Source organism: Novosphingobium sp. BL-S-32 (assembly GCF_056857055.1).
Window position 1 is genome coordinate 57672 of the sequence record NZ_CM166476.1, and the last position, 110945, is coordinate 168616.

Annotated in this window: 112 protein-coding genes, 1 tRNA gene and 2 riboswitches (1 of these 115 only partly in view); of the genes, 52 read left to right on the forward strand and 61 right to left on the reverse strand. The window is 65.2% G+C overall.

Annotated features, from left to right (window positions below):
* The 3 genes in view from AC1VVK_RS00295 to AC1VVK_RS00305 are tightly spaced (at most 60 nt apart) and all read right to left on the reverse strand, a layout consistent with a single transcriptional unit that may run on beyond the window.
* Positions 1 to 1043, reverse strand: partial view of a class I adenylate-forming enzyme family protein gene (locus AC1VVK_RS00295; protein WP_482903929.1) — the 5' portion only. It extends 457 nt beyond the left edge of the window; 1043 of the gene's 1500 nt are visible here — the first part of the coding sequence; its start codon is at positions 1041 to 1043; its stop codon lies beyond the left edge, outside the window.
* Between the two features lie 4 nt (positions 1044 to 1047).
* Positions 1048 to 1338 (reverse strand): hypothetical protein, encoded by a 291-nt coding sequence (locus AC1VVK_RS00300; RefSeq protein WP_132385121.1) that lies wholly within the window; start codon positions 1336 to 1338, stop codon positions 1048 to 1050.
* Between the two features lie 60 nt (positions 1339 to 1398).
* Positions 1399 to 2628 (reverse strand): CaiB/BaiF CoA transferase family protein, encoded by a 1230-nt coding sequence (locus AC1VVK_RS00305; RefSeq protein ID WP_482903930.1) that lies wholly within the window; start codon positions 2626 to 2628, stop codon positions 1399 to 1401.
* 339 nt (positions 2629 to 2967) lie between these two features.
* Between AC1VVK_RS00305 and AC1VVK_RS00310 the strand changes: the two genes are divergently transcribed.
* The gene (locus AC1VVK_RS00310) at positions 2968 to 3279 is read left to right on the forward strand and encodes a hypothetical protein (RefSeq protein WP_132385123.1); all 312 of its coding nucleotides are present in this window, start codon (positions 2968 to 2970) and stop codon (positions 3277 to 3279) included.
* Positions 3280 to 3380: 101 nt separating this feature from the next.
* On the opposite strand, the gene AC1VVK_RS00315 is transcribed toward AC1VVK_RS00310, so the two are convergent.
* Both AC1VVK_RS00315 and AC1VVK_RS00320 read right to left on the reverse strand, forming a co-directional pair.
* Positions 3381 to 3869: a MarR family winged helix-turn-helix transcriptional regulator gene (locus tag AC1VVK_RS00315; protein ID WP_207904600.1), complete on the reverse strand. Its 489-nt coding sequence runs from the start codon at positions 3867 to 3869 to the stop codon at positions 3381 to 3383.
* 16 nt (positions 3870 to 3885) lie between these two features.
* A complete protein-coding gene (locus tag AC1VVK_RS00320; RefSeq protein ID WP_482903931.1) occupies positions 3886 to 5139 on the reverse strand; it encodes an acetyl-CoA C-acetyltransferase in 1254 nt (417 codons plus the stop codon).
* 271 nt (positions 5140 to 5410) lie between these two features.
* On the opposite strand from AC1VVK_RS00320, the gene AC1VVK_RS00325 reads away from it, so the two are divergent.
* Positions 5411 to 7096: an MFS transporter gene (locus AC1VVK_RS00325; protein WP_482903932.1), complete on the forward strand. Its 1686-nt coding sequence runs from the start codon at positions 5411 to 5413 to the stop codon at positions 7094 to 7096.
* A gap of 87 nt (positions 7097 to 7183) precedes the next feature.
* Positions 7184 to 8221, forward strand: coding sequence for an NAD(P)H-dependent amine dehydrogenase family protein (locus tag AC1VVK_RS00330; protein WP_482903933.1), 1038 nt, complete (start codon positions 7184 to 7186; stop codon positions 8219 to 8221).
* Between the two features lies 1 nt (position 8222).
* Here AC1VVK_RS00330 and AC1VVK_RS00335 read toward each other — a convergent pair whose 3' ends face one another.
* From AC1VVK_RS00335 to infA, 8 genes are all read right to left on the reverse strand, one after another.
* Positions 8223 to 9635, reverse strand: coding sequence for an efflux transporter outer membrane subunit (locus AC1VVK_RS00335; RefSeq protein ID WP_482903934.1), 1413 nt, complete (start codon positions 9633 to 9635; stop codon positions 8223 to 8225).
* Complete coding sequence (locus AC1VVK_RS00340; RefSeq protein ID WP_482903935.1) at positions 9632 to 12829, reverse strand: multidrug efflux RND transporter permease subunit; 3198 nt, start codon at positions 12827 to 12829, stop codon at positions 9632 to 9634. Before AC1VVK_RS00340 ends, AC1VVK_RS00335 begins: the two co-directional genes overlap by 4 nt.
* Positions 12830 to 12836: 7 nt before the next feature.
* On the reverse strand, positions 12837 to 14024 hold the full coding sequence (locus tag AC1VVK_RS00345; RefSeq protein ID WP_482905194.1) for an efflux RND transporter periplasmic adaptor subunit: 1188 nt from the start codon (positions 14022 to 14024) through the stop codon (positions 12837 to 12839).
* A 330-nt stretch (positions 14025 to 14354) separates the two neighbouring features.
* A tRNA-Phe gene (locus AC1VVK_RS00350) sits at positions 14355 to 14430 on the reverse strand.
* Between the two features lie 100 nt (positions 14431 to 14530).
* Positions 14531 to 14710 carry a DNA gyrase inhibitor YacG gene (locus AC1VVK_RS00355; RefSeq protein WP_132385129.1) on the reverse strand — a complete coding sequence of 60 codons (180 nt, stop codon included), beginning with the start codon at positions 14708 to 14710 and terminating at the stop codon, positions 14531 to 14533.
* Entirely contained in the window at positions 14707 to 15681 is a 975-nt protein-coding gene (locus tag AC1VVK_RS00360) for a ribonuclease (protein ID WP_482903936.1), read from the reverse strand. Before AC1VVK_RS00360 ends, AC1VVK_RS00355 begins: the two co-directional genes overlap by 4 nt.
* On the reverse strand, positions 15674 to 16315 hold the full coding sequence (locus AC1VVK_RS00365) for a Maf family protein (RefSeq protein WP_482903937.1): 642 nt from the start codon (positions 16313 to 16315) through the stop codon (positions 15674 to 15676). The genes AC1VVK_RS00360 and AC1VVK_RS00365 overlap by 8 nt, the downstream gene beginning before the upstream one ends.
* Positions 16296 to 16541, reverse strand: coding sequence for a translation initiation factor IF-1 (infA, locus tag AC1VVK_RS00370; RefSeq protein ID WP_007014967.1), 246 nt, complete (start codon positions 16539 to 16541; stop codon positions 16296 to 16298). The genes AC1VVK_RS00365 and infA overlap by 20 nt, the downstream gene beginning before the upstream one ends.
* Positions 16542 to 16766: 225 nt before the next feature.
* Here infA and AC1VVK_RS00375 point away from each other — a divergent pair, with 225 nt between their 5' ends.
* From AC1VVK_RS00375 to AC1VVK_RS00385, 3 genes are all read left to right on the forward strand, one after another.
* On the forward strand, positions 16767 to 19370 hold the full coding sequence (locus tag AC1VVK_RS00375; protein WP_482903938.1) for a TonB-dependent receptor: 2604 nt from the start codon (positions 16767 to 16769) through the stop codon (positions 19368 to 19370).
* Between the two features lie 102 nt (positions 19371 to 19472).
* The gene (gene uvrC / locus AC1VVK_RS00380; RefSeq protein WP_482903939.1) at positions 19473 to 21416 is read left to right on the forward strand and encodes an excinuclease ABC subunit UvrC; all 1944 of its coding nucleotides are present in this window, start codon (positions 19473 to 19475) and stop codon (positions 21414 to 21416) included.
* Positions 21417 to 21814: 398 nt separating this feature from the next.
* Positions 21815 to 24496 carry a M1 family metallopeptidase gene (locus tag AC1VVK_RS00385; protein ID WP_482903940.1) on the forward strand — a complete coding sequence of 894 codons (2682 nt, stop codon included), beginning with the start codon at positions 21815 to 21817 and terminating at the stop codon, positions 24494 to 24496.
* A 61-nt stretch (positions 24497 to 24557) separates the two neighbouring features.
* Here AC1VVK_RS00385 and AC1VVK_RS00390 read toward each other — a convergent pair whose 3' ends face one another.
* From AC1VVK_RS00390 to hisG, 7 genes are all read right to left on the reverse strand, one after another.
* Complete coding sequence (locus AC1VVK_RS00390; RefSeq protein ID WP_482903941.1) at positions 24558 to 25424, reverse strand: transcriptional regulator; 867 nt, start codon at positions 25422 to 25424, stop codon at positions 24558 to 24560.
* On the reverse strand, positions 25421 to 26587 hold the full coding sequence (locus AC1VVK_RS00395; RefSeq protein WP_482903942.1) for a GNAT family N-acetyltransferase: 1167 nt from the start codon (positions 26585 to 26587) through the stop codon (positions 25421 to 25423). The genes AC1VVK_RS00390 and AC1VVK_RS00395 overlap by 4 nt, the downstream gene beginning before the upstream one ends.
* Before the next feature lie 108 nt (positions 26588 to 26695).
* A complete protein-coding gene (locus AC1VVK_RS00400; RefSeq protein ID WP_132385136.1) occupies positions 26696 to 28789 on the reverse strand; it encodes a sodium-translocating pyrophosphatase in 2094 nt (697 codons plus the stop codon).
* Between the two features lie 636 nt (positions 28790 to 29425).
* On the reverse strand, positions 29426 to 30385 hold the full coding sequence (thiL, locus tag AC1VVK_RS00405) for a thiamine-phosphate kinase (RefSeq protein ID WP_482903943.1): 960 nt from the start codon (positions 30383 to 30385) through the stop codon (positions 29426 to 29428).
* A 69-nt stretch (positions 30386 to 30454) separates the two neighbouring features.
* Positions 30455 to 30910 carry a transcription antitermination factor NusB gene (gene nusB / locus AC1VVK_RS00410; protein WP_482903944.1) on the reverse strand — a complete coding sequence of 152 codons (456 nt, stop codon included), beginning with the start codon at positions 30908 to 30910 and terminating at the stop codon, positions 30455 to 30457.
* Positions 30907 to 32196 carry a histidinol dehydrogenase gene (hisD, locus tag AC1VVK_RS00415; RefSeq protein ID WP_482903945.1) on the reverse strand — a complete coding sequence of 430 codons (1290 nt, stop codon included), beginning with the start codon at positions 32194 to 32196 and terminating at the stop codon, positions 30907 to 30909. The genes nusB and hisD overlap by 4 nt, the downstream gene beginning before the upstream one ends.
* Positions 32196 to 32852: an ATP phosphoribosyltransferase gene (gene hisG / locus AC1VVK_RS00420; protein WP_132385140.1), complete on the reverse strand. Its 657-nt coding sequence runs from the start codon at positions 32850 to 32852 to the stop codon at positions 32196 to 32198. The genes hisD and hisG overlap by 1 nt, the downstream gene beginning before the upstream one ends.
* A gap of 38 nt (positions 32853 to 32890) precedes the next feature.
* Here hisG and AC1VVK_RS00425 point away from each other — a divergent pair, with 38 nt between their 5' ends.
* On the forward strand, positions 32891 to 33964 hold the full coding sequence (locus tag AC1VVK_RS00425; RefSeq protein ID WP_482903946.1) for a DUF2332 domain-containing protein: 1074 nt from the start codon (positions 32891 to 32893) through the stop codon (positions 33962 to 33964).
* 229 nt (positions 33965 to 34193) lie between these two features.
* On the opposite strand, the gene AC1VVK_RS00430 is transcribed toward AC1VVK_RS00425, so the two are convergent.
* Positions 34194 to 34466: a BolA family protein gene (locus AC1VVK_RS00430; RefSeq protein ID WP_207904602.1), complete on the reverse strand. Its 273-nt coding sequence runs from the start codon at positions 34464 to 34466 to the stop codon at positions 34194 to 34196.
* A gap of 39 nt (positions 34467 to 34505) precedes the next feature.
* On the opposite strand from AC1VVK_RS00430, the gene AC1VVK_RS00435 reads away from it, so the two are divergent.
* Positions 34506 to 35096, forward strand: coding sequence for a J domain-containing protein (locus AC1VVK_RS00435; RefSeq protein ID WP_132385143.1), 591 nt, complete (start codon positions 34506 to 34508; stop codon positions 35094 to 35096).
* Between the two features lie 3 nt (positions 35097 to 35099).
* Here AC1VVK_RS00435 and AC1VVK_RS00440 read toward each other — a convergent pair whose 3' ends face one another.
* The 8 genes from AC1VVK_RS00440 to AC1VVK_RS00475 form a co-directional block, all read right to left on the reverse strand.
* On the reverse strand, positions 35100 to 35585 hold the full coding sequence (locus tag AC1VVK_RS00440) for a GFA family protein (protein WP_482903947.1): 486 nt from the start codon (positions 35583 to 35585) through the stop codon (positions 35100 to 35102).
* Positions 35582 to 36052, reverse strand: coding sequence for an SRPBCC domain-containing protein (locus AC1VVK_RS00445; protein ID WP_482903948.1), 471 nt, complete (start codon positions 36050 to 36052; stop codon positions 35582 to 35584). Before AC1VVK_RS00445 ends, AC1VVK_RS00440 begins: the two co-directional genes overlap by 4 nt.
* 24 nt (positions 36053 to 36076) lie before the next feature.
* Complete coding sequence (locus AC1VVK_RS00450) at positions 36077 to 36742, reverse strand: glutathione S-transferase family protein (RefSeq protein WP_482903949.1); 666 nt, start codon at positions 36740 to 36742, stop codon at positions 36077 to 36079.
* Complete coding sequence (locus AC1VVK_RS00455; protein WP_482903950.1) at positions 36739 to 37233, reverse strand: VOC family protein; 495 nt, start codon at positions 37231 to 37233, stop codon at positions 36739 to 36741. The genes AC1VVK_RS00450 and AC1VVK_RS00455 overlap by 4 nt, the downstream gene beginning before the upstream one ends.
* Positions 37230 to 37856: a glutathione S-transferase family protein gene (locus AC1VVK_RS00460; RefSeq protein ID WP_482903951.1), complete on the reverse strand. Its 627-nt coding sequence runs from the start codon at positions 37854 to 37856 to the stop codon at positions 37230 to 37232. The genes AC1VVK_RS00455 and AC1VVK_RS00460 overlap by 4 nt, the downstream gene beginning before the upstream one ends.
* Before the next feature lie 99 nt (positions 37857 to 37955).
* A complete protein-coding gene (locus AC1VVK_RS00465) occupies positions 37956 to 38756 on the reverse strand; it encodes a VOC family protein (RefSeq protein WP_482903952.1) in 801 nt (266 codons plus the stop codon).
* 2 nt (positions 38757 to 38758) lie between these two features.
* Positions 38759 to 39130 (reverse strand): DUF1428 domain-containing protein, encoded by a 372-nt coding sequence (locus AC1VVK_RS00470; RefSeq protein ID WP_132385150.1) that lies wholly within the window; start codon positions 39128 to 39130, stop codon positions 38759 to 38761.
* A gap of 3 nt (positions 39131 to 39133) precedes the next feature.
* A complete protein-coding gene (locus tag AC1VVK_RS00475) occupies positions 39134 to 39802 on the reverse strand; it encodes a glutathione S-transferase family protein (RefSeq protein WP_482903953.1) in 669 nt (222 codons plus the stop codon).
* Positions 39803 to 39955: 153 nt separating this feature from the next.
* Between AC1VVK_RS00475 and AC1VVK_RS00480 the strand changes: the two genes are divergently transcribed.
* Together AC1VVK_RS00480 and cobS are read left to right on the forward strand one after the other, a co-directional pair.
* Positions 39956 to 40684 (forward strand): winged helix-turn-helix transcriptional regulator, encoded by a 729-nt coding sequence (locus AC1VVK_RS00480; protein ID WP_482903954.1) that lies wholly within the window; start codon positions 39956 to 39958, stop codon positions 40682 to 40684.
* Between the two features lie 83 nt (positions 40685 to 40767).
* A complete protein-coding gene (cobS, locus tag AC1VVK_RS00485; RefSeq protein WP_132385153.1) occupies positions 40768 to 41760 on the forward strand; it encodes a cobaltochelatase subunit CobS in 993 nt (330 codons plus the stop codon).
* Positions 41761 to 42213: 453 nt separating this feature from the next.
* Here cobS and truA read toward each other — a convergent pair whose 3' ends face one another.
* The gene (truA, locus tag AC1VVK_RS00490; RefSeq protein ID WP_482905195.1) at positions 42214 to 42960 is read right to left on the reverse strand and encodes a tRNA pseudouridine(38-40) synthase TruA; all 747 of its coding nucleotides are present in this window, start codon (positions 42958 to 42960) and stop codon (positions 42214 to 42216) included.
* A 98-nt stretch (positions 42961 to 43058) separates the two neighbouring features.
* On the opposite strand from truA, the gene AC1VVK_RS00495 reads away from it, so the two are divergent.
* Complete coding sequence (locus tag AC1VVK_RS00495; protein WP_482903955.1) at positions 43059 to 43580, forward strand: cupin domain-containing protein; 522 nt, start codon at positions 43059 to 43061, stop codon at positions 43578 to 43580.
* Between the two features lie 4 nt (positions 43581 to 43584).
* On the opposite strand, the gene fmt is transcribed toward AC1VVK_RS00495, so the two are convergent.
* Positions 43585 to 44493, reverse strand: a complete 909-nt coding sequence (gene fmt / locus AC1VVK_RS00500; protein ID WP_482903956.1) for a methionyl-tRNA formyltransferase — start codon at positions 44491 to 44493, stop codon at positions 43585 to 43587.
* A 60-nt stretch (positions 44494 to 44553) separates the two neighbouring features.
* On the opposite strand from fmt, the gene recR reads away from it, so the two are divergent.
* From recR to AC1VVK_RS00515, 3 genes are all read left to right on the forward strand, one after another.
* Positions 44554 to 45150 carry a recombination mediator RecR gene (recR, locus tag AC1VVK_RS00505; RefSeq protein ID WP_482903957.1) on the forward strand — a complete coding sequence of 199 codons (597 nt, stop codon included), beginning with the start codon at positions 44554 to 44556 and terminating at the stop codon, positions 45148 to 45150.
* 62 nt (positions 45151 to 45212) lie between these two features.
* Positions 45213 to 45782, forward strand: coding sequence for a peptide deformylase (gene def / locus AC1VVK_RS00510; RefSeq protein WP_132385157.1), 570 nt, complete (start codon positions 45213 to 45215; stop codon positions 45780 to 45782).
* Positions 45783 to 45850: 68 nt separating this feature from the next.
* The gene (locus AC1VVK_RS00515) at positions 45851 to 47446 is read left to right on the forward strand and encodes a DNA recombination protein RmuC (RefSeq protein WP_482903958.1); all 1596 of its coding nucleotides are present in this window, start codon (positions 45851 to 45853) and stop codon (positions 47444 to 47446) included.
* A 3-nt stretch (positions 47447 to 47449) separates the two neighbouring features.
* On the opposite strand, the gene AC1VVK_RS00520 is transcribed toward AC1VVK_RS00515, so the two are convergent.
* From AC1VVK_RS00520 to AC1VVK_RS00555, 8 genes are all read right to left on the reverse strand, one after another.
* The gene (locus AC1VVK_RS00520; protein WP_482903959.1) at positions 47450 to 47884 is read right to left on the reverse strand and encodes an META domain-containing protein; all 435 of its coding nucleotides are present in this window, start codon (positions 47882 to 47884) and stop codon (positions 47450 to 47452) included.
* A 158-nt stretch (positions 47885 to 48042) separates the two neighbouring features.
* Complete coding sequence (locus tag AC1VVK_RS00525; RefSeq protein ID WP_482903960.1) at positions 48043 to 48897, reverse strand: TrmH family RNA methyltransferase; 855 nt, start codon at positions 48895 to 48897, stop codon at positions 48043 to 48045.
* On the reverse strand, positions 48878 to 49156 hold the full coding sequence (locus AC1VVK_RS00530; protein WP_132385161.1) for an HPr family phosphocarrier protein: 279 nt from the start codon (positions 49154 to 49156) through the stop codon (positions 48878 to 48880). The genes AC1VVK_RS00525 and AC1VVK_RS00530 overlap by 20 nt, the downstream gene beginning before the upstream one ends.
* On the reverse strand, positions 49153 to 49560 hold the full coding sequence (locus tag AC1VVK_RS00535) for a PTS sugar transporter subunit IIA (protein ID WP_132385162.1): 408 nt from the start codon (positions 49558 to 49560) through the stop codon (positions 49153 to 49155). The genes AC1VVK_RS00530 and AC1VVK_RS00535 overlap by 4 nt, the downstream gene beginning before the upstream one ends.
* Positions 49561 to 49611: 51 nt before the next feature.
* Positions 49612 to 50574, reverse strand: coding sequence for an RNase adapter RapZ (gene rapZ / locus AC1VVK_RS00540; RefSeq protein WP_482903961.1), 963 nt, complete (start codon positions 50572 to 50574; stop codon positions 49612 to 49614).
* A gap of 53 nt (positions 50575 to 50627) precedes the next feature.
* Positions 50628 to 51065: an HPr kinase/phosphorylase gene (locus AC1VVK_RS00545; RefSeq protein WP_482903962.1), complete on the reverse strand. Its 438-nt coding sequence runs from the start codon at positions 51063 to 51065 to the stop codon at positions 50628 to 50630.
* Position 51066: 1 nt separating this feature from the next.
* Entirely contained in the window at positions 51067 to 52707 is a 1641-nt protein-coding gene (locus AC1VVK_RS00550) for a sensor histidine kinase (RefSeq protein ID WP_482903963.1), read from the reverse strand.
* The gene (locus AC1VVK_RS00555) at positions 52700 to 53497 is read right to left on the reverse strand and encodes a response regulator transcription factor (protein ID WP_482903964.1); all 798 of its coding nucleotides are present in this window, start codon (positions 53495 to 53497) and stop codon (positions 52700 to 52702) included. Before AC1VVK_RS00555 ends, AC1VVK_RS00550 begins: the two co-directional genes overlap by 8 nt.
* 236 nt (positions 53498 to 53733) lie before the next feature.
* Here AC1VVK_RS00555 and AC1VVK_RS00560 point away from each other — a divergent pair, with 236 nt between their 5' ends.
* Both AC1VVK_RS00560 and AC1VVK_RS00565 read left to right on the forward strand, forming a co-directional pair.
* Positions 53734 to 55335: a phosphoenolpyruvate carboxykinase gene (locus AC1VVK_RS00560; RefSeq protein ID WP_482903965.1), complete on the forward strand. Its 1602-nt coding sequence runs from the start codon at positions 53734 to 53736 to the stop codon at positions 55333 to 55335.
* A 139-nt stretch (positions 55336 to 55474) separates the two neighbouring features.
* Positions 55475 to 55828, forward strand: coding sequence for a hypothetical protein (locus tag AC1VVK_RS00565; protein WP_132385168.1), 354 nt, complete (start codon positions 55475 to 55477; stop codon positions 55826 to 55828).
* Between the two features lie 320 nt (positions 55829 to 56148).
* Here AC1VVK_RS00565 and AC1VVK_RS00570 read toward each other — a convergent pair whose 3' ends face one another.
* On the reverse strand, positions 56149 to 56541 hold the full coding sequence (locus AC1VVK_RS00570; protein ID WP_482903966.1) for a DUF3597 domain-containing protein: 393 nt from the start codon (positions 56539 to 56541) through the stop codon (positions 56149 to 56151).
* A gap of 169 nt (positions 56542 to 56710) precedes the next feature.
* On the reverse strand, positions 56711 to 58549 hold the full coding sequence (locus AC1VVK_RS00575) for a DUF885 domain-containing protein (RefSeq protein ID WP_482903967.1): 1839 nt from the start codon (positions 58547 to 58549) through the stop codon (positions 56711 to 56713).
* Between the two features lie 93 nt (positions 58550 to 58642).
* Between AC1VVK_RS00575 and AC1VVK_RS00580 the strand changes: the two genes are divergently transcribed.
* Positions 58643 to 58852, forward strand: coding sequence for a hypothetical protein (locus AC1VVK_RS00580; RefSeq protein ID WP_482903968.1), 210 nt, complete (start codon positions 58643 to 58645; stop codon positions 58850 to 58852).
* Positions 58853 to 59090: 238 nt separating this feature from the next.
* Here AC1VVK_RS00580 and AC1VVK_RS00585 read toward each other — a convergent pair whose 3' ends face one another.
* On the reverse strand, positions 59091 to 59747 hold the full coding sequence (locus tag AC1VVK_RS00585) for an alpha/beta hydrolase (protein WP_132385172.1): 657 nt from the start codon (positions 59745 to 59747) through the stop codon (positions 59091 to 59093).
* 133 nt (positions 59748 to 59880) lie between these two features.
* Between AC1VVK_RS00585 and AC1VVK_RS00590 the strand changes: the two genes are divergently transcribed.
* The 4 genes from AC1VVK_RS00590 (at position 59881) to parC (ending at position 64744) form a co-directional block, all read left to right on the forward strand.
* A complete protein-coding gene (locus AC1VVK_RS00590; protein WP_482903969.1) occupies positions 59881 to 60948 on the forward strand; it encodes a cysteine desulfurase family protein in 1068 nt (355 codons plus the stop codon).
* Positions 60945 to 62024 carry a cysteine desulfurase family protein gene (locus AC1VVK_RS00595; RefSeq protein ID WP_482903970.1) on the forward strand — a complete coding sequence of 360 codons (1080 nt, stop codon included), beginning with the start codon at positions 60945 to 60947 and terminating at the stop codon, positions 62022 to 62024. The genes AC1VVK_RS00590 and AC1VVK_RS00595 overlap by 4 nt, the downstream gene beginning before the upstream one ends.
* Before the next feature lies 1 nt (position 62025).
* Positions 62026 to 62358 carry a 2Fe-2S iron-sulfur cluster-binding protein gene (locus AC1VVK_RS00600; RefSeq protein WP_243652344.1) on the forward strand — a complete coding sequence of 111 codons (333 nt, stop codon included), beginning with the start codon at positions 62026 to 62028 and terminating at the stop codon, positions 62356 to 62358.
* A 91-nt stretch (positions 62359 to 62449) separates the two neighbouring features.
* Positions 62450 to 64744 (forward strand): DNA topoisomerase IV subunit A, encoded by a 2295-nt coding sequence (parC, locus tag AC1VVK_RS00605; RefSeq protein ID WP_482903971.1) that lies wholly within the window; start codon positions 62450 to 62452, stop codon positions 64742 to 64744.
* A 222-nt stretch (positions 64745 to 64966) separates the two neighbouring features.
* Here the strand turns inward: parC and AC1VVK_RS00610 are convergent, their stop codons facing one another.
* The 6 genes from AC1VVK_RS00610 to AC1VVK_RS00635 form a co-directional block, all read right to left on the reverse strand.
* Positions 64967 to 65614 carry a retropepsin-like aspartic protease family protein gene (locus AC1VVK_RS00610; RefSeq protein WP_243652345.1) on the reverse strand — a complete coding sequence of 216 codons (648 nt, stop codon included), beginning with the start codon at positions 65612 to 65614 and terminating at the stop codon, positions 64967 to 64969.
* Positions 65611 to 66795, reverse strand: coding sequence for a CCA tRNA nucleotidyltransferase (locus tag AC1VVK_RS00615; RefSeq protein WP_482903972.1), 1185 nt, complete (start codon positions 66793 to 66795; stop codon positions 65611 to 65613). Before AC1VVK_RS00615 ends, AC1VVK_RS00610 begins: the two co-directional genes overlap by 4 nt.
* On the reverse strand, positions 66788 to 67381 hold the full coding sequence (locus AC1VVK_RS00620) for a CoA pyrophosphatase (RefSeq protein WP_482903973.1): 594 nt from the start codon (positions 67379 to 67381) through the stop codon (positions 66788 to 66790). Before AC1VVK_RS00620 ends, AC1VVK_RS00615 begins: the two co-directional genes overlap by 8 nt.
* Entirely contained in the window at positions 67378 to 67923 is a 546-nt protein-coding gene (locus AC1VVK_RS00625) for a DUF1285 domain-containing protein (RefSeq protein ID WP_482903974.1), read from the reverse strand. The genes AC1VVK_RS00620 and AC1VVK_RS00625 overlap by 4 nt, the downstream gene beginning before the upstream one ends.
* A gap of 80 nt (positions 67924 to 68003) precedes the next feature.
* Positions 68004 to 68522, reverse strand: a complete 519-nt coding sequence (locus AC1VVK_RS00630; protein ID WP_482903975.1) for a GNAT family N-acetyltransferase — start codon at positions 68520 to 68522, stop codon at positions 68004 to 68006.
* Positions 68523 to 68580: 58 nt separating this feature from the next.
* A complete protein-coding gene (locus AC1VVK_RS00635) occupies positions 68581 to 69777 on the reverse strand; it encodes a PQQ-dependent sugar dehydrogenase (protein WP_482903976.1) in 1197 nt (398 codons plus the stop codon).
* On the opposite strand from AC1VVK_RS00635, the gene AC1VVK_RS00640 reads away from it, so the two are divergent.
* The 5 genes from AC1VVK_RS00640 to AC1VVK_RS00660 all read left to right on the forward strand — a co-directional run bounded on the left by AC1VVK_RS00640 (position 69770) and on the right by AC1VVK_RS00660 (position 74625).
* Positions 69770 to 70399, forward strand: coding sequence for a ribonuclease HII (locus AC1VVK_RS00640; RefSeq protein WP_243652347.1), 630 nt, complete (start codon positions 69770 to 69772; stop codon positions 70397 to 70399). The two genes, AC1VVK_RS00635 and AC1VVK_RS00640, sit on opposite strands and share 8 nt — an antisense overlap.
* On the forward strand, positions 70396 to 71307 hold the full coding sequence (locus tag AC1VVK_RS00645) for an oxidoreductase (RefSeq protein WP_482903977.1): 912 nt from the start codon (positions 70396 to 70398) through the stop codon (positions 71305 to 71307). Before AC1VVK_RS00640 ends, AC1VVK_RS00645 begins: the two co-directional genes overlap by 4 nt.
* Before the next feature lie 223 nt (positions 71308 to 71530).
* Positions 71531 to 72667 (forward strand): DNA methyltransferase, encoded by a 1137-nt coding sequence (locus AC1VVK_RS00650; protein ID WP_482903978.1) that lies wholly within the window; start codon positions 71531 to 71533, stop codon positions 72665 to 72667.
* A 272-nt stretch (positions 72668 to 72939) separates the two neighbouring features.
* Positions 72940 to 74052 carry a dihydropteroate synthase gene (gene folP / locus AC1VVK_RS00655; RefSeq protein WP_482903979.1) on the forward strand — a complete coding sequence of 371 codons (1113 nt, stop codon included), beginning with the start codon at positions 72940 to 72942 and terminating at the stop codon, positions 74050 to 74052.
* A 216-nt stretch (positions 74053 to 74268) separates the two neighbouring features.
* Positions 74269 to 74625 (forward strand): hypothetical protein, encoded by a 357-nt coding sequence (locus AC1VVK_RS00660; protein ID WP_482903980.1) that lies wholly within the window; start codon positions 74269 to 74271, stop codon positions 74623 to 74625.
* An 81-nt stretch (positions 74626 to 74706) separates the two neighbouring features.
* Here the strand turns inward: AC1VVK_RS00660 and AC1VVK_RS00665 are convergent, their stop codons facing one another.
* Positions 74707 to 76131, reverse strand: coding sequence for a sigma-54-dependent transcriptional regulator (locus AC1VVK_RS00665; RefSeq protein ID WP_132385752.1), 1425 nt, complete (start codon positions 76129 to 76131; stop codon positions 74707 to 74709).
* 262 nt (positions 76132 to 76393) lie between these two features.
* Between AC1VVK_RS00665 and AC1VVK_RS00670 the strand changes: the two genes are divergently transcribed.
* The 13 genes from AC1VVK_RS00670 to AC1VVK_RS00730 all read left to right on the forward strand — a co-directional run bounded on the left by AC1VVK_RS00670 (position 76394) and on the right by AC1VVK_RS00730 (position 87981).
* Positions 76394 to 76519, forward strand: a complete 126-nt coding sequence (locus AC1VVK_RS00670) for an aa3-type cytochrome c oxidase subunit IV (protein WP_132385185.1) — start codon at positions 76394 to 76396, stop codon at positions 76517 to 76519.
* A gap of 6 nt (positions 76520 to 76525) precedes the next feature.
* Entirely contained in the window at positions 76526 to 77674 is a 1149-nt protein-coding gene (locus AC1VVK_RS00675) for an NAD(P) transhydrogenase subunit alpha (RefSeq protein WP_482903981.1), read from the forward strand.
* A gap of 159 nt (positions 77675 to 77833) precedes the next feature.
* A complete protein-coding gene (locus AC1VVK_RS00680; RefSeq protein ID WP_482903982.1) occupies positions 77834 to 78214 on the forward strand; it encodes an endonuclease domain-containing protein in 381 nt (126 codons plus the stop codon).
* A 4-nt stretch (positions 78215 to 78218) separates the two neighbouring features.
* Complete coding sequence (locus tag AC1VVK_RS00685; protein ID WP_132385188.1) at positions 78219 to 78527, forward strand: NAD(P) transhydrogenase subunit alpha part 2; 309 nt, start codon at positions 78219 to 78221, stop codon at positions 78525 to 78527.
* Positions 78527 to 79954, forward strand: coding sequence for an NAD(P)(+) transhydrogenase (Re/Si-specific) subunit beta (locus tag AC1VVK_RS00690; protein ID WP_482903983.1), 1428 nt, complete (start codon positions 78527 to 78529; stop codon positions 79952 to 79954). The genes AC1VVK_RS00685 and AC1VVK_RS00690 overlap by 1 nt, the downstream gene beginning before the upstream one ends.
* 23 nt (positions 79955 to 79977) lie before the next feature.
* On the forward strand, positions 79978 to 80295 hold the full coding sequence (locus AC1VVK_RS00695) for a hypothetical protein (protein WP_482903984.1): 318 nt from the start codon (positions 79978 to 79980) through the stop codon (positions 80293 to 80295).
* An 85-nt stretch (positions 80296 to 80380) separates the two neighbouring features.
* The gene (locus AC1VVK_RS00700; RefSeq protein ID WP_132385191.1) at positions 80381 to 81541 is read left to right on the forward strand and encodes a deoxyguanosinetriphosphate triphosphohydrolase; all 1161 of its coding nucleotides are present in this window, start codon (positions 80381 to 80383) and stop codon (positions 81539 to 81541) included.
* The gene (locus AC1VVK_RS00705) at positions 81534 to 82235 is read left to right on the forward strand and encodes an NAD(P)H-binding protein (protein WP_482903985.1); all 702 of its coding nucleotides are present in this window, start codon (positions 81534 to 81536) and stop codon (positions 82233 to 82235) included. Before AC1VVK_RS00700 ends, AC1VVK_RS00705 begins: the two co-directional genes overlap by 8 nt.
* A gap of 258 nt (positions 82236 to 82493) precedes the next feature.
* Positions 82494 to 82598, forward strand: a riboswitch (glycine riboswitch).
* Between the two features lies 1 nt (position 82599).
* Positions 82600 to 82721, forward strand: a riboswitch (glycine riboswitch).
* Positions 82722 to 82809: 88 nt separating this feature from the next.
* Complete coding sequence (gene gcvT / locus AC1VVK_RS00710; protein WP_482905088.1) at positions 82810 to 83913, forward strand: glycine cleavage system aminomethyltransferase GcvT; 1104 nt, start codon at positions 82810 to 82812, stop codon at positions 83911 to 83913.
* A gap of 29 nt (positions 83914 to 83942) precedes the next feature.
* Positions 83943 to 84314, forward strand: coding sequence for a glycine cleavage system protein GcvH (gene gcvH, locus AC1VVK_RS00715; RefSeq protein ID WP_482903986.1), 372 nt, complete (start codon positions 83943 to 83945; stop codon positions 84312 to 84314).
* A gap of 180 nt (positions 84315 to 84494) precedes the next feature.
* Positions 84495 to 85853: an aminomethyl-transferring glycine dehydrogenase subunit GcvPA gene (gene gcvPA, locus AC1VVK_RS00720; protein ID WP_482903987.1), complete on the forward strand. Its 1359-nt coding sequence runs from the start codon at positions 84495 to 84497 to the stop codon at positions 85851 to 85853.
* A complete protein-coding gene (gcvPB, locus tag AC1VVK_RS00725) occupies positions 85850 to 87454 on the forward strand; it encodes an aminomethyl-transferring glycine dehydrogenase subunit GcvPB (protein ID WP_482903988.1) in 1605 nt (534 codons plus the stop codon). Before gcvPA ends, gcvPB begins: the two co-directional genes overlap by 4 nt.
* 26 nt (positions 87455 to 87480) lie before the next feature.
* Positions 87481 to 87981, forward strand: coding sequence for a CcdC protein domain-containing protein (locus tag AC1VVK_RS00730; protein WP_482903989.1), 501 nt, complete (start codon positions 87481 to 87483; stop codon positions 87979 to 87981).
* 57 nt (positions 87982 to 88038) lie between these two features.
* On the opposite strand, the gene AC1VVK_RS00735 is transcribed toward AC1VVK_RS00730, so the two are convergent.
* The 3 genes from AC1VVK_RS00735 to AC1VVK_RS00745 all read right to left on the reverse strand — a co-directional run bounded on the left by AC1VVK_RS00735 (position 88039) and on the right by AC1VVK_RS00745 (position 89553).
* A complete protein-coding gene (locus tag AC1VVK_RS00735; RefSeq protein ID WP_132385198.1) occupies positions 88039 to 88167 on the reverse strand; it encodes an entericidin A/B family lipoprotein in 129 nt (42 codons plus the stop codon).
* A gap of 155 nt (positions 88168 to 88322) precedes the next feature.
* The gene (locus AC1VVK_RS00740) at positions 88323 to 88457 is read right to left on the reverse strand and encodes an entericidin A/B family lipoprotein (protein WP_132385199.1); all 135 of its coding nucleotides are present in this window, start codon (positions 88455 to 88457) and stop codon (positions 88323 to 88325) included.
* A 79-nt stretch (positions 88458 to 88536) separates the two neighbouring features.
* Positions 88537 to 89553 (reverse strand): DMT family transporter, encoded by a 1017-nt coding sequence (locus AC1VVK_RS00745; RefSeq protein WP_482903990.1) that lies wholly within the window; start codon positions 89551 to 89553, stop codon positions 88537 to 88539.
* Positions 89554 to 89597: 44 nt separating this feature from the next.
* Between AC1VVK_RS00745 and AC1VVK_RS00750 the strand changes: the two genes are divergently transcribed.
* The 3 genes from AC1VVK_RS00750 to AC1VVK_RS00760 are packed head-to-tail and all read left to right on the forward strand — an operon-like array spanning position 89598 to position 90977.
* A complete protein-coding gene (locus AC1VVK_RS00750; protein WP_482903991.1) occupies positions 89598 to 89804 on the forward strand; it encodes a hypothetical protein in 207 nt (68 codons plus the stop codon).
* Positions 89805 to 89853: 49 nt separating this feature from the next.
* Entirely contained in the window at positions 89854 to 90408 is a 555-nt protein-coding gene (locus tag AC1VVK_RS00755) for a sugar O-acetyltransferase (protein ID WP_482903992.1), read from the forward strand.
* A 50-nt stretch (positions 90409 to 90458) separates the two neighbouring features.
* The gene (locus AC1VVK_RS00760; RefSeq protein ID WP_482903993.1) at positions 90459 to 90977 is read left to right on the forward strand and encodes a hypothetical protein; all 519 of its coding nucleotides are present in this window, start codon (positions 90459 to 90461) and stop codon (positions 90975 to 90977) included.
* Positions 90978 to 90988: 11 nt separating this feature from the next.
* Here AC1VVK_RS00760 and AC1VVK_RS00765 read toward each other — a convergent pair whose 3' ends face one another.
* The 6 genes from AC1VVK_RS00765 to AC1VVK_RS00790 all read right to left on the reverse strand — a co-directional run bounded on the left by AC1VVK_RS00765 (position 90989) and on the right by AC1VVK_RS00790 (position 97518).
* Positions 90989 to 92473, reverse strand: a complete 1485-nt coding sequence (locus tag AC1VVK_RS00765; protein WP_482903994.1) for a TadA family conjugal transfer-associated ATPase — start codon at positions 92471 to 92473, stop codon at positions 90989 to 90991.
* Positions 92474 to 92736: 263 nt separating this feature from the next.
* Positions 92737 to 92994: an ATP synthase F1 subunit epsilon gene (locus AC1VVK_RS00770; protein WP_132385205.1), complete on the reverse strand. Its 258-nt coding sequence runs from the start codon at positions 92992 to 92994 to the stop codon at positions 92737 to 92739.
* 6 nt (positions 92995 to 93000) lie between these two features.
* Positions 93001 to 94458 (reverse strand): F0F1 ATP synthase subunit beta, encoded by a 1458-nt coding sequence (gene atpD / locus AC1VVK_RS00775; protein ID WP_132385206.1) that lies wholly within the window; start codon positions 94456 to 94458, stop codon positions 93001 to 93003.
* A gap of 24 nt (positions 94459 to 94482) precedes the next feature.
* Positions 94483 to 95355, reverse strand: coding sequence for a F0F1 ATP synthase subunit gamma (locus AC1VVK_RS00780; protein WP_132385207.1), 873 nt, complete (start codon positions 95353 to 95355; stop codon positions 94483 to 94485).
* Positions 95356 to 95420: 65 nt separating this feature from the next.
* Positions 95421 to 96950 carry a F0F1 ATP synthase subunit alpha gene (atpA, locus tag AC1VVK_RS00785; protein WP_132385208.1) on the reverse strand — a complete coding sequence of 510 codons (1530 nt, stop codon included), beginning with the start codon at positions 96948 to 96950 and terminating at the stop codon, positions 95421 to 95423.
* Between the two features lie 13 nt (positions 96951 to 96963).
* Entirely contained in the window at positions 96964 to 97518 is a 555-nt protein-coding gene (locus AC1VVK_RS00790; RefSeq protein ID WP_132385209.1) for a F0F1 ATP synthase subunit delta, read from the reverse strand.
* A 226-nt stretch (positions 97519 to 97744) separates the two neighbouring features.
* On the opposite strand from AC1VVK_RS00790, the gene AC1VVK_RS00795 reads away from it, so the two are divergent.
* Both AC1VVK_RS00795 and ada read left to right on the forward strand, forming a co-directional pair.
* Positions 97745 to 98224, forward strand: coding sequence for a DUF1203 domain-containing protein (locus AC1VVK_RS00795; protein WP_482903995.1), 480 nt, complete (start codon positions 97745 to 97747; stop codon positions 98222 to 98224).
* Positions 98221 to 99273: a bifunctional DNA-binding transcriptional regulator/O6-methylguanine-DNA methyltransferase Ada gene (gene ada / locus AC1VVK_RS00800; protein ID WP_482903996.1), complete on the forward strand. Its 1053-nt coding sequence runs from the start codon at positions 98221 to 98223 to the stop codon at positions 99271 to 99273. Before AC1VVK_RS00795 ends, ada begins: the two co-directional genes overlap by 4 nt.
* On the opposite strand, the gene AC1VVK_RS00805 is transcribed toward ada, so the two are convergent.
* Positions 99258 to 101423 (reverse strand): primosomal protein N', encoded by a 2166-nt coding sequence (locus AC1VVK_RS00805; protein WP_482903997.1) that lies wholly within the window; start codon positions 101421 to 101423, stop codon positions 99258 to 99260. The genes ada and AC1VVK_RS00805 overlap by 16 nt on opposite strands.
* 42 nt (positions 101424 to 101465) lie before the next feature.
* On the opposite strand from AC1VVK_RS00805, the gene AC1VVK_RS00810 reads away from it, so the two are divergent.
* The 6 genes from AC1VVK_RS00810 (at position 101466) to AC1VVK_RS00835 (ending at position 108677) form a co-directional block, all read left to right on the forward strand.
* Positions 101466 to 102206 (forward strand): DUF4197 family protein, encoded by a 741-nt coding sequence (locus AC1VVK_RS00810; protein WP_482905089.1) that lies wholly within the window; start codon positions 101466 to 101468, stop codon positions 102204 to 102206.
* 498 nt (positions 102207 to 102704) lie between these two features.
* On the forward strand, positions 102705 to 103355 hold the full coding sequence (gene fsa / locus AC1VVK_RS00815) for a fructose-6-phosphate aldolase (protein ID WP_132385213.1): 651 nt from the start codon (positions 102705 to 102707) through the stop codon (positions 103353 to 103355).
* 140 nt (positions 103356 to 103495) lie between these two features.
* Positions 103496 to 105310: a cobaltochelatase subunit CobT gene (gene cobT / locus AC1VVK_RS00820; RefSeq protein ID WP_482903998.1), complete on the forward strand. Its 1815-nt coding sequence runs from the start codon at positions 103496 to 103498 to the stop codon at positions 105308 to 105310.
* A gap of 86 nt (positions 105311 to 105396) precedes the next feature.
* Positions 105397 to 106059: a nitroreductase gene (locus AC1VVK_RS00825; RefSeq protein ID WP_482903999.1), complete on the forward strand. Its 663-nt coding sequence runs from the start codon at positions 105397 to 105399 to the stop codon at positions 106057 to 106059.
* 56 nt (positions 106060 to 106115) lie between these two features.
* Complete coding sequence (cysS, locus tag AC1VVK_RS00830; protein WP_482904000.1) at positions 106116 to 107567, forward strand: cysteine--tRNA ligase; 1452 nt, start codon at positions 106116 to 106118, stop codon at positions 107565 to 107567.
* A 171-nt stretch (positions 107568 to 107738) separates the two neighbouring features.
* Positions 107739 to 108677, forward strand: a complete 939-nt coding sequence (locus AC1VVK_RS00835) for a D-2-hydroxyacid dehydrogenase (RefSeq protein ID WP_482904001.1) — start codon at positions 107739 to 107741, stop codon at positions 108675 to 108677.
* 209 nt (positions 108678 to 108886) lie between these two features.
* On the opposite strand, the gene AC1VVK_RS00840 is transcribed toward AC1VVK_RS00835, so the two are convergent.
* Entirely contained in the window at positions 108887 to 109273 is a 387-nt protein-coding gene (locus tag AC1VVK_RS00840) for a hypothetical protein (protein WP_482904002.1), read from the reverse strand.
* Entirely contained in the window at positions 109263 to 109451 is a 189-nt protein-coding gene (locus AC1VVK_RS00845; RefSeq protein ID WP_482904003.1) for a hypothetical protein, read from the reverse strand. The genes AC1VVK_RS00840 and AC1VVK_RS00845 overlap by 11 nt, the downstream gene beginning before the upstream one ends.
* A gap of 99 nt (positions 109452 to 109550) precedes the next feature.
* Here AC1VVK_RS00845 and AC1VVK_RS00850 point away from each other — a divergent pair, with 99 nt between their 5' ends.
* Together AC1VVK_RS00850 and AC1VVK_RS00855 are read left to right on the forward strand one after the other, a co-directional pair.
* Positions 109551 to 110183 carry a S24 family peptidase gene (locus AC1VVK_RS00850; protein WP_482904004.1) on the forward strand — a complete coding sequence of 211 codons (633 nt, stop codon included), beginning with the start codon at positions 109551 to 109553 and terminating at the stop codon, positions 110181 to 110183.
* Between the two features lie 41 nt (positions 110184 to 110224).
* Entirely contained in the window at positions 110225 to 110908 is a 684-nt protein-coding gene (locus AC1VVK_RS00855) for an MBL fold metallo-hydrolase (protein ID WP_482904005.1), read from the forward strand.
* The last annotated feature ends 37 nt before the right edge of the window (positions 110909 to 110945 follow it).

Sequence of the window (110945 nt, forward strand, 5' to 3'; positions counted from 1 at the left end):
CCGGCAGGCAGAGCCTCGCCGTTTTCGCCGCGAATCTCGATCTCGACGGTCGGGATCGGTTTGCCCAGCGAGGTCAGGCGCGCGCGGACTTTGGGATCATCGGACGCCAGGGCGTCGCGGTGTTCGTCCGGGCCGAGCAGGGCGATTGTCGAGCTGGTTTCGGTGAGGCCATAGGCATTGGTGAAGCCGGCCTCGGGGAAGCGTTCCAGCGCCTTCTGGATCACTTCCAGCGGCATCTTGCCGCCGCCATAGGCGATCGCGCGGAGCGAGGAGACCTCGCCGCTGGCGCCCTTTTCCATGGCGTCGATGATACGTGCTAGCATAGTCGGCACGACGAAGGCGTTCGTGACGGCCTCGCCGCCGACCAGCGCCAGCCAGCCTTCGGGCGAGAAGCTGGGTAGCATCACGATCTTGCGCAGCGAGTAGATCGACGAGAGCAGGGCCGAAATGCCCGCGATATGATAGGGCGGCACGACCACCAGCGCGGCGTCGGCTTCATCGGCCGAGCCGAATTCGACCGTGCCGAAAATGTAGCCGAGCAAGTTGGAGTGGCGCAGGATCGCCGCCTTCGGCGCAGCGGTGGTGCCGCTGGTGAAGAGCTGGATGGCGATCCCTTCGCCCGGATCATACTCGCGCGCATCGTCGTCGGGCACGGTTTCCTGTGCCTTGAGGACGAATTCCTCGCGCGAGAACACGGTGTGGTCGTGTTCGCCCGCCAGGCGCTGGATACGCTCCTCATCACCGATAACCAGTGCCGGCGTGATGCGGCCGAGCAGGGCGGCGAGATCAGCGTCCGGCAGGCGGTAGTTGAGCGGGCAATAGGGCACGCCGGCCAGCGCCGCGCCGAACACCGCAATCACCGCGGCCTCGCTGCTCTCGTCGAGCAGCGCGACATATTCCACCTGGCTCTGGCGGATCAGCTCGAAAGCGCCGCGTGCGGCATCGAGCAGATCGCCATAAGTCCAGCGCCGACCGTCGCAGACGAGTGCGACACGGTCGGGCGCGGCCTCGGCCGCCATTTCGAGAAGAAGCGCGATGTTCATCGGGTCAGTCCGAGGCGGGCAGCGGTTTGGCGTCCTTGGTGACAAGCGCGACGCCATCGACCGAGAGCGAACCCTTGCCGGGCTTCACGCAAAGCAGTTCGTACTTGCCGTCCGCATCGACGTAGCGCTTGCCCATCAGCGTGCCGGCCGAGAAATCGGCGGCGAGGGGAGCAGGCTCGGCGGGTTTGGCTTCGCCCATCGGCGCGCCGCCGCATTCGATCGTGCCGTCGGCGCAGCGGATCACCATAACTTCGGTGTCGCAGGTGGCGCTCTTGAGACGGGTTCCAGGCTTCATTTTCCCAATTCCTCGTAATCTGTTTTAGCGTGACCGGCAGGGTGCCTCAGGCACTCTATCTCAGGCGATGGCGCCCTTGGTCTTGAGTTCTTCGATCTTGTCCCATTCGACGCCGAATTCCATGAGAACCATCTCGGTATGTTCGGACGCCTGCGGCGAACGGGTGGTTTCCAGTGCTTCGCGATTGAACTGCACCGGGCTGCGCACCAGCTTCAGCGGTGCACCGCCGTCTGCCGCCTCAACCTCGATCAGCATGTCGTTGGCGATCGCCTGTTCGTCACCTGCCAGTTCCAGCAGGTTGAGGATCGGCGCCCACTGACCCTTCAGCGTCTTGAGGTGCTCACGCCAGTAGGCGAAGGGCTTTTCGGCAAAGGCTTCGACAAGGATGTCGCTGGCGGCCTTCGCATTTTCGATCAGGCTCAGCACGTCCTTGAAACGCGGATCGTTCGCCGCTTCGGGGCGGCCGATGTGTTCGAAGGTGTCCTGGATCAGGCCGGTGGGGCTGACCATGCACAAGTTGATGGTGCGGCCGTCAGAGGTCCAGAAGTTGCCCATGAAGGGGTTCTTCGCGCCGCCGCCGGAGCTGGGCATCGAGTTCTTGGTGATCACGCCGGTCTCAACGGCCTGCGCGATGTTCGCGCCCGACGCCCAGGCAGCCGTGCTCATCAGCGAGACGTCGAGTTCGGCGGTTTCGCCAGTCTTTTCGCGGTGGAAGAGGGCCGCCGAAATGCCGCCGGCGATGAACATGCCGCCGATCGAATCGCCGAATGCGGGCATGCCCTGAGAGAGCGGGCCGGGCAGTTCGGGCGGAGTCATGCAGTCCGCGATGCCGCTGCGCGACCAGAACGCGGTGCCGTCGAAACCGCCCTTTTCGCGTTCGGGGCCCTTGTCACCCCAGGCGCTGCCACGGGCATAGATGATGTTCGGGTTCGCGGCGCGGATGTGCTCGATATCGAAGCGGTTCTTCTGGCGGACCTGCGGCAGGTAATTCGTGAGGAACACGTCGCACTGCTTGGCCAGTTCATAGAGCAGTTCCTGCCCTTCCGCGGTCGACAGGTCGATGCCGACGCTGCGCTTGCCGCGGTTGGGATGTTCGAACAGGGTGTGGCGCAGCGGATCGAGCTGCACGCCGCCCATGTTGAGGAATCCGCGCTGGGTATCGCCGCGCACGGGGTGTTCGATCTTGATGACGTCCGCACCCCAGTCGGCCAGAATTGCACCGGCTGCGGGCGTGAACGTGAACTGTGCCACTTCAAGGACGCGCACGCCCTGCATGACCTTTGTCGGCATCTGACAGTCCCCAGTTTTATCTTGCGTTTTATCGTATCGGTCAGGGTGCGAAAGGCGGGTTTTCGCCGGTCGCACCGGTTGGTTTCGATTTGCGCGCAAAGGTGGCCCGGAGCAACACCGCAGCCCATCGTGGCGACGATCAAGCCCCGGATTCGCTGGTGCGATCATTGCATGCTGCGCTGCGGCAACGCCGCTACCCCCGAGAAACTGCGCGGGAGCGATGGTTGCGAAAATAGTTTGTGCGGTTGCGGCAATCGCAATTGACACCTAGGTACGGAATTACTAACCTAGGTGAGTAAATCGCGGGGACCGACCCGCTTCAGATTTGGAGAGTTCCTCATGAAGAAGTTCGTTGCCCTTGCCGCCGTCGCCTCGATCGCCGCTTTCGCTGTCCCGGCTGTCGCTGAAACCACCCAGTCGGTTCGCGCCGTGACCGAAGAAGCTGCTGCTCCGGTCGACCTGAGCGCCGGCAAGATGCTCTATGCCGCCAACGGCACCCGCATTGCCCCGATCTACCGCGTTGCTGCCGATGGTAACCCGCAGGTTATCCTCAACGGCCGTCTGATCACCGTTCCGGCTACCAGCCTGACCGATGCCCAGGGCAAGCTCACCACCTCGCTGACGAAGAAGGACCTCGCTTCGGCGAAGTAAGTCTTCCGACTGCCACGAAAAAGAGAGGGCGGCACTTCGGTACCGCCCTTTTTTTGTTTGTGTAGTCCAGTGTGGAGCAGAACCGGGTGGCAACCCGGCGCTTACCCCCGGCTGACGTTGTCGTAGATGCGGCTGAGATAGTCGCGAAGCTGCCCCACTTCCTCGTCGGAGAAGCCGTGGAACATGCGTGCTTCCGCTTCGGAGGCGATCAGGCCGAGCTTGTCGAGCAGTGGCCGCGCGGCCTCGGTCAGATAGACCGAGCGGGCCCGCCGGTCATCGCGCCGGTCCCGCCGTTCGAGCAGTCCTTCCGTGCACAGTCGGTCGATCAGCCGGCCTGCCGAAGCTTCCGACATTTCTAGATATTCGGCGATGGTGCGCTGGGTCGAACCCGGATAGCGCGCCACCACCGCAATCATCGCCCACTGTGAGCGCGTGACGTTCAATTCGGTAACAAGCCGATCGAATTTGTTGCGCTGGAGGCGCGCAATCACCGTCATGCGCAGGCTCACCTGGCGGCGGGGGCTTTCGTCCTTGTCGTTCAGAATATCGACAAATCGCCCGCTCAGCTTGTCTTCCGCCTCGGTGGCCAACACGTATCTCCTTGGTTCAAATTCGTTCGATGATAATGGCGGGCGCCATGCCGCCAGCAGCGCACATGGTGATGAGCCCGTAGCGACCGCCGGTGCGTTCGAGTTCGTCAAGCGCGGTGCCGATCAGGATCGCGCCGGTCGCGCCGATGGGATGGCCTAGCGCGATCGAGCCGCCGTTGGGGTTCACCTTCGCGCGGTCGAGATCGAGGTCGCGGATCAGCTTTTCGACCACGACGGCGAAAGCCTCGTTCACTTCCCAGACGTCGATCTGGTCCTTGGTCAGTCCCGCCTTGGCCAGCACTTTCTTGGCCGCCGGCACCGGGCCGTTGAGCATGAGCGTCGGACAATCGCCGATCTCGGCCATGGCGACGATGCGTGCGCGGGGCTTGAGGCCGTGCTTCTCGGCATAGTCCTTGGACGCCAGCAGGATCGCGGAAGCGCCATCCACCACGCCCGAGGAAATGCCGACATGGTGGATCGGCTTCACATCGAGGTCGGGGTAAACCTGGTTGACCAGTTCGACGTAAGTCTTGCCGCCCGGCGCCGAGGGCATGTTGTAGAACATTTCGAATGCCGGCTTGAGCTGAGCCAGGCCTTCTGCGGTGGTGTCGGGGCGCGGGTATTCCTCATGATCGAGGATCACGTTGCCCTCATCGTCCTTCACCACGATCGTCGAGCGGTCAAAGCGGCCCTCGGCGATGGCGACGGCGGCCCGGCGCTGGCTCTCTACGCCGAACGCTTCCAGTTCTTCGCGGCTGATGCCTTCCATCGCGGCGATGGCGTCGGCGGCGATGCCCTGGTTTGTCTGCGGATGCTTGGCCTGGAGCCGGGGATTGCCCGCGCCCATGCCGGCGCTGCCGACCCCGGCTTCGCGCATCTTCATGCCATGCGCATTGGCGTAGGAAAGCATGTCCATCCCGCCCGCGACCATCAGGTCCGACATGCCTGACATGATCATTGCGGCGGCAAGGTTGGTGGCGGTGATGCTGGATCCGCAGAAGCGGTTGAGCGTGACGCCGCCGGCGCGCACGTCATAGCCGGCGTCGAGCGCGGCCATACGGCCGATATCGCCGCCCTGTAGGCCGATCGCCGCCGAAACGCCCCAGATCACGTCATCCACATCCGAGGTATCGAGCGCGTTACGCTCCTTGATAGCGGCAAGAACGGTGGCGGAGAGATGCTCAGGGTGCATCTGCGAGAGCGCGCCCTTGCCCATCTTGCCGATGGACCGGGGGGTGCGCACAGTGTCGATGATCCAGGCTTCGGTCACGATCGGATCTCCTCAAATTCCCATGTGGCGCCGGTGGTCATTTGCGGCGCCTTGGCTTGAGGTCATGCTGGCAGGTCAGGGCAATTGCAATTGGAGGGGGCTGTCCTATCGCAGCGGCGATTGCTTTCATTTGAAAGTATATCGGAGCTTACAGTCACCCCGTCAAGCATACGCAGTAAGGCCATAGATCGTGACGGCGGCGCAGGCCCGGCTTGACGGTAGCGATGCGCGGGACAAAGCAAGGGGTAGGGACAGGATAAAGGGGAAAGGCGTGGGGGCCAGCGGCCACGACGAAACATCGCAAGACGTGATAACCGGGCAGGGCGGCGCATTCGCGCCCTTGCGGGAGGGCACGTTCCGCCGGATCTGGACGGCCAGCCTGTTCTCGAATTTCGGGCAGCTTTTCCTCGGCGTCGGCGCGGCATGGGAAATGACGCGGCTCACCAGTTCGGCGGAAATGGTGGCGCTCGTGCAGAGCGCGATGATGTTGCCGCTGATGGTAGTGACACTGCCTGCGGGCGCCATCGCCGACATGTTCGACCGCCGCCGTATCGCCATGACCGGGCTTGCTTTCAGCGCATGCTGCGCTGCCGTGCTGGCGACTATCGCGTTCCTCGGCCTTGTCACGCCTTGGATATTGCTGCTGTTCTGCGCGCTGATCGGTGCGGGCGTGGCGCTCTATTCGCCGTCCTGGCAGGCCTCGATTCCCGAGCAGGTCTCGCGCGAGCATCTACCCGCCGCCGTGGCGCTGGGAACGATCAGCTACAATGTCGCGCGCAGCTTCGGGCCGGCGCTCGGGGGTCTTATCGTCGTGCTCTACGGGGCCCGTGCGGTTTTTGGCATGACCGCGCTGCTCTACCTTCCGCTGTTCTTCGCGTTCGTCATGTGGCGGAGGCGGCACGTACCTTCGCGGCTGCCGCCGGAACGGATGGACCGGGCCATGCTCGGCGGGGCGCGTTATGCGCTCCACGCCCCGGCGATCCGCACGGCGCTGCTGCGCGTGCTGGCCTTTGGGCTTTCCACTGCAACCGCTTCCGCACTGGCGCCGCTGATCGCGCGCGACCTGCTGCACGGCAATGCCGCGACTTACGGCCTTCTGCTCGGCGCGCAGGGCGTTGGCGCGGTGACGGGCGCGCTCTTCGTCAGCCGCATCCGCGAGACGATCTCGACCGAGATGGCCGTGCGCCTCTTCGCGATCGGCACCGGCGCGGCGCTGGCGGTGATCGGCTTCAGTCACGACCTCATATTGACCTGCGCGGCTTTCCTGCTAGTGGGCGCCTGCAATATCCTGACCATCGCCATGCTCAACGTCACCGTGCAGCTTTCGGCGCCGCGCTGGGTGACGGCGCGTGCGCTTTCGCTGTTCTCCTCGGCCATCACTGCCGGGATCGGCATCGGTGCCTGGTGCTGGGGGCAATTCGCGCAGCAGCAGGGCGTTGCCCACGCCATGCTCGCCTCGGGGCTGGCGGTGGCGGCAACGGCGCTGCTCGGTTTCATCCTGCCGATTGCGCGCGATACCGCCAGCGGCACGTCCGAAATGCCGCTGGGCCATGAGCCCGAGGTCGGCATGGCGCTGACGCTGCGTTCGGGGCCCGTGGTGATCGAGGTGGACTATGACGTCGATCCCGATCAGGCGCGCGAATTCTACGCGACGATGATGAAGATGCAGTCCATGCGTAAGCGAAACGGCGGATTCGCGTGGTCCATCGCGCGTGACATCGCCAATCCGTCACTCTGGACCGAACGCTATCATTGCCCGACCTGGGGCGATTACCTGCGGCTGCGCGACCGCTTTACCGAGGCCGATTACGAGATCCAGGCCGCCGCCGACGCCTTCAACCGGACGCGCCCGGCCAACCGCGTACGGCGGCAGTTGGAGCGGCCGTTCGGCTCCGTGCGCTGGAAGGCGGAATCGTACGATCCGAAACAGGAAACGGTGGGCTGGATGGCGCCCTGAGGCGTCTTTCAGTCTGTCCCCATAAGGGAATTGCCGAGGCTGACGCTCGCTGGCGTGGTGAAGCAACGAATTGCGGGAGAGAATATAATGCAGGACAAGATCTGGCGCGTGGTTCAGTGGGCCACGGGCAATGTCGGCAGCCGCGCGCTGCGCACCGTGATCGAGCATCCGCGCATGGAGCTTGTGGGCCTCTGGGTCTCGTCACCCGAGAAGGCGGGCAAGGACGCGGGCGAACTTTGCGGGCTGCCGGCTACCGGCGTGCGCGCCACGAATTCGCTGGACGATATCCTCGCGCTGGATGCCGATTGCGTGCTTTACATGCGGCAGGGCACCGATTGGGGCGAGCTTTGCGCGTTGCTGGCTTCGGGCAAGAACGTCATCACCACGCGCGGCGACTTCCACAATCCGCGCCTGATGGATGCCGACATTCGCGCGCGGGTAGAGGCGGCCTGCGCGAAAGGCGGCACTTCGGTCTACTCCACCGGATCGAGCCCGGGCTTCGTGACAGAGGCGCTGGCGATCCCGCTGCTCTCGCTGGAGCGTCGCCACGGCGTTCTGACCATCGACGAATTCGCCGACGTATCGAGCCGCGATTCGCCGGAAATGCTGTTCAAGATCATGGGCTTCGGTGCGGCAATGGCCCCGTTCGACCAGCGCCGGGCCGAGCATCTCAAGGGTGACTTCGGCAGCTCGCTCTCGCAAGTGGCCGACGCCATGGGCCTTGAGATCGATGCGATCGAGGCGTTCGGCGAACTTTCCGCAACGAAGCAGGACCTGACCATCGCGGCAGGCACTGTGCCGGCGGGTACCGTCGGGGCCATGCGCACCACGATCACCTGCCTGCACAAGGGCGAGCCGATCATGCGTTTTCGTGCCAACTGGTACGTCACCACCGATATCGAGCACGACTGGGATCTGCGGGAATCGGGCTGGCGCGTGACCACCGGCGGCGATACGCCGGTGCGGATGGACATCATGTTCCCGGTGGCGCCCGAGGACTATGCCGCCTTCACTCCGGGGCTCACCGCGCATCGTCCGGTCAATGCGATTCCGGCCGTTTGCGCGGCTGCACCGGGTATCAGGACGACCGTGGACCTGCCACAGATCATCCCGATTTTCGGCTGACTTATCGCGGCGGCTCGGAGGCGGTCGCCTGATCGCCGCCGAGTACGCGGTAGAGCGTGACGCGGTTGCTGGCGACGGCAAGCCGCGTCGCGATTTCCAGCTTGCGTGCGGTGTAGAGGCTGCGCTGGGCATCGAGGTTATCGAGCGAGCTGGCGATGCCCTGCTTGTATGTCGCCTCGGTCAGGCGCGCGGTGTCGGCGGCGGCATTGGTGTAGCTGCTGGCCGCGCGCAGGCGTTCACCGAGCGTGCCCTGATCGGCCAGCGCATCGGAAACTTCGCTGAAGGCGGTCTGGATCGACTTCTCATAGGTCGCCAACGCAGCATCGCGCTTGGCTTTCGAGACATCGACGTTGGCCAGCTTGCCGCCCGCGTTGAAGATCGTCCAGTTTGCGTCGGCGCCAGCGGTGGCCGCGAAGGCGCCCTTGCTGAAGAGCGAAGTCAGCCCGTCGCTCGCAAAGCCGAGCAGGGTGGTCAGCGAGATCGAAGGGAACAGTTCGGCCCGAGCGACACCTATGTCGGCATTGGCGGCACGTAGCTCGTACTCGGCCTCGACCACGTCGGGACGGCGCAGCAGGACCTGCGAGCTGGTGCCGGCGGGTAGCACGGCGAGCTGGGCATTGACCTCGTCGATGCCGCCGGGAAGCAGGCTCTCGTCGAAATCGGCGCCGACCAGCAGGCGGATCGCGTTCACGTCCTGCGCGAGCAGGGCGGTCTGCGCCGCAAGGTCGCCTTTGGCCGTTTCCAGGACCTGTTCGGCCTGCCTCAGGTCGGTGCGCGGTGCGACGCCGCCCTTGAGGCGCGCGGTGTTGAGCACGACCGAGTGCTGGGCGTTGTCAGCCGTGGCCTTCGCGATGTTCAGCAGGTCGCGGTCGGCACCATAGTTCGCCCAGGCCTGCGCCAGATCGGCGACGAGGCCGAGGCGGACGGTGCGGGCAGCGGCTTCGGTCGAGAGCGCCGTGTTGCGCTGGGCTTCGGTGGCGCTGGCGTATTTGCCGAAAAAGTCGATCTCGAAGCTGGAAATGCCGCCCTTGAGCGAAAGCGCGGTGGCATCGCCCGATCCGTTGACTTCGTTGCGCGTGACCGATGCGGTGGCGCCGATCGCGGGGATCTGGTCCGCCCGGGTCACGCGCACTTGCGCGCGGGCTGCGGCGAGATTGGCCGCTGCCACGCGCAAGTCGCGGTTTTCGGTGAGCGCCTGTTCGACCAGCTTTTGCAAGCGCGGGTCGCGGAAGATCTCGGTGTAGGAAACCAGCGGGAGGTTCGCCTCGCTCTGCGCAAGATAGGCATCGCCCACCGGCCACGATTGCGAGACCGGCGGCGTCGGCTGCACGTACTTCGGCGCCATCGAGCAGGCACTCAGGGCCATGGCGGGCAGGGCAAGTGCCGCCAGCTTCAGGGTGCGGGAGCGGATCATGCGGCGTCTCCCTTCGCTTCGCGGCGCTTCTGGATCTGGTGACGGACAGCGGCAAGGCCATCGCGCACGCCCCGGCGTACGAGCACGAAGAACAGCGGGATGAAGAAGATCGCCAGCAGCGTCGCGGTCAGCATGCCGCCGACCACGGCCGTACCGATGGCGATGCGGCTGTTGGCGCCTGCGCCGCTTGCCACGGCCAGCGGCAGCACGCCGAAGATGAAGGCGAAGCTGGTCATCAGGATCGGACGCAGGCGGATGCGGGCAGCTTCCAGTGCCGCTTCGATCACGCGCTTGCCCTGCTTTTCGGCCATTTCCGCGAACTCGATCATGAGAATCGCGTTCTTGGCGGCAAGGCCCATGGTCGTGAGCAGGCCGATCTGCAGATAAACGTCGTTCTCAAGCCCGCGCAGCGTGACCGCCAGAACCGCGCCCAGCAGGCCGAGCGGAATGACCATGATCACCGCGATCGGGATCGACCAGCTTTCGTAAAGCGCGGCAAGGCACAGGAACACGACCAGCAGCGACAGTGCGTAGAGCACTGGGGCCTGACCCGAGGACAGGCGCTCCTGATAGGACGAGCCCGACCATGCGACGGCGGTGCCGGGGATCTGGCTGGCCAGATCCTGCATGATCTGCATCGCCGGGCCCGAGCTGACGCCCGGCGACGGAGTGCCCGAGAATTCATAGGCCTGCAGGCCGTTGAAGCGCGAGGTCGAGCTTGGCGCGGTTGACCAGCTCTGCGTCGAGAAGGCCGAGAAGGGCGCCATCTGCCCGTTCGAACCGCGCACGAACCAGCGCGCGAGATCTTCGGGGCGCGAGCGGAACTGCGCGTCGCCCTGAACGTAGACCTTCTTCACGCGGCCCTTGTCGAGGAAGTCGTTCACGTACGTGCCGCCCCACGCCGTTTGCAGCGTGTTGTTCACGTTCGCGGCGGTGAGGCCATAGGCCGTGAGCGCGCGCGTGTTCGTGGCGATCTTCAGGGTCGAGACTTCGGGAAGGTCGCTTAGGCGCACGTTGGTCAGGCGGCTGTCGGCAGCGGCCTTGCTCAGCAGCTGGTCACGCGCCTGCTGGAACTGCGAACGGGTCATGCCCGAGCGGTTCTGAAGCTCCATGGTGAAGCCGGACGATTGACCGAGGCCGCGAATTGCGCCGGGAACCAGCGTGAAGACCTGTGCGTCGCGCAGCCCCTTGAAGGCCCCGTTGGCGCGCTGGACGATGGCATCGGCGGTGTTCTTCGAACCCGGACGCTTGTCCCAATCGACCAGCGTGATGAAGGCCTGTCCGGTGTTCTGGCCGGCCGCGCCCTGTCCGCCGCCCGAGACGGTGAACATGTTCTCGACGTTGCCCTTTTCGTACGTCGCGAAATACTGCTCGATCTTGTGCTGCACGTCTTCGGTGCGCGTGCGCGGCGAGCCTGCAGGCAGGCGCCACTGCACCATGATCGAACCCTGGTCCTCGTTGGGGAGGAAGCCGGTGGGCAGTCGGTGGAACAGGAAATACGTTGCGGCACAGGCGATCAGGAACAGCCCGAGCCAGCGCCACTTGTGCGCGACCACGTGCTCGACGCGGCGGACATAGCCGTTGGTCAGGCGCTCGAAGCCGTTGTTGAAGCCGGTGTGGAAGCGCAGCCACAAGTTCGCCAGCCACGGCACGTGGCGGTCGAACCAGGTCGGCTCTTCCTTGCCGTGGACTTTGGCCTTGAGCAGCGTTGCAGTCAGTGCGGGGCTGAGGATCAACGCCACCAGCACCGAGAGCACCATGGCAACGACGATCGTCAGCGAGAACTGGCGGTAGATCACGCCGGTCGAGCCGCCGAAGAAGGCCATCGGCAGGAACACGGCAGACAGCACCAGCGCGATGGCGATCAGCGCGACCTGGATTTCCTCCATCGACTTGATGGTCGCCTGCCGGGCGGTCATGCCCGGATTTTCCTCCAGCAATCGTTCGACGTTCTCGACGACGACGATGGCGTCGTCGACCAGCAGGCCGATCGCAAGGACAAGGCCGAACAGCGTCAGCGTGTTGATCGTGAACCCGGCGATGTAGAACACCGCAAAGGTGCCCAGCAGCACCACCGGCACGGCAATGGCCGGGATCAGCGTGGCGCGCCAGCTCTGCAGGAACACGAACATGACGATGACGACCAGCACGATCGCCTCGAACAGCGCCTTTTCGACTTCGGAGACCGACAGCTTGATGAACGCCGTGGAATCGTTGCCGTAATCGTAGGCAAGGCCATCGGGCATGCCCACGGCAAGCTGCGACATCGCCGCCTTCACGCGCTCGGCCGTCGCCAGCGCGTCGGCGCCCGGCGAAAGCGAGATCGAGATACCGGCACCGGGGTGCCCGTTGATGCGGCTGATCGTGCTGTAATTGTCCGCGCCGATCTCGACACGGGCGACGTCGCCGATCGTTACCGTCGAGCCGTCGCTGTTGGTCTTGAGCACGATGTCGCGGAACTGGTCGGCCGTTTGCAGGCGCGAACCGGCGGTGACGATGGCGTCGATCGCCTGATCCTGCGGCGCGGGGAGGCCGCCGATTTCACCTGCGGCGACTTCGGTGTTCTGCGCGGTGATCGCCGTGGTCACGTCGCTCGGCATCAGCGAGACGGCGGCCAGCTTGGCGGGATCGAGCCAGATGCGCATCGCGTGCGGCGCGCCGAACACGTTGACGTCGCCCACGCCTTCAAGGCGCGAGAGCGGGTCCTGGATGTTCGAGGTCAGGTAGTCCGAAACGTCCTGGTTCGAACGCCCGTCGGTCTCGTCGTAGACGGCCACCAGCAGCAGCTGGTCGGGGTTCGACTTGGTGACGGTAACGCCCTGGCTCTGCACCGCCTGCGGCAGGCGCGAGAGCGCGGACTGGACCTTGTTCTGGACCTGCACCTGCGCGATGTCGGGGTCGGTACCCTTGGCGAAGACCGCGCTGATCGTGGCCTGGCCACGGTTCGAGGATTGCGACGAGAAGTATAGCAGGCCGTCGATGCCGGTCAGCTGCTGCTCGATGATCTGGGTGACGCTGTTCTCGATCGTTTCGGCCGAGGCGCCGTTGTAGGTCGCGCGGATATTGACCTGCGCGGGCGCGATGTCCGGATACTGCTCGTTGGGCAGGTAAACCAGCGCGCCGGCGCCGGCCAGCATGACGATGATGGCGAGAACCCAGGCGAAGATCGGCCTGTCGATGAATATCCGGGACATGGGAGGATCAGTGGCCCTTCGCGCCGGTTTCACCGGGCTTGGCAGCCCGCGGTTCCACCTTCTGCGGCGCCGTCGATGGCACCGCCTTGATTTCGGTGCCGAGCTTCAGGCCGTTCAGGCCCTGCACGATGACTTTGTCTCCGGGCTGGAGCCCGGACGTTACCACGACATAGGCGCCGCTGGTGCGGTCCGCGACGACTTTGCGGCGACCGGCCTTGCCGTCGTCGCCCGCCGTCATGACGAAGGCAGAGCCATCGAAGTCACGCTGGACGGCGTTCTGCGGGATGAGGAAGGCATTGGGGTCGTTGGCCTGGTCGAAGATCGCCGAGACGAACATGCCCGGCAGCAGCAGGCCGTCCGGGTTCGGGAACTTGGCGCGCAAGGTCACCGTGCCGGTGCCTTCGTCCACCGTCACTTCGGAGAACTGCACGGTTCCGGCGTAAGCGTATTTGCTGCCGTCGTCGAACTTCAGGTGAACCGTGGTGCTGCCCGGATTGATGCCGCCAGCCGCCAGTCTGCGGCGCAGCGCGGTGATGTCCGCCGCCGACTGCTGCATGTCGACATAGATCGGGTCCATGCGCTGGATCACGGCAAGCGGATCGGCCTGGCTGGCACTGGCGAGCGCGCCGACGGTGAACAGCGAACGGCCGATGCGGCCGCTGATCGGGGCCGGGACCGTGGTGAAGCGCAGATTGGTCTTCGCGGTGTCCAGCGCCGCGGCATTCTGCGCGATCGAGGCGCGGGCCGAGCGGGCGGTGGCCAGCGCATCGGCATAGTCCTGCTTGGCAACCGCCTCCATGTCCGCGAGCGGCTTGTAGCGATCCGCCTTGGCGCTGGCGGCCTCTGCGGTGGCGCGGGCGCTGGTGAGATCGGCCTGCGCCTGATTGACCGCCGCCCGGTAGAGGCTTGAATCGATCTGGAACAGCTGCTGGCCGGCGCGAACGTAGCTGCCTTCGGTGAAGTAGCGCTTGACGATCACGCCGTTGACCTGCGGGCGGACTTCCGAGGTTTCGAAAGCCACGGTGCGGCCGTTCAGCGTCACCGCGAGCGGGACGGTCGAAGGCTGGGCAACGATGTAGCCGACTTGCGTCGGATGCTTCGATGCATCCTTTGCACCCTGACCGGAGCATCCGACCAGAAGCGAGGCAAGGATCAGCGTGAGAGTGGTCCGGCGCATCGGAAAGGCCGGAAGCATCGTGGGCATGGTGGATTTCAAGTTGCGCACCGCGTGTCGAAGGATGCGCGAGCTATCAAGGCATTCGCGAGGCTTCGCAAGTCGCCATTTCGCGGGTGCGACAATTTGTGACTAATTGCGATTTCCGACACTTGCGATGAACAGGAAAGTCGAACGGTGGGGGCGTTTTTCAGCTCAGCGCAGCCCGAATCGGTCCTGGAGGCTATGTTGCCGGTCGCGGCTTCGCGAATCGCCATGACAGCACGACGATGTGCGATCCATTCCGAATGTGTGGGCAGGGGAAGTGCGCGAGTGGCGCAAAGAAAAAGGCACCACTTCCGGTTAAGGAAGTGGTGCCCGGGGACGGGATCGAACCGCCGACACCATGATTTTCAGTCATGTGCTCTACCAACTGAGCTACCCGGGCATCCCTGGTTCGGTGCGGTGCCGAAGCGACCGTTCCGTGTCGGTGGCGGGCCTATGGCGAAGGGCGCTGAGCTTGGCAACCCTAAAATGACAGTGCCGCTTCAATCGTCCTGTGGAAAAATTTCGGGTACGTCCGGATCGGCGGGCGGGCCGGGCAGGGCATAGCCGTCGGCCAGCCACTTCACGAGGTCGCGGTCGCGGCAGCCCTTCGAACAGAACGGCGTGTGTTCTTCGCTGCGCGGCTTGCCGCAGATCGGGCACTTGCGGATTTTCGTGGTCATGATGTGATCGCCTGCGCGAATCCGCCGGTGAGCGCAAGCGTCGCGTCCTCCTGCCACCGCAGCGTGCGGCCGGTGCGGCGTGCGAGGTCCGCCTCCCACTGCGGCAGGACTTTCGCCCGCACGCGCGGATGGGCAGTCAGCAGCAACGTGCCGGGCTCCGCAATGCGCTCGGCGCGGCGCAGCAGCAGGCGGGCACAGGCTCCGGCAGGATCGTGGCGCAGGCGGTGGAGGATCGAGGGGCGCTCCAGCCGTGCCACCAATTGGACGAATCCGAATCCGTTCATTGCGGTGTGCTGGTGCGGCCAATGGTCGAGTGCGGCCGCCATGGCCTCGTCCACGGCGCGGCGGTCGTCCTTGCGCTCCAGCGAGGGGAAATCGATGCCGATCGAGCCGCCCAGGTCGAACTGCTCCACCGCGCGCGCGATGGCGGGGACGGCCGCACGGGCGAGGGTGGACGGCGGCAGGGTACCGTCGATATCGATCAGCGTCATCGCGGGGGTCGGGATCACGAGGATCGCGCCGCCGTCGAACGTGATCTCGCCCGCGAAGGCTTCCGCGAAAAGTTCGGGCCAGGGATCTTCAGGGAAAGCGCGCACGGTGCGGACCGGCAATCCGGTCTCCCGTAGCGATTCGGCCAGCGAAGGAGCAGGGCGGACTTGATGTTCCGTGGGTCTTGCCTGCGCGCGCTTGAGCCTTCCCGTTTCCGCCATGGCGGCGCGGGTGACGACAAGCCGCAGGGCGCGGCCCTCGCTGGCGTCGGCGGGAAGACCATCCACCAGTGCCTCCGCGCCCGATGCGAAGCGTGCCGTGCCGCGCTTCGATCCTTTCGCGCGCGAGGTCAGCACCGCCTCGGCGACTTCGCCCGCCCTCAGGTCGTCGTCCCAGTCAAGCCGGGCGGCGAGCACCTCGCCATTGTCGACAAGGACCGCGCGGGATTCGCCGATCCCGTCCTCGACGAGCCATTCAGGCAATCGCGAACCCCGCGGCCTTGAGCAGCGCGCGGGTCTCGTAGAGCGGCAGGCCAACGACGCCGGAATGGCTGCCGGAAATCGCGGTGATAAGCCCCTCGGCGCTGCCCTGGATGGCGTAGCCGCCCGCCTTGCCGTGCCATTCGCCGCCGGCGATATAGCCCTCGATCTCCTCGCGGGAGAGTGCCTTGAAGCGGACGATCGTTTCGGACAGCCGCTCGCGCAGCGTGCCGTCGGGCGATTTCAGGGCGATTGCGGAAAGCACGCGGTGGCGACGGCCGGACAACAGAGTCAGGCATTCGCGCGCGGTCTTCTCGTCCTCGGCCTTGGGCAGCACGCGGCGGCCGCAGGCGACCACGGTGTCTCCGGCAAGGACATGGGCATGATCTGCGACAACCGCGAGCGCTTTCTCGCGCGCCATGCGACGGGCGTAGGCGCGCGGGTGCTCGCGCGGGTCATGCGTTTCGTCGATGTCGGCGGCGATGATCGCGTGCGGCGTAAGGCCCAGCCGGCCGATCAGTTCGCGGCGGCGCGGGCTCGCCGAAGCGAGGATCAACTGCAGCTGTGCAGAAGCGTCGATACGCGGTGCGATGGCGTCCCCGCTGGGGGACGCGGCGTCAGTACTGACCGGGGCCACCGCGACCAGGCATGAAACGGTAGGTGATACGACCCTTGGTGAGGTCATAGGGGGTCAGTTCGACCAGAACTTCGTCTCCGACCAGCACGCGGATGCGGTTCTTGCGCATCTTGCCCGCAGTGTGACCGAGGATTTCGTGGCCGTTTTCGAGCTCTACACGGAACATGGCGTTCGGGAGCAGTTCGACCACGCGGCCGCGCATTTCAAGGAGTTCTTCTTTCGCCATCGGCGATCTAGTCCGTGAGCTTGTTGTGTCGTCGCGGCGCGACATAGCCACGACTCGCCAAAAATGGAAGCCTTGGCGAACACTTGACCCATTTGGGTACCCCTGCGGTGACGGGTTCTCCAGTTGCGACAAAATGTTACCCGGCGCCGCCTTGCGACCTTTTCGCAGTCGCGGCATCAGCGCCGCCGGGTGGGGAAACTATATCTTTTTGGCGGAGATCCTGAGTTGCGTTGCGTTCATCTGATCCCACTCGCGGCGGGCGTCAGCCTGTCGGCGATGGTTCCGGCACTGGCCAGTGCTCAGGAGACTCATGCCCAGCCTGCGGATGCGAGCGTCGCTGTGCCAGCCGTGCCCACATCGTTGGCGGCAACCGACGAATCCACGCCGGCACCGACGGTGAAGAGCAACGGGCATGAAATCGTGGTCACCGCCGCGCGTATCGCCGGGCAGCTCGAAGTGCCCAGCCAGCCGATCCAGACGTATGACGAGGATGACATTGCCGCTTACGGCGTCAATTCGATTGCCGACCTGATCGATGCGATTTCGCCGCAGACCGGCAGTGGGCGTGGGCGCGGGGACGGGCGTCCGGTGATCCTCGTCAATGGCCAGCGCATCACCAGCTTCCGCGAGATGCGTGACATTCCGCCCGAAGCGATCCGCCGCATGGAGGTTCTGCCCGAGGAAGTGGCGCTGCGTTTCGGCTATCCAGCCAACCAGCGGGTGGTGAACATCATCCTCAAGAAGAAGTTCTCCGCGACCACGGTTTCGGGCGAGTACAATCTGCCGACCCGTGGTGGCTACGACAATTACGAGTTGGAAAGCGGGTTCTTCAAGGCCGTCGGACCGCGCCGCTTCAACGTGGCCGCCAAGTACACCGACACTTCGATGTTGACGGAAAACGAGCGCGACGTGCGGCAGGATCCGGACTCGCTGCCGACCGTGGCGGGCGATCCCGATCCGGCGCGCTACCGCAGTCTGGCGGCCGCCGATTCCGAGTTCACGCTGAACGGCACGATGACGCAGGGGATCGGCAAGGACGGGTTCGACGGCTCGTTCACCACCAATGGCACGTTCACGCATTCGGTGACGAACGCCTGGTCCGGCCTCGATACGGTCAAGCTGGTCCATGACGGCGATTCTGCCGTTCGCACTTTGCCCGATCCGCTGGCGACGCGGGTGGAGACCAACGAATTCCAGGCCGGCCTCGGCTACAGCCGCATGCTTGGTGGCTGGAATTTCAACGTCACCAATGACGCCGGCTACACGATTACCGAGACCGATACAGACCGTCCGCGCGACACCTCGGGTCTGGTCGACGCGGCGAAATCGGGCGCGCTCGCCATCGACGGCGCGCTGCCTGTCGTGCCGGGCGCGGGCGTGGACGAAGCGCGCAATCGCACGACCACGCTGTCGTCGTTGGCGACGCTTTCGGGCCGTCCCTTCACGATGCCGGCGGGCGATGCCAACCTGACCTTCAAGGGCGGCTACGACTATACGCACAGCGCCAGCGAGAACTCGGCCTCGAAGACGGGCATGGTGGGCCTCACGCGCGGGGACGTTTCCGGCGGCCTCAACCTCGCGGTGCCGCTGACCAGCCGCAACAACGATGTGCTCGGCGCGATCGGCGATATCACGCTCAACTTGAGCGGCGGGCTCGACAACTTGTCGGACTTCGGCACGCTGACGGACTGGAGCGCGGGGCTGACCTGGTCGCCCACCGGCAAGCTGACGTTCCAGGCGAGCTATCTGGTCAACGAGGCCGCGCCGACCTTGGTCCAACTAGGTGCGCCGGTAGTGCAGACCTACAATGTGTCGGTCTACGACTTCACCACGAACCAGACCGCGCTGGTGACGGTGACGAGCGGCGGCAATCCCGATCTCGTCAAGGAAATGCAGCGCGACATCAAGCTTTCGGCGACATGGCAACTGCCGTTCATGCAGCGCTCGAACATGGTGGTGGAGTACTTCCACAACCATTCGAGCAATGTCTCCGAGGCGTTCCCGATGCTCACGCCTGCGGTTGAGGCGGCCTTCCCGGACCGCGTGACGCGCGATGACGAGGGCAACCTGACGGCGGTGGATCGCCGTGCGGTGACATTCGCCGAAGAGACCAGTTCGCGCATCCGCTGGGGCTTCAATCTTTCGGGCAATATCGGTGCGCAGCCGCAGGGCGGCCCCGGCGGCTTCGGCGGCCCGCCTCCGGGCGGTCCCCCACCGGGCGGCGCGGGTGGCGGATCCGCTGCGGGCGGCGCTGGCCATTCCGGCGGTGGCGGCTCTGGCGGCTCCGGCGGTGGGGGCGGCTTCGGCGGTCCGCCGCCGATGATGGGTGGCGGACGCGGCCCACAAGGCGCGCGCTGGAACTTCTCGATCTACCACACCTGGCGCTTCACCGATGACGTGAAGATCGCCGATGGCGTGCCGGTGCTCGACCAGCTCAACGGCGGTGCACTGACGGCGGGCGGCGTGCCGCGCCACGTGATCGAGGCCGAGGGCGGCATGTTCGTGAATGGCTACGGCCTGCGCCTGAAGGCCGAATGGGATGCGCCCAGCACGGTGGACGGCACAGGCGCGCCGACCAGTTCGGACTTGCACTTCGGCAGCACTTTCGTCGCCAACTTGCGCATTTTCGCGGATCTCAGCCGCAATACCGAACTGGTGAAGAAAATGCCGATCCTCAAGGGGATGCGCGTTTCGTTCGTGGCGAACAATCTGTTCGATACGCGCCAGAAGGTCACCGACGACAACGGCGAAGTGCCGATTGCCTATCAACCGGCCTATCGCAATCCGCAGGGCCGCGTGATCGGGATCGATCTGCGCAAGATGTTCTGAGGCCATCGCAAAATCCGCGGACGGCGGATTTTCGAAAACACCTCTGAGGATTGATCGCGGCCGGGTCTACCCGATCCGGCCGCGATATCCTATCTGGCGGGAATGGCGCGAACACCTGCCGGAACTCCCGAACACCCCAAGGGCACCGCACGCTTCAATGAGGAGCAGGCGACTTTCACCCTGCGCGGCTCCGATCAGCCCGATCTCCAGCAAGGCGTGGAGGTCATCCGCGAGACGGTTCGCACGCTGCCGTCGAAGCCGGGCGTCTACCGCATGCAGGATGCGCGCGGCGATGTGCTCTATGTCGGCAAGGCGCGGGTGTTGAGGAACCGCGTCGCCAACTATACGCAGTGGGAACGGCTGCCGATCCGGCTTCAGCGCATGGTCAGCCAGACGCGCAGCATGACCATCGTCACCACCAATTCGGAGGCCGAGGCGCTGCTGCTGGAAGCGCAGCTAATCAAGCGCTTCCGTCCGGCCTACAACGTGCTGCTGCGGGACGACAAATCGTTCCCGTTCATCCTCTTGCGGGCCGAACATGACTTCCCGCGCATCATGAAGCATCGCGGTGCGCGCAAGATGAAGGGCGACTATTACGGCCCCTTCGCCAGCGCCGGTTCGGTCAACACCACGATCAACGCGCTGCAGAAGCTGTTCCTGCTGCGCAGCTGCACAGACAGCTTCTTCTCGCGGCGCGACCGGCCTTGCCTGCTCTATCAGATCAAGCGCTGCTCGGCGCCTTGCGTGGGCCGCATCGACGAGGCGGGCTACGGCGAACTCGTGAAGGAGGCCAAGGACTTCCTCGGCGGCAAGTCGAGCGCGGTGCAGAAGAAGATCGAGAGCCAGATGGCCGAAGCCGCCGAAGCGCTGGACTTCGAGCGCGCCGCCATGCTGCGCGACCGGCTGCGCGCGGCGACGTTCATTCAGGGCAGTCAGGCGATCAATGCCGAGGGCATGGACAGCGCCGACATCTTCGCGATGGCCTGCAAGAACGGGCAGGTCGGCATCCAGGCCTTCTTCATTCGCGGCGGCCAGAACTGGGGCCACCGCGCCTTCTTCCCGACGCACACCGAGGGGCTCTCCGAGGAGGAGGTGTTCGAAAGCTTCCTCGCGCAGTTCTATGAGGAAGTACCCCCGGCGCGCACGATCCTTGTCGACCGCGAATTGCCCGAGGCCGAATTGATGGCCGAGGCTTTCCGCGAACTGGCTGGGGGCAAGGTCGAGATTTCGGTGCCTCAGCGCGGCAACCGTCGTCGCCTGATGGATCAGGCAACCCGGAACGCCGTCGAAGCGCTCGACCGCCGCATGGCGGAGCGTGGCTCGCAGGCGAAAATCTGGCGCGAAATGGCGGAATTCCTCGAACTGCCGGACTTGCCTCAGCGCGTGGAAGTCTACGACAACTCACATATCCAGGGCAGCAAGGCGGTTGGCGCGATGGTTGTGGCGGGGCCGGAGGGCTTCCTCACCAACCAGTACCGCAAGTTCAACATCCGCGAGGCGCAGAGCAATGACGACTTCGCGATGATGCGCGAAGTCATGACCCGCCGCTTCGCCCGCGTTCAGGAGGAAGACCCTGAACGCGAAAGCGGCATGTGGCCGGACCTCGTGCTGATCGACGGCGGCAAGGGCCAGATGAGCGCGGTGAAGGACGCGCTGGAGGAACTCGGCATCGAGGATGTGAACCTCATCGCCATCGCCAAGGGCCCGAACCATGGCCGCGAGGGGCGCGAGATTTTCCACTTCCCCGACGGGCGCGAGAAGATGCTGCCGGTCAATTCACCGCTGCTGTTCCACCTCCAGCGGCTGCGGGACGAGGTCCACCGTTACGTGATCGGCGCCCACCGGGCGAAGCGCAGCCGCGCCATCACGGCCAGCCCGCTGGACGAGATTCCCGGCATCGGCCCGGCTCGCAAACGCGCGCTTTTGCTGCACTTCGGCACGGCGGGGAAGGTGAGGGCGGCCAGTCTGGAAGACCTTCAGCGCGCGCCCGGCGTCAGTGCGGCGGTGGCGCAGACGATTTACGACTTCTACCACCCGGGCGGGTGAGGGCAGGGCGGGAAACGGATCGCCGCAGGGTCATCGTCATTGCGAGCGCAGCGAAGCAATCCAGAGCCGCGTAAACCGCTCTGGATTGCTTCGCTGCGCTCGCAATGACGTGAGTTCGCAGACATTTGATTTGAGGTTCTGGTTTAAGGTTCAACAACCAAACCCGTCGCCCCCGCGAAGGCGGGGGCCCCGCTTCCTTGGAACTGCCTCAAGCTTGAAGAAGGACGCGGGGCCCCGCCTTCGCGGGAACGACGATAAAGATGCGACAGGTCGAACGGCCGACTCCCATCGACGAACGACATGGCCGCTCCGCGACATTTCGCGCTACCACGCGCGCATGACTGGCGCGGCGTTCTGTCTGCGCAGCACTACCCGATATCCCGGAGCTTTCGCCCCCCATGCGTTCTTCCCTGCGTAATTTTGCCACGGCCGGTGCCGTGATCGCCTTCGCCATATCCGCCCACGCTTTCGCCGCTGCCGCGCCGGCAGTGCCCGCCGCCACGCTCGCACCGCTTGCCGAGAGCGTCCCGAGCGACTTGCCGCGCAACGCCCGGCCCACCCACTACCGCATCGAAGTGACGCCCGACGCGCAGGCGCTGACCTTCAAGGGCAATGTCTCGATCGACGTGACGGTCTTTTCCGCCACCGACGCACTGACGCTGCACGGCAATGGCCTGACCGTCTCCAGTGCCTCGCTGGTTCCCGCAGGTGGCAAGCCGGTCGCGCTTACCGTGACCGCGGACGAAGCCGCGCAGACGCTGCACTTCGCGGCCCCAGCAACCATCGCGGCAGGGCAGTATCGCCTCGATATCGTCTACACCGGCAAGATCGGCACGCAGCCCTCGGGCCTCTTCGCGCTCGACTATCCCGACAAGCGTACGGGCAAGGAAGTGCGCGGCCTGTTCACCCAGTTCGAGGCGCCGGATGCCCGCCGCTTCGTCCCCAGCTTCGACGAGCCCAGCTACAAGGCGACGTTCGATCTCTCGGCCATCGTCCCGGCCGATCGCATGGCGCTGAGCAACATGCCGGTGAAGGGGCAGGAAGTGCTTCCCGGCGGCCTCAAGCGCGTGACCTTCGGCACGACGCCGAAGATGAGTTCCTACCTGCTGTTCTTCGGCGTGGGAGACTTCGAGCGGTCCTCGCAAATGGCGGCGGACGGCGTCGATGTCGGCATCGTCGCGCCCACCGGCAGCGGCAAGCAGGCCGATTACGCGCGCGAAGGCCTCGCCCAGATCCTGCCGTGGTATGACGATTACTTCGGCGTGAAGTTCCCGCTGCCCAAGCTCGACAACATCGCTGCCCCCGGCACTTCGCAGTTCTTCGGCGCGATGGAGAACTGGGGCGCGATCATGACGTTCGAGCGCATCCTGCTCATGGATCCGGCCATCACCAGCCCTTCGGGCAAGCAGTCGATCTATTCGGTGCAGGCGCACGAAACCGCGCACCAGTGGTTCGGTGATCTCGTGACCATGGCCTGGTGGGACGACATCTGGCTGAACGAGGGCTTCGCAAGCTGGATGGCCGACAAGGTCACCGATCACTTCCACCCGGAGTGGAACTGGAAGCTGGGCGGCATCGACGGCCGCGAAGGCGCCATGGCGCTCGACGCGCTGCCGACCACGCACCCGGTGGTGCAGAAGGTGCGCACTGTTTCCGAGATGGAGCAGGCTTTCGATTCGATCACCTACCAGAAGGGGCAGGCGGTCATCGCCATGCTCGAAGACTATGTCGGGCCCGATACCTGGCGCGACGGCATGCGTCTCTACATGAAGCGCCATGCCTATTCGAACACCTCCAGCCGCGATCTCTGGGCGGCGATGGAGGATGCCGGCGGCAAGGACGTCGACCGCATTGCCGAGGCCTTCACCCACACGCCGGGCGTGCCGCTGCTGCGCGTCAACGCGGTTTCGTGCGCGGGCGGGCAGACCCGTCTCGACCTGACGCAGGACGCGTTCTCGCTCGATCCGGCAACGCGCGGCGGCGAAGCACCGCTCTGGCCGATGCCGCTGCTGGTGCGCGTGGGTGATGCGGCGCCCGTGCGCCACCTGATGACGGCTCGGAACGAGAGCGTGATGCTGCCCGGCTGCGGCCCGGTGCTCGTGAACGCAGGCCAACTCGGCTACTATCGCACGCTCTATTCGGCGAGCGCGATCAAGGCGCTGAAGACCGCTTTCGGCACGCTGGCGCCGATCGACCAGTACGGTCTGGTGCGCGACAACCTCTCGCTGTCGTTCGCCGGTTATCAGGACATGTCGGTCGGCCTCGACCTGCTGTCGGCTATCCCCGGCAATGCTGACGCCACGCTGGCGGGCAAGGCCGTGGCACGGTGGCAGAACGTCTATGACCTGCTTGAAAAGGGCCCGGCCAAGGACCGCATCGGCGGCATGATCTCCGCCAAATGGTCGCCGCGTCTGGCCAAGCTGGGCTTCGATCCGGTCGCCGACGAACCGCTCGTCGATACCCAGCTGCGCGCGCAGCTTATCGACGCGCTGGGCGGCGTGGGCGATCCGCGTGTCGTGGCTGAGGCGCGTCGCCGCCTTCAGGGGTTGGCTGCCGATCCCAAGTCGCTCGACGGTCCGCTCAAGGGCACCTGGCTCGGCGTGGCGGCGGCCAACGCCAACCGTGCGGACTGGGAACTGCTGCGCAAGCTGGCGACCGGCGCGACCGGCTTCGTCGAGCGCCAGCTGTATTACGCCGATCTCGGCCTCGTAAGCGACGAGGCGCTGGCGAAGGAAGCGCTGGCGCTGGCGATTTCGGGCACGCCCGATGCCACCAGCGCTTCGCAGATCATCACCTCGGTCGCCCGCGCGCATCCGGAGATGGCCTTCGACTTCGTCCGCGCCAATCAGGCCCGTGTCGACGCGCTGATCGAGCATTCCGGCCGTGCGCGCTTCTTCGCGCGCATCGTGGCGTCCAGCACCAATCCGGCCATGGTCGCCAAGGTGGAGGCCTATGCCGCGACGCTTCCGGCCGATGAGGCCAAGCCGGTGGTGCAGGCGCTGACCGCGCTCACGGAACGCATCGCCAACCGTCCGCGCCAGCGAGAGCAGGTCGCGGCCTGGGTGAAGACGAAGAAGTAAAGGATCGGGGAGGGGTAACGCCCTCCCTGACCATTGGCTCCGGGACGCGCCGGGGTGGCGGTTACTTCGCCACGCCGAACTTGCGCAGCACGCGCCAGATCAGCGCCTTGCCCCGATTGCGCGCGGGCCAGCGACCGGGAGCCTGCGGTTTCAGCCCGAAACGGCGCAGAACCCCGTTGAGCGCCCGCGCATCGGCTTCTGCAAAGCTCCATTCCGACCGCCATGTGATCGAGAGCGAGACGGAGGGCTCGGGGCCGTTGCGCACGAAATGCGGCGCCATTACCGGCACGAACACCGCCTCGCCTGACTCAAGCGCGAATTCGTGGCCGCCGTCGAGCAGATCGTCCCGCCACTTGAGTTCACGGCCGCCACCGGTGTGGTACGTCTCGTGTACTTCGTCGGGCGCGTAGCGGGCATCGCCGGCGGGAAACTGGGTCATGACCTTGTTGCCGCGCACTTGCAGCAGGATGTTGTGCTCGGGATCGAAGTGATAGGGCGTCACGCCGCCAGCGGAGGTGACGAAAATGAAGCCCTGCAGCTTCATCATCCGCCCCGTTCGCGCCTTGATCACCGGCCGCAGTTCGCCGAGCAGATCCTCCAGCAGGCGGGCATAGTCCGCATGCTGTTCGACGTTCTTGATGACCGCCCAGGAATTGGTGGTCTCGATCTCCCGGATGGTGCGGCCGATGGGAATGCCGGTGGGTGCGGGCTTGCCGTCTACGCCGAGCGGCTGGTTGCCGAAATTGTACTCTATCGCCCCGGCCGGCAGGCATTCGGCCAGTTCGGCAAGCGCCTCCAGTTCCAGCAGCGGATGGCTGCGCAGCGCATGGGCCAGCTTGTGCGGGATTTCCGGATAATTACGGGCGAAGCACTCGCGCTGGGATTGGTCGAAGACGGAGCGGCCGGGCAGGGCGGATCGGGCGTTCATGGGTGGGGCCTCGCGGGATTGCGTGCCAGTTCGGCCGTGACGAAGCGGCGAAAGAGTGCGCGGCGTAGCGGCCCGCCGATGGCAATGGACAGGCGCCCGACCGCGCGGCGCTCGCGCCAGATATGGTCGATCATCGGGTGATCCTCGGCCGCGCAGCTATCGGTCCATGCGATTTCACGGCGGGTGAGCATGTCGAGATATTCGCGCTGGAGCAGGACGCCGGGCGAGAAGCGCGAGAATCCCTCATCGAAGGCGGTCTTGTAGGAAAAGGCGCCCGGCGGCGTGAGGAACGTCGCCAGCATGGCGATGGGCTTGCCGTCCAGCCGCAACGCCAGTCGTTCCAGCCGCCCGCGCGCGGCGGCACCGGAAAGGGCCTCGCGAAAAAGTCTGGCGGTGCCTTCATGGCTCGCCAGCGCCGATCCGGCCTTGCCTTTCCAGCCCGCCATTTCGAGCGCGAGGAAATGGCGTGCCCAGTTGTCCAGCCCGTCGTCGTTACGGCAGCGCTCGACGGTGACATGGCCGCGTTCGGCAAGGCGATTCCACTGGCGGCGCATCTCCTTGCGCTTTTTGCCGGTGAGCGAGGCTTCCAGATAGTCATCCGGCGAAAGGGTCGAGTACAGCACGGCGCGCTCTTCGCGGTGCACGGTTTCCACCGCGCGGGTGCCCCGTGCCGCCATCAGTCCGTCATGGACCGGGCCTTCCAGCGACATTTCGCGTAAGTGCAGGAAGAGGGCGGTGCCCGGTGCGCGATCCGTCCAGTCGAACAGTGCCCGCCAGAACGCGCTTTCCGCACCGCGCTCGATCAGCGGCGTGCCGAGGAAGGCATTGGCGTGGAGCCATCCTCCCAGATTGGGCACGGGCCAGCGATAGTACCGGCGGCTGCGCACCACCGGGAGCAGTCCGGCCAGACGGCCATGACGCTCGAACCGCAAAATCGATACGCATTCGGAACTGCCCAGATGCCGCAGTGAAGGCAGCAGATACCAGCTTTCGAAAAAGGGATTGGGCTCGCTGGCCCGGTGGGCGAGTGCGTCCCAGGCGTCGACTTCGCTCTCCATCGCGCGCCAGGGCAGGCAGGCGATATGGCCGTCATCGGATGCCGCACGATAGGATCGGTCGGAACCGGTCTCGTCCTCGTGCGGCAGGGGCGCGGCGGTGAACATGAAGCGCCTTCTAGCGTGCCCGGCTCAAGGAAACGCTAACGGCTCCGTGAAAATGCGAAGGGCCCCGGCGGATCGCTCAGCCGGGGCCCTTGCATTGCGGTCGATCGCCTAGTGTGCCGCCAGCGCGGCGAGCAGCAGAAGTGCGACGATATTGGTGATCTTGATCATCGGGTTAACGGCGGGGCCAGCGGTGTCCTTGTAGGGATCGCCCACGGTGTCGCCCGTCACTGCGGCCTTGTGGGCTTCGGAGCCCTTGCCGCCATGGTGGCCGTCCTCGATGTACTTCTTGGCGTTATCCCATGCGCCGCCGCCCGAGGTCATCGAGAGCGCAACGAACAGGCCGCCGACGATCACACCCAGCAGCAATGCGCCGAGTGCGGCAAAGCCGTTCTCCACGCCCGCGACGAAGCTGATGACGAAGTACACCACGATCGGTGCCAGCACCGGTAGCAGCGAGGGGACGATCATCTCCTTGATCGCTGCCTTGGTCACCAGATCGACGGTGCGGGCGTAGTCCGGCCTCGTCTCGTACGTCATGATGCCGGGGTTGGATTTGAACTGCTCGCGCACGTCCACCACCACATCGCCCGCCGCGCGGCCTACGGCGGTCATGCCCATGGATCCGAACAGGTAGGGCAGGAGCGCGCCGAGCAGCAGGCCGACGATGACGTAAGGGTTTTCAAGGCTGAAATCGACGTCGAGATCGGGGAAGAACTCGCGAAGGTCGGCGGTATAGGCCGCGAACAGCACCAGCGCCGCAAGCCCGGCCGAGCCGATGGCATAGCCTTTGGTGACGGCCTTGGTGGTGTTGCCCACGGCATCGAGCGCATCGGTCTTCTCACGCACGCTGTCGTCAAGGCCGGCCATCTCGGCAATGCCGCCGGCGTTGTCCGTCACCGGGCCATAAGCATCGAGCGCGACGACCATGCCTGCAAGTGCCAGCATTGCGGTGGCTGCATAGGCAATGCCCAGCAGGCCCGCGAGCTGGTATGCGATGATGATACCGGTGATGATCACCAGCGTCGGCAGCGCGGTCGCCTCAAGGCTGACGGCGAGGCCCTGGATTACATTGGTGCCATGCCCGGTTTCCGAGGCCTTGGCGATCGAGCGGACCGGGCGGTAGCCGGTGCCGGTGTAGTATTCGGTGATCCAGATAATGAGCCCGGTGATGACAAGCCCGACCAGTGCGCAATGGAACAGCGCGCGGCCGTCGAAGCCGGTCATGCCGATTTCGGCCGATATGTCGCCCAGCGCATAGTTGATCGCCCACCAGATCGCCGGCACCGAGAGTACCGCCGTGACCAGGAAGCCCTTGTACATGGCGCCCATGATGTTCTGCGATTTGCCGAGGCGGACGAAATAGGTGCCGATGATCGAGGTGACGATGCAGACGCCGCCGATCAGCAGCGGCAGTGCCATCAGGCCTGAAAAGTTGTCGACGCCCTTCATCAGCAGCGCGGTCAGCACCATGGTGGCGCCCACGGTGACGACGTAAGTCTCGAACAAGTCGGCGGCCATGCCGGCGCAGTCGCCCACATTGTCGCCCACGTTGTCGGCAATGACGGCGGGGTTGCGGGGGTCGTCCTCGGGAATGCCGGCTTCCACCTTGCCGACGAGGTCGGCGCCGACGTCGGCCGCCTTGGTGAAGATGCCGCCGCCAAGGCGCGCGAAGATCGAGATCAGGGATGCGCCGAAGGCAAGGGCGGTCAGCGCCTGCACCACGGTACGGTCCTCACCGCCGACGGTGTGGCCGCCGGGGCCGGTAAGATACCAGTAGAACACCGCGATCGCGAGCAGGGCGAGCCCTGCGACGAGCATGCCGGTGATGGCGCCCGCGCGGAAGGCCAGGGTCAGGCCCGGCTGCAGGCCGGTCTGGGCGGCGGCGGCAGTGCGCACGTTCGATCGGACGGAGATGTTCATGCCGATGAACCCGGCGACCCCCGAAAGGATCGCGCCGATCACGAAGCCGATGGCCGAGATGTGGCCCAGGGTCAGTGAGATGATGATGGCGACCACAATGCCGACAACGGCGATGGTCGAATACTGCCGCTTGAGGTAGGCCTGCGCGCCTTCCTGGATGGCGGCGGCGATCTCCTGCATCTTTTCGGAACCGGCCGGAGCACCGAGTACCTGTCTGCTGGTTATGAGGCCGTAAAGTAAGGCCACAAATCCCAGGACAATCGCGATCGTGACTGGATTCACAAAACGCCCCCTTTTTCCCAATGCGAACATGCGCAATTTGCGACGGGTTTTCCCGTTCGTGACGTAAAGGGCTATAGATAAGGAGGATTAGTGGCAAGCGACTTCGTTTGAAGGCGACTTTACTGCCGCAAAACGCGTTCGCGTGACGTGGGGCGCGAGTGATCGCCGGTTATCGAGAAATGAAAAGTAGGGGGCAAGATAGCCTCCCACACCCCGCTCATGCTGAGCTTGTCGAAGTATGGAGGCCTCGCGCTACGTCTCGGGGGCTTCGACAAGCTCGGCCTGAGCGGGAGGAGGGGCAGGTGCGGTGAGGGCAGACGGTGCAGCTATCACCCCGCTCATACTGAGCTTGTCGAAAGATGAAGGCCTCGCGCTACGCCTCGGGGGCTTCGACAAGCTCAGCCTGAGCGGGAGGAGAGGCTGGTGCGGTGAGGACAGACGGGGTAGCGACCACCCCGCTCGTCCTGAGATGGTCTAAGGATGGAGGCTTCGTGTCACGCCTCGGGAGGCTTCGACAAGCTCAGGACGAGCGGAAGGAGGGGCAGGTGGGGTGAGGGCAGACGGGGCAGCCACCACCCCGCACATCCTGAGCTTGTCGAAGGATGGCAGCCTCGCGCCACGCTTCATCCGCGTGGCCTAGTGTTGGTAGCCGAGCCTGTCCGGCAACGAAATCGGCGTGCCCTTCCATTCAAGGACTATGCCGCTGCCCGGGGTTACCGTCCCGATAGCGTGGATCTCGGTTTCCAGCCCCTTTGCCGCCGCGCGCAAGTAAGCGGTGTGCACCGGCGGCGCGGTGAACAGCAGTATATAGTCGTCACCCGCCGTCATCGCCGCAATGCGCTGGTCGAGATCGTCGCCGGCAACGGCGCGATAGGCGGCTGAGAGCGGTACTTCGGCAATGTCGAAATGAACCGCGACGCCGCTTGCCTCGCTCATCCGGCGCGCGTCGATCAGCAGTCCGTCGGACACGTCCATCATCGCGCTGGTCAGCGGAGCGAGCGCGACGCCCAGCGTGGGTTCGGGCATGGGGCGGCGATAGCGGTCGATCAGCCAGGTATGATCGGGGCTGACGTCCTTCACCGGATCGGACAGCAGCGCGAGGCCAAGGCCGGAATCGCCCAGCGTTCCGCTGCACCAGACGATGTCGCCCGGCTGCGCGCCGCTGCGCGTGGGCACCGCCACATCCTCCAGCCCGCGTCCGATCGCGGTAAGCGAGAAGCTGCGGGCGGATCCGCGCGGCATGCGTACCGTATCGCCGCCCAACAGCGGCAGCGCGAAGTGGCGGCAGGCATTGTCCATCCCGCGCAGGAAAGCGCGGTCCCACTCGTCTTCTCCGAGTGCGTGCGATTTCAGGCAGCCGAGCGGCTCCGCGCCCTTGGCGGCAAGGTCCGAGGCATTCACCGCCACCAGCTTCCAGGCGATGCTTTCCGGCGGATCGTCGTGCAGGAAGTGGATGCCCTCGACCAGCGTGTCCATGGTCAGGACCAGCTTTTCGCCGCCGATTTCCAGCACCGCCGCATCGTCGGCAAGTCCGCGCGCGGCCGGGCTCACGGCAATGGCGCGCAGGGCTTCGATGAAGGCAAATTCGCGGGTCATGATATAACAATGGGCCCGAGAGGGCCCATTGTCGAGATCACGAGTGCACGGTCATGCTGCGCACAAATGTCAGCGAACCGCCTTGGCGACGGCATCGAGCACGCCGTTGACGAACTTCGCCTCGCGCTCATCGAAGAAGGCGTGGGCGACGTCGAGATACTCGCCGATCGCCGCGCCGGTCGGCACGTCCGCGCGGGCGAGCAGTTCGTAGGTGCCGGCGCGCAGGATCTGCAACATGGTCTTGTCGAGACGGGCGAGCGACCAGCCTTCGGCCAGCTTGCCGGACAGCAGCTCATCGATCTCGTCGCGGCGGGCGATCACGCCCTTCACAACATCGTCGAAGAAAGCGACTTCGGCAGTGGCGTACTGGTCCTCGTCGATTTCCGCGCCAAGCCGATGGCGGTGGAATTCGTCGAGCAGGATAGCCTGCTGCGTGCCTTCCATCTCGAACTGATAGAGAGCCTGAACGGCGGCGAGGCGCGCTGCGGAGCGGGCCTGCTTCGAATTGGGCTTGGAATTGCTCATTGGGAAAGTCTCACGGAAATGGAGCGCGCGTGCGCGGGAAGCCCTTCGGCATCGGCAAGGGCAACGGCGGCGGGGCCAATGGCCTCAAGCGCCGCCTGATCGAGCTGGATGAAGCTGGTGCGCTTCATGAAATCGAGGACCGACAAGCCCGAGGCGAACCGCGCGCGGCGCCCGGTGGGCAGCACGTGGTTGGGGCCGGCGACGTAATCGCCCACCGCTTCGGGGGTCATGCGGCCAAGGAACACCGATCCGGCATGACGGATCCGGCGGAACAGGCTTTCGGGATCGTCGGTGGCGATCTCGACATGTTCGGCGGCAAGCGCATCGGCCAGCGCCGGGGCCTCTTCGAAGCTCTCGACGACGACGATCACGCCGTAGTCGTTCCATGACTGGCGCGCGGTTGCCTGCGTGGCGAGGGCGGAAAGTTCCAGTTCCACCGCTTCGGCGACGGCGTCCGCGAAGGCGGCATCGTCGGTGATGAGGATCGACTGAGAGGTGGGATCGTGCTCGGCCTGGCTCAGCAGGTCGGCGGCGATGCGGCGCGGTTCGTTCTTCGCATCGGCGATCACGAGGATTTCGCTGGGGCCCGCCACCATGTCGATGCCGACGACGCCGTAGAGCTGGCGCTTGGCTTCGGCCACCCACGCATTGCCGGGGCCAGTGATCACATCGACAGGTGCGATCCTGTCGGTGCCATAGGCCAGCGCGCCCACGGCATGGGCACCGCCTACGCGCCAGACTTCGTCCACGCCCGCAAGGTGCGCGGCGGCGAGGACGAGCGCGTTGACTTCACCCTTCGGCGTCGGCGTGACGACGACGAGACGCTCCACGCCCGCGACTTTGGCGGGAATCGCGTTCATCAGCATCGAGGAAGGGTAAGCGGCCCGGCCGCCCGGAACATAGAGCCCGGCAGCATCGACTGCGCGCCAGACGGCGCCAAGGCGCACGCCGGCCTCGTCGGTGTAGTCGCGGTCCTCGGGAAGCTGCGCGGCGTGATAGGCGCGGATCCGCGCAGCGGCGAGTTCGAGCGCGCCGCGAAGTTCCGGGGTGAGGGCATCGAAGGCCGCGCGGCAGGTCTCGGCGTCGATCCGCCAGCCGCTTTCATCGAGTTCGTGGCCGTCGAACCGGGCGGTGTATTCGGCCAGCGCTGCATCGCCGCGGGCGCGCACGGCGGCCAGAATGTCGGCCACGTCACGCGCAACGTCGACGGCGCTCTCGCGGCGGTCGGCAACCACTTGCCGGAAGGCCTCGGCGAATCCGGCGTCCTTGCTGGAAAGTCGCAGCATCAGGCGGCCGCTTTCGTTTCGGCAACGAGTGCGCGGAACGCATCGACCAGCGCCGCGACGCGGTCATCGGTCTTGAGCGCCGCGCGGTTGACGATGAGCCGCGCCGAGATGTCGAGGATGCGGCTCGTCTCGACGAGGCCATTTTCCTTGAGCGTGCGGCCGGTCGAAACGAGGTCGACGATGCGGCTCGAAAGGCCCAGCGAAGGCGCCAGTTCCATCGCGCCGTTGAGCTTCACGACTTCGGCCTGCACGCCCAGCTTCTCGAAATAGCGGCGCGTGAGGTTCGGATACTTGCTGGCGATGCGCAAGTGCGATGGCAGCGGGCCGCCGATCTCGCCCTCGGGCTCGGCAACCGACAGGCGGCAGTGGCCGATGTTCAGGTCAACCGGCGCGTAGAGGTCCGGATAGGCGAATTCCTCCACCACGTCGGAGCCAACGATGCCGACTTGCGCGGCACCATGCGCGACGAACGTTGCCACGTCGAAAGCGCGGACGCGGATCAGGCGCATCTCGCTGTTCTCGCACGCGAATGACAGCGCGCGAGACTTCTTGTCGTGGAACTCCGCTTCGGGCACCACACCGGCGCGTGCCATCAGCGGCAGCGCCTCGTCGAGGATTCGCCCTTTGGGCACGGCAAAGGTCAAGGTTGTCGGCATGGTGCGCGCATTTAGGCGGCAAGTGGCGAAAGGGCAACATGGCACAGGACCAGAAAGAGTTCAGCGAAGGTTTTGGCGGCAATGTGGCCGAGGCTTTCGCCAATCAGGTGGAATATTGCCGCAAAAACGGCGCCCCGATCACCGCGCGCATCGTTGCCGGGCTGGCTGCCGTGCTGGGCGACGCGGATGCGGGGCCGTTCCTGACGCGAATCCGCGATTGGCAGGGCATGCCGCTGGCGGATGCCGTGCCCCTGCGCGCAGCCGGGGGGATCCATGCTTTGCACCAGTCCGGCCGTGAGCCTGCGCTGGCGCCGATTTATGCGGGCGATCCTGCGGACGACGCTGCGATTCTGCGCGATGTGGTTCGCCGTCACGATGCCGAACTGATGCCCTGGCTGGACGGGCCGCCGCAGACCAATGAGGCGGGCCGTTCGTCCAACTTCGTTGCCGCGATGCTCTGGCTGGCCGCGAAGGGCCTGCCTGCCCGCTTCGAATGTCTGGAAGTCGGCGCGAGCGCGGGCATCAACCTCATGCTGGACCGCTATCGTTACGATCTGGGCGGTGTCACCGTTGGGCCGGAGCGGGGGGGCATGCAATTCGCGCCCGAATGGCGCGGTGCGCCGCCGCCGTCGGAGCAGATCTCGTTCGCGTCGCTGAGGGGATGCGACGTCGCGCCGGTCGACCTTGCCGATCCGGCGCAGGCGCAGCGGCTGCGCGCCTATATCTGGCCCGAGCACACGGAGCGCTTCGCCAGACTCGATGCCGCCATCGCCGCGGCGAGCGAGCATGCACCCGAACTGGTGAAGATGAATGCGGCGGATTTCGTCGAGCAGCAACTCGCCATGCGGCAGGCGGAGGGCACGACGCGCGTGCTGATGCACTCGATCGTCATGCAGTACGTTCCCGAGGATCAGCGCGTGAGGATTGCGCAGGCCATGGAAGCGGCCGGGGCTGCGGCGAGTGCGGACAAGCCGCTTGCGTGGATTTCGGTCGAGGGAGACCGGACCAAGCTCGGGCATGCACTGACAGTGCGCTATTGGCCCGGCGGCGAGGAATGGCACTTGCTGGCGCGTGCTCACGCGCACGGGGCATGGATCGAGTGGCTGGGTTAGGGGCCACTGAGGCGTGCAGCTTCGCCGGCGCCCGTCATTTGGCCGAAGTCTGCCCTTCGGCCCTAGTTTGCCATTCGCCTGAAGTCTGGCACTTCACTTGATGCCTAGCACTTCGTCGTCCCCGCGAAGGCGGGGACCCCGCTTTTCTTGAGAGGGAAGGCACGCAGCGAGGCCCCCGCCTTCGCGGGGGCGACGAGATTGGCTTCCTGAAGAACTTACTTTGGCTGCCTTATTCCCCCGGCGCGCGGGCCTTGATCGCCACGGCATGGACGCGCTCGCCGGGAATGTCGCCCAGCGCGGCATTGACCAGGCGCTGGCGCTGGAGGCGGGAGACGCCCTCGAAACGGGGGCTTTCAATTTCGATGGTGAAATGCGATTCGCCGCTGCCATCATCGCCTGAATGGCCGCGATGGGTGGCGGAATCGTTGATCACTGCGAGGTGGCTGGGGGCGAAAGCTGCTTCGAGCAGCTGACGCATTTCCTGTTCGATCGGTCCGGTCATGGCTTCCATTTAGGCGCTCAATCCCCCATCTGGAAGCCGGTGAGACATACGAGATTTCATGGCAGGGTCGAATCCGGCAGCCGCGAGTGCGGTTGGCCGGGTTGCGAAGAGACGGGTGAGTTCCGGGCACCGGGCGGTCGCCCCTCGGGTTTTGACGGGCCGGGCGACTATCGCTGGTTCTGTCTCGATCACGTGCGCCAGTTCAATGCGGGCTACGACTATTTCGACGGCATGGATTCGGAGCAGATCCTTCGGGCGCAGTCTCCGCTCCACGGCTGGGAAACGCAGACGCGCGCTTTCCGCCCGGACGCTGGCGTGGACGGGGCGCCGCGCTGGGCCGATTTTGCCGATCCGCTCGAAGCGATCAGCGCGCGGGCAAGGGCGCATGTGCGCCGTCGTCAGGCCGATATGAAGCCGGAGAATGCGCGCTTCACGCCGAACGAACGGCGCGCGCTGGAAGTGCTGGGGCTCGATGGCGACATCGACCGGAAAACGCTGCGCCTGCGGTACACGCGGCTGCTGCGCCAATACCACCCGGACCACAACGGCGGCGATCATGGCCACGCCACGCGTCTTCAGGCCGTAGTCGAAGCCTATCAGTTGCTCCGCAAGGCCGCCGCTTTCGCCTGAGAATCAGCGGCCGCGCAGGATTCGCCAGCGCGCCGCGCCGTTCTCGCCGTAGATGCGCGTGACATCCTTGCCGGAATAGAACTGCTCGAACCGTTCCGGGCTTTCTGACAGCATCACCCAGGGTTGCTTGCTCTCGGTGAAAACATGCACGTCGGGCGGGCAGATGTCGGGATCGTCGAGCGTACCCACTCGGATGAAATCGGCCTTGTCGCCCGCGCCGCCGTAGTGGCTCCAGACCGCGATCTTGCAGTTCGGACAGCGCAGGATCGCTTGTCCCTTGCCGCTGAGCGAGGGCGTGTCGATGCGCTCCGGCGCGCTTTCGCCGATCAGTTCCACCCGGTCAGCCTCGATCACGGCATTGAGCGCAAAGGCGCTGCCGCTCTCGCGTTGGCACCAGCGGCAATGGCAACAATGGACGACGATCGGATCGTCCAGCAGGCGGTAACGGACCTGCCCGCAAGTGCAGCCCCCTTCGGCCCGTGCGCTCAAGCGGCCTTACCTTCGCAGATCTCCGCGAGTTGCCGGGCGCAGGCCGACCAACCGTCTACGAAGCCCATCTCGTCATGCTTCTTCATGGTTTCGGCGTTCCAATGGCGGGCCCGCGCGGTGTAGCGGGTGCCGTTGCCTTCGGGTTCGACTTCCCAGATGCCGATCATGAACGGACCAGACGGCTGGAACTCGCCGGATTCCGTCAATGTAATGGCATCGGTCGTCACGAAACGCCGGCCTTCCTCGAATGCGAGGTAGATGCCGTTCTGCGGCGCAGTTTCGCCGTCAGGACCGTACATGGTCATCCGACAGACGCCGCCGGGACGCTTGTCCTGCTCGTTCACTTCGACACGCCAGGGGCGGGGGCACCACCATTCTTCCTGACGGTTGGCAAGGACATCCCAGACCTTGTCGGTCGGGGCGTCGATATAGAGGGTGATCGAAAGTTCGTTGTCCGTTTCGCTCACGGGCAATCTCTCCCAAAATAAGCGTCAGTCGCGGTCGGGTGCGCCGAGCGGGAAGTAGGAACGGAACGGCCGGGCGTCGTCCACGCAGCGCGCGACTGGCGGCAGAGAGAGCAGATGTGCGCGCCATTGCCGAAGCCGAGGCAGCGATTCGGGGATGGGATGCACCCAGTCGGCATAGAACAGCGACGGGGCCGCCGCGCACTCGATCAGGGTTACATGGTCTATCTGCGGATAGAATCGCAGCCAGCCTTCAAGCCAGGCATAAGTGCGTTCCAGCCGCGTGCGGGCTTCGGCGCAGCGCGCCATATCGGGATTGTCCGGTGCGCGGATATGCTCGTCCACGACGATCTGCATGATGTTCATCACGTAGTTGTCGAAGACCCGGTCGAGCATGCGGATCGCCGTTGCCGCATCAGGATCTTCGGGGACCAGCGTACCCGGCGCGATGTGGTGGCGGTCCAGATATTCAAGGATAGAGGTCGTTTCGAACAGCAGGTTCTCGCCATCGCGCAGGACCGGGAATTTGCCTTGCGGGCCCGCCGTCTGGACCACTTCCGCGTTGTCCGGATGCTCAGGGTCAACCACCCTGAAGGTGAAAGGCACATCGTAAGCATAAAGCGCGATTAGAACCTTCCACGTGTAGGACGAGAAAGGGTGACCGAAGAGTTCGAGGACGGGTTCGGAATTCACGCGGAAGCTCCGGAAAATGCCGCTTCAATCGCGGCGATATCGATTTTGCGCATCGTCATCATCGCCTCCATCGCGCGCTTGGCAGCGGCACGGTCAGGATCGGTGAGGGCGTCCGACAAGACTTTGGGCGTGATCTGCCAGGACAGGCCCCACTTGTCCTTGCACCAGCCGCACATGCTTTCAGCGCCGCCGTTATCGACGATGGCGTTCCAGTAGCGGTCGGTCTCTTCCTGCGTCAGCGTCTCGACCTGGAACGAGAATGCCTCGCTGTGCGGGAAGCTGGGGCCGCCGTTGAGGCCGATGCACTCAATCCCCATGACCGAGAATTCCACCGTGATCACGTCTCCCGTCTTGCCGTCGGGATAATCGGTGGGCGATCGGGTCACTTCGGTGACGTGTGTGTCAGGAAAGACGCTGGCGTAGAACGTCGCGGCGTCTTCGGCCGTACCGTCGTACCAGAGGCAGACGCGGTTCTTGGTGCGGGCGGTCATTTTTTCATCTCCGCAATCAGCGTGTTGTCGACAGCCTTGGCGGCCTTGTAGCCGTCGCGGGCCTGAAGCCGCTCTGCATAAGCGACGAAGGCCGGACGCGGCGGCATGGTGCCGAAGGTCAGGCCCCAGTCCACCGCGCTGCCGACATAGACATCGGCCATGGTGAAGCGCGCGCCGCAAACCCAGTCGCGCCCTTCGAGATGCTTTTCCAGCGCATTCATCGTGCGGTCGAAGCTGCCCCAGCCGGCCATCATCTCCTGTTCGGGTGCGGGTTCGCTCTTGAAGTGGCGCGACGTGATCGCCTGTTCGACCGGTCCGGCCGCAAAGAACGTCCAGCGGTAATAGTCCGCCATCTCGCCATCGTTGGGCAGCAGCCCCGCTTCGGGATGCATCTCGGCAAGGTAGAGGCAGATCGCGGCGGCTTCTGTCACCACCCGATCTCCGCCTTCGGCATGGTGGACGATGGTGGGGACTTTGCCCATCGGGTTGATGTCCAGAAAGCCTGCCGGCTTTTCCTTCCAGTCGATGATGACCTGATCGTAATTGGCGCCGGCTTCGTGGAGGGCCCAGCGAGCGATCTGACCGCGCGACATGGGGTTGGTGTAGAAGGTGTAGTCAGCCATTCCCGGTGCTCCTCGCAATCCGCGTCCGAGTTGGAACAATCATGGAACAAATGCCGATCGTCAAGCGCCGATCGGCGTGTTCACCGATGCGCGTGCGGATCAGTCGCCCTTGGGGCCGACAAGGCCGAAACCGGCGCCTTGCGGGTCCACTGCAACGACGATCCAGTCCCCGCCGGGAACCTCGTGGGGGCCCATCAAGACTTTGCCGCCGTTGTTTTCGATCGCCGATTTCGCCGCGGCGATGGACGGTACGCCGAAGTAGAACAGCCAGATCGCCGGTTGCTGGTCGCTCTGGCGCTGCATGATCGCGCCGAGCGTCTGCCCGTGGTGGCCGATGAAGCAATAATCGCCCATGTCGCCCATCGGCATCTTATCATTGAATTCGAAGCCGAAATGCTTGCCGTAAAACGCCATTGAGGCGGCTTGATCGGGGCTGGCGAGTTCGTTCCACCGCACGTGCTGGTTCTCCGTGACGGAGAAGACATCGCTGGTGGAATCGGTCTGGCCCGCGGGTGGCACCGGCTTCATCAGATAGATCGGCACGCCCTGCGGATCGGCAACCATGGCGATGCGGCCAACCGGAAGATCGAAGGCGGGCAATTGTTCGCGGCCGCCCTCGGCGACGATGGCGTGGACCTTGGCGTCCACGTCCTCGACATTGAGATAGGGCAGCCAGCAGGGGCGGGCGCCGCCCATCGCCATGTCCTGCGTGATCTGCATCGCGCCGCCGGCCATGCCGCCGTCGTCACGCTGGATCATGCGGTAATCCATGCTGCCCGCACCGGGATCGGAATGGGCCGAGAACGTCCAGCCGACCACGGCCTTGTAGAAGGCTGCGGCGCCATCGACGTCGCTGGTGAGAAGTTCGTACCAGATGAAGCTGCCAACAGGATTGGCCATGGTCATTCTCCCACTTGGACGACAGGTTGGAATCCGCCGAAGACCATCCGCGCGCCATCGAAGGGCGGAGGATTGTTCGCGGGGTCAAAGCGCGGGTCGTTTTTCATCAGTTCCATCAGCAGGCCCATCTGCCGGTCGCGGGTTTCCTTGTCCGGCCATTCGATCCAGCTGAAACAGACCGTCTCGTCCTCCTTGGCGTCGACCGCGCGGTAAAAGTCGGTCTGCTTGCCGTGGGGCACGTCGTCGCCCCAGCATTCCCAGACTCGAAGCGCGCCGTATTCGATGAAGTAGTCGTCGAATTCGCGCGCGTGGGCGATGAACTTGTCCTTGTTGGCAAGCGATACGGGGATCAGGAAACCGTCGACGTAGGCCATGGCTCACTCTCCTGCGGGGGCGGAATAGGCGTCCAGTTGTTCGGTCAGGGCTTGGATGAAGGCGGGGCGTGCCTCGGCGCGGGCCTTGTAGGCGGCGAGCGCGGGAAAGCCTTCGAGGATCGCGGTATGGTCAATGCAGCGCAGCACGGTGACCATGACGATGTCCGCGATGGAGAAGGGGCCTGCCAGCCATTCGCGATCGCGCAGCGCCTTCTGGGTCACTGCGAGCCTGCGTTCGGCCAGTTGGACCACGCCGGGACGGGCTTCGGCCACCCATGCCTCGCCGGCGTGGAAGAGGTCGAGCGCGGTCACTTGCGTCACGAACGGCTCGACGCTGTTGACCGCTGCGAAAAGCCAGGTGATCGCCTGCCAGCGCGTGGCGGGATCGGTGGGGAGCAGGCGTTCGTCCTGTTCGCCAAGGTAAAGCAGGATCGCGCCGCTTTCGAACATGCGCGTTTCACCATCTTCGAAGGCAGGAACCTGCCCGAAGGGCTGCCACTCGCGGTACTGGTCGGTACGCGGGGCCATCGCGTCGAAAAGTTCCATCCGATAATCGCGCCCGATCTCTTCGAGCGCCCAGCGGATGCGCAGATCGCGCACCTGCCCACGTACCGGTGGGGGCACGTTGTTGAAACCGCTGATCACCGTTGCTGCGTTGTCGCAAACAGGCATCTGCTCTCTCCCGATGATGTCCATAACATATGTCGGTCCGCAATCGGACCCGCGAAGTGTTCGCCACGGTTGCCCTTGCGGCGAATCGTTCTTGCAGAAAGCTGATCCTATGAGTTACAAAAAGCAACTATGAAGTTACTAAATGAAACTGGTGTGACGACGAAGCGAGCAAAGCGGATGGAGAAAGAGGCATGTGCTTCGGGCTCGCAGGCTGCCGCACGCCACGGCCGCTGGTATGAAGACGCCTGCGGCGGTTCGCTGGCGCTGGAATTGATCGGGGAGCGCTGGTCGCTGCTGATCGTGCGCGAGATGCTGCTCGGTCCGCGCCGCTTCAACGAATTGCGCGCGGCGCTGCCCACGCTGAGCGCCAAAGTTCTGACCGAGCGGCTGGTCTCGCTGGAGGCATCGGGAATCGTTCGCCGCACCAAGCTGGCGCCGCCCGCTTCGGTGCAAGTCTACGGCCTGACGGAGTGGGGGCACGGGCTGGAGCCGGTCCTGCTGGAACTGGTGCGCTGGGGGCTGCGCTCGCCGGGGCACGATCCGGCGCTGGCGTTCACGCCGGTTTCGTTGATGCTGTCGCTGCGGGCGCTGATCGACCGGGCGCGCGCTGGCGATCTTTCGCCACTGGCGGCTTTCGAGATCGGTGTCCAGAAATTCGCTGCCCGCGTGCAAGACGGAGAACTGATCGTCCATCCCGCCGGAGACGCGATGACGGCGGCCGAACTGCGCTTCTGCGCGGATAGCGCGTCCGATTTTCTCCCGGTCTTCTACGGCAAGCGCACGGTGGAGGAGGCGGGCGGAAAGCTGGCGATTGAAGGTGATCCGGCACTGGCCGCGCAGTTTATCGACCTCTTCGCATTGCCGCCCAAGTTCCGGTCCTGAAGCGGAATAGTTCGCCGGCGCGTATCATTCCTCCGTCAAAGGCTGTTGCGGTGCAGCGCCCGCTTGTCTACCCGATAGGCACGATGACTGAGTCCGAGACCATGAAGCCCGAGAACCGCGACGCCACCGTCCTTGCCGCGCCCGACATCGAAGTCGACGTCCGTGAGACCTTCGGAATCGATATCGACATGAAGGTGCCTGCCTTCTCCGTCGCCGACGAACGCGTGCCCGACATCGACGAGACCTATGTTTTCGATCCGGACACCACGCTCGCGATCCTTGCGGGCTTTGCCTACAATCGCCGCGTGATGGTGCAGGGCTATCATGGCACCGGCAAGTCGACGCATATCGAGCAGGTGGCCGCGCGCCTCAAGTGGCCGTGCATCCGCATCAACCTCGACGCGCATATCAGCCGTATCGACCTGATCGGCCGCGATGCCATCGTCCTGCGCGACGGTCTTCAGGTTACCGAGTTCCGCGAAGGCCTGCTGCCCTGGGCGCTACAGCACCCGGTGGCACTGGTGTTCGACGAATACGACGCCGGCCGTCCGGACGTGATGTTCGTGATCCAGCGCATTCTGGAAACCGAGGGCAAGCTGACGCTGCTCGACCAGAACCGCGTGATCCGCCCTGATCGCAACTTCCGCCTGTTCGCCACGGCCAACACGGTGGGCCTTGGCGATACTTCGGGCCTCTATCACGGCACCCAGCAGATCAACCAGGGCCAGATGGACCGCTGGAATCTGGTGGTCGGCCTCAACTATCTGCCCGAGCCGGTCGAGACCGACATCGTCTCCAAGAAGGTGCCGCAGATCGATGCCAAGACCATCGCTAACATGGTCAAGGTTGCCGATTTCTCGCGTCAGGGCTTCATGAACGGCGATATCTCGACCGTGATGAGCCCGCGTACGGTCATCACGTGGGCGCAGAACACGGCGATCTTCAACGACGTCGGCTTCGCGTTCCGCCTCTCGTTCCTCAACAAGTGCGACGAGACCGAGCGTGTCATGGTGGCCGAATACTACCAGCGCGTGTTTGGGACGGAACTGCCCGAAAGCATCGTCTCCAAGGCCTGAACTGGCCGCAACGGGATCGGAAAGGGAGGCTGCGGCCTCCCTTTTTTTGTGCCTGTGGAGAGGTGTTGAGGAGATTGGATCACGCGGAGACGCGGAGGCGCAGAGAGATGTCGCTCCGGACCGCATTCTCGCTTCGTCATCCGAAGATGCGGCAGCCCTGGAGCAAGGAAGCGGCTTCTCCCGAAACGCTATTCCTCCGCCCGACCGCCTCACGCCCCGCTCATCCTGAGCTTGTCGAAGGATGGGAGCAAGAGCGCCACGCCGCCGGGGGCTTCGACAAGCTCAGCCTGAGCGGGATTGAAGTGAGCATGCGGCCCAGAACGCGTCTGTGTCGGGTATTCGGCAATGGAATGGCAAGCGACCTTGCATCCACCGCTTCCTTCTGACCGCAGCGAGGTCGGCGTAACTGGAACAGGTGCCGGCAAGGCATGTCACCATGTCCGGCAGCCAGGATCAGTCCTCGGGATAAGTCGCTTTCACGAAATAGAGCCCATCCGGCGGGGAATTGAGGCCCAGCGCCTGCCGGTTGCGCGCCGCCAGCGCTTCGGCGACCTTCTGCTCATCCCAGCGGCCCATGCCCACCAGCGCAAGGCAGCCGACCATCGAGCGCACCTGATGGTGCAGGAAACTGCGCGCCTCGGCCTCGATCAGCACCATCTCGCCCTCGCGCCGCACGTCGAGCCGGTCGAGCGTCTTCACCGGGCTTTGCGACTGGCAGTGCGCCGAGCGGAACGTCGTGAAATCATGAAGGCCCACCAGGATCTGCGCCGCGCGGTGCATGGCGGCTTCGTCCAGCGGCTTGGGTACCTGCCAGGCCTTGCCGCGCTCCAGCGTCAGAGGCGCGCGGCGGTTGGCGATGCGGTAGATGTACGACCGGCCGATGCACGAAAAACGGGCGTGCCATGCGTCCGGCACGATCTCGCAGGCGACAACCGCAATCGGATGGGGACGCAGCCGCGCATTCATCCCCTCCATGAAGTGGAACGGCGTGAACGGCTTATCGATGTCGATATGCGCTTTCATGCCCAGCGCATGGACGCCCGCATCGGTGCGGCCGGCAGCGTGCATGCTGGTGCTCTGGCCGGTGAGCGCAAAGGCTGCTTCCTCGACGCTTTGCTGCACAGAAGGGCCATGCGCCTGGCGTTGAAGGCCCATGTACGGGGCGCCGTCGAATTCGAGAGTGAGGGCAAAGCGGGTCATCGCGCCGCCGATACAGGACTGCGGGCCCGCTGCAAACGGCTTGGCGTGCACGGAGAAGGGGCGCATTCTCTGCGCGACGCTTAAGGGGAGAGTGCAAAATGGCCGATGCGCCGCCACGTTTCGAGATATTCCGGGGCAGCAATGCACCCACGCTGGACGAATGCGGCTGCATGACCATGGCGGGCGAGGTGCCAAACATGATGGCCGCGCTTCCGCTTTTCGCCGAAGCTGGCGCGGAAACCGGTGAACTGGTCGATGTCCCTTATCGCCGCCCGGGCATGAGCCTCGCCCGGCTTTTGCTCAAGAGCGGATTTGCACTCCCGCTGCACAGCCACGATTGCGACTGCCTCTATTACATCGTCGCGGGCAGCGTGGAGCTTGGCACCGAGACGCTGGTCGCTGGGGACGGGTTTTTCGTCGGCAGCGAAGTTCCCTACGCTTATGTCGCGGGGCCGGAGGGCGCCGAAGTCCTCGAATTCCGCTCGACCGACGCTTTCGACATCCGCATTCGCGACAAGTCGCCGGAAGGCTGGGCGAAAAGCGCAGGCCTCGTACGCGAGGCGCAGGCCCGCTGGGCGGACGAGGCGCCGCCAGTCCGCCGCTTACCTGAACGCACGTAACGAATCAGCCGAGGCGCGTGCCCGCGGGAATCGGGCGGCCGCGCAGCAGGTCGGCCGTCGTCATGGCGGGTTTGCCCGCGCGCTGGATGCGGGTGACGCGGACGGCCCCTTCGCCGCAGGCCACGGTGAGTGCGTCGTCGAGCGTCGTGCCCGGTTCTCCGTTGCCCTCGACAACATCGGCCGCGAGTACTTTGTACCGTTCGCCATCGAGTTCGAAGAAGGCGCCTGGCGCAGGCATGAAAGCGCGCACCTGCCGCTCGACCTGCTCGGCCGGGTGTGTGAAGTCGAGTCGCGCCTCGGCCTTGTCGATCTTCTTCGCGTAAGTCACGCCGTCCTCGGGCTGGGTAACGGCGCGGTGGACCGCAAGGTCGCGCAAGGTCCCGATCATGAGCTGCGCGCCTTTATCCGCCAGTTCGGCGGTCAGTTCGCCGGCGGTCTTGCGGTCGATCGTCGTGCGCAGGGTGGCCAGCATCGGCCCGGTGTCGAGTCCGGCCTCCATCTGCATGATCGTGACGCCGGTGGTCGGATCGCCCGCCAGAATCGCGCGCTGGATCGGCGCCGCACCGCGCCAGCGCGGCAGGATCGAGGCATGGATATTGAGGCAACCAAGGCGCGGCGCGTCGAGCACCGCCTGCGGCAGGATCAGGCCATAGGCTGCAACGATCGCAATATCGGCTTCGAGCGCCGCGAATTTCGCCTGCTCTTCCGCATTGCGCAGCGAAACCGGATGGCGAACCTCTATCCCGCGCACCTCGGCTTCTTTGTGAACGGGGGAGGGCGTCAGTTCCTTGCCCCGGCGGCCACCGGGGCGGGGCGGCTGGCTGTAAACCGCGACGACATCGTGCCCGGCCTCGACCAGTGCGACGAGTGCGGGCACCGCGAAATCGGGCGTTCCCATAAAGACGATGCGCATGGTGTGGGGAAATCTCCGAAACACTTCCTCTGAAGCTGCGGAGGCCCTATCTCCGGCGCCATGGCATCGCAAGAGATCGAGACGCTTACCGCGGCCCTGTCGCGCCTCCCCGGCCTTGGCCCGCGTTCCGCCCGCCGTGCGGTACTCTGGCTCATCAAGCGGCGGGAAACCTCGCTCGTGCAACTGGTCGATGCACTGGGAGCCGTGCGGGAAGCGTTGGTCGAGTGCCAGACCTGCGGCAATATCGATACGACCAATCCCTGCGGCATCTGCGCCGATTCGCGCCGCGATGCCTGCTCGCTCTGCGTGGTGGAGGAAGTGGCGGACCTTTGGGCGCTCGACCGCGCGCGACTCTTCAACGGCCGTTACCATGTCCTCGGCGGCCGACTTTCGGCGCTCGACGGCGTGCGGCCGGAGGACCTGACGATCGACCGCCTGCTCCGCCGCGTGGAAGAAGGCGGCATCGACGAAGTGGTGCTGGCGATGAACGCCACGCTCGAAGGACAGACCACGGCGCACTACATTGCCGAGCGCCTGGAAGGGCTTGCGGTGCGGATCACGCAGCTTGCCCATGGCCTGCCGGTGGGCGGTGAACTCGACTATCTGGACGAGGGCACGCTGGCCCAGGCGATCCGCGCGCGGCGACCGGTCAGCTGACCGATCACTGTCATCGAAGCGTCCATCTTGCGAAAAACGGCCATCGCGCTTATTTGGCGGGCATGGCTATCCGTGAAATCCTCGAAGTTCCCGATCCGCGTCTCAAGCAGGTTTCGGTCCCCGTCGAAAAGTTCGACGACGAGCTCAAGACGCTCGTCGAGGACATGTTCGAAACCATGTATGACGCGCCGGGCATCGGCCTTGCCGCCATTCAGGTGGGCGTGCCGCTGCGCGTTCTGGTGATCGATCTCCAGCCTGACGACGAGGATGCGGAACCTGAAGTGTGCTCCTCGCACGGCGGGCATCACCACACGCACCAGCCGACGAAGAAGGAACCCCGGATCTTCATCAATCCGGAGATTCTCGACCCTTCGGAAGAGCACACGGTCTATCAGGAAGGCTGCCTTTCGGTGCCCGAGATCTTCGCCGATGTCGAACGCCCGTCGCGCATCCGCGCGCGTTGGCATGACCTCGACGGCAATGTTCATGAGGAAGACATGGATGGCCTGATGGCCACTTGCCTCCAGCATGAGATGGACCATCTCGAAGGCATTCTCTTCATCGATCACCTCTCGCGCCTGAAGCGCCAGATGGCGCTCAAGAAGCTCGACAAGATGCGCAAGGCCGCCTGATTTCGCGATTTGGGGAAAAGCCGGCCTGAGGGCTGGCGTTCCCTGAATGTTCCGGTTATGCTGCCGGGATGGAAATCGCTGTCGTCGCCATTCTCGCGCTTGTTGTCGGTCTTGGAGCCGGCTGGTTCCTCGGATCGCGGCCTGTGGCCGAATGGCGAACCCGGCACGAAACGCGCGACCGCGAGGCGCGCGAGTTGGATGAGCGTTTCCGCGCCGCGATTCGCGACCTCGCTTCGGCGAGTGAACGCGCCATCCGCGCCGACGATCTTGCCGAAGCGCTCGAACGCAGCCGCGTGGACCATGCCGAGGCGATGGATATTGCCCGGCGTGGCCACGGCGAAACGATCGAACGGCTGCGCGGTGAGCATGGAACCGTGCTGGAGCGCACACGCACCGATCTCACGCAGATTCTGGAACGCACGCGCAGCGAACATGCGTCGCTTGTCGACGCCCTGCGCCGCGAACAGCGCGAACTGGCCTCCGAACTCGCCACCCTGCGCGAAAAATCCGCCAATTTCGACGAGCAGAAGCGTCTGCTGATCGAAGCGCAGGAAGCGCTTCGCAAGGAATTCGAGAATGCCGGGGCCAAGGTTCTGGCGGGCGCGCAGGAGGCCTTCCTGACCCGCGCCGGTGCGCGTTTCGAGGAAAGTGAAAAGGCCAATGCCGAGCGCATTGCCACTTTGCTCGCACCCGTCGGCGCGCGTTTGAAGAGCTACGAGGAGCAGGTTACCGCGCTGGAGGCCAAGCGCGTCGATGCCTTCGGCCAGCTTACCGGCCAGATCGAGGCGCTTCGGGTCGGGCAGGAGCAAGTGCGGGCAGAGGCCGTGCGGCTCGGCAATTCGCTGCGCAATGCGCCTAAGGCGCGCGGACGCTGGGGCGAGCAGCAGCTCAAGAACGTGCTCGAACAGTGCGGGCTGACCGAACATACCGATTTCGTCACCGAGCATTCGATCGATACCGATGAGGGACGTCTGCGTCCCGACGCCATCGTGCGCATTCCCGGCAACAAGCAACTGGTGATCGACGCCAAGGTCTCGCTCAATGCCTATCAGGATGCTTTCGAGGCGGATGACGAGACGGCGCGGCTTGCCTTCCTCGACGCTCATGCCGCCTCGATGCGCAACCATATCCAGACACTGGGCACCAAGAGCTATCAGAGCCAGTTCGAGAACGCGCCGGACTATGTGCTGATGTTCGTGCCGGGCGAGCACTTCATTGCCGCTGCGCTCGATCACGATTCGAGCCTGTGGGACTATGCCTTCGAGCGCCGCGTGCTGCTGGCGAGCCCCACCAATCTCGTTGCCATCTGCCGCACCATCGCGCAGGTCTGGCAACAGGAAGGGCTGGCCAAGGAAGCGCGCGAGATCGGCAAGCTCGGCAGCGATCTCTATGACAGCATTGCCAAGACGCAGGACGATCTGTCGAAGGTCGGCGTGCATCTCGGCCGCGCGGTCAACAGCTTCAACGATTTCGCGCGGACTTATGAGGGCAATGTGATGAGCCGCGCGCGCCGCCTGACCGAAAAGCACATCAAGATCGGCAAGCGCGAGATTTCGGACGATGTGCCGATGGTCGAAGCCGCGCCGCGCTTTTCCGAATCCGGCGCGGTTATCGCGGACTTCTCGAACGAGTCGGAAGAAGAGAGCGCCGAAGCGGCCGAATAAGCCTTAACTGCCAGTGCCGGGGAGCTTGTCATTCCCGGCTACGCTGGTTTCCCGTTGCAGCTCGGCAGTGTGGCCGCTTGATTGCAGGACCATGCGGTTGCGATCGACGGTAAAATGCGGCGTGGCAACGAGCAGAGCGCCGATCGCCTTTTCCTGATCCCATGCTGGTGTCGGACAGCTCATTTCGGTCAGCGCGAGCGGTCCGGCAACCAGCCGGTCGTCATCGACTCGCCACGGGCCGTCCATCTGATTGCAGCCGACACGCACGCCGATCTTTCGACCTTCGAACGTGATGCGGGCGCCATCCGTCTGCGGGTGCTGGCCATCGATCAGCGTGAAGCGCCAGCTGCTGCGAGAAAGCTGCGAGTCGCCTCCGCCGCCCGAGCATGCAGCGAGTGAGGCGGCGTAGAAGACCGGCAGAAGGGCGTGACGAACCATCGTCGACGCTCCTGCCACAACCGACCTGAGGCTGTGATGAACACGGCCTTTCGGAAAGGCGGCGGGGCGCATGTATTGGTGTAGATCGCTAATGAGGCTGGAGCTTAAGGCACCGGCCTCATTACCTTGTTCCGAACGCTCTCAGGACAAACCGGCGCTTACTTGCCCGGGCGCAGATGCGCCAAGGCTTCGTAGGCGAGCACGGCGCCGGCGACGGCGGCATTGAGGCTGTCGGCGCGGCCCAGCATGGGGATGGTCACGCGAAGGTCGCAGGCCTCCTCATAGGTCTGCGGCAGGCCTTGCGATTCGTTGCCGACCATCAGGAAACAGGGTGCGGCGTAAGGTGCCTCGCGGTAATCGGTGGGATCGCGCAGCGATGCGGCGACAAGCTGGCCCCCGTTTCCGCCATCGCCATTGCGCAGCCAGGGCAGGAATTCGTCCCAGCGCGCGATGGCGATCTTCTGCGTGAAGATCGCGCCCATGCTGGCGCGCACCGCTTCCACCGAGAAGGGATCGGCGCAGTCGTCGATCAGGATCAGGCCGCCAGCGCCCACGGCGTCGCCGGTGCGCAGCATGGTGCCAAGGTTACCCGGATCGCGCAGTGCCTGCGCCACCAGCCAGATCGGCGCAGCGGCGCGGTCGAGATTGGCAAGGCGCGTATCGAATTCGGCAAAGACGCCGGCCACGGCCTGCGGATTGTCCTTGCCGGTGACTTTGGCAAGGATCTCTTCGTCCATCTCGACGATCTCGCCGCCGGCGGCGGCCACGGCCTCTTCCAGGGCGTCAAGCAGAGGGTGCGGTTCGCGCCCGATGGCCATGACGAGCATCTCGGGCAGCACGCCGCATTCGCGCGCATCCGTGAGCAGGCGCAGGCCTTCAGCCAGGAAACGCTCTTCCCGCTTGCGATGCTTCTTCTCGCGCAAGGAGCGCAGGAATTTGACCAGCGGGTTCGAAAAACCGGTAATAGTGCGGCGCTCGGCCAACGGACTGCCCTTATTCTTCGCCGAATCCATCGCGGACCAAGCCTGCCAGCACCGACAGCGCGTCAGGTGCGCCATCGCCCACGCAGGAAATCTCGATCGTGTCGCCCTTGGCGGCGCCGAGCATCATCAGCCCGAGGATCGAATTGCCCGCGGCCTCGATCCCGTCCTTGCCAACCTTGACCAGCACGGTGGCCGGCAATTCGGCCACGTGGTTTACGAACTTGGCACTGGCCCGGGCGTGCAGCCCCCGCTGGTTCACGATCAGGACCGTCTCACGACAATCATTCATGCGGCGTCTTGCCCCAGGTATTCGCTTGCGATGGTGATGTAATTGCGGCCTGCGTCGCGCGCGGCCGCGGCGGCTTCGCGCACCGACATGCATTCGCGCGCCTTGGCGAGGCGGATCAGCATCGGCAGGTTGATGCCGGCGATCACTTCGACGCGCCCGGCCTCCATCAGCGAGATCGCCAGATTGGAGGGGGTTCCGCCGAACAGGTCGGTAAGGATGATGACGCCCTGGCCGCTGTCGACCGCGACGATTGCCTCGGCAATCTCGCTACGGCGACGCTCCATATCGTCATTGGGACCGATGCAGACAGTCGCCACCGCCGACTGATCGCCGACGACGTGCTCCATCGCGTGTACGAACTCCTCGGCGAGATTGCCGTGGGTAACCAGGATCATGCCGATCATGCTGGAAACGGGCTCCGAACTTTTTCTTGCTTGGGCGACCAGATTGTTTGTTCATTTTTCACGCCGCTGACCTCCTTCCAGAAGATCGGCTGCTCGCGAGCCCAGGTTGCGGTGCAGCAATGTGGGCGAAAATCCCGCTTCGCGCAAGGCCGCAGCCATGCGCTCGGCTGTGAATACCGACCTGTGCCGCCCCCCCGTACACCCGAATGCGACGTGGACATAGGCCTTTCCCTGTGAGCGGTAACGGGGAAGGAGCAGAAGGAGAAGATCGCGGATTCGCTCGAAAGCTTCGTCGAAGGCCGGATCCCGCCGGATATAGTCGCCCACCGGCGCATCCAGTCCGGTCATCGGCCGCAGTATGGGATCCCAGTGGGGATTTTCCACGAAGCGCATATCGAAGACCAGATCGGCCAGCGGTGGCATTCCACGCGAAAAACCGAAGCTGGAGATGGTCAGCGTGAGATCGTCAGGCCGTTCGGCCGAGAAACGCTCGCGAATCACGCGCTGGAGGTCGTTCGAGGTGAATTCGGTGGTTTCCACCAGCAGATCGGCCCAGCGCCGCAGCGGTGCAAGCAACTCACGCTCGGCACGGATGCCGGTATCGACCGGGGCATCGGCGGCCAATGCGTGGCGGCGACGGGTCTCGTTGAAGCGGCGTTCCAGCTCCTTGCTCGAACAGTCGAGGAACAGGGTATTGAGTTCGATATCGCCGCGCTCGCTGAGCGTCCGGACTTGTCCGATCACGCGTTCGGGATCGAAACCGCGCGTGCGGCAATCGAAGCCGATCGCCAGCGGCGGGCGCGGCGACTGGTCGGCCACCGGCGCGCTTTCGATCAGGCGTTCGAGCAGGCGCACCGGGAAGTTGTCGATGATTTCCCAGCCCAGATCCTCAAGGACGCGCAGCACGGTCGTCTTGCCGGCGCCAAGCATGCCGGTGACCAGCAGCACGCGCTGACGGTCCGGGATGGCTTGGGCCTCTGACAGATATTCGCTTTCCGGGGAATCGGGGGTCATGAGGGCCTGTTTGCGCCGGGCGGACCGGAAAGGGAAGAGGGAGGGTAGTGCTGTCAGCAAACCCTGTTGCCAAAGTGGGACAGTGCCAGTTCCGCCTTGAGCGCGAGCGGGCCCGCGTGCGGCCAGAGGCGCACCAGCGGGATGGCGATTCCCGCAATTTCAATAGTATCGGCCGCTTCGATGAAACGCGGCGCCTGCGGGTCGAGCACGATGACGAGCGCAACCGTTGCCTCCTCCGCGCAAGGGAAGGGCAGGATGCCAAGGTTGCGCACTTCGACGAGCCCGCGCGTATTGGGATGGGGATGGGCCAGAAGACGGTTGCCGGACACTTCGAGCAGGACGGCGTCGTCCCCCACCAGCACCGCGCCCCGGTCGATGAGTTCCAGGGCGAGGCTTGACTTGCCCGTTCCGGAATCGCCCTCGATCAGCATCGCGCGGCCGTCGATGGCGACGCTGGTGGCCTGACGCACGAGAGGCGGTGTTCCCGTCATGTCACTCGCCCTGCCATGCGGGGAGGGAGAACACCAGCCGGGCCCCATGCTCGCCGTCGATACGATCCGTGGCGCGCAGCTTGCCGAAATGCGCCTCGACGATGGTGCGCGCGATGGCGAGGCCGAGGCCGCTGTGCTTGCCGAATTCCTCGCCGGAAGGGCGCAGCGAGTGGAAGCGTTCGAAGATCCGTTCGCGCGCGGGCTCGGGAATGCCGGGTCCGTGGTCGGAAACGGCGATCACCACGCGTTGCGCTTCGCGGGTCAGCATGATCTCGATCGGCGCACCGGCGGGCGAGAACGAGATGGCATTGTCGATCAGGTTCTGGAGCACGCGTTCGAGCCGTCCGGCATCCCCGGGGACGACCAGCCGGTCGGCCCCATAGGCATCGACCCCGGCGGCTTCGAGGATCTCGACCGGGCAGTTCCCGTTGACGCCGCGCTGCTCCCGTTCGTTGACCAGTGCGCGCACCAGCCGCAGCATATCGACCGGTTCGAACGTGGTGCGGCTCAGTTCGGCGTCGATGCGACTGGCATCGGCGATCTCGGTCACGAGGAAGTCGATGCGGCGCACGTCATCCTTGGCGATGCCGAGCAACTGGCGGCGCAGGTCCGCATCCTCGACCCGGTCGAGGCTTTCGAGCGCGCTGCGCAGCGAGGTCAGCGGGTTCTTGAGTTCGTGGGCGACATCGGCCGCGAAGCTCTCGACGGCGTCGATACGCTGGCGCAGGGCGCCGCTCATGTCCGAGACCGCACGCGCGAGCAGGCCGATTTCATCACGCCGGTCAGGCAGGCGAGGCACCACCACACTGCGGTCGCGGCCGAGCCGCACGCGCACCGTTGCGCGCACCAGTTTGCGCAGCGGCTCTACGATGGTGCGGGCCAGGAACAGCGAGAGCAGGATCGAGACGCCCAGCGCGCCGCCGACGATGATCGCCAGCGTCTGACGCGCCATCCGCACGTTCTCGGTGATGTCGCGCGCATTGCGGGTGACGAGCAGGGCATCGCCCCGGTCGCCCACCGGAGTTGCGGCGATGATGACCGGGGTCTGGTCGGGCGCGGCCTCGTTGCTGACTTCGGTGCGGCCGTTGGCGAGGGCGGTGGCGATCTCAGGCCAGGCGCTGGCATTGGCGCCCGGATTGTCGTGATAGGGCGGCACCGGGGGGGAGCCGAGGACGAAGTTCATGCCGCTGTCCAGCGCGCGGGCGGCGTCCTGCAGCCACGGCTCGGTGGCCGGATCGACGAGCGTATAGGACGGCGGGGCCAGTGCGAAACTGTCCGCGATCAGATGGCCTTTCGCATCGAACAGGCGAAGGCGCAGGGTTTCGCTCGATCCGATGCGGGCGATCAGGTCGCGGCGCTGATCTCCCTCGGTGCCGGAAAGGGCATGGGCGACGATCTCGGCCTGCGAGGCGGCGAGGCGGTAGCGCTCGTCCAGTAATTCGCGCCGGTAGCTGTCGAGGTAGAACAGGCTGCCTGCCAACAGCGCCAGCGCGATGACGTTCACGGCAAGGATGCGCGCCGTGAGCGAGACGCGCCAAGGCAGGCCGAGGCGGACGCCGAGCGAGGCCTTGCCGGACGAGGGGTGACGGGATGAGGTGGCGCGGGACGATTTGGACCGCTTTGTGCGGTGGTGTTCAGCCATCGGCGAAGGAGTAACCGGCGCCATAGAGCGTGTCGATTGCGGCGAACTCGGGATCGACGGCGCGGAACTTGCGGCGCAGGCGCTTGATGTGGCTGTCGATGGTGCGGTCGTCGACATAGACGTCCTCGCTGTAGGCGGCGTCCATCAGCTGGTTGCGGCTCTTGACCACGCCCGGGCGCATCGCCAGCGCCTCCAGGATCAGGAACTCGGTAACCGTCAACGAGACCGGCGTGCCGTCCCATGCGACCTGATGGCGGGCGGGATCGAGTTGCAGGCGTCCGCGTACCACCGTGTCCGGCAGGCTTTCGCCGGAGTCGGCGTCGATGGGCGCGCGCACGAGTTCGCTGCGCCGCAGGATGGCGCGAATGCGCGCGACGAGCAGGCGCTGGCTGAACGGCTTGGCGATATAATCGTCCGCCCCCATGGCCAGCCCGAGCGCTTCGTCCGGCTCCTCATCCTTGGAGGTGAGGAAGATCACCGGCAGGCTGGACTGCGCGCGCAGCGCCTGAAGCAGCGAGAGCCCGTCCATGCGCGGCATCTTGATATCGAAGATCGCAAGGTCGGGCGGATTGTCGAGCAGCGCTTTCAGCGCCGCCTCGCCATCGGCGTAGACGCGCGTGGCAAAGCCTTCGGCCTGAAGGCTGATGGACAGCGTGGCGAGGATATTGCGGTCGTCATCCACGAGCGCGATCGTCTGGATACGCGCGGGCGCTTCGGCCCGGACTTCTCCCGCATGGGCGGGGGCAGGGATCGTCTCGCCGTTTCCGGGGGCTGTCGAAGGCTCTGCCATGAGGCTGCGGGGTCCTCTTTATCGCTAGCGACAAACGCCTAGCGGGAGTGGGTCCGGCTGACAATCTCCGTTCCTGACGCAAAAGAGATAAGGTTCGTCGCAGTCCGATTGGTTTATTTTTCCCCAGATTTGACGGAAAAGGGGGGCGGGATTATGCGCGCCCCGAGTCTTGCGAAAAAATGTCCGGGTATCGATCGATCCCCCTCGATCGGTGCCTGAAAATGGAGGAGATGACATTGACCGCTACCCTGAACTATCCGCTCGCCAAACAAGGCATTGAAACCAACGCGGAAATCTTCGCGAACCTGGGCACGGCCCCGCTCGTGGAACATGCGGTCAGAAACGGAGAGGGCGTGCTGAGCGTCGACGGACCTTTCGTCGTCGCCACCGGCAAACACACCGGCCGCTCCGCCAAGGACAAGTTCATCGTCAAGGACGCCGAGACCGAAAACACGGTCTGGTGGGGCAAGACGAACGTCGCAATGACGCCCGAGCACTTCGCCGCGCTCAAGGAAGATTTCCTCAAGGCCGTGGCCGAGAAGGATACGCTCTACGTGGCGGACCTGTTCGGCGGTTCGCAGCCGGAGCACCGCGTCAAGGTGCGCATCATCAACGAGTTCGCCTGGCACAACCTGTTCATCCGCACCCTGCTGGTGCGCCCGGACGCAGCTGAACTCGCGGACTTCGCGCCCGAATACACGATCATCGACCTGCCCAGCTTCCGCGCCGATCCCGAGCGTCACGGCAGCCGCAGCGAAACCGTGATCGCGGTCAACTTCACCGAGAAGCTGATCCTGATCGGCGGCACCTCCTACGCGGGCGAGATGAAGAAGTCGGTCTTCGGCATCCTCAACTACCTGCTGCCCACCAAGGGCGTGATGCCGATGCACTGCTCGGCCAACATCGGCCCCGAGGGTGACACTGCGGTGTTCTTCGGCCTGTCGGGCACCGGCAAGACCACGCTTTCGGCCGACGCCTCGCGTACCCTGATCGGTGACGACGAGCATGGCTGGTCGGACACTGCGGTGTTCAACTTCGAAGGCGGCTGCTACGCCAAGATGATCCGCCTCTCGGCCGAAGCCGAGCCGGAAATCTTCGCGACCACCAAGCGTTTCGGCACCGTGCTCGAAAACGTGGTGATCGACCCGGTGACGCGCGAGATCGACCTCGACGACAACTCGCTGGCCGAGAACAGCCGTGGTTCCTACCCGATCGACTTCATTCCGAACACTTCGGAGAAGAACCTCGGCCCGGTTCCGAAGAACATCATCTTCCTGACGGCCGACGCTTACGGCGTGCTGCCTCCGATCGCGCGCCTCACGCCCGATCAGGCGATGTACCACTTCCTCTCGGGCTACACCGCGCGCGTTGCCGGTACCGAGATTGGCGTGACCGAGCCGGAAGCCACGTTCAGCACTTGCTTCGGCGCACCGTTCATGCCGCGTCACCCTTCGGTCTACGGCAACCTCCTCAAGGAGCGTATCGCCAAGGGCGGCGTGAAGTGCTGGCTGGTCAACACCGGCTGGTCGGGCGGCAAGGCCACGATGGAAGGCATCAAGCGCATGCCGATCAAGGCCACCCGCGCGCTGCTCAATGCCGCGCTCGACGGCAGCCTGAATACCGCCGAGTTCAAGGAAGATCCGAACTTCGGCTTCGAGGTTCCGGTCGCGGTTCCGGGCGTTGACGCCAAGCTGCTCGATCCCCGCGCGGCCTGGGCCGACGGTGCCGAGTACGACAAGACCGCACAGACGCTGGTCAAGCAGTTCATCGACAACTTCGCCCAGTTCGAAGCCCATGTCGACGAAGGCGTCCGCAAGGCTGCACCCGTCTCGGTGTAACGGCCGGAAACGGCGCCAACGCGCGCCGTTCAGCGTGAAATAAAGGCAGGGTCCCGGAACTTCGGTTTCGGGGCCCTTGTCTTGTCATGAATTGGGTGCATGCTGTCGCTCCCCCTCTCTCTTTCATGGAGAAACGACCATGGGAATTTTTGACGGCATTCTCGGCCAGGTCAGCGATCACCCCGATGTCGAGAACCTTGCCGGCAAGCTGGGCCTTGATCCGGCAACGGCGGAAAAGGCGATCGCCGCACTCGGCTTCGCGCATCAGCAGGAAGGCGATACCGCGCAACTGGCGGCGGAAAAGACCGGTCTTGGTGTCGGCACGATCCAGCAGATCATCAGCTCGATCGGCGGCGAGGGCTCTCTGGGTCAGTTCGCCAGTCTCGTTTCCAGCGATCCGTCCAAGTTCACGTCCTTCCTCGACAAGGACGGTGACGGCAGCGTGGTCGACGACATCACCAACATGGCCAAGGGCCTGTTCGGCAAGAGCTGAACCCCGGCCATGACGAAGAAGGCCGCCCTGCCGAAGCGGGGCGGCCTTTCTCGTAGGCCATCCGAAGGCGCGGACAAATTCGCAAGGCGAATCCGACCCGGCCGACTTGGCAGTGCGCCCGGCTGCCCCGATCCCTGCCCGACAAACACTCGTCATCCCCGCGCAGGCGGGGATCCCGCTTTCTGGCAGCAGAACGAGAGGTTTCAAGGCAGCGGGGCCCCCGCCTGCGCGGGGGTGACGAAACGATGAAGCTGGACGAATTCTGAGCGTAATCCGTTCGTTCCGAGCCGTCAGGTGATGCCACCCGACTTGAAAATGCTTTAATCGAGCATGTCGGCCGGCACCTGACCGCCGTGGGCAGCCAGTTGGCGCAGCGTTTCCTTGTGCAGCCACAGGTTCATTTCCGCCGAGCCGTCCAGCGCGCCGGTATAGCCCAGCTCCTTCGCCAGCTCCTTACGGTTGTCGAGGCTGGAATCGATATTGAGCACTTTCATCAGATCGACGATCGAGTGCTGCCAGTCGAGGTTCTTGCCGGACGCCATTTCCGTAAGCACGGCGCTGACGTCTACCGATTCGGGCGCGGCCTGTGGCGGCGGGGCCGCGGCTGCGGGAGCAGGCGCTGTGGCGGGGGCTGCCGCTGGTGCCGCTGCGGCAGGCGCCGGCGCGGCCTTCTTTCCGAAAATGGCATCCTTGATCGAGCCGAAGATGGACATGGGCATGCTCCTTGGCTGAGTTCCGGGGGGTGAAAAACGAACCGCCGCCCGCACGCGCCTGAGTCGGACAACGTAGGGGCGGCGGATCGATCCTGCTCCCCGGCAGGCCGGGTGCCTACGCCATGTCCGCGCTCATGGGGCATGGTGCCCCGTGAGCGCGGCGGAGCGATCAGCGCTTGCCGGTGGTGGCGATATATTCGTCGATATTGGTGGCAAGCACATCGAGCGGGACATTGCCGCCGTCGACCACGGCCTGGTTGAAATCGCGCAAGTCGTAGGCCGTGCCCAGCGCCGCCTTGGCGCGGTCGCGCTGGCGGTTGATCTCCGAATGACCCATCTTGTAGCCGCAGGCCTGGCCCGGCCACGAGCAATAACGGTCCACTTCGCTGGCGATCTCGCCCGCATTGCTGCCGTTGCGTTCCACGAAGAACTGCACGGCCTGCTGGCGGCTCCAGCCCTTGGCGTGAAGGCCGGTATCGACCACCATGCGGCAGGCACGGAAAGCGATCGACTGGAGGTAGCCAAGGCGGCCGACCGGATCGTCGTCATAGGCGCCAAGTTCGTCCGCCAGCTGTTCGGCGTAGAGCGCCCAGCCTTCGGAATAGGCGTTAAAGGCCAGCATCGAGCGGATCAGCGGCAGCCGGTTGGCATATTCGCCCTGCCAGACGTGGCCGGGAATCGCCTCGTGATGAACCAGCGTCGGCAGGTCGAACTTGCGGTGCAGGTCGGTGGTGTGGAGGTTGATCCACATCTTGCCGGGCACCGTGCCGTCCTTCGAGCCGCCGCCGCCATAGGCCGTGGGCGCGCCGGGCTCTTCCGAAAGCGGCAGGCGCCGCACTTCGACATTGCCCGATACCGGATCGCGGAAGGCGCGCGGCATCTGCGCGCGGATCCAGTCGATGCGCTTCTGGATGAAGGCCATGATCTCGGCCCGGCCGGGATCGCCCTCGGAGAACATGAAGCGCTTGTCGTTGCCGAGCGCGGACATCCGCGCGCCAACAGTCCCTTGCGTATAGCCGAGCGACTTCAGGATCGGGTCCATGCGGGCGTGGAGCGCTGCCAGTTCCTCCATCCCGCGCTGATGGATTTCCTCGGCGGGGACGGTCGTGGTGGTGCTGGCGCGCAGGGCCCAGGCGTAGAACTCGTCGCCATTCGGGCGGGCGCCCATGCCGGGATCGCTCTTGGCGAGGCCGCGCTGGCGCTTGAGTTCGGCCAGCTGGCGTTCCAGCGCGGGCACCACTTCGCCCGCGACGATGGTCTTGGTGCGGTTCTCCCAGTCGCCGGGGATCGTCTTGGCGCGACCGACCAGCGAGGACACCAGCCCGCCGCCATTGTTCCGCGCTTCGGCGATCGTGCTTTCCATCTGCGCGATGGCGCGGTCCAGCAGGAAGTCGGGCGGGACGAGGCCCTTGTCGGTTGCTGCGCGCATGCGCTCCAGCTCACCGTCGAGCTGGGCATCGAACTGCGAGAGGCGCGAGACATAAGCCTCGGCATCGGCGGCGGTCTTTACCGGGTGGTCGGCGTCAAGGAACTTGGGCGTATCGAGATAGGCGCCGACGTTCTGGATCACGACGTAGGGCGTGTTGCGCCAGCCGCCCACCGCCACGTCGCCATAGGGCTGGGCCAGGCCGTCGAGCGCGGTCTTGTAGGCACTGCGCACGACGGCGAGGCTGGTGCGGTTCGCGTGGTCCAGCCCGGTGGTGTCGAATGCCTCGACACGGGCGAGATCGGCGCGCAGCGTCTTTCCGAGCGCGGCGCGGCCCGCGAAGGAGCGGTCCTCAAGGCGCGAGCGCAACGCGGCATGCGCGCCGGTGTCGACGCCGAGGCTGGTGGCGTTTTCAGGCGCGTGCTCCAGCATCTTCCACGCGATCGAATCGAGCAGAGCGGCGGCGTTCTGCTGTCCGGCCGGTGCGGCGGCGAGCGCGCGGGCGCCGGGCAGCGCGAGCGCGGCGGTACCGGTGGCGAGAAGCTGGAGAGTGGTGCGACGCGAGAGCGGCGGGGGGGCCATGGTCTGGTTCTTCATGGGCCGCGAAATTGGCGAGCGACGAGGCGTGTGTCAAACCCGCTCGATTGCCGGACCCTGCTCGGCTAGGGGATAACCATGGACATTGCGCTTTCCCTGCTCGTTCTCACTATTGTCGCGCTTGTGCTGGGCGCTTTTGCGCTGTTTCGGCGCGGGGGGCATCGCAAGCAGGCGGTGCTGATGCTGGTGCTGGCGGGGGTGATGGTGGCGAATGTGGCGATTCTGGTCGTGCCCACGTCCGGCGGCGAAACGCTGGCCGGTGCGGCAAAGGAAAAGGCGCCGGAGTGAGCCTCCGACGCCTTTTGCCAAATTTTGCGATTTTGCGACCGGCTTGCCCACCGCCACCAACGTCACCCTGAACTTGTTTCAGGGTCCATCGTGGTTTTGGCGCTGTGTCTTGCGGCAGTAACACGCCGTCGCGGCGTTACCCCTGCAACCTCCGGTTGAGGCCGAAAAATGGACCCTGAAACAAGTTCAGGGTGACGCAAGGGGTAAGCGCCCGCTTTGCGGGCGCCAACCGCTTGCGTCACTTAATCGGACAATCCGGCGAAAGACGCATATCGAGATAATTGTCCACCGAACGCATCAGATCGTCGATCTCGTTCTCGAAGAAGTGGTTCGCGCGCGGGATCTCGTCGTGGTGGATGGTGATGTGCTTCTGCGTGCGCAGCTTGTCGACCAGCTTCTGCACCGCGTTCGGCGTGACCACCGTGTCCGCCGCGCCCTGGATAATGATGCCCGAGGCGGGGCAGGGCGCGAGGAACGAGAAGTCGTACATGTTGGCCGGCGGCGCCACCGAGATGAAGCCGCGAATCTCCGGGCGGCGCATCAGCAGCTGCATGCCGATCAGCGCGCCGAACGAGTAGCCCGCGATCCAGGTGGTCGAGGCTTCGGGATGGATCGACTGCACCCAGTCAAGCGCGGCTGCGGCGTCGGACAGTTCGCCCACGCCGTTATCGAAGCTGCCCTGGCTGCGGCCGACGCCGCGGAAGTTGAAGCGCAGCGTGGCGAAGCCGCGCGCCACGAAGGCCTTGTAGAGGTGCTGGGTGACGCGGTCGTTCATCGTGCCGCCCGCCTGCGGGTGCGGGTGAAGGATCATCGCCACCGGCGCGCGCGGGCGCGTTGCGGGCTGGAAGCGGCCTTCGAGGCGGCCTTCGGGTCCGGGAAAAATGACTGCGGGCATGTGTTTGCGGGCCTGACCTGTTGAAACTCCCGCGAAATACCGGCGGCGGTCTGCCGCACCGGCAATCGCGGGAGTGCAAATAAGAAGGTTCGCTATATAGAAACAACCGCCCCGAAAACAACTTTTGCAAACAATGGCCCCCGAAATCGAAAACGCACCGATCTATCTCGACCATGCCGCGACGACGCCGATCATGCCCGAAGCGCGCGATGCGTGGCTGGAAGGGGCACGAATCTGGGCCAATCCGTCGAGCCCGCACAAGGCTGGCCGCGCCGCCCGCGCCGCGCTGGAGGATGCGCGCGAGCGGATAAAGCGGGTGCTGGGCTGGCAGGGCGAAGTGATTTTCACCTCCGGCGCGAGCGAGGCGCTGGCGATCGGCCTCGGCCGCGCGAAGGCAGAGCAGCGGCTGGTCTCGGCGGTCGAGCATGACGCCGTGTTTCGCGCTGCGCCCGATGCCGAAGTGCTGCCCATGCATGAGGGCGGGGTCGATGCCGACGCGCTTGCGGCGGCGCTGGCAGGCGCGGGGCGTCCGGTCGTCGCGGTACAGTCGATCAACTCGGAGACCGGCACTGTGCTGCTGCCTGCCGGAGGCAATCCGTTGGCAGAGCAGGTGCGCGCAGCGGGCGGGTTGTTCCTGGCGGACTGTTCGCAATCGGCGGGCAAGATGGGCTTGCCTGATGCGGACATGGTAGTTGTCTCCGCGCACAAGCTGGGCGGTCCCGTCGGCATCGGCGCCTTGCTGGTGAAGGATTTCGCGATGCTGGAGCCGAACGGCGGACAGGAGCGCGGCTACCGTGCCGGGACCGAGAACCTGCCCGGCGCACTCGGTTTCGCCGCCGCGCTTGAAGCGCGGGGGCTGGAAGACTGGGAAACGTCCATCGAGCAGCGCTTCGACTTCAGGAACCGCCTGTCCGCGCATGGGGAGATCCTTCAGCCGGGCATGCCCTGTTCTCATATCTTTGCCGTTGCCGCGCCGCGTCTGGCCGCGACCGCCACACTGATCCGCATGGATGCCATGGGCTTTGCGATTTCGGCGGGAAGCGCCTGCTCCTCGGGCACGCTCAAGCAGAGCCGGGTCTTGCAGGGCTTCGGCGTGGACGAAGACCTTGCCCGGCGCACCGTGCGCATCAGCATTGGCTGGAATACCACACCAGCCGAACTCGATGCCTTTGCGGAAGCCTGGGCGCAGGTGAACGCATGATTTACCTCGACTATCAGGCCACCACACCGCTCGCCCCCGAAGCGCGCGAGGCGATGCTGCCGTGGCTTGGCGGGCCGGAGGGCGTGGGTTTCGCCAATCCGCATAGTCCCCACCGTCCCGGTCGCGGCGCGGCGGCCATTGTCGAAGTGGCGCGGGAACAGGTTGCGGCGCTGCTGCCGCCGGGGGGCAGGGTTGTCTTCACCTCCGGCGCGACCGAGGCGATCAATCTTGCCTTGTTCGGCAGCGGCGCGCGCAGGCTGGCAGTCTCCGCAATCGAGCATGCGGCAGTTCTCGACGCCGCGCGGGTGGTCGATCCCGATGTGGCGATCCTTCCCGTCGATGCCGACGGATTGGTCGATCCGGCGCTCAACCTTTCTGACGGTCCGGGCCTTGTCGCGGTCATGCAGGTCAATAACGAGATCGGCACTGTCCAGCCGATCGCCGCGCTGGCTGAGGCTGCGCACCGCGCGGGGGCATTGTTCCTCTGCGATGCGGTGCAGGGTGCGGGCAAGATCGCAGCGCCGCAGGGCGCCGATCTCATCGCGCTTTCGGCGCACAAGCTCTACGGCCCCAAGGGAATCGGTGCGCTGTGGATCCGGGACGGGCTGGACCTGAAGCCCCTGATCCACGGCGGCGGACAGGAGCAGGGATTGCGCTCGGGAACGCTGAGTCCGGCTCTCTGTGCGGGTTTCGGCGCGGCAGCCACACTTGCCGCACAGTGCATGGAAGCGGACGCGGCGCATGTCGAGGCGCTGTGGACGGCCGCGCGCGAGGCGCTGGCCCGCTGGACGCTCAACGGCTCGGCGGAACATCGCTGGCGCGGAAACCTCAATGTGCGGCTCGACGGGCTCGATGTCGCGCGGCTGATGTCGGACTTGCGGGACATGGCCTTTTCCGCCGGTTCCGCCTGCGCCAGCGGCTCCGGACGGCCCAGCCATGTGCTGAAAGCATTGGGACTTTCTGACCGGCAGGCCAAAAGCTCTATCCGTCTGGGATTCGGGAGATATACTGGGCTTAGGGAAATCGGGGATGCCTGCGCACGTATCGATGCCGCAGCAGCGGCGCAGGGAGTCTGAATTGTTGAACGTCAGATTTGTTACCGCTGAAGGTGTATCCGTCACGGCCGAGGCCGAGCCGGGGACGCGTCTCCTTGCCCTTGCCCAGCGCTGCGGCATGCCGCTTGAGGGCACATGCGAAGGCCAGATGGCCTGCTCCACCTGCCACGTGATCGTCTCGCCCGAGTGGTTCGACGTTCTTGAGCCGGCCTCCAATGACGAGGAAGACATGCTCGACCTCGCTGCCGGGGTCACGCGCACCAGCCGTCTGTCCTGCCAGATCGAACTGACCGAGGCGCTGGACGGCCTGGAAGTGCGCATCCCCGGCCTCTCGCGAGACATGCAGATCGGCTGATCCCGACAAATCGGAACGAATCGGGAAACCAAGTTCTGGAAAACACGGGAATCCGACTTGGCACCGGGCGGGGCGCTGCTAGGTTCCGCCCATGGTGACCACGACCGACGAAGATTCAGATCCGTTCGACGCCATCGTCGATGCGCCTTTCGATGCCGCGCTGTCTCAGCGCTACCTTGTCTATGCGCTTTCGACCATCACGGCGCGCTCGCTGCCGGATTTGCGCGACGGATTGAAGCCGGTCCACCGCCGCCTGCTCTGGGCGATGCGGCAGCTGAAGCTCGATCCCGGCAATGCCTACAAGAAGTCGGCGCGCGTCGTCGGTGATGTGATCGGCAAGTACCACCCGCATGGCGACGCTTCGGTCTACGACGCGATGGTCCGCCTCGCGCAGGACTTCTCGCTGCGCTATCCGCTGGTGCAGGGCCAGGGCAACTTCGGCAATATCGACGGAGATAATGCGGCCGCCTACCGCTACACCGAAGCGCGCCTGACACGTACGGCGATCCACCTGATGTCCGGGCTGGACGAGGGCACCGTCGATTTCGTTCCCACCTACAACGGTGAAGAGAGCGAGCCGGACTTGTTCCCCGGCATGTTCCCCAACCTGCTGGCGAACGGTTCGACCGGCATCGCCGTGGGCATGGCGACCTCGATCCCCAGCCACAACGTCGCCGAGATCATCGATGCGACGATGATGCTGATCGACAATCCCCATGCCGAGCATGAGCAACTCATGCAGGTGTTCCACGGCCCCGATTTCGCGACCGGCGGGCTCGTGGTGGACAGTCCCGAGGCGATCAGCCACGCTTACGAGACCGGCAAGGGCGCCTTCCGTGTGCGCGGCCGGTTCTCGACCGGAAAGGATCAGGCGGGCAACTGGGAAGAGAGCGGGATCGAGCGGCTTGGCAGCGGCCAGTGGCAACTCGTCATTTCCGAAATTCCCTACATGCTGGCCAAGGGCAAGCTGATCGAGCAGGTCGCCGCGCTGATCGGTGACAAGAAGCTCCCGATCCTCGAAGACATTCGCGACGAGAGCGACGAGCAGATCCGCATCGTCTTCGTGCCCAAGAGCCGCAATGTCGATCCCGAGTTGCTGAAGGAAAGCCTCTACCGGCTTACCGATCTGGAAAGCCGCTTCTCGCTCAACCTTAACGTGCTGGATTCGCATCGCACGCCGGGGGTGATGGGCCTGAAGCTGCTGCTGTCCGAATGGGTTTACAGCCAGATCGACATCCTGCTGCGCCGCGCGCGCCACCGGCTGGAAAAGATCGCCGCGCGGCTGGAACTGGTCGCCGGTTACATCATCGCCTATCTCAACCTCGACCGGATCATCGAGATCATCCGCACCGAGGATGAGCCCAAGCCGGTGATGATGGCCGAGTTCGAACTGACCGACCGTCAGGCCGAAGCCATTCTCAACATGCGCCTGCGCAGTTTGCGCAAGCTTGAGGAAATGGAGCTTCGCAAGGAGCACGAGGAACTGCTGCGCGAGCAGGAAGACCTCAACAAGCTGCTCGAAAGCCCGGCCCGCCAGCGCACGCGTCTCAAGCGCGACCTGACTACGCTGCGCAAGGAATATGCCGAGGATACCGTCATCGGCCGCCGTCGCACGACGATCGCGCAGGCCAAGCCGACGGTAGAATTCAGCATGGACGCGATGATCGAGAAGGAGCCGGTGACGGTGATCCTCTCGGCCAAGGGCTGGGTCCGCGCTGCCAAGGGCCATGTGCCGCTGGACGGCGACTTCAAGTTCAAGGAAGGTGACGGCCCGGCCTATGCCTTCCACGCGCAAACCACCGACAAGGTGCTGATCGCGCTGGATAATGGCCGCTTCTACACGGTCGGTGCCGACAAACTTCCGGGCGCGCGCGGGTTTGGCGAGCCGATCCGCACGATGGTCGATATCGATGCGGATGCGCACATCATCGCGGCGCTGGTCTACAAGCCGAAGTCGCAGATCCTGCTGGCCTCGAACGTGGGTCGCGGATTTGCGGTCGAGGCGGAGGAACTGCTGGCCGAAACGCGCAAGGGCCGTGCGGTTATGTCCACCAAGGCGGGCGTTCAGCTCAAGATCGTGCGCGAGATCCCTGCCGAGCATGACCATGTTGCCGTGGTGGGCGACAATCGCAAGCTGGTGATCTTCAGTCTGGAAGAGCTGCCGCTGATGGCCAAGGGGCAGGGTGTGACGCTCCAGCGCTATCGCGACGGCGGACTGTCCGATCTCATTACGCTCAAGCTTGAGGATGGCCTGTCGTGGACGATGGGCGGCGACAGCGGCCGCACGCGGACCGAAAAGGACATGGGTCTCTGGAAAGTCGCACGCGGCGCGGCAGGCCGTCTGCCGCCGACCGGGTTCCCGAGGGACAACAAGTTTCAGGGATAAATGAGGTTGGTGTTCGGCGCCGCGAAAGTGGTCGCCGAACACCCGCATCATTCGTGAGCCGGCTATCCCAAATCACCCCGTCGTCCCCGCGAAGGCGGGGACCCCGCTTGTTCTTGCGGCGGGGCGAAAAGAAGCGGGGCCCCCGCCTTCGCGGGGGCGACGGATTGTTTTGTGCTGGGGCCTGCCTGACAATATTGAGGGAGCGATTTTCCGCACCCCGCCTCAATCCTTGGCCGCGCTCGCAGGCTTGGGCACCAGAATGAGCTGGTTATTGTCCACCCGCCAACTTCCCAGCTGCGACAGCAGGTTCATGCCGATGACATTGGTTTCGACCTCGCTGTCCGGGCCGATGGCGACGGGCAGGGAGGTCGCCTCGATCGAGCCGAAGCGCAGCGAACTCGCGGTTCCCATGCGGGCGACGATAGTGCCGCCCGCCGTATCCAGCATCACGCCCTGATCGCCTTCGTCGGGCATGATGCCCGCGCGGCGGGCGGCCGATTGGGAGATGCCGGTGTAAGTGGCGCCGGTATCGATCAGGAAATTGACAGGCACGCCATTGAGCTGCGCCTCGACCCAGAAGTGGCCGTCGGTCCGCAGCGGCAGCACGGTCTGTCCGCCTTCAACGGCGGCCGGCCTCACCTGATCGAGCCAGAGCGCGGCATCCGAACGGTGCGCGCTGGTGGCAAGGCTGGCAACGGTCAGCAGAAGCGCGGCAGTGAGGGCGAGGTACGCCGTATTGCGCATGCCATGCCCAAGACGCGGGTAACGGTGGAGCAGCATGCCAGCCAGCACCGCCAGCAGGATCGCGACGATGGTCAGCGCCAGCAGCGGCTTCGCATAAAGCAGCGCTTCAAGCTGCCCGAAGTTCACTGCGCCTGCCCTGTCAGTTCCGCGTCGAGCAGCGCGTAGATGCGCGCGGCTGCGGGAAAGCCCTCGGCGATCCAGCGATCTTCGACGCGGCGCAGCACGCGGGCCACTTCAGGTCCGGCGCTGACGCCGCGCGCCACGATTTGGCCACCCTTGAGCGGGAAGGCGGGAATGTCCCACTGGCCCAGCGCTGCAGTGTCGGCACCGGCGATCAGCAGCCGGTCGAGCGCGCTTTCGCGGCCCAGCCGATAGGCGAGTGCGCGCGGCTCTCCGGGCTCGTCCTCTCGCGCGGCGGCGAGGGCGAGGCGCTTTTTCTGCGCGCCAGAAAGGCGGAAGCGAGAGGCGATCTGCTCGGCCAGTGGCACGTGAGCGGGCAACAGCGCAGCAAGGCGGCGCAGCGCGTCGGGGGCGACGCCCTGTGCCTTTTCATGACCCACCAGCGCCGCAAGGGCGGCGGGATCGGCCTCGGGCAGGATTACGGTCAGCACGCCCAGCTCGGCCATGCGCGCGACAGTGGGCGCCGGATCGGGCAGACCGAGAAGGTTCATCATCTCCATGCCCACACGCTCGCGCGAAAGCCCCTTGAGCGTGGCGGCGAGTTCAGCGCAGGCACTTTCCGCTTCCTCGTCAGCGGGTTGCGAGCCAAACCGGGCCTGAAACCGGAAGTAGCGCAAGATGCGCAAGTGATCCTCGCGGATGCGCTGGCGGGCATCGCCGATGAAGCGCACGCGGCGGGCGGCAAGGTCGGCAAGGCCGCCGAACCAGTCGAAGACCTCGCCGGTCAGCGGATCGGCATAGAGCGCGTTGATCGTGAAATCGCGCCGCGCGGCGTCTTCGCGCCAATCTTCGGCAAAGGCCACCGTCGCGCGGCGCCCGTCGGTCGCGACGTCGTGGCGCAGCGTGGTGATCTCCACAGGGCCGCCGGGCAGTACGGCAGTGACGGTGCCGTGGTCGATGCCGGTGGGGATACGGTGAATCTCGGCGCTCTTCAGGCGTTCCATCACCGCGTCGGGTTCGAGCACGGTGGCCATGTCGATATCCTTGACCGGCAGGCCCAGCAGCGTGTCGCGCACGGCGCCGCCAACGTAACGGGCATTTTCGGCACCCAGCGTTTCCACCAGCGCCGCGATATCCTCCCTCCGCATCCATTCGGGCGCGATGCGGGTGGGCAGTGGTTCAGTCATTCCAGTCGAGCCTGCGGGAAAGGTTGTGAAGGATCGCCCCGGTCACGCCCCAGATGCGGTGGTCGTGCCAGTTGATCTCGACAAAGCGGTGATGGCGGTTTTCCCATTCCACCGAGCATTGCTGCTGGTTGGCGGGATCGAGAAGGTAGCTCATCGGCGCCTCGAACCACTGCGCCACTTCGGCCGGGTTCGGATGGATCGGCAGGTCGGCGGGGATCACCGCAAGTACCGGCGTGATCTCGTAGCCGCTGCCGGTGCGGTAGACGTCGCTGGTGCCCAGCACCTGCACGTCGCGCGGATGGATGCCCAGTTCCTCGTCCGCCTCGCGCAGCGCGGCTTCGATCGCGGTTTCGCCTTCGTCCAGCCGCCCGCCGGGGAAGGCGATCTGGCCGGGGTGGGCGCGCATCGTGGAGGGGCGATGGAGCAGCAGCGTGCCGGGCTTATCACGCTCGGTCAGCGTCACCAGCACGGCGGCGGGCTTGAACTCGGGAATCTCGTCGATGCGCGGATCGAGCCAGAGTTCGGGCGGCGCGTTCTTGTGCGCGGCATCGAAACGCGGGCGGAGGCGGTCGAACAGCAGGCTCATGACGGCACCAGATCGAAAGTCGCGCCCCGGCTCGTCACCGAAAGGTCGCCGCCGGAAAGCGCGATCTCGGCAAGCTGGCCGTAAGTGCTGCGGTTGAGACGGGCCTCGGCGCCATTGCGGACGGCAAGATAGAGCGCCGGTGTCTCGGGATCGCCTGCGCTGCGGATCGGGTGATCCGGCCCGGCGATGACGATATCGTCGGTATTGAGGCGGAAGACCAGCGCGTCGCCTTCTGCACGCACGTCGGTGGCGATGAAGGCGGCATCCTCGACCTCGATCGAGAGCTTCTCGGCGGGCGTGACCAGCCAGTGCCGGCCATCGTCGTCGCGCAGCAGGAGGGAAGCGAAGGCGCGGACCATGGCGGGACGGCGGATTTCACCGCCCTGATGGAACCAGCGCCCGTCGGCCATGATGCGCATTTCGCTGTCGCCCGTCTGCGCCGGCGACCATTCGGAGACCGGCGGCAGCTTGCGCGCGGCCACCAGTTCGGCCGCTTCGGCGAGCGTCAGGGCGGAGAGATCGGGCGGCACGTCATAAGGCATGGCTTCGCGATGCCAGATAGGGGCTCGCGCGCCAAGGTCCAGTGCGTGTCCGCCCGCGATTTAACGGGAAGACGCGATTATTAACGGAGCCAAGGCCCCAGCGCGCCCTCGCGCGGCAGGACGGCCGGATTGTCGCAGCGCACGAGCAGGCGGTGCCGTTCGAAGGGCCCCGGAAGCGTCCATTCGCCGGTCGCCTCGTTCGAGAAGCCCCAGAAGCGGCCGTAATAGTCGGGATCGCCGATCAGCACTTGCGGCAGCGGCGCGCGCGCGTCGATCCCGGCAAGGCTGGCCGACATCAGCGCCTTGCCGAAGCCCTTGCCCTGAAGGCCGGGAAGCACGGCCACCGGCCCCATCATGATCATCGGATGCGCGCGGCCTTCGGGGTCGGTCAGCGCGACCGGCCAGCACTGGATCGTGCCGACCAGCATCTCGCTGCCGTCCAACGCGGCGAAGGACAGCCCGGGCAGCCAATCGGTACCCGCCCGCACCTTGTAGGCGGTGCGCGTGTGTCGCTCCGGCTCGAACGCACGATCGAGCAGCGCTTCGACGAGCGCGGGATCGACATTGTCGAGCGGAATGAGCGTGGCGATATCGGACATCGCGCGGGCCGATAGGTGCGGCGCGCGGGTTTGTCGATTCAATTCATGTGAGGGGCTATCAGGTTTCCGGCGTGAGATGCAGCAGCCGGCCGGAGTCTGGAGCGGGTCCGTCCTCCAGCAGCCAGATCGATCCGTCGAGCCCCTGCTGGATCTCGCGGATGCGGTTATCGAGCGGGTAACGCGCTTCCTCCACGGCCTTTTCCCCGTCGATCCGCACGCGCACGAGGCCGGGAACGGCGAACGAGGCTATCAGGAACTGCCCTTGCCACTGCGGGAATTGCTGGCCGGTGTAGAAAATGAAGTCGCCCGGCGCGATCACCGGGTTCCAGCTGATCGCCGGGGCGGCAAGGTCGGGCCGGGTCTTGTGGCGCGGGATCGGCGTACCGTCGTAATTGTCGCCGTCCGAGACCAGCGGCCAGCCGTAGTTCTGGCCCGGCTTGATGAGATTGATTTCGTCACCGCCCGCCGGGCCGTGCTCGAGGTTCCAGAGCCGGCCCTTGTCGTCGAACACGAGGCCCAGTACGTTGCGGTGGCCGTAGGACCAGATCTGGTTGGTCGGCGCGCCCTTGTCGGCGAAGGGATTGCCGGGGGCAGGGGTGCCGTCGGGCAGCAGGCGCACGATCTTGCCGAGATTGGTGCCAAGGTCCTGCGCAGGCGTGAACTTCTGCCGCTCGCCTGAGCTGACGAAGAGGTACTTGCCGTCGGGCGAGAACACCAGGCGGTGCGAAAAGTGGCCTTCTCCCGTCACCTTGGGCACTTGCCGCCAGATCACCGTCAGGCCCTGAAGCGAGCAGCTTGCCGGTTGCGGGCAGGAAAGGGTGCCCTTGCCGACCGCCGCGCCGCGCGTATCGCCGTCGCCGGCTTCCGCCCAGCTGAGGTAGACCACGCGCCCGTTCAATGTCTTGGCATCGAGCGTCTTGCCGGTTTGGTCCGGAGCGAAGATCACATCGCCAAGCCCGCCCTGTCCGCCATAGGCGACCGTCGGCGCGCCGCTCACTTCGCCCATTGTGCCGTCAGCAAGGCGCAGGCGGATCCTGCCCTTTTTCTCGGTGACGATCATCGCGCCGGTGGCCTTGTCGATATCCATCGCCCAAGGCTCATTGAACGCGGCAACTTGCGAGACTTTGAAAGGCGCGGCATCGGACGTCGCCGCGGAAGCCTTATCCCCGGAGCCTGCCGCGCCGCAGCTTGCGAGGACGAAAGCTACGGGCGATACCGCAGCGAGGAGCGATCTGGAGGTATTCCGCTTGGTCACGTCGATTTCATCCCCTGTTGCCATTGCACCGGGCCGCCTCATCATCGGCGTGGACGAGGCAGGGCGTGGCCCCCTGGCCGGTCCGGTTGTGGCGGGCGCGGTCGTGCTGTGCAAGCCCCGGCCATCGGGGTTGGATGATTCCAAGAAGTTGTCCGGCAAGCGCCGCGCAGAACTGGAAGAGGTGATCAAGCGCCGCTGCCGCTGGGCCGTGGGCGTGGTCGGCGTCGAGGAGATCGACCGGATCAACATCTTCGGCGCAACGATGCTGGCGATGACGCGCGCGGTGGCCGCGCTCTGCGCCCAGCTTGAGCAAGACCCCCACGAAGTCCTGATAGACGGCAATATGACGCCGCACGGCCGCACGGCCGAGTGGCGCTGGAACGCGCGCGCCATTGTCGGCGGGGACGCGGTGGAACCCTGCATTTCGGCCGCCTCGATCATCGCCAAGGAGCACCGGGACCGCCTGATGCGCGAACTGGCACTGGCGCACCCGCACTATGGCTGGGAGCGTAATGCCGGTTACGGCACCGCCCAGCACCTTGAGGCGCTGCGCACCCACGGCCCGACCATTCACCACCGCCGCAGTTTCGCGCCGGTCGCTCAACTGGAGATGGCGCTTTGACCGGATTTACTGCTGCGGATGTGACCGGACAGGCCGGCAAGTGCTTTCTCGTCACCGGCGCCAATACCGGGCTCGGTTACGAGGCGACGAAAGTGCTGGCCGCGCGGGGCGCACGCGTGCTGCTGGCCTGCCGCAGCGAGGACAAGGCACGGCTGGCCATGGAGCACATCCGCATGGAAGTGCCCGGCGCCAATCTGGCCTTCGTGCCGCTCGATCAGGCGGACCTTGCCAGCGTGCGCGAATGCGCCGCGATGGTTTCGCGTGACGAGCCTCGGCTCGATGTGCTTGTGAACAATGCGGGCGTCATGATGCCGCCGCTCCAGCGTACGGTGCAGGGGCATGAATTGCAGTTCGGGGTGAACCACCTTGGCACGTTTGCACTGACCGGGCTGTTGCTGGCCAAGTTGTCTGCCGTGGATGACGGGCGCGTGGTCATCACCGCCAGCCTTGCCCACCGGCGCGGCAAGATCGACTGGGACGATCTCGACGCGCATCGCAGCTACAACCGCTCGCAGCGCTATGGCGACAGCAAGCTGATGAACCTGCTGCACATGTATGAACTGGACCGGCGCCTGCGCGCGGCGGGCTCGCCGGTTACGGCGGTGGCCTGTCATCCCGGCGTCGCTTCCACCGAACTGGGGCGTCACTCTCTGGCCTTCCGGGCGCTGTTCCCGATTGTCGGCGTGATGCTCAACAGCGCGGCGCAAGGGGCGTGGCCCACACTTCAGGCGGCGACGGACGCCGTCGAACCGGGGCAATACTACGGTCCCCAGCGCATGGGCGAGGTTTCGGGCCCCTCGGGCGTGGCGAAGCGCAAGCCGTCCGCCACCGATCCCGAAGCGGCGCGACGGTTGTGGGACGTCAGCGCACAAACAACAGGTGTGGATTACGGCCTCGCTCCGGCCTGACGGGTCTTGTTGATAAAAAATTCCTGACGACTCCTGCGAGTCGCGAAACCCAAGATGTTGAGTCATGCGATTCGCATATGACTCGACATCTTGTGTCGGATTCGTTTTGTTCCTCTCTGCTGAACACGTGAATCACAAGGGAATCCCACGAGTCGCGCCTTGACGCTGACTCTCGAAAGACTCACTAGGGGGTCAATCCACAGTTCAATACCCCGGAGCAAACATGGGCCAGTTACTCGTCAAGCAGAAGATCCGCGCTCGCGCACCCGCGCCGACGCCGAAGGAACTGCTGCCCCTCGGCCAGATCATCCCGGGCGACTGCATCGAGGCGATGCGCACCATTCCCGACGCCAGCGTCGACATGGTCTTCGCCGACCCGCCGTACAACCTCCAGCTCGGCGGCGACCTTTCGCGTCCGGATGGCAGCCATGTGGACGCTGTCACCAATGACTGGGACAAGTTCTCCAGCTTCGCCGTCTACGACCAGTTCACCCGTGACTGGCTGACCGAGGCCCGCCGCGTGCTCAAGCCCGAGGGTTCGCTGTGGGTGATCGGTTCGTACCACAACATCTTCCGCCTCGGCGCGATCATGCAGGACATGGGGTTCTGGATCCTGAACGACATCGTGTGGCGCAAGGCCAACCCGATGCCGAACTTCAAGGGCACGCGTTTCACCAACGCGCACGAGACGCTGATCTGGGCCTCGATGGGCGAAAAGTCGAAGTACACCTTCAACTACCGCGCGATGAAGACGCTCAACGACGAACTGCAGATGCGTTCGGACTGGGTGCTGCCGATCTGCAACGGCGCGGAGCGCCTGAAGAAGGGCGGCCGCAAGGTTCACCCGACGCAGAAGCCCGAAGCACTGCTCTACCGCGTGATGCTGGCCACCACTAATGCGGGCGACGTCGTGCTCGACCCGTTCTTCGGCACCGGCACCACCGGCGCTGTCGCCAAGCGCCTCGGCCGCGAGTGGATCGGCTGCGAGCGTGAGGGCGACTATCGCGAAGCCGCGATGGAGCGTATCGAAATGGCGCTGCCGCTCGACGAAAGCGCGCTCAAGACCATGCAGTCGAAGCGCACCGCGCCCAAGGTGGCGTTCGGCACGCTGATCGAGACCGGCTGGATCGCGCCCGGCACCGTGGTTTCGGATAAGAAGAACCGCTTCCGCGCCGTCGTGCGCGCCGATGGTTCGCTGGTGGCGGAGGACAAGGCGATCGGTTCGATCCACGGCCTCGGCAAGGAACTCCAGGGCGCGCCTTCGTGCAATGGCTGGACGTTCTGGCACCTTGAGCATGAAGGCCAGGTCAAGCCGATCGACGCGATCCGCCAGCTTTACATCCTCGCGACCGAGCCCTGATCGGGGCCTGGGGAACACCTGACTTTCCTCCTTCCGTCATCCTGAACTTGTTTCAGGATCCATCCCTCAGCCTGTGCCGGGGGTGGTCAGCCAGCCGACAGGTCGGCTCGAAATTCGCGACGCTTCAGCCTCCGCTGCCCGATGGATCCTGAAACAAGTTCAGGATGACGGGTATGCGGAGGCGCGAGGTTTAGCGAGAGGTGATGGGCCCAAAACCGGGCTGGCCCTCGAAACCTGTTCTGCGTGGCCCGCGCAACCGCTAAGGGCCGCCCATGACTCGCAAGATCTACATCCAGCCGATCGCCTTCGCCCAGAGCCCGCAGAGCGAGGAGGGCGAGGCGGTCCGTCTCGCCGGTTCGCTGGTCTGGGCCAGCCGCTTTGCGCTGATCCTGCGTGAGAACGGCAAAGTGATCTCGCGCCAGCGGCTGGGCGCGGCCGAAGTGCCCGGCGCGCTCGCGGCCTTGCCCGGCGACCTTGCGGCGATGGCCGAGGTCCAGTGGGCGAATTTGCGCAAGGTCCACGCCCCGCTCCAATGCGGCGCGCGCACGATCCGCCTTGAACAGCCGCAAGTCGCGGGCATTCTCAACATGACGCCGGACAGCTTCTCCGACGGAGGCTCGTTCCTCGACAAGCCGGACGTCGCGTGGGAACACGCCGCCGCCATGCTGGAAGCGGGCGCGGCGATGGTCGACATTGGCGGCGAATCCACCCGTCCCGGTGCCGGCGCGGTCTGGGAAGGGGACGAGATCAAGCGCGTGGTGCCGATGGTTGGGCAACTCGCGGCGATGGGTGCGGCGATCAGCATCGACACGCGCCGTCCCGCCGTGATGGAAGCGACGCTCTCCGCCGGCGCGCACATCATCAACGACGTTTCGGCCTTGCGCTACGATCCGCGCAGTCTTGGCCTCGCGGCGGCTTCGGGCGCGCCGGTGGTGCTGATGCACGCGCCGGGGAAGGCGGACGACCTCCATTCCAACGGCGACTATGCCGATGTCGTGCTCGACGTCTACGACTGGCTCGAACAGCGCCGGGACGAGGCGCTGGTGGCAGGCGTACGGCCGGAAAATATCCTGCTCGATCCCGGTGTCGGCTTCGGCAAGACGGTGGCCGAGAACCTCATGCTGATGAACGGCCTCGCGATCTTCCACGCGCTGGGCCACCCGCTCTACGTCGGCGCCAGCCGCAAGCGCATGATCGGCGCGCTGTCCAACGAGGCGGCCGCGCATGACCGTCTTGGCGGCTCGCTGCTGCTGGCGATCAAGGCGATGGATGCCGGAGCGCACATCCTGCGCGTCCACGACGTGCGCGAGACGGTGCAGGCGGTCCATGTCTGGCGCGGCCTGCGCGACGCGGCGCTGACGGATTTCGCGCAGTTGCCCCAATGACCCGCGCTGCGGATAGCCTTGCTCGCCGATGAACGGCGTCCGGCCATGTGTCGACACGTAAACGCATGATCTGACGCCATTTCGGATCGTCCGGAGCGCTGCCCGGTTCGTCCCACAGTCCTGACGAAAATCGCCGTTCGGTTCGTTACTCCCCCGAACCGACCGAAAGGTGTGAGGCCCGTTCTCTCGCACCCCAAAGCGAAAGGGAGATATCCCATGAACAAGACCATTCTGTTTCGTACCGCTCTCGCCGTCATGGCGGTGGTGCCCGCGAGCGCCGCACTGGCCGTACCGACGATGTACGAACACGAAGTCGCCCGCGGCGAGGAAGCCCGGATCATCGAAAGCCCGATTGGCGGCATCCTCAACAGCAAGTGGTACGACTACCGCATCAACGTCACCGAGACGCGCAAGGAACTCGCCAGCGATCTGCGCCACGCCACCGATATCGAGGATCAGCGCGACGCCTACAGTGAATATGCCAGCGAGCTTTTCAAGGAACGCGGCAAGTACGTGAAGTACATGAGCAAGCGCGGTTACCGCGTGCCGCAGGTCTATCTCGAAAGCCTGTAAGCGCCGGTAGCCAGCCACCGTTTGGGGGCAGCCCCACAAGGGGCGGCGACCCCGGAGCCCCGGCTCCGGGGTCGCCTATTGTCAGGCGGCGTTGTCGATGCCGAGTTCGCCCAGCTTGCGATAGAGCGTGGAGCGGCCGATGCCGAGCCGCCGCGCCACTTCGGTCATGCGGCCCCGGTAGAGCCCGATGGCCAGGCGAATGACGTCGGCCTCGATCTCTTCCAGCGGCCGCAAGTGACCGTCGGCGGTATAGAGCATCACGCCCGAGCTTTCCTGTCGCGGATTGCCGGCAACCGTCGCGGGGCCGGACCCGAGGATATTGAGAAGCTGCGGGAAATCGTCCGAAGTCAGCGCATCGCCGTCGCAGAACACGGCGGCGCGGAACAGCACGGCCTGCAACTGGCGCACGTTGCCCGGCCAGTCGTATGCTGCGAGCAGCGAGAGCGCACCGTCGGTGATGCCCAGTTCCCGCAGCCCCGGCTGCTCGCCGATGCGCGCAAGGAAGAAGCGGGAGAGTGCGGGAATGTCACCGGTCCGTTCGCGCAGCGGCGGGAGATCGACCTTGGTGGGCGAAAGCGCTTCGTACAGCTCGGGCAGGAACTCGCCGATATCGACAAGGTCCTGCAAGGGCATGTTGCTGGCGGCGATGATGCGCACGTCGATGCGGAACGAATGGCGCGCACCAATCGGGCGCACGTCGCTCTTGCGGATCGATTCGAGCAAACGCTCCTGCACGCTCAGCGGTAACTGGTCGATCTCATCGAGCGCCAAGGTGGCGCCGTCGCAATGCTGCAAGGCGCCGATCTGCTGCTCGAAAGCGCCGGGGAAGGCGCCTTTCTCATGGCCGAACAAGTTGGATTCGATCGAATTGGCGGCAAGGCCGGTAATATTGACCAAGCGCAGTGCTCCGCGCGAACGCGGGCTGGCGGCGTGCATGGCGCGGATCAGCACTTCCTTGCCGGTGCCGCTCTCGCCCTCGACCAGCACGTGCCCATGCCCGCGCGCGGCCTTGGCAGCCACGGCGAGTGCCTTGCGGAAGTTGGGAGAGGCCCCGATCATCGATTCGAAATCGGGGTTGGAGGGCATCTTCTCGGTCAGCGGTGCCAGTTCGTCGCGCGGGGCCTCGCGCGTGGTGGCGGAGCGCAGCGCGTGCATCAGCCGGTCCGGTGCGATGGGCTTGACCAGATAATCGGTCGCCCCCGCACGCATCGCCTCCACCGCGAGCAGCGGCGAGGTATTGGCGGTGAGCATCAGAATCGGCAGCGCCGGGCGGCGCGATTTCAGCTCGGCAATCAGCGCGCAGGCGTCTTCGCCGGGCACCCATTGGTCGAGGATGATGGCCGAAAGCTGCATGCCCTGACGGGTGCCGAGCGTGGCAATCGCGGTCTCGGGATCGCGCGCAATCAGCGTTCGCCAACCCTCCCGCGCGGCGAGCGCCGAGATCAGACGGCTCTGCGCAGGCTCGTCGTCGATCAGCATCAGGAGGCGCTGTTCCGGTTCCGCCATATTCACGCCCGTCATTCGCCTCGCATTTGTGGTGACTGAGGCTTAGGGCAAACCAGTAAATACGGACTTAAGCCTGTGCCCCGTGTGCCGTCCGCGGCGAAAAATGGCAATTCCGCATGCCAATCGCCGAGACGATACGATAACGGCGCCAATAGCGTCCCGGTCGTTAGGCTTGGCACTTGAGCCGCGGACCTGACACGGTTAGATCATTGGCAATTATTCAAAATAATCACGTCGAAATCACAGCAGGGGATTTGATCCGATGACATCCGGCACGGACATCAAGGCGGCGACCGAAACCTACAACACCTTCATCAAGGCCGCGACCTGGAGCACTGGCGCCATCGTCATCATCGTCGCCGTCGTCGTCGCCATCATCGCGTCCTGACCGCGGGTGGCGGGCACCACGCGCTTCGCTGTCCTGAAAGAGCGGGCGGCGGGTGAAACGCGGGTCTCGGCAACGCCGGAGACCGTGAAGAAGCTGACCGCGCTGGGCGCGGCCGTCGCGGTGGAGAGCGGCGCGGGGCTGGCAGCCAGCATTTCCGACGCGGACTATGCGGCGGCCGGGGCCGAAGTCGGCCCGGCGGCCGAGGTGCTGGCGGGCGCGGACATCGTGTTCGGCGTGCAGGGCCCCGATCCGGCGCTGCTGTCGGGCGTGAAGCCGGGGGCCTGGGTGGTCGCCGGGCTCGATCCTTTCGGAGCGGGCGAAAAGGGCGGACGGGCCCGGGTTTCCGCTTATGCGACGGCGGGGCTGGAAGCGCTGGCGATGGAATTCATGCCGCGTATTACACGCGCGCAGTCGATGGATATCCTTTCCTCGCAGTCGAACCTTGCGGGTTACAAGGCCGTTCTGGTCGCCGCCAATCTCTATGGCCGCGCCTTTCCAATGATGATGACCGCCGCCGGCACCGTGAGCGCGGCGAAGTGCTTCGTCATGGGCGTGGGCGTCGCGGGGCTTCAGGCCATCGCCACGGCCCGCCGCCTCGGCGCGCAAGTTTCGGCAACGGACGTGCGCTCAGCCACGAAGGAGCAGATCCTCTCGCTCGGTGCCAAGCCGATCTTCGTCGAGAACGTCGCGGGCATCGAGGGCGAGGGCTCGGGCGGCTACGCTTCCGAAATGAGCGAGGAATACCGCAAGGCGCAAGCCGAACTGGTTTCCGGTCACCTCGCCAAACAGGATATCGTCATCACCACCGCGCTGATCCCGGGGCGCGAGGCTCCGCAACTCATCACCGATGCGCAGATCACGACGATGAAGCCCGGCAGCGTGATCTTCGACCTCGCCGCGCCGCAGGGCGGCAATGTGGAAGGGTCGGTTGCCGATCAGGTGGTCGTGCGGCACGGGGTCAGGATCGTCGGCTATTCAAATACGCCGGCGCACCTTCCGGCCGACGCTTCGGCGCTCTTTTCGCGTAACCTGTTCAACTTCGTTTCGGCCTTCTGGGACAAGGAGCAGGGCAGGCCCGTGCTTGACGAGGAAATCGGCAATGCGATCCGTCTGACGCAAGGCGGCAAGGTGGTGAACGAGAGGCTGGTGGGTTGAGTGGGGGATCCCCTCGTAATTCCTCCCCTGCAAGGGGAGGGGGACCGTCCGCAGGACGGTGGAGGGGTGTCGCCCTCTCCGTGGCGCACGGCCGAAGCGGTGATACCCCTCCGTCAGCCCTGACGGGCTGCCACCTCCCCTTGCAGGGGAGGAGCTGAAATGTTGCAAGGGACGGATCGGACCGCAAGCGCCGCCCGGCGGCTCCGCCGCGAGATGACGATGCCCGAGGTCTTGCTCTGGCAGCGCCTCCGTCAGCGGCCTGAGGGTCTCAAGTTTCGCCGTCAACATCCCGCAGGAAAATACGTGGCCGATTTCTATTGCCACGAGGCACGGCTCGTTATCGAAGTGGATGGCAGTGCCCATGACATGGGCGAGAATCCCGATCGCGACAGGCTACGGGATGCATGGTTTCAGGAAATTGGCTTGCGGGTGGTCCGGATTCCGGCGTCCGACGTGTTGCGGGATGCGGGGGAAGTAGCGGCCTCGATCGTTGCGATGACACGTTGGCAGGATCCTCCCCGTGCCGGGGAGGACAAGTAAGGGCATGGATTTCGTATCGATCCTCTCGATCTTCGTACTGGCCTGTTTCGTGGGCTACTACGTCGTCTGGTCGGTGACCCCGGCATTGCACACGCCGCTGATGGCGGTGACCAACGCGATTTCCTCGGTGATCGTGGTCGGCGCGCTGGTGGCGAGCGCGGCGGCCGGCTCGCCGCTGGCCAAGTGGCTGGGCCTCGGCGCGGTGGTGCTGGCAAGCGTCAATATCTTCGGCGGCTTCGCCGTCACCGAGCGCATGCTGGCGATGTACAAGAAAAAGGACAAACCCGCGAAGGGTGAGGGGAGCAAGCCTTGATGTCGGCCCACGCGGTGAACCCCTGGGTGGCAGTGGCCTACCTTGTCGCGGGTATCTGCTTCATCCTCGCGCTGCGCGGGCTGTCCTCGCCGGCGACCAGCCGCAGGGGCAACCGCTATGGCATGATCGGCATGGCGATTGCCGTGGCGACCACGCTGCTCACGCACCAGATCGCCAGCCTGCCCGAGATCGTGGCGGCCATCGCCATCGGTGGCGGCATCGGCTTCGTGATCGCGCGCAAGATCCAGATGACCGCGATGCCGCAGCTTGTTGCCGCATTTCACTCGCTGGTCGGCCTTGCGGCAGTGCTTGTCGCGGTGGCCGCGTTTCTCAATCCGGAGGCTTTCGGAATTCTCGGAGCCGACGGCAATATCCTCTCCGTCAGCCGCATCGAAATGGCCTTGGGTGCGGCGATCGGGGCGATTACGTTCTCGGGCTCGATCATCGCCTTTGCCAAGCTCAACGGCAACATGTCGCGCGCGCCGATCCTGCTGCCCGCACGCCATGTGATCAACCTTGGCACGCTGGTAGTGATCCTCGCGCTGACCGCGCTGTTCGCTCATTCCGCGCAGGCGGGCCCCGGCGAAAACCCGATGTTCTGGGGCATCGTCGGGCTGTCCTTCGCAATCGGTTTCCTGCTCATCATCCCCATCGGCGGGGCGGACATGCCGGTCGTCGTCTCGATGCTCAATTCGTACTCGGGCTGGGCGGCAGCGGCGATGGGCTTCACGCTGCACAATACGGCGATGATCGTGACCGGCGCGCTGGTGGGCTCGTCGGGCGCGATCCTCAGCTACATCATGTGCAAGGCGATGAACCGCAGCTTCATCTCGGTGATCGCCGGCGGCTTCGGCGCCGAGGCCGGCGCAGGAGGCGGCGCGGCGCAGACTGACCGTCCGTGGAAGCGCGGCTCGGCCGAAGACGCGGCTTTCCTCATGAAAGAGGCGGAGAACGTCATCATCATCCCGGGATACGGCATGGCGGTGGCACAGGCCCAGCACGTGGTGCGCGAGATGGCGGACCAGCTCAAGAAGCACGGCGTCAGCGTGAAATATGCGATCCATCCGGTCGCTGGCCGCATGCCCGGCCACATGAACGTGCTGCTGGCCGAAGCCAATGTCCCCTACGACGAAGTCTTCGAGCTTGAGGATATCAACGGCGAGTTCGCCCAGTGCGACGTCGCTTTCATCATCGGCGCCAACGACGTGGTGAACCCCGCCGCGCGAACGGACAAGTCCTCGCCGATCTACGGCATGCCGGTGTTCGACGTGGAGAAGGCCAAGACCATCTTCTTCATCAAGCGCTCGATGGGCGGGCAAGGCTATGCCGGGGTCGACAACGACGTGTTCTACATGGACCAGACCATGATGCTGCTGGCCGATGCCAAGAAGATGGTCGAGGACATCGTCAAGGCTCTGGCGGACTGAGGCCGAGGGCTTATAGCGGCGCGATGACCCGGTTTCTCAAGCGAATCCTGCTGCTCGTCGGCCTTGCCGCGGTGCTTTTCGTGGGCGCGCATTTCTATGCGGGCTGGCGCCTGCACTCCGCGTTGGTGGCGAACGGCATGTCCGATCGCGTCGCGTCCTGCATGACCAAGCGCATGATGAAGCGCCTCACCCTGCTCCAGTTGATGAAGCTTGAGAAGCTGGAGGGCGACAAGCCAACGCTCGGCGCCTGGATCCATGCGGTCAAGGGCGTGGACGACAGCAAGGTCATTCTCGTCACCACCACCTCCGCCGCCCTGTGCAAGTCCGGGCTTGCGCATTGAAGCCCTTACAAGTCAGGTGTTTCCAGCGGCCCTGAAAATGCTCTAGGGGGCGGCAAGAAATTCCTAGTTCGGGAAAGATCACCGCTTGACCCTCGCTCCCTACGCATCCGATCCGGCGCGCACGCGCGGACGCGAATATCCGATCGAGGACGGCGTCGCGCGCGGTCCGCGCAGTGCCTATCAGCGCGATCGCGACCGCATCGTCCATTCGATCGCCTTCCGCCGCCTGCGCTACAAGACGCAGGTCTTCATCGCGCCGGATGGCGACCATTACCGCGTCCGCCTGACCCACAGCCTTGAAGTCGCGCAAGTCGCGCGCGTCATCGCTCGCATCCTCGGCCTCGACGAGGACCTGACCGAAGGCCTCGCGCTCGCGCACGATATCGGTCATCCGCCCTTCGGCCATGCCGGAGAGGAAGCGCTGGACGCCGCGCTTCACAAGGCCGGCGGCTTCGATCACAACGCCAATTGCCTCCGCACGCTCATGCGCATCGAAAGCCCCTATTGCGAGCATGACGGGCTCAACCTGACATGGGAGATGCTGGAGGGGCTGGCCAAGCACAACGGCCCGGTGCTGACCCCGAACTGGGCGCTTGCCGGCCTCGATCAGGACTACAATCTCGAACTGGGCTCCTACGCCTCGCTCGAAGCGCAAGTCGCCGCGCTTTCGGACGACATCGCCTATGACAACCACGATATCGATGACGGCCTGCGCGCTGGTTTCCTCGATCTCGAAGAACTGCTCGCGCATCCTTTCGTGGTGGACCGCTGGCGCGAGGTGGAGCGCCGCTTCCCGGGGGTTCCGCTCAATCGCCAGCTTGCCGAACTGATCCGCAGCCAAATCGGCTTCATGGTCAACGACCTCGTCGCGCAGACCAAGGCCAACCTGATCGGCATCGAGAGCGTGCACGACGTGCGCACCGCCGGACGCCAGCTTGTCACGTTCTCGCCCGAAGTCGAGGAAGGCGAGCGGGCCTTCAAGCGCTTCATGTACGAGAAGCTCTATTACCACCCCGAACAGCTGGAAACCGCGCGCCGTGCCCGCGCGCTGATCGCGGAACTTTACGCGGCCTACTCGCAGGAGCCGGTGCTGATGGAGGAAAGCTGGATCGACGGCCTGCCGCGCCACGAGCCCGAACGCAGCCGCCATATCGCCGACTATATCGCCGGCATGACCGACCGTTACGCCATCGCCTGCCACGCGCAGATCTATGGCGTTACGCCCGAAGGGTTGCGCAATGTCTGATGCTGGCTCGGCTCCGCAAGGAGCCCGGCGCCTCTGCCTCGTCGGTGCAAGCGGCATGGTCGGGCAGGCCGTGATCGCGGGCAGTATGGGGCGGAGCGACCTTCGCGTGGTCGGCGTGGCCCGGCGCGAGGTGCCGCTGCCGCTGGGGGCACGGCTGGAAATCCTTATGGGAGAAACCGCCGACTGGCCGCCGCTGATCGCCGCCGCGCGCGCGCAAGTGCTGGTCTGCGCGCTTGGCACCACGCGCAAGGTTGCGGGCAGCGACGGGGCCTTTCGCGCCGTCGATTACGATCTCGTGCTGGAAGTTGCCAAGGCTGCGCGCGCGTCCGGCATCGAGCATATGATCCTGGTCTCTTCGGTCGGCGCCGACCGGGCGAGCCGCAACCTCTATTTGCGCACCAAGGGTGACATCGAGGACGCGGTTCATAAACTGGGCTTCCGCCGGCTAGACATCCTGCGCCCCGGCCTCTTGCGGGGGCACCGCACCGAAAGCCGCCCGCTGGAGAGCATGGCGCAAGTGCTCAACCCGGTGGCCGACGCCATCGTGCTCCGCGGTCGGTTCTCCAAGTTCCGCTCGATCTCGGTCCGCCGCCTTGCCGATGTGATTTTCGCGCTGAGCGCGGAGAAGACGCGTGGCCGCTTCATTCACGAACATGAAGCAATGATGCGCGCGCTGCGCCGGGCAGGGGATTGAGGGGGGGGGCGCACTCTCCTGTCGCCCATACCCCCCTTCTTTCTTCTCTCGTCATTGCGAGCGTAGCGAAGCAAGCCAGGGCAGTCTTGAACCGCTCTGGATTGCTTCGCTACGCTCGCAATGACGAGAAGGAGACGGGGCAGCGACAGGAAGGGGCTGCTTCCGTGCCCGCTCCCGTTCCATTCGGGGAAATAGTACTGCAGTGCAGCGCAACCGGCGTTGACACAAACGCACCTCTCAACCAAGGGTCAAGGCATCGCTGACAGCGCGGGAGAGACCTGCCGATTCGCACATGCGGAGAAGGCAGGCGCCGAAGGAGCAACCGCCCCGGAATCTCTCAGGCAAAAGGACCGCGCAGCGTCGATAGCGAGACTCTGGAAAGTGTCTCATCCCAAAAGGGTGAGGCCGCCGACGGTGTAACTCCGGTATGGTCCGTTTCGGGCCCTCTGGGGGAAGCTCTCAGGTTTCCGTGACAGAGGGGGCACCTGGAATGGTGTACCGAACTGTGCGGAGTCATGTCTTGAGCGAATACCCGATTTCCGATTCCGATCAGGAACCCGAAGAACTCGCGCCGATGCTGTTGCCGCTGGATAGCTGGCACCGCGATCGCGGCGGCCGCATGGTCGAATTCGCCGGTTACATGATGCCCGTCCAGTATGAGGGCATCATGGCCGAGCACCTCTGGACCCGCGAGAACGCCGGTCTGTTCGATGTCAGCCACATGGGCCAGCTGCTCGTTTCGGGCGAAGAGGGCGCGCAGACCGATGTCGAGCCCGCGCTCGAAGCGGCCCTGCCCATCGATCTTTCGACCCTGAAGCTGGGCGCGGTGCGCTACTCGCTGCTGCTGGACGAAAACGGCGGCATTCTCGACGACCTCATGGTCGCGCGCTGGCCGGGCGGCTTCTACCTCGTCGTGAACGGCGCCACCAAGTGGGACGATATCGGCACTCTGCGCGAGTATCTGCCGGACGACGTCACGCTCAACCACCTCGACGACCGCGCGCTGCTGGCGCTTCAGGGCCCCAAGGCCTTTGCCGCACTCGAACGCGTGGCCGAGGGTGAATATCCGCTCTCCGCGCTGACTTTCATGAAGGGCGGCCGCTTCACGCTGGGCGGCGTCGACGCCTGGATCAGCCGCTCGGGCTATACCGGCGAGGACGGTTTCGAAATTTCGATCCCCGGCGATTCCGCTGCCGAAGTGGCGGACCTGCTGCTGGCCCAGCCCGAAGTGAGGCCGATCGGCCTTGGCGCGCGTGACTCGCTGCGTCTTGAAGCCGGCCTGCCGCTCTACGGCCACGACATGGATCCCGAGCGCGGTCCGGTCGAGGCCGGCCTTGCTTTCGGCATCAACAAGCGCCGCCGCCTCGAAGGCGGCTTCCCCGGCGCCGAGCGCGTCCAGCGCGACTTTGCCGAGGGCACTGCGCAGAAGCGCATCGGTCTCAAGCTGGAAGGCCGTCAGGCCGCCCGCGAGGGTGCCAAGGTTTTCCATGGAGAACAGGAAGTTGGCGTTGTGACTTCGGGCGGTTTCTCGCCTTCGTTGCAGCACCCGATCGCCATGGCCTACGTCGATGCGGCGCTTGCTGCTGACGGCACTGCGCTTTCCATCGAAATTCGGGGCAAGAAGCTCGACGCCACGGTCGCGGCGATGCCCTTCGTCCCCAATCGCTATCACCGCTGAGGACCAATCCTCCTAGCAAAGGACATTCCATGACCCGTTATTTCTCCCAGGAACATGAGTGGCTCGAAGTCGAAGGCGACCTCGGCACCGTGGGCATCACCGACTACGCACAGGGCCAGCTCGGCGACATCACCTTCGTGGACCTGCCTGAAGCCGGCGCGACGTTCGGCAAGGGCGATTCCGTCGCCGTGGTGGACTCGGTGAAGGCCGCTTCGGACGTCTACACCCCGGTTTCGGGCACCATCGCCGAAGTGAACGCCGCGCTCGGCGACGAGCCGGAACTGGTCAACACCGACGCCGAAGTGGGCGGCTGGCTGTTCCGTATCACGCTCTCCGATGCCTCGGAGCTTTCAGGCCTCATGGATGAGGCGGCGTACAAGGACTATGTCGGCAGCCTCTAAGCTTCCGATCCTCCCCCTGAGGGGGAGGGGGACCGCCGCGAAGCGGTGGTGGAGGGGTGTCGACGCCCGCGGCGTGGCTCCACGCCGAGAGGGCGATACCCCTCCGTCAGCCCCAAGGGCTGCCACCTCCCCTTGCAGGGGAGGATCTTCGAGATTTTCTGCTGAGGAAACCCCAGCTCCATGCGCTACCTTCCCCTGACTCCCGCCGACCGGGCCGAGATGCTCGGCGTCATCGGCGCCGCCAGCGTTGACGATCTCTTCGTCGACGTTCCCGCCGAGGCGCGGCTTTCCGGTCCCATCGCGGGCCTTCCCGCCCATGCCAGCGAAATGGCCGTCGAACGGCACATGTCCGCGCTTGCCGCGAAGAACCTGAGCGCCGGTTCGGTGCCGTTCTTCCTCGGCGCCGGTGCCTATCGCCACCATGTTCCGGCCTCGGTCGATCACCTGATCCAGCGCGGCGAGTTCCTCACCGCCTACACGCCCTACCAGCCGGAAATCGCGCAGGGCACGCTGCAGGTGCTGTTCGAGTTCCAGACGCAGGTGGCGCGCCTGTTCGGCACCGATATCGCCAATGCCTCGATGTACGATGGCTCGACGGCGTGCTGGGAAGCGATCCTGATGGCCGCGCGCGTCACCCGCAAGGGCCGTGCGGTGCTCTCGGGCGGCCTGCACCCGCACTACGCCGAAGTGGTGCGCACGCTCGCCAAGTTCACCGAGGACGATATCGTCTCGCTGAAGGCGGAACTGGTGGCCGAAGCCGACGACGCTGCCGTGATCGCGGCGATCGACGACAAGACCTCCTGCGTCGTCGTGCAGTATCCCGACATCCTCGGCCGCATCCCCGATCTGGCCGCGATTGCCGAAGCCGCGCATGCCAAGGGCGCGCTGCTGGTGGCGGTCGTCACCGAGCCGGTTGCGCTCGGCATGATCGAGGCGCCGGGCGAGCTGGGCGCGGATATCGTCGTGGGTGAGGGCCAGTCGCTGGGCGTCGGCCTTCAGTTCGGCGGTCCCTACCTCGGCCTGTTCGGCTGCCGTGAGAAGTTCGTGCGCCAGATGCCGGGCCGCCTCTGCGGCCAGACCGTGGACGCCGAAGGCAAGCGCGGCTTCGTGCTGACGCTCTCTACCCGCGAGCAGCATATCCGCCGCGAGAAGGCGACGAGCAATATCTGCACGAATTCAGGGCTTTGCGCGCTGGCTTTCAGCATCCACCTGACCCTTCTGGGCGGTGAAGGCCTGTCTCGTCTCGCTGCCGTGAACCACGATCGCACGCAGGCGCTGGTCGAACGGATCACCAAGGTTCCGGGCGTGAAGCTGCTGAACGACGCCTACTTCAACGAAGTCACGCTGGTCCTCCCGCGCGACGCGCGTGAGGTTGTTCGCGAACTGGCCGACCGCAAGGTGCTGGGCGGCGTCTCGCTCGGCCGCCTGTTCCCCGAGGCAGGCGAACTGCACAACGGCCTGCTCATCACGGCGACGGAAACCGTCACCGACGAGGATATCGAAACCTTTGCCCGTGAGCTTGAAGGAGTGCTGGCATGAACGCGGTAAACGCAAGCGGCTGGCGTCCCAGCATGGGCGAAACCGGTGAGGCGGGCGAAAAGTTCGTAACCTCTTCAGGCGATTACGGCCTGATGCTGGAAGAAGCCCTGAGCTTCGAACTCGGCTCTTCCGAGAAGTGCGGTGTCGATCTCGACACTCCGGCACGTCCGGCGGCGGCAGGTCTGTCGAAGTTCCTGCGCAAGGCCGCTCCGGCTTTGCCGGGCCTGACCGAGCCGGAGACGGTGCGCCACTACACGCGCCTCTCGCGCCAGAACTACGCGATCGACCTCGGGCCGTTCCCGCTCGGCTCGTGCACGATGAAGCACAACCCGCGCCTGAACGAGAAGATGGCCCGCTTGCCGGGCTTCGCCGACGTCCACCCGCTCCAGCCGCAGAAGTCGGTCGAGGGTGCGCTGGAAGTGATCGAGCAGTTGGCCGACTGGCTGATCACGCTCACCGGCATGGCTTCGGTGGCGATGAGCCCCAAGGCCGGTGCCCATGGCGAACTCTGCGGCCTGCTCTGCATCCGCGCCGCGCTCGACGCGCGCGGTGAGAAGCGCGACGTCGTGCTGGTGCCTGAGAGCGCCCACGGCACCAACCCGGCGACGGCCGCTTTTGCGGGCTTCAAGGTCCAGTCGATCCCGGCGACCCCGGAAGGCCGCGTCGATCTCGATGCGCTCAAGGCCAAGCTCGGGCCGAACGTCGCGGGCGTGATGATCACCAACCCCAACACCTGCGGCCTGTTCGAGCCGGAGATGAAGGCGATCGGTGACGCGGTTCACGCGGCGGGCGGCTATGTCTACTGCGACGGCGCGAACTTCAACGCCATCGTCGGCAAGGTCCGCCCCGGCGACCTCGGCGTCGATGCCATGCACATCAACCTGCACAAGACCTTCTCGACGCCCCACGGCGGCGGTGGCCCCGGTGCCGGTCCGGTCGTGCTCTCCGAAGCGCTGGCACCCTTCGCGCCGCTGCCCTTCGTCACGCGCGGCGCGGACGGCACCGTCCACCTCGTCGAGGAAGAGAACGCGGGTGAGGGCCATGCACAGGCATTCGGCCGCATGGTCGCCTTCCACGGCCAGATGGGCATGTTCACCCGCGCGCTGACTTACATCCTCAGCCACGGCGCGGACGGTCTGCGCCAGGTGGCCGAGGACGCGGTGCTCAACGCCAACTACGTCCTGCGCTCGTGCGAGGACCTGCTGCCCGCACCCTTCGCCAAGAGCGGCCCGTGCATGCACGAGGCGCTGTTCAGCGACGCCGGTCTGGCCGAGGGCTTCTCCACGCTCGACATCGCCAAGGGCCTGATCGACGAGGGCTTCCACCCGATGACCGTCTACTTCCCGCTGGTGGTCAAGGGCGCGATGCTCGTCGAGCCGACCGAGACGGAAAGCAAGGCCGGGCTTGACCGCTTCATCGGTTCGCTGCGCAGCCTTGCCCAGCGTGCCAAGGATGGCGACCAAAGCCTTCACAGCGCGCCGCATTTTGCCCCGCGTCGTCGACTTGACGAAACGCTTGCGGCGCGTAAGCCAGTGCTCGTGTGGCAGGGGCACCTGGGTGAGCCGGGTACGCCTTCGCTGAGCGAGTTCGGGGGTAGCTGAAGTCTATGGGGGAAGCTGGACGTGGAATGGCGGCATGGTTGCCGCTGCTGGTCTTTGCCGGGCTGATGCTCTGGCGGTTCCGCAACCTTGAAAAGGCGCGTCCGCTCCGGCTTCCCTTGCTCTGGATACTGCCGCTGATCATTACGGCACTGGTCTGCTTCGCGCTGTTTGCCTTGCCGCCGAGCGGCCTTGGCTGGCTGAGCCTTGCCGCCGGTGCCACGATCGGCGGCGCGATCGGCATGCAGCGTTCGCGCCTGATGCGCCTGCATGTCGAAGGCGAGGGCGACGATGCGCGTGTCATGGTGCGTCAGTCGCCGCTTGCGCTGGTTCTGATCGGCGGCGTCTTCATAGTGCGCCGCCTTCTGCTTCCGGGCGGCATGGCCATCGGCGCGAGCCATCCTGCGGCCACGGCGCTGTTGCTGACCGATGCTATGCTCGGTCTGGTGCTGGGAATGGTCGTGGTGAGCCGAGGTGTGCTCTGGCAGCGTGCGCGGGCCATGGTGGCCAACCACATCACCGACGCCTGACAGAACAGGAAATTGCGGCCTGCCGGCGCCTGTGGCGCTGGGGCAGGCCGTGATGCCTCACGTCGCGCGGTCGACCGCATTCGCCGCGGATTCGATGTCCTGTCCCACGCCGCGCACGGTGTTGCAGGCAGCCGCACCGAGCACGAGGCCCGCCGCAGCGGCAGCCAGGACAAGCTTCCTGATCATCTTTTCGCTATCCTTGTCAGCGAAAGGCCCCGGATTGGTCCTATCGATCGGCGACCGCTAGGCGATCACGCAAGGCAGCGAAAGAGGGGAGAGCCTGCGCTTCGGCGCTCGGCCGAAGCGTTCCGGCCCACTTTCGGCGTGCGCGGCTGATCGGCTTACTTGTGAATGGCGTCTTCGCCGGCCTGTCCGACCGATTGGACGTCCTTGCCGGCGCCCTTGACCGTGTTGCAGGCCGAAGCCGAGACGACGATACCGCCGACCATCAGGGCGAGCACGAATTTCTTGAGCATTTCTCGTTCCTTTCGAGCATCCGTCCGGCATGTTTTACCGGGATCGCTAAAGGCAACGTCCAGCCCGCGAGCAGGTTCCCTAGGTTCGCTGAAGGGAGGGCGCGGAGGTTTCGATTGCCGGCCCCGCCTCGCCAAGGCTTTCTTCGGTCGCCCCTTCATCCAGCGCGGAGGTCGGCGAGATACGCTTTGCCAGTGTATGTTCGCGCCAGGTGATGATGAGGCCTGCCGCGACGATCAGCGGCGCGCCAAGCCAGATCGATGCGGGCGGCAGCGATCCGAAGATCGTGCGTTCGTAAAGCGTCGCCCAGATCAGCGCGCTGTAGTCCATGACCACCACGGTCGCGACCGCGCCGTACCGCAGCGCGGCGGTGATGAGCAATTGCGCCAGTGTCCCGGCAAGCCCCACAGCCACCAGCAGCAGCCAGACTTGCGGCGGGTGCGACTGGCCATAGAACGGCAGCAGCACGGCGGCGAACAGCGAGCCGAAGAAAGAAAACCAGAATACGCAGGCGATCGGCTCCTCGGTACGGGCAAGGTCGCGGATCTGGAAACTGACGACGGCGACGATCACGCCCGCACCCAGCCCGGCGGCGAGGCCCGCCAGCGGAACCGCCTGTTCCCCCGGCCGGGTAATCAGCAACACGCCGATAAAGCCGAGTACCACGGCGGTCCAACGCCAGCGGCCGACATGCTCGCGCATGACAAGGGCCGTGATCAGCACCGCGAAGAGCGGCGCTGTGAAGCCCAGCGTCGTGCCCACGGGCAGCGGCAGCAGCATGGCCGCCGTGACATTGCAGACGAGGCCCAGCGTCCCGGTGGTCGCCCGCATCGCATGATTGCGCAGGCGGCCGGTCCTCAGCATGCCGAGCCGTCCTGTCGCCAGCAGCCAGCCCGCCATCAGCGGAACCGCCATGGCCTGCCGCCAGAACACCATTTCCGGCGCCGAAACGCCCCGGCTTCCGGCAAGCTTGATCAGCATGAACATGGTCGAGAGCATGGTCATGGCCATGAGGCGCAGCCCGATGGCCAGCAGCGGACGGTCCGGACGCCTGCTTGCGGGTGGGCGGGATGGCGACGGGGCGGAGGAAACGTTCACCCGGCGGGCTTTATCTTCCCGGCGCAAGGAGGCAAGGGCGGGGAATGAACGATACCGACCTTATCATGGCAGTGGCGGGCGGGGTCTGCGTCGTGGTGGCGGCGATCGCCTGGATCGGCGACCTTCGCCGCATGAAGCGCCGCGATCTCGACCGCGTGGGCTTCATGCCCTGGACGACGGTGTTCTTCATTGCGCTGATGGGGGCGGTGCTGCTGCTCGGGATTTCCGCGAAGGACTGGTTCGGGCGATAATCCGGCAAGGGCCTAGGCCGCCGGTCGACAAGGGCAGGGGGAATGTCTGATGGATGATGAACCGGGCATGCGGATCGTTCGCGGCAAGACTCCGGAGTCTGCGGCCATGGTCGCGGCAACGCGGCGGGCGATGACGCTGACGGCCCGGCTCAATCAGTTGACGTTCGACGATGCCGATGCGGTGCGGGCGCTGTTCAGCGAACTGATCGGAACCCCGGTCGACGATGGTTTCCTCCTGCTTCCACCGTTCTACACCTCCGGGGGCACCGAAATCCGGCTTGGCCGGAATGTCTTCATCAATCAGAATTGCACGATCTACGATCTTGGCGGCGTGGACATCGGTGACGATGTGATGATCGCGCCGAACGTGAGCATCATTACGGCGAGCCATCCCCTCGATCCGGTCCAGCGTCGCTCCGTCACGATCGGCAAACCGATCGTGATCGGACGCAACGCCTGGATCGCCAATGGTGCGACGATTATCGGCGGCGTGACGATCGGCGAGAATTCCGTCGTGGCAGCGGGGGCGGTCGTGACCAAGGACGTGCCGCCGAACGCGCTTGTCGGCGGAAGCCCGGCGCGGATCATTCGCATGATCGACTAGGGGCGCTTGCCGCGCTTTCCTACATCGCGGGGTTGTGACCTAATCGGGGGATGAAGCGCAATCTGCCCCGCAACAAGCCCCGTCACATCCGGGTTCCCGCATTTGCTCCCGTACCCGTGCGGGCGCGTGCCGATGGTTGGACGCCGGACCGTCAGGCGCGCTTTCTCGGCGCCTTGGCGGAGACGGGTTCGGTCGTGGAGGCCGCGCGGCGCGTCGGGATGGCGCGCGAGACGGCCTATCGGCTGCGCCGCAAGCCGGGCGCGGGCAGTTTCGCCGCCGCATGGGACAAAGTGACGGGTGTGCGCCCACAAGGTGACAGGCCCGCACAAGGTGACAGGTCGCGAAAGTGGAAGGTCACAGCCGAAGAGCGGGCACAACGCGCGCTGTTCGGTCTGCTCAAGGTGCGGATGTACCGTGGCCGCCATGTCGCGACCGAGCGAAAAGCCGACAATTCCGCGCTTCTGGCCTATCTCGCCCAGTTGGATCGTTCGGCATTGTCGGGCGCTAGGGGCGAGGCAAGGTTACACCGTTTCGCACCCGGTTTCGTGTCAACCGGGTGCGCGCGGTGAGGGCACTCGCGTCAGAGGCAGGCTTCCAGATAGGCCTGATCGAATCCGAACTGGCGGGCCTTTTCCAACGTGTAGGGACGCAGGCCCGAGGGGCGGAATTCGCCGATGATCTTGCCGTCGTCGGTCTCGTCCAGATACTCGAACTTGAAGAGTTCCTGGGTGACGATCACGTCGCCTTCCATGCCGATCACTTCGGTGATGTTGGTAGTGCGGCGCGAACCGTCGCGCAGGCGCTTTACCTGCACGATGATGTCTACCGATTCGGCGATCTGGCGGCTGATGGCTTCCTTGGGGATCTTGATGTCGCCCATCAGGATCATGTTCTCCATACGGCCAAGGCACTCGCGCGGGCTGTTGGCGTGGAGCGTGCACATGGAACCGTCGTGGCCGGTGTTCATGGCGGCGAGCAGGTCGAAGCACTCGGCGCCGCGGATTTCGCCCAGGATGATCCGGTCCGGGCGCATACGCAGGGCGTTCTTCACAAGGTCGCCAATAGTGATCGCGCCTTGCCCTTCAAGGTTCGGCGGGCGGGTTTCCAGCGGCAGCCAGTGCGGTTGCTGGAGGCGGAGTTCGGCGGCGTCCTCGATGGTCAGCACGCGCTCGCCCGGATCGATCATCTTCGAGAGGGCATTGAGCATCGTCGTCTTGCCCGAGCCGGTACCGCCCGAGATCACGACGTTCATCCGGCAGGCGCCGGCGATCTTGAGTGCGGTGGCCATCTTCTCGCTCATCGAACCGAAGTCCTTGAGCATGTCGATGGTGATCGGCTTCTCGGAGAACTTACGAATCGAGATCGCGGTGCCGCGCAGGCTGAGCGGCGGCACGATGACGTTGACGCGGCTGCCGTCCTTGAGGCGGGCGTCGGCCAGCGGCGTGGTCTGGTCGACGCGGCGGCCGACCTGGTTGACGATGCGCTGGGCGATCTGGAACAGGTGCTGCTCGTCGCGGAACTTGGTCGTCGCGAGTTGCAGCTTGCCCTTCTTTTCGATGTAGGTCTGGTTCGGGCCGTTGACCATGATGTCCGACACGTCGGGATCGTTGAGCAGCTCTTCCAGTGGGCCGAAGCCGAGCAGTTCGTCGATCAGCACCTTCTCCAGCGCGAACTGTTCGCGGCGGTTGAAGGTGATTTTCAGTTCGGCCAGCACTTCGATGATGATCGGGCGGAATTCCTCGGACAGTTCGTCCTTGGTCAGCGTCGCCGCCGCTTCGGGATCGACGCGTTCGAGCAGGCGGGGGAGTACCTGTTCTTTGATCTTGTGGATCGAGGCTTCGAAGCCGTTCTGCTCGGATTCGCCCGAATGAACCGAATTGGCACGATCGGCGAGGCGCGACATGGCGTCCTCGCGCGAGTTCTGCGGGCCGGACGAGGGCGCGTCCATGCTGGCAACCGGCGGGAACTGCTCGCCGCCCGGGCCGCCCGAAACCGGAGGCTTCTCACCGACGCCGCTCTTGAGCGGCTTGGCCACGCCGAACGCGGGACGCGCTCCCTGGCTCATCCCTCCCATGCCGTTACGCCGCCCGAATGCCGTCATGCTTCCATAAACCTTTCCAGCGCTCCGGTTGCGCGGTTGCCCGCGAACCTGTGCGAATATGCAGAGGATTAAGGTTGAAACTTTGATAACTTCCTAATGGGCGCGGCCCCGGCTTCCGATTGCCGCAAGATCTCGCGTCAGGTCTGCAGGCAGAAGCAAAAGGGCGCCCCCGGTTTCCCGGAGGCGCCCCTGAAAGCGCAAAGCTTGTTGAAAGCTTTTGTCGGAGATCAGCCCTCGACGTGCTCTGCGAGCACGGTCAGGCCCTTTTCGCCCACTTCGGCGAAACCGCCGGTGATGCGGATCTCTTCCGGCATGGCGCCTTCGGCCCGATAGACCTTGAGGGCGCCGTCAGCGACGGTCGACATGAAGGGCGCGTGGCCCTCCAGCACGCCGAACTCGCCTTCGGTGCCGGGGACGACCACCATGTGGACGTCTTCCGAGCGGACGAGCTTGGCCGGCGTGACGAGTTCGAAGTGCAGAGCCATGATCGATTACGCCTCTTCGGCCAGCTTCTTGGCCTTGGCGACCACTTCCTCGATGCCGCCGACCATGTAGAAGGCTGCTTCCGGAAGGTGATCGTATTCGCCTTCGACGACGGCCTTGAACGACTTCACGGTGTCTTCCAGCTGGACAAACTTGCCCGAGATGCCGGTGAAGACTTCCGCGACGTGGAACGGCTGCGACAGGAACTTCTGGATCTTGCGGGCGCGGGCGACGGTGAGCTTATCTTCTTCCGAAAGCTCGTCCATGCCCAGGATCGCGATGATGTCCTGAAGCGACTTGTACTTCTGCAGGGTTTCCTGAACCTTGCGGGCGGTCTCGTAGTGTTCGGCGCCGACGACGCGGGGCTCAAGAACGCGCGAGGTCGAGTCGAGCGGGTCAACGGCCGGGTAGATGCCCAGTTCCGAGATGGCGCGGTTCAGCGTGGTCGTTGCGTCAAGGTGCGCGAACGATGCGGCTGGTGCCGGGTCGGTAAGGTCATCCGCGGGGACGTAGATCGCCTGAACCGAGGTGATCGAACCCTTGGTGGTCGAGGTGATGCGTTCCTGCAGCTGGCCCATGTCGGTCGACAGGGTCGGCTGATAGCCCACGGCCGAAGGAATACGGCCGAGCAGAGCCGACACTTCCGCGCCCGCCTGGGTGAAGCGGAAGATGTTGTCGACGAAGAACAGAACGTCCTGGCCTTCCTGGTCGCGGAAGTACTCGGCCATGGTCAGGCCCGAGAGAGCGACGCGAGCGCGGGCGCCCGGCGGTTCGTTCATCTGGCCGAACACGAGAGCAACCTTCGAACCGTCCGAGGTGGCGTTGCCTTCGGCGTCCTTGGCAATAACGCCGGCGTCGAGGAACTCGTGGTAGAGGTCGTTACCTTCACGGGTGCGTTCACCGACGCCCGCGAAGACCGACACGCCGCCGTGGCCCTTGGCGATGTTGTTGATCAGTTCCTGGATGAGAACCGTCTTGCCCACGCCGGCGCCGCCGAACAGGCCGATCTTGCCGCCCTTTGCGTAGGGGGCGAGAAGGTCGATGACCTTGATGCCGGTGACCAGGATCGCCGCTTCGGTCGACTGGTCGACGAATTCGGGAGCCTTGGCGTGGATCGGTGAGAACATGTCCGAACCGACGGGACCACGCTCGTCGATCGGGTCGCCGACGACGTTCATGATGCGGCCGAGGGTCTTCGGACCGACGGGGACCGAGATCTGCTTGCCGGTGTTGGCGACGGGCTGACCACGGGTCAGGCCATCGGTGCCGTCCATGGCGATGGTGCGAACGGTGTTTTCACCGAGGTGCTGCGCGACTTCGAGAACCAGCTTCTGGCCGTTGTTCTCGGTCTCGAGCGCGGTGAGGATCGCCGGCAGTTCGCCTTCGAAGGTGACGTCGACGACGGCGCCGATGATCTGGCTGATCTTGCCAGTAGCGGTCAGGTTTAGCACGGGTGCGGTGGCCATTTTGGTTTCCTTGCCTGCGGTGACTTACAGCGCTTCCGCGCCAGCAATGATTTCGATGAGTTCGGTGGTGATCGCGGCCTGACGGCTGCGGTTGTACTGGATCGTCAGCTTCTGGATCAGGTCGCCGGCGTTGCGCGTGGCGTTGTCCATGGCGGTCATCGACGCGCCCTGTTCGGAAGCGGCGTTCTCCAGCAGCGCACCGAAGATCTGCGTGCGCAGGTAGCGCGGCAGCAGCGCGGCGAGGATTTCTTCCTCTTCCGGCTCGTATTCGGTCACGGCATCACCGGCCACGACCGCCTTGGGGGCGGGCACCGGGATGATCTGCTGGTCGGTCGGCTCCTGCAGAAGCGCCGAGCGGAACTTCGAGTAGAACAGGTGTGCCACGTCGAACTTGCCGGCCTCGTACATGGCGACCAGTTCGTCGGCGATGCGCTCGGCTTCGTTGAAGCCGGGGTCACGCACGTCGGTGGTGTCGAACATGTGCGCGATCTGCTTGGGGAATTCGCGGCGCAGCGGCGCGCGACCCTTGCGACCGACGAGGTAGAACAGGACGGTCTTGCCCTGTGCTTCCAGCTCACGCGCCTTCACACGTGCGGCCTTGACGATGTTCGAGTTGAACGCGCCGCACAGACCCTTGTCCGAGTTCGCGACGACGAGCAGGTGCACCTTGTCGCTGCCGGTGCCGGCGAGCAGCTTGGGGCTGTTCTCGCTGACCGTGATCTTGCTGGCGAGCGATCCCATCACCTCGGCGAGACGCGCGGCGTAGGGACGCGCGGACTCCGCGGCGGCCTGCGCCTTGCGCAGCTTGGCCGCGGCGACCATCTGCTTGGCCTTGGTGATCTTCTGGGTCGACTTGACCGAGTTGATGCGGCCTTTGAGTTCCTTGAGCGAAGCCACTCGTTTCTCTCCGTTTTCCGCCCCGGCCGCCGCGATGGCAGCCGGAACGGAGGATCAGGTCAATCTCAGGCGAACTGCTTGGCGAACGCGTCGAGCGCAGCCTTGGTCTTCGCCTTGGCTTCGTCGCCGAAGTCCTTGGTCGAACGGATCAGTTCGAGAACGTCGGCGTGCTTCTCGTGCATGAAGTCGAGCATTTCGGCTTCGTACTCGGTGACCTTCGAAACCGGCAGGGCATCGAGGTAGCCGTTGGTGCCGGCGAAGATCGACAGCGTCTGCTCTTCGAACTTCAGCGGCGAGAACTGCTTCTGCTTGAGCAGCTCGGTCAGGCGCGCACCGCGGTTGAGGAGCTTCTGGGTCGAGGCGTCGAGGTCCGAACCGAACTGGGCGAAGGCCGCCATTTCGCGGTACTGCGCCAGCTCCAGCTTGATCGAGCCGGCAACCTTCTTCATCGCCTTGGTCTGGGCCGAACCGCCGACGCGCGACACCGACAGACCCACGTTGATGGCCGGACGGATGCCCTGGTAGAACAGGCCGGTTTCAAGGAAGATCTGGCCGTCGGTGATCGAGATCACGTTGGTCGGAATGTAGGCCGAGACGTCGCCAGCCTGCGTTTCGATGATCGGAAGCGCAGTGAGCGAGCCGTTGCCGTTCTCGTCGTTCATCTTCGCAGCGCGCTCAAGCAGGCGGCTGTGGAGATAGAACACGTCGCCCGGGTAAGCTTCGCGGCCCGGAGGACGACGCAGCAGCAGCGACATTTGACGATAGGCGACGGCCTGCTTCGAAAGGTCGTCATACACGATCACGGCGTGCATCGCGTTGTCGCGGAAGAACTCGCCCATCGCGGCGCCGGTGTAGGGAGCGAGGTACTGCAGCGGAGCGGGCTCCGAAGCGGTAGCGGCGATGACGATGGAGTATTCCATCGCGCCGTTTTCTTCGAGCTGACGCACGATCTGCGCAACGGTCGAGCGCTTCTGGCCGACGGCGACGTAGATGCAGTAGAGCTTCTTGGATTCGTCGGTGCCGGCGTTCGCTTCCTTCTGGTTGATGAAGGTATCGATCGCGACGGCGGTCTTGCCGGTCTGGCGGTCACCGATGATCAGCTCGCGCTGGCCACGGCCAACGGGGACGAGGGCGTCGATCGCCTTCAGGCCGGTCTGCACGGGTTCGTGCACCGACTTGCGCGGGATGATGCCGGGAGCCTTGGCTTCGACGCGGGCGCGCTTTTCAGCAACGATCGGGCCCTTGCCGTCGATCGGGTTGCCGAGAGCGTCCACCACGCGGCCGAGCAGGCCCTTGCCGACGGGAACGTCGACGATGGTGTTGGTGCGCTTGACGCTGTCGCCTTCCTTGATCTCGGCGTCCGAGCCGAAGATCACGACGCCGACGTTATCGGCTTCGAGGTTGAGGGCCATGCCCTGCACACCGTTGGCGAATTCGACCATTTCGCCGGCCTGGACCTTGTCGAGGCCGTGGATGCGGGCGATGCCGTCACCCACCGAGAGCACGGAACCGACTTCCGAAACCTGGGCTTCGGTGCCGAAATTGGCGATCTGGTCCTTGATGACCTTCGAGATTTCTGCGGCGCGGATGTCCATTGTGGTGCCTTTCTTAGCCCTTCATGGCCTGGGCGAGCGAATTGAGACGGGTGCGGATCGAGCTGTCGATGCGCTTGGAGCCGATGGTGACGACAAGGCCGCCGAGCAGATCGGCGTCCACGCTGGTCTTCACGCTGATCTTGCGGCCCTCGCGCAGTTCCAGCTTCTGGCGCAGCTCTTCGACCTGAGCGTCGTTGAGCGGGTGCGCCGTGGTGACTTCGGCAGTAGCCTCACCGCGCTGGGCGGCGGCGATCGCTGCGAAGGCACGAATGATCTGGGGCAGCGCGGAAAGGCGGCGATTGGCCGCCAGCACGCCGACGAAGTTCTTCGTCAGGGCGGAGAGGCCAAGCACGTCGGCAACAGCCTCCATGGCCGCACCGGCCGCCTTGCGGCTGATTTCGGGGTTGCGAATCAGGTCGGCGAGGTCGCCGTTTTCCTTGATCGCAGCGCCGATACGGTCGAGGTCGCCCTCGACGTTCGTTACGACGCCGTTCTCGCTGGCAAGGTCAAACAGCGCCGAAGCGTAGCGCCCTTGCAAGCTGGCTTTGATGCCGCCGGAATTCTCCACGCGTGTCCTATCCTTACATCGGGTGGGCTGAGGCACTTGGGTACACGAATATAACGTGCCCCCCGGCCCGCAGACGGGGCGCGCATAGCGACGATAGTGTTACTATGCAAGGCGCGGGAGGGCGCTTGGGGACAATGCCTAAAAAAGCGGTTTGAAAGCAAGGCACGGGAAGCGCCGTTGGTTTCAGTGCTGCAGAAGTTCCGGTGAAGCGAGACCGGAGTTTTTCATGACCTATCGAATCGTTGGCCTGCTAACGGCCCCGTTTGCCCACTATTTCTCCATGAACGACCGGGAACTCATTGATTCCGGAGCGCGGCGTCTCATTGCGGACAGCGATTCCGGCTATCCGTGCCGCGTCAGTTTGCGGGACGCCGAGGCGGGCGAGCGCGTCCTGCTCGTGAATTTCGTGAGCCACGAAGTCGCCAATCCTTACCGCACCGCGCATGCGATATATATTCGGGAAGGTGCGAGCGAGGCCGAACCCTTCGTCGATCGGCTCCCACCGGTGTTCGAGGGAAGGACGATGTCGCTGCGTGGTTTCGATCGGGATGGAATGATGGTTCACGCGCTTCTTGCCGCACCCGGCATGGTGGAGGCGGGCATAAGTTTGCTGTTCTCCGATCCGGAGGTCGCTTGCATCCACGCGCACAATGCCGCCCATGGCTGCTTCGCGGCGCGGATCGAACGCGAGGGAGACGGACTGTGACACATACTGTTGCCAAACCCGACGACGAGCGTGCCTGGCAGGCCGTGCTGGCGCGGGATCGGAAATTCGACGGGCGCTTCGTTACCGGCGTCCTTTCCACCGGCATCTATTGCCGCCCCTCGTGTTCCGCGCGCCATCCCCGGCGCGAGAACGTCCGCTTCTTCGCCGAACCGGCCGAGGCCGAGCGTGCGGGGCTGAGGGCTTGCCTGCGTTGCCGCCCGAACGACGTGTCGCGCGACGAGGAGGCAGTCACCCGCGCACTGGCGATGTTGGACGAGGTAGGCGATACCGCGCCGGGGTTGGCCGAACTGGCCGAGACGGTGGGCTACAGTCCCACACATTTCCAGCGCGTGTTCAAGCGCGCCGTCGGGCTCTCACCCGCCGAATATGGCCGCGCGCGACGGTTCGAGCGGGCAGGCGAGGCGCTTAGCGGCGGTGCGAGCGTGACCGAGGCTATCCATGAGGCCGGTTTCAGCGCGCCTTCGCGTTTTTACGAGAGCAGCGCCGAGCGTCTGGGTATGGCACCTTCGGCATGGCGGGACGGCGGCGGCGGCGTGCGGATCCACTGGGCGGTAGTCGCCACGACGCTGGGGCGAATGCTGGTCGCTGCGACCGACCGGGGCGTCTGCCGACTGTCGTTCGACGAAGACCGCGAGGATCTGGCCGCGCGCTTTCCCAAGGCGGAACTGATCGAGGGCGGCGAGGATTTCGCGCGGCTTCTTGAGGATGTCGTCGCCGCAGTCGAGCAGCCCGAGCATTCGCAGCGGATCCCGCTAGACGTGCAGGGCACCGCTTTCCAGCAGGCGGTCTGGCGCGAATTGCAGCGCATCCCGGCGGGAGAAACGCGGACTTATGCGCAGATCGCCGCCGCCGTGGGCAAACCCGGCGCGGTTCGGGCGGCGGGCTCGGCCAATGGCGCCAACAATGTCGCCGTGCTGATCCCCTGCCACCGCGTGATCCGCTCCGACGGCGCGATCGGCGGCTATGCCTATGGCGAGGCGATCAAGCGCGAGCTGCTCCGGCGCGAAAACGCTCAGACGAAACTGTAGGGGTCGATATCGATATTCACGCGCACGCCGCGCGGGAATTGCAGCGGCTCCAGCCATTCGCGCAGCATCTTCTGCAATTCTGCCGAGCGGCGGGCGTTGATGAGCAGGCGGAAGCGGTGGCGTCCGCGCAGCAGGGAGAGCGGCGCCGGAGCAGGGCCCAGCACCAGCATGTCGGGATGGTTGGGGGCGGTGCCGCCGATGGCGCGAGCGGCGGCTTTCGCTTCGGCCTGATCCTCGGACGATACGATGATTGCCGCCCATCGGCCGAAGGGCGGGGCGTTGGCGTCGCGGCGGGCCTCGATCTCGGCACTATAGAAAGCATCGCGATCCCCGGCGGCGAGGGCGGCGATCACGGCGGCCTCGGGATGCCGTGTCTGGATCAGCACTTCGCCGGGCTTTTCGCCGCGACCCGCGCGTCCGGCGACCTGTGCGACCTGCTGGTACGTGCGCTCGGCCGCCCGCAAGTCGCCGCCCTCCAGCCCGAGATCGGCATCGACCACGCCGACCAGCGTCAGTTCGGGGAAATGGTAGCCCTTGGTGACGAGCTGGGTGCCGACGATCACGTCGATGGCCTTGCTTTCGGCCTTGGCGACGAATTCGTTCATCGCCTCTGCCGTGTTCATGGTGTCCGACGTCACTAGCGCCACGCGCGCTTCGGGCAGGATTTCCGCCACTTCGTCGGCAATCCGCTCGACACCGGGGCCGCAGGCGACGAGGCAGTCGCCCGTTCCGCATTCGGGGCAGGCGTCCGGAACCGGCACTTCGTGGCCGCAGTGGTGGCAGGCAAGCCGCTTGGAAAACCGGTGCTCCACCAGCCATGCCGTGCAGTTCGGACACTGGAAGCGGTAGCCGCAATGGCGGCATAGCGTCAGCGGCGCATAGCCCCGGCGGTTGAGAAACAGCAGCGATTGTTCACCGCGCGCGAGCCGGGCCTTCATCTCCTCGACAAGCCGGGGAGCCAGCCATTTGCCGCGCTCGGGCGCTTCCTTGCGCAAGTCGAGGATCTGGATATCGGGAAGCTGCGCGCCGCCGAAGCGGGCGGGGAGGTCGATCTTGCGGTAAACCCCGGCTTCGGCCAGCTGCATCGATTCCAGCGCCGGAGTGGCACTGGCGAGAATGACCGGAAACGCCTCGAACTTGGCGCGCATCACCGCCACATCGCGGGCGTTGTAGCGCACGCCGTCGTCCTGCTTGAACGAGATTTCGTGCGCCTCGTCGACCACGACAAGGCCCAGATTCGCGTAAGGCAGGAACAGCGCCGAGCGGGCACCTACAATGACCTGAGCGTTACCTAGAACGATGGAGCGCCACGCGCGCCGCCGCTCGCTGGACTTGAGCGAGGAGTGCCAGAGGATCGGCGGAACACCGAAGCGATGCTCGAACCGGCGGAGGAAATTTTCAGTGAGCGCGATCTCGGGCAGCAGCACCAGGACCTGTCTTCCGAGCCGCAGCGCTTCGGCCACGGCTTCGAAATAGGTCTCGGTCTTGCCCGATCCGGTCACGCCGTCGAGCAGGAAGGGCGCGAACTTGTCCCCGCGCACCGCCTCGACGAAAATGTCCGCTGCGGCCTGTTGCCCTTCCGAGAGTTCGGGCACCGCGAATTCCGGATTGGCGCGAGCATAAGGCCGGTCGAGATCGACCACCACCGGCTCCAGCAGCCCCGCGCCGACCATGCCGCGCAGCACGCCGTCGGAGACCGAGGCCAGTTCGGCCAGTTCCTTGATCGAGGCCTGTTCGCCCTGCAACGCATCCAGTGCTGCTGCGCGCTGCGGGGTGAGGCGGGCCGGTTCCGCGCCTGTCAGCCGGTATTCGGTGGTCGTCCCGCCGCCGCGCAGCGCCGCCATCGAGCCCAGCGCCATGCGGGCCACCGAAGACAGCGAGGCGCAGTAGTAATCCGCCGTCCACTCGATCAGCCGCCGCAGCCGGGTGGGGAGAGGGGGCACCGGCAGCACTTCCAGAATCGGACGTAGTTTGCTTTCAGGCACTTCCTGCGCGCTCAGGCGTTCTGCTTCCCACACGATCCCCAGCACTTGCCGGGGGCCGAGCGGCGCGATCACCACGGATCCGTATTCGACCGCGATGCCTTCGGGCACGCGATAGTCGAGCACGCCCAGCGCGGCATTGAAGACAAGGATTCGAATGCGTTTCATCTGAAATGCATATAGGCACTCGGACAAGGGCACGTGAAGGAGATGATGATGGTGAATTGGGGATCGCCTGAATCGGTCGGGCAGCAGAACGACTACAGAATGGCCCGCCGCACGGTGCTGGGCGGGTTGGTGATGGTGGGCGGCCTTGCGCTGACCGGCATGCTTTCCGGTTGCGCAACAATGGGTCTGCCCGGAAGCAGCCCCGCCGACGCCGAGCCGGTGCGGCGCCTCATGCGCTATTCCTCGGAGCGGGCCTTTACCTGGCTGGTGCAGCCCGATGGCTTCTGGACCAGCCCGGTCGCGCGCATTCCGCTGCCGGTGCTGTTCACCCGCACCGGTTCGACCAAATCGGCCGTGCTGAAATCGCCGAAATTCCGCGAACAGCTTCAGCATCAGCTCAACACGATTGCCAGCCAGAGCGCTGGAGCTGCCGCCTCGGTGGTGTCGCAAACCGCGAAGGACATGGCCATTCCCAACGCCGCGGGCGTGCTTCGCGGGGGGCGGACCGAGGCCACCACGCTGCTGCGCAAGGCCGTGGGGCCCGGCGTCGTCAATGCAATGATGCCGGGGATCGAGCGGGCCATGCAGCAGACCACCGATCCCACGCTGGGCCAGGCGATCGCCGCGCTCAAGGGCGTGACGATCACCGATGCCGCGCATGCCCTCGCGATCGAGGCCGACAATTCGATCTGGTACGAGATCGGCTCGGCCGAAGCCGCGATCCGGCAGGATCCCACGCAGACCAACGATGCCGTGCTGATTGGCGCGCTGAAGGGCGGCTAAGGCGGATTTGGGCGAATTCGAACGGGAAAATCCCGATCAGCTATTGCAATATTCCGGAGCGATTGAGCCTTTTGGGCCGCATCGTTTATTGCGGTGTCTGATCGACAGTTCGCGCACCAGCTGTTCCATCCCGTCGCCCCCGCGAAGGCGGGGGGCCCGCTTCTTTGCAAGCTCTCGCTTTACACAAGAAGCGGGATCCCCGCCTTCGCGGGGATGACGGGGGGATGGGGTGCGGTGTAATCAATATAGCGGGCTTGCAATAATATCGCGGTATCGCAATCGGGCGCTCTCATCCTGATTGCGCCGTCAGTCGGCAGCGAATTCATCGGTGCGCCCAGGCACCGGCACCAAAAAACCGCGCCAATATCCGCCCCGGGCCGGATCGGCCGCTCGGGGTGTTCAGATTGGGCGCGCTTGCCTATAGCGGGCGCCAGAATCGGCGCTGGTCCCTCGCTCGCGCCGAACTGCCGTTACGGGCCCCATCACAGGATTTGTGCCATGAAGTTCTTCGTCGACACCGCCGACACCGCCGAAATCGCCGACCTTGCCGCCACCGGCCTGCTCGACGGCGTGACCACCAACCCGTCGCTGATCGCCAAGTCCGGCCGTGACTTCATCGAAGTCACCAAGGAAATCTGCGGCCTCACCCATGGTCCGGTCAGCGCCGAAGTCGTCGCTCTCGACCACGCAGGCATGATGCGCGAGGCCGAAATCCTCCGCAAGATCGCGGACAACGTCTGCATCAAGGTGCCGCTCACCTTCGACGGCCTGAAGACCTGCAAGGCGCTCACCAGCGATGGCACCATGGTCAATGTCACGCTGTGCTTCTCGGCCAATCAGGCGCTGCTCGCCGCCAAGGCTGGCGCGTCGTTCGTCTCGCCCTTCGTTGGCCGTCATGACGACAACGGCTTCGACGGCATGGACCTGATCCGCGACATCCGCCTGATCTACGACAACTACGCTTACGAGACCGAGATCCTCGCCGCCTCGATCCGCCACCCGGTCCACGTGCTCGAATGCGCACGCATCGGCGCAGACGTTGCGACGATGCCGCCGGCGGTCATCAAGAACCTCGTCAAGCACGTCCTCACCGACAAGGGCATCGAAGGCTTCATGGCGGACTGGGCCAAGACCGGCCAGTCGCTCTGATAGCCGCGCTCATAAAATAAGCACACCTTCGGGTGGGTCGGCGCAAGGCCAGCAAATTCAACGCCGGAGGTGCATCGCGCCTCCGGCGTTTTGCATAGCGGCGGCTTGCACAGGCGCGGCTATGACGCCATTGAGCGGTCATGTCCGATGAAACACCCGTCGATCGCTTCAAATTCGCGCTGACCGGCGCCTCGCGCGCCATTGCGCAGGATGCCGAGGTCGAGGTCAACTGGACGGCGGATGCCCCCAGTGCCAGCGGGGGCACCTTCCGCGTTCCGATGCCGGGCCGCTCGGTCCCGCGCGGCGCGGCGATGCAGGCGCGCGGTTATGCCGACAGCTTCGCGCTGCGGCTGCGCCATCATGACGACCGTCTGCACATGCGCCATGCTCCCAGCGAGCCTTCGGCGCGGGCCTGCTACGACGCGGTGGAGGCCGTGCGCTACGAAGCGCTGGGCGCCAATGCCTATGCCGGCATGCGCGACAATCTCGACGCCTCGCTCGAAGCGCGCATCGCCACCGATCCGATTTCCCGCGCCGACAGTCCGGACAAGGTACCGGTGCCGACCGCGCTGGCGCTGATGCTGCGCGAACGCCTGACCGGCCAGCCCGTGCCCGAGGCAGCCCAGACCGGCGTCGCCATGGTCCGCCGCTGGATCGAATCGAAGGCGGCTGCCGATTTCGATGCGCTCGCTGGATTGCTGGAGGATCAGAAGGCTTTCCAGAAGCTCTCGCTCGACATGCTCGCGCATCTCGAGATGACGCAGGCCGATGAAATCGACATGCCGCCCGAGGACGCCGACGACATGGACGGCGACGAGGAGACCGAGGACGACGAGACCGGCGACGAAAGCGGGCGCGAGGAACAGCCCGCCGAAGCCGCCGCCGAACCCTCGCAAGGTCAGGACGAAGGCGAGAGCGAGGCCGAGGGCGAAAATTCCGAGGACATGGACGAGGGCGAGGAAGGGCAGGAAGGCGAGGAGGGCATGCTCCCCGTCCGGCCCAACCGTCCCTGGACCGACATTCCCGACAGCTTCGACTACAAGGTCTTCACCGAGGCTTTCGACGAAGTGACCAGCGCCGCCGACCTCTGCGACGAGGAAGAACTGACGCGGCTGCGCGCCTATCTCGACGCGCAGCTCAAGGGGCTTCAGGGCGTGGTGACGCGCCTTGCCAACCGGCTTCAGCGTCGCCTGATGGCGCAGCAGAACCGGTCCTGGGACTTCGATCAGGAAGAGGGCATGCTCGATGCCGCGCGGCTGGCCCGCGTGGTGGTCTCGCCCGGCCAGTCGCTCTCCTACAAGATCGAGCGCGACGTGGAGTTCAAGGACACCGTCGTCACCCTGTTGCTCGACAATTCGGGTTCGATGCGCGGACGCCCGATCTCCATCGCGGCGATCAGCGCGGACGTGATGGCGCGAACGCTGGAGCGCTGCGGCGTGAAGGTCGAGATTCTCGGCTTCACCACGCGCGCCTGGAAGGGCGGACAGAGCCGCGAATCGTGGTTGGCGAGCGGCCGCCCCGCACATCCCGGCCGCCTCAACGACTTGCGGCACATCATCTACAAGAAGGCCGACGAACCCTGGCGCCGCGCGCGCAAGAACCTTGGCCTGATGATGCGCGAGGGCCTGCTCAAGGAAAACATCGACGGCGAGGCGCTGCTCTGGGCGCACAGCCGCTTGCTCGCCCGGCAGGAGGATCGCCGTATCCTCATGGTGATCTCCGACGGCGCGCCGGTGGACGATTCGACGCTGTCGGTGAACTCGGCCGGTTATCTGGAGGCGCATTTGCGCCGCGTGATCGAATGGATCGAGGCGAAGAGCCCGGTCCAGCTTGTCGCCATCGGCATCGGCCATGACGTCACGCGCTATTACCGCCGTGCCGTCACGATCATGGATGCAGAGCAGCTTGGCGGCACGATGATCGAGCAGTTGGCGGGACTGTTCGAGGAAGAGTGATTTTTCTACCGGGCGGTATTGAATCTGTACCGCCCGGTCCCAAGTTCGGCGGCGGTTTGCAAACTGTCGCCAACGAAGGGAAATTCATGAACGTAACTGACGCAGTCCTCAGCCGCCGCTCGATCCGCGCATTCAGCGACGAGCCGGTGAGCCTCGACGTGCTGCGCCGCGTGCTCGACAAGGCGCGCATGGCGCCTTCGGGCTGCAACTTCCAGCCTTGGGAAGCGACCGTACTGACCGGCGAGCCGCTGAAGGCGCTGCAGGACAAGATGCTGGCCAGCCAGCCGCAGGATCCCGAGGAATACAACTGGTCCGCCCCCATGCAGTCCCCGCGCCACGCCGCGCGTCTGCAGGAACTGGGCGGCTTCATGTATGGGGCGATGGGCATCGGTCGCGACGATGGTGAGGGCCGCAAGGCGTTCATGAACCAGAACGTCACCTCGTTCGGCGCCCCGGCGCTGCTGGTCTGCTATTTCGAGCGCTTCATGGGGCCGCCGCAATGGTCGGACGTGGGCATGTGGCTCCAGACGATCATGCTGCTGCTGCGCGAGGAAGGCCTCGATTCCTGTCCGCAGGAGTGGATGGGTCTCTACGCCCGCCTCATCAAGGACCACATCGGCGTGTCGGACGAGACGCACCTGCTGTTCTGCGGTCTTTCGATCGGCAAGCGGCTCGACGTGCCGGTAAACGCCTTCGATCGCCCCCGCGTCGCGCTGGACGATCAGGTGAAGTTCCTCGGTTTCGAGTAATGGTAATGCCGGGCGCGGCTTGACTGCGCCCGGCTCCTGCCTAATTGCCCTGCGTCATGACCGAAACGAAGTCCTTGACGCTGTTCAACAGCCTGACCCGCCAGCTGGAGCCGTTCCAGCCCGTCCACGCTGGCGAGGCACGGGTCTACAGCTGCGGGCCTACGGTCTACAATTATCCCCACATCGGCAACATGCGCGCCTATGTCTTCGCGGACATTCTGGGCCGGACGCTCAGCCATGCGGGCTACAAGCTCACCCACGTCATCAACATCACCGATGTCGGCCACCTGACCGATGACGCCGACGCCGGCGAGGACAAGATGGAGAAGATGGCGCGGACCCAGGCGCAATCGATCTGGGACATCGCCGCGCATTACACGCAGGCCTACTGGGCCGACATCAAGGCGCTCAACATTCGTCAGCCGGCCAAGTGGTCGATCGCGACCGACTATGTGCCGCAGATGATCGAATTCGCCGAGAAGATCGCGCCAAACCACTGCTACGAACTGGAAAGCGGGCTCTACTTCGACGTCTCCACCGTCTCCGACTACGGCCGCCTCGCGCGTGCTGTCACCGATGAGGGCGAGGGGCGCATCGAGGCAGTCGAGGGCAAGCGCAATGCCGCTGACTTCGCGATCTGGCGCAAGACGCCCGAGGGCGAGAAGCGCCAGATGGAATGGGATTCGCCGTGGGGCAAGGGCGCTCCCGGCTGGCATCTCGAATGCTCGGTGATGTCGGGTGACCTGCTCGGCTTCCCGTTCGATATCCACACCGGCGGCATCGACCACCGCGAGATCCACCACCCGAACGAGATCGCGCAGAACCAGGCGTTCTGCTGCACGAATGGCCTCGACGTGCCCGCAAATTCGGGCGCGAAGCTGTGGATGCACAACAATTTCCTCGTCGAACGCTCCGGCAAGATGAGCAAGTCCTCGGGCGAGTTCCTGCGGCTGCAATTGCTGATCGACAAGGGCTACCACCCGCTTGGCTACCGCATGATGTGCCTTCAGGCGCATTACCGGTCGGAGCTTGAGTTCTCGTGGGAAGGGCTTGCTGCCGCGCTTGTACGCCTGAAGCGCATGATCATGGTGGTGGAGCGGTTGGGCGATGTGGAGCCGGGCGATGCCCGTCATCCCAAGCTCGCGCCGATGCTCGAAACGTTCGAGAAGGCGATTGGCGAGGATCTCAACACTGCCGTCGCGCTGACCGCGCTGGAGGAGGTTTTGGCCGCCAAGAAGGTCGATCCCGGCGCCAAGCGCGCGGCGATCGAGGCGATGGATTCGGTGCTTGGGCTCGACCTGTTCGGTACCGGCCGCGCGGACCTTCGCATCCGTCCCAAGATCGCCGAAATCACCGAGGCCGAGATCGAGGATGTGCTCGCCCGCCGCAAGGCCGCGCGTGCGGAGAAGGACTTCGCCACGTCCGACGCCCTGCGCGACGAACTCGCCGCCAAGGGCGTGGAAGCGATGGACGGCGACCCACTCGGCTGGGAATGGAAGCTCGGCTGACTCCTGGGAGGAGCAACCCGGGGCTGCGCCTCTCGTCTGGTGCTATTGCGGCAGACGCCATCATCACGCCGAAAAGCGCAATGATGTCTGCTGGACGGGCCCTTGCCATCCTGTCCCCGCTTGCCGATCTTCGTTAACTTCAAGAATTTGCAGAATTCCGGAGTACGAAGAATGACCGCAGCCCTCATCAACGCCCGGTCCCGGCCGCTGCTGGAAGGGCGTTTGCCCGAGGGCGTCGAGCCGCTCTGGTTCGAGAGCCACGATCAGCTTCTGAAACTGGCGCCGCGGGCTGACGTCGCGTGGCTGGATCCGATCCCGCCGGCGGTGGCTGGGGAGTTCATTGCACGGGCGGGCAAGCTCGCCTGGTACAATGCCATGTCCTCCGGCGTGGACTGGTTGCCGCTGAAACTCATGGCCGAGCGGGGGATTCGACTCACCAATGGAGCAGGGATCCACGCGCAGTCGGTCGCAGAATATGCGGTGATGGGCATGCTTACCGTGGCCAAGGGCTGGCGCGACGTGGTGCGCGCGCAGGATCGTCACGAATGGCTGATGGAGCCGCCTGGCAAGCGCGAGTTGCTCGATTCGAAAGTCCTGATCGTCGGTGCGGGTGAGATCGGCGGACGGATCGCCGAAATCCTGCGCGCCTTCGGGGCCGAAGTGACCGGCGTGCGTCGCAGTCCGGGCCCGGGCGAACTCGGATCCGATGAATGGCGCGCAAAGCTTGGCGGGTTCGACTGGGTGATCGCCATCGTGCCGTCGACGCCGGACACGCTGCGGATGTTCGGTGCGGCGGAATTTTCGGCGATGAAGCGAGGGGCGTTCTTCCTCAACTTTGCGCGCGGCACGGTGATCGAACAGGATGCGCTGCTTGACGCCATCGATTCGGGGCATCTTGGCGCCGCGTTCCTCGATGTGACGGAACCGGAACCGCTACCGGCCGACCACCCGCTCTGGTCGCGCGATAACGTGCATGTCTCGATGCACTTGTCCGGCCGGGCGCAAGATGCGTTGTTCGAGCGGGGGGCGGCCCGGTTTCTGGCCAATCTTGGCCGATTCGTGCGCGGCGAGCCGCTCGCGCACGTCGTCGACTTTTCGCTGGGATACTAAGGCAAAGCTGCAAGGGGCCGCCAAATTTTCCCGTCATCCCCGCGAAGGCGGGGATCCCGCTTCTTGAGCCCGACACGAGAGGTTGAGAAGGAACCCGACACGAGAGGTTGAGAAGGAAGCGGGGCCCCCGCCTTCGCGGGGGCGACGGAGTGGTTAGACTGACGGTCCGACGTCGATAACGAGCGCTTTGGCGGGTGGCCGCCTAAGCGTCAGGTCTCGTCGAGAAGCAGCAGTTCCACCTCGACGATCATGTGTGCCGGTGAGCCCGCCACATGATCGACTCCAGCAATCGTCGCATCGGCCACAAGCTGTCCGGGCAGCGTGAATTCATGATCGGGCAGGGCGGCAATCAGCGCTTCGCCCGCGTCGAGACCGTCTCGGCCCGTGAATTCCAGCGCGATGGTATGGCGTGAACCGGAAAAGGTCGCGCTGCTCCACGGCCGTTCGGCATGGCGCTGGAACTCGGCGCGCGGGCCGGCGAGGTGCAGCACTTCCGAAAGCAGCAGCAGCCAGGGCCCGCGCGAGTGCGATTCGGTACCCAGCGCGCGGCGGGCGGTTGCGAGCGGCGATGCGGAATCCAGGGACTCAGAACGCATGATCGGCCTCCTTGTAAGTGGCCATGAAGCTTTCGACGCGGGCGGCGGTGCCGGGACGCGGCATGCGGCCATTGCGCAAATCGACAACGAATCGGGGGTCGCCGGCGGCGAGTCGGCCGAACTTGGTGCACGGCATGTCGGTGTTGCGCAGGAAAATCTCTATCTGGCGCAGGAGCATCTTGGGGGTGTCCTCCTATGGACGGCGGTTTATGTTCCTCAAATGTTCCAACTGAAATCCTACTTGTCTAGGAAATTTCCTTCGCGTACGGATTATATTATGGAAAGCGCCGATGCCCGCAGCCGCCTGCTTGAACTTGCCGATGGGCGGGGCGTGAGCCTCTCCGCCCTGTCCCGGATGATCGGCAAGAATGCGAGCTATCTTCAGCAATTCATTAAGAAAGGTAGTCCGAAAAAGCTGGAGGAGGTGGACCGAAGCGCGCTCGCCCGTTTCTTCGGCGTGGAAGAGAGCGAGCTGGGAAAGGCGAAGGAAAATTACGACGCGGCACCGGCATGGATCGGTGTTCCGCGTCTGACCGTGGGGGCTTCGGCGGGGCCGGGCGCGCACGCCGGGGATGAGAAAGTTTTCGGCACGCTGCGTTTCTCGGCCCGGTGGCTGCGGTCGATGGGGCTGAGCCCCGAAATGCTGTCGGCCATCACGGTCTCGGGCGATTCGATGGAGCCGACTCTGCGGCACGGTGACGAGATTCTTGTCGACAGTGAGTGGCAGCCGCTGCGCGACGGCATTCATGTCGTGCGGCTCGACGATACGGTGCTGGTCAAGCGACTGGGATCGGTGGGGGCAGGGCGCGTCGTGCTGTCCAGCGACAATCCGGCCTATCGCCCCATTACCTGCGGACTTGCCGAAATCGTGGTGATCGGCCGAGTCGTCTGGAAGGGCGGCCGAATCTAGTCCGGTTGCAATCGAGAAGGCTTGCGGCCATTTCGGCAGGCATGACTGAAACTGCCGACGAACGACCGATGCGCGTGGGAATCATTCCCGTGACGCCGCTCCAGCAAAACTGCTCGCTCCTGTGGTGCACGAAGACCATGCGCGGCGCTTTCGTCGATCCCGGTGGGGACTTGCCGAAGTTGCGCAAGGCGCTGGAGCAGACCGGCGTGACGCTCGAAAAGATTCTCGTCACGCACGGGCATCTCGATCACTGCGGGATGGCCGGGGTGTTCGCCAAGGAAATGGGCGTTCCCATCGAGGGGCCGCACGAGGAAGATCGTTTCTGGATCGCGCAGCTCAATGACGACGGCCCGCGCTGGAACATGGAGGCGCACACGTTCGAACCGGATCGCTGGCTCGATACCGGCGACAAGGTGACGGTGGGCGAGCTTGAGCTCGATGTCTATCACTGCCCCGGTCATACGCCGGGCCATGTCGTCTTCCACCATGCGGCCAGCAAGTTCGCGATGGTGGGCGATGTGCTGTTCCAGGGCGGAATCGGCCGCTGGGACTTCCCACGCGGCAATCTGGAAGACCTTGTGAACTCGATCACCGGGCACCTCTGGCCGCTGGGCGATGAAGTGACGTTCGTTCCGGGGCATGGCCCCGTCAGCACTTTCGGTGAGGAGCGCCGCAGCAATCCTTATGTAGGCGATGCGGCGCTGGCGCGAGGCCTGCCTGCCTGAGCACGTCCGGGGCGCGCTCAGGCAGCGAGTCTATATG

Bases quoted from the DNA above. Each gene is read 5' to 3' on its own strand.
- AC1VVK_RS00300 (WP_132385121.1), bottom strand. From the start codon at position 1,338: ATGAAGCCTGGAACCCGTCTCAAGAGCGCCACCTGCGACACCGAAGTT.
- AC1VVK_RS00305 (WP_482903930.1), bottom strand. From the start codon at position 2,628: ATGCCGACAAAGGTCATGCAGGGCGTGCGCGTCCTTGAAGTGGCACAG.
- AC1VVK_RS00310 (WP_132385123.1), top strand. From the start codon at position 2,968: ATGAAGAAGTTCGTTGCCCTTGCCGCCGTCGCCTCGATCGCCGCTTTC.
- AC1VVK_RS00330 (WP_482903933.1), top strand. From the start codon at position 7,184: ATGCAGGACAAGATCTGGCGCGTGGTTCAGTGGGCCACGGGCAATGTC.
- AC1VVK_RS00335 (WP_482903934.1), bottom strand. From the start codon at position 9,635: ATGATCCGCTCCCGCACCCTGAAGCTGGCGGCACTTGCCCTGCCCGCC.
- AC1VVK_RS00340 (WP_482903935.1), bottom strand. From the start codon at position 12,829: ATGTCCCGGATATTCATCGACAGGCCGATCTTCGCCTGGGTTCTCGCC.
- AC1VVK_RS00345 (WP_482905194.1), bottom strand. From the start codon at position 14,024: ATGCTTCCGGCCTTTCCGATGCGCCGGACCACTCTCACGCTGATCCTT.
- AC1VVK_RS00355 (WP_132385129.1), bottom strand. From the start codon at position 14,710: ATGACCACGAAAATCCGCAAGTGCCCGATCTGCGGCAAGCCGCGCAGC.
- infA (WP_007014967.1), bottom strand. From the start codon at position 16,541: ATGGCGAAAGAAGAACTCCTTGAAATGCGCGGCCGCGTGGTCGAACTG.
- uvrC (WP_482903939.1), top strand. From the start codon at position 19,473: ATGGCGCGAACACCTGCCGGAACTCCCGAACACCCCAAGGGCACCGCA.
- AC1VVK_RS00385 (WP_482903940.1), top strand. From the start codon at position 21,815: ATGCGTTCTTCCCTGCGTAATTTTGCCACGGCCGGTGCCGTGATCGCC.
- AC1VVK_RS00390 (WP_482903941.1), bottom strand. From the start codon at position 25,424: ATGAACGCCCGATCCGCCCTGCCCGGCCGCTCCGTCTTCGACCAATCC.
- AC1VVK_RS00395 (WP_482903942.1), bottom strand. From the start codon at position 26,587: ATGTTCACCGCCGCGCCCCTGCCGCACGAGGACGAGACCGGTTCCGAC.
- thiL (WP_482903943.1), bottom strand. From the start codon at position 30,385: ATGACCCGCGAATTTGCCTTCATCGAAGCCCTGCGCGCCATTGCCGTG.
- nusB (WP_482903944.1), bottom strand. From the start codon at position 30,910: ATGAGCAATTCCAAGCCCAATTCGAAGCAGGCCCGCTCCGCAGCGCGC.
- hisD (WP_482903945.1), bottom strand. From the start codon at position 32,196: ATGCTGCGACTTTCCAGCAAGGACGCCGGATTCGCCGAGGCCTTCCGG.
- hisG (WP_132385140.1), bottom strand. From the start codon at position 32,852: ATGCCGACAACCTTGACCTTTGCCGTGCCCAAAGGGCGAATCCTCGAC.
- AC1VVK_RS00425 (WP_482903946.1), top strand. From the start codon at position 32,891: ATGGCACAGGACCAGAAAGAGTTCAGCGAAGGTTTTGGCGGCAATGTG.
- AC1VVK_RS00430 (WP_207904602.1), bottom strand. From the start codon at position 34,466: ATGACCGGACCGATCGAACAGGAAATGCGTCAGCTGCTCGAAGCAGCT.
- AC1VVK_RS00455 (WP_482903950.1), bottom strand. From the start codon at position 37,233: ATGACCGCCCGCACCAAGAACCGCGTCTGCCTCTGGTACGACGGTACG.
- AC1VVK_RS00460 (WP_482903951.1), bottom strand. From the start codon at position 37,856: ATGGCTGACTACACCTTCTACACCAACCCCATGTCGCGCGGTCAGATC.
- AC1VVK_RS00465 (WP_482903952.1), bottom strand. From the start codon at position 38,756: ATGGCCAATCCTGTTGGCAGCTTCATCTGGTACGAACTTCTCACCAGC.
- AC1VVK_RS00470 (WP_132385150.1), bottom strand. From the start codon at position 39,130: ATGGCCTACGTCGACGGTTTCCTGATCCCCGTATCGCTTGCCAACAAG.
- AC1VVK_RS00475 (WP_482903953.1), bottom strand. From the start codon at position 39,802: ATGCCTGTTTGCGACAACGCAGCAACGGTGATCAGCGGTTTCAACAAC.
- cobS (WP_132385153.1), top strand. From the start codon at position 40,768: ATGACTGAGTCCGAGACCATGAAGCCCGAGAACCGCGACGCCACCGTC.
- truA (WP_482905195.1), bottom strand. From the start codon at position 42,960: ATGACCCGCTTTGCCCTCACTCTCGAATTCGACGGCGCCCCGTACATG.
- AC1VVK_RS00495 (WP_482903955.1), top strand. From the start codon at position 43,059: ATGGCCGATGCGCCGCCACGTTTCGAGATATTCCGGGGCAGCAATGCA.
- fmt (WP_482903956.1), bottom strand. From the start codon at position 44,493: ATGCGCATCGTCTTTATGGGAACGCCCGATTTCGCGGTGCCCGCACTC.
- recR (WP_482903957.1), top strand. From the start codon at position 44,554: ATGGCATCGCAAGAGATCGAGACGCTTACCGCGGCCCTGTCGCGCCTC.
- def (WP_132385157.1), top strand. From the start codon at position 45,213: ATGGCTATCCGTGAAATCCTCGAAGTTCCCGATCCGCGTCTCAAGCAG.
- AC1VVK_RS00515 (WP_482903958.1), top strand. From the start codon at position 45,851: ATGGAAATCGCTGTCGTCGCCATTCTCGCGCTTGTTGTCGGTCTTGGA.
- AC1VVK_RS00520 (WP_482903959.1), bottom strand. From the start codon at position 47,884: ATGGTTCGTCACGCCCTTCTGCCGGTCTTCTACGCCGCCTCACTCGCT.
- AC1VVK_RS00525 (WP_482903960.1), bottom strand. From the start codon at position 48,897: ATGGATTCGGCGAAGAATAAGGGCAGTCCGTTGGCCGAGCGCCGCACT.
- AC1VVK_RS00530 (WP_132385161.1), bottom strand. From the start codon at position 49,156: ATGAATGATTGTCGTGAGACGGTCCTGATCGTGAACCAGCGGGGGCTG.
- AC1VVK_RS00535 (WP_132385162.1), bottom strand. From the start codon at position 49,560: ATGATCGGCATGATCCTGGTTACCCACGGCAATCTCGCCGAGGAGTTC.
- rapZ (WP_482903961.1), bottom strand. From the start codon at position 50,574: ATGACCCCCGATTCCCCGGAAAGCGAATATCTGTCAGAGGCCCAAGCC.
- AC1VVK_RS00545 (WP_482903962.1), bottom strand. From the start codon at position 51,065: ATGACGGGAACACCGCCTCTCGTGCGTCAGGCCACCAGCGTCGCCATC.
- AC1VVK_RS00550 (WP_482903963.1), bottom strand. From the start codon at position 52,707: ATGGCTGAACACCACCGCACAAAGCGGTCCAAATCGTCCCGCGCCACC.
- AC1VVK_RS00555 (WP_482903964.1), bottom strand. From the start codon at position 53,497: ATGGCAGAGCCTTCGACAGCCCCCGGAAACGGCGAGACGATCCCTGCC.
- AC1VVK_RS00565 (WP_132385168.1), top strand. From the start codon at position 55,475: ATGGGAATTTTTGACGGCATTCTCGGCCAGGTCAGCGATCACCCCGAT.
- AC1VVK_RS00570 (WP_482903966.1), bottom strand. From the start codon at position 56,541: ATGTCCATCTTCGGCTCGATCAAGGATGCCATTTTCGGAAAGAAGGCC.
- AC1VVK_RS00575 (WP_482903967.1), bottom strand. From the start codon at position 58,549: ATGGCCCCCCCGCCGCTCTCGCGTCGCACCACTCTCCAGCTTCTCGCC.
- AC1VVK_RS00580 (WP_482903968.1), top strand. From the start codon at position 58,643: ATGGACATTGCGCTTTCCCTGCTCGTTCTCACTATTGTCGCGCTTGTG.
- AC1VVK_RS00585 (WP_132385172.1), bottom strand. From the start codon at position 59,747: ATGCCCGCAGTCATTTTTCCCGGACCCGAAGGCCGCCTCGAAGGCCGC.
- AC1VVK_RS00590 (WP_482903969.1), top strand. From the start codon at position 59,881: ATGGCCCCCGAAATCGAAAACGCACCGATCTATCTCGACCATGCCGCG.
- AC1VVK_RS00595 (WP_482903970.1), top strand. From the start codon at position 60,945: ATGATTTACCTCGACTATCAGGCCACCACACCGCTCGCCCCCGAAGCG.
- parC (WP_482903971.1), top strand. From the start codon at position 62,450: ATGGTGACCACGACCGACGAAGATTCAGATCCGTTCGACGCCATCGTC.
- AC1VVK_RS00615 (WP_482903972.1), bottom strand. From the start codon at position 66,795: ATGACTGAACCACTGCCCACCCGCATCGCGCCCGAATGGATGCGGAGG.
- AC1VVK_RS00620 (WP_482903973.1), bottom strand. From the start codon at position 67,381: ATGAGCCTGCTGTTCGACCGCCTCCGCCCGCGTTTCGATGCCGCGCAC.
- AC1VVK_RS00625 (WP_482903974.1), bottom strand. From the start codon at position 67,923: ATGCCTTATGACGTGCCGCCCGATCTCTCCGCCCTGACGCTCGCCGAA.
- AC1VVK_RS00630 (WP_482903975.1), bottom strand. From the start codon at position 68,522: ATGTCCGATATCGCCACGCTCATTCCGCTCGACAATGTCGATCCCGCG.
- AC1VVK_RS00650 (WP_482903978.1), top strand. From the start codon at position 71,531: ATGGGCCAGTTACTCGTCAAGCAGAAGATCCGCGCTCGCGCACCCGCG.
- folP (WP_482903979.1), top strand. From the start codon at position 72,940: ATGACTCGCAAGATCTACATCCAGCCGATCGCCTTCGCCCAGAGCCCG.
- AC1VVK_RS00660 (WP_482903980.1), top strand. From the start codon at position 74,269: ATGAACAAGACCATTCTGTTTCGTACCGCTCTCGCCGTCATGGCGGTG.
- AC1VVK_RS00665 (WP_132385752.1), bottom strand. From the start codon at position 76,131: ATGGCGGAACCGGAACAGCGCCTCCTGATGCTGATCGACGACGAGCCT.
- AC1VVK_RS00670 (WP_132385185.1), top strand. From the start codon at position 76,394: ATGACATCCGGCACGGACATCAAGGCGGCGACCGAAACCTACAACACC.
- AC1VVK_RS00680 (WP_482903982.1), top strand. From the start codon at position 77,834: ATGTTGCAAGGGACGGATCGGACCGCAAGCGCCGCCCGGCGGCTCCGC.
- AC1VVK_RS00685 (WP_132385188.1), top strand. From the start codon at position 78,219: ATGGATTTCGTATCGATCCTCTCGATCTTCGTACTGGCCTGTTTCGTG.
- AC1VVK_RS00690 (WP_482903983.1), top strand. From the start codon at position 78,527: ATGTCGGCCCACGCGGTGAACCCCTGGGTGGCAGTGGCCTACCTTGTC.
- AC1VVK_RS00695 (WP_482903984.1), top strand. From the start codon at position 79,978: ATGACCCGGTTTCTCAAGCGAATCCTGCTGCTCGTCGGCCTTGCCGCG.
- AC1VVK_RS00705 (WP_482903985.1), top strand. From the start codon at position 81,534: ATGTCTGATGCTGGCTCGGCTCCGCAAGGAGCCCGGCGCCTCTGCCTC.
- gcvT (WP_482905088.1), top strand. From the start codon at position 82,810: ATGCTGTTGCCGCTGGATAGCTGGCACCGCGATCGCGGCGGCCGCATG.
- gcvH (WP_482903986.1), top strand. From the start codon at position 83,943: ATGACCCGTTATTTCTCCCAGGAACATGAGTGGCTCGAAGTCGAAGGC.
- gcvPA (WP_482903987.1), top strand. From the start codon at position 84,495: ATGCGCTACCTTCCCCTGACTCCCGCCGACCGGGCCGAGATGCTCGGC.
- gcvPB (WP_482903988.1), top strand. From the start codon at position 85,850: ATGAACGCGGTAAACGCAAGCGGCTGGCGTCCCAGCATGGGCGAAACC.
- AC1VVK_RS00730 (WP_482903989.1), top strand. From the start codon at position 87,481: ATGGCGGCATGGTTGCCGCTGCTGGTCTTTGCCGGGCTGATGCTCTGG.
- AC1VVK_RS00735 (WP_132385198.1), bottom strand. From the start codon at position 88,167: ATGATCAGGAAGCTTGTCCTGGCTGCCGCTGCGGCGGGCCTCGTGCTC.
- AC1VVK_RS00740 (WP_132385199.1), bottom strand. From the start codon at position 88,457: ATGCTCAAGAAATTCGTGCTCGCCCTGATGGTCGGCGGTATCGTCGTC.
- AC1VVK_RS00750 (WP_482903991.1), top strand. From the start codon at position 89,598: ATGAACGATACCGACCTTATCATGGCAGTGGCGGGCGGGGTCTGCGTC.
- AC1VVK_RS00755 (WP_482903992.1), top strand. From the start codon at position 89,854: ATGGATGATGAACCGGGCATGCGGATCGTTCGCGGCAAGACTCCGGAG.
- AC1VVK_RS00760 (WP_482903993.1), top strand. From the start codon at position 90,459: ATGAAGCGCAATCTGCCCCGCAACAAGCCCCGTCACATCCGGGTTCCC.
- AC1VVK_RS00765 (WP_482903994.1), bottom strand. From the start codon at position 92,473: ATGAGCCAGGGAGCGCGTCCCGCGTTCGGCGTGGCCAAGCCGCTCAAG.
- AC1VVK_RS00770 (WP_132385205.1), bottom strand. From the start codon at position 92,994: ATGGCTCTGCACTTCGAACTCGTCACGCCGGCCAAGCTCGTCCGCTCG.
- atpD (WP_132385206.1), bottom strand. From the start codon at position 94,458: ATGGCCACCGCACCCGTGCTAAACCTGACCGCTACTGGCAAGATCAGC.
- atpA (WP_132385208.1), bottom strand. From the start codon at position 96,950: ATGGACATCCGCGCCGCAGAAATCTCGAAGGTCATCAAGGACCAGATC.
- AC1VVK_RS00795 (WP_482903995.1), top strand. From the start codon at position 97,745: ATGACCTATCGAATCGTTGGCCTGCTAACGGCCCCGTTTGCCCACTAT.
- AC1VVK_RS00805 (WP_482903997.1), bottom strand. From the start codon at position 101,423: ATGAAACGCATTCGAATCCTTGTCTTCAATGCCGCGCTGGGCGTGCTC.
- AC1VVK_RS00810 (WP_482905089.1), top strand. From the start codon at position 101,466: ATGATGATGGTGAATTGGGGATCGCCTGAATCGGTCGGGCAGCAGAAC.
- fsa (WP_132385213.1), top strand. From the start codon at position 102,705: ATGAAGTTCTTCGTCGACACCGCCGACACCGCCGAAATCGCCGACCTT.
- cobT (WP_482903998.1), top strand. From the start codon at position 103,496: ATGTCCGATGAAACACCCGTCGATCGCTTCAAATTCGCGCTGACCGGC.
- AC1VVK_RS00825 (WP_482903999.1), top strand. From the start codon at position 105,397: ATGAACGTAACTGACGCAGTCCTCAGCCGCCGCTCGATCCGCGCATTC.
- cysS (WP_482904000.1), top strand. From the start codon at position 106,116: ATGACCGAAACGAAGTCCTTGACGCTGTTCAACAGCCTGACCCGCCAG.
- AC1VVK_RS00835 (WP_482904001.1), top strand. From the start codon at position 107,739: ATGACCGCAGCCCTCATCAACGCCCGGTCCCGGCCGCTGCTGGAAGGG.
- AC1VVK_RS00840 (WP_482904002.1), bottom strand. From the start codon at position 109,273: ATGCGTTCTGAGTCCCTGGATTCCGCATCGCCGCTCGCAACCGCCCGC.
- AC1VVK_RS00845 (WP_482904003.1), bottom strand. From the start codon at position 109,451: ATGCTCCTGCGCCAGATAGAGATTTTCCTGCGCAACACCGACATGCCG.
- AC1VVK_RS00850 (WP_482904004.1), top strand. From the start codon at position 109,551: ATGGAAAGCGCCGATGCCCGCAGCCGCCTGCTTGAACTTGCCGATGGG.
- AC1VVK_RS00855 (WP_482904005.1), top strand. From the start codon at position 110,225: ATGACTGAAACTGCCGACGAACGACCGATGCGCGTGGGAATCATTCCC.